The sequence below is a fragment of the Mesorhizobium sp. CA15 genome (genome assembly GCF_020165215.1).
Taxonomy (GTDB): domain Bacteria; phylum Pseudomonadota; class Alphaproteobacteria; order Rhizobiales; family Rhizobiaceae; genus Mesorhizobium.
On record NZ_JAIUHQ010000003.1, the window covers coordinates 1 to 114,984 of the forward strand.

100 protein-coding genes, 1 tRNA gene and 1 pseudogene (1 of these 102 only partly in view) are annotated in these 114,984 nt (G+C 63.6%); 51 read left to right on the forward strand and 51 right to left on the reverse strand.

Annotated elements, in window-relative coordinates; translation table 11 throughout:
• Positions 1-2,759 (reverse strand): beta strand repeat-containing protein (locus tag LB515_RS06655; protein ID WP_224707165.1); only part of this gene is annotated, 2,759 nt, incomplete at its 3' end.
• A 324-nt stretch (positions 2,760-3,083) separates the two neighbouring features.
• On the opposite strand from LB515_RS06655, the gene LB515_RS06660 reads away from it, so the two are divergent.
• A complete protein-coding gene (locus tag LB515_RS06660) occupies positions 3,084-4,028 on the forward strand; it encodes a transglutaminase-like cysteine peptidase (RefSeq protein WP_224707167.1) in 945 nt (314 codons plus the stop codon).
• Between the two features lie 84 nt (positions 4,029-4,112).
• On the opposite strand, the gene LB515_RS06665 is transcribed toward LB515_RS06660, so the two are convergent.
• The 4 genes from LB515_RS06665 to LB515_RS06680 are packed head-to-tail and all read right to left on the reverse strand — an operon-like array spanning position 4,113 to position 9,608.
• The gene (locus LB515_RS06665; protein WP_224544187.1) at positions 4,113-4,754 is read right to left on the reverse strand and encodes a ribbon-helix-helix domain-containing protein; all 642 of its coding nucleotides are present in this window, start codon (positions 4,752-4,754) and stop codon (positions 4,113-4,115) included.
• A complete protein-coding gene (locus tag LB515_RS06670) occupies positions 4,744-6,033 on the reverse strand; it encodes an HlyD family type I secretion periplasmic adaptor subunit (RefSeq protein WP_095766155.1) in 1,290 nt (429 codons plus the stop codon). The genes LB515_RS06665 and LB515_RS06670 overlap by 11 nt, the downstream gene beginning before the upstream one ends.
• 15 nt (positions 6,034-6,048) lie before the next feature.
• Entirely contained in the window at positions 6,049-8,181 is a 2,133-nt protein-coding gene (locus LB515_RS06675; RefSeq protein ID WP_224707168.1) for a type I secretion system permease/ATPase, read from the reverse strand.
• Positions 8,182-8,219: 38 nt separating this feature from the next.
• A complete protein-coding gene (locus tag LB515_RS06680) occupies positions 8,220-9,608 on the reverse strand; it encodes a TolC family protein (protein ID WP_224544394.1) in 1,389 nt (462 codons plus the stop codon).
• A 471-nt stretch (positions 9,609-10,079) separates the two neighbouring features.
• On the opposite strand from LB515_RS06680, the gene LB515_RS06685 reads away from it, so the two are divergent.
• Positions 10,080-11,420, forward strand: a complete 1,341-nt coding sequence (locus LB515_RS06685) for an NAD(P)H-dependent oxidoreductase (RefSeq protein WP_224707170.1) — start codon at positions 10,080-10,082, stop codon at positions 11,418-11,420.
• Here LB515_RS06685 and proC read toward each other — a convergent pair.
• From proC to LB515_RS06700, 3 genes are all read right to left on the reverse strand, one after another.
• Positions 11,395-12,210 (reverse strand): pyrroline-5-carboxylate reductase, encoded by an 816-nt coding sequence (proC, locus tag LB515_RS06690; protein WP_224707171.1) that lies wholly within the window; start codon positions 12,208-12,210, stop codon positions 11,395-11,397. The genes LB515_RS06685 and proC overlap by 26 nt on opposite strands.
• An 80-nt stretch (positions 12,211-12,290) precedes the next feature.
• Positions 12,291-13,610 carry an O-antigen ligase family protein gene (locus tag LB515_RS06695; RefSeq protein ID WP_224707173.1) on the reverse strand — a complete coding sequence of 440 codons (1,320 nt, stop codon included), beginning with the start codon at positions 13,608-13,610 and terminating at the stop codon, positions 12,291-12,293.
• Entirely contained in the window at positions 13,579-14,565 is a 987-nt protein-coding gene (locus tag LB515_RS06700; protein WP_224707174.1) for a glycosyltransferase family 2 protein, read from the reverse strand. Before LB515_RS06700 ends, LB515_RS06695 begins: the two co-directional genes overlap by 32 nt.
• A gap of 177 nt (positions 14,566-14,742) precedes the next feature.
• Here LB515_RS06700 and LB515_RS06705 point away from each other — a divergent pair, with 177 nt between their 5' ends.
• From LB515_RS06705 to LB515_RS06715, 3 genes are read left to right on the forward strand one after another with little or no spacing between them, the layout of a single operon-like run.
• Entirely contained in the window at positions 14,743-15,915 is a 1,173-nt protein-coding gene (locus tag LB515_RS06705; protein ID WP_224707175.1) for a glycosyltransferase, read from the forward strand.
• Positions 15,912-16,706, forward strand: a complete 795-nt coding sequence (locus tag LB515_RS06710; RefSeq protein ID WP_140847448.1) for a WecB/TagA/CpsF family glycosyltransferase — start codon at positions 15,912-15,914, stop codon at positions 16,704-16,706. Before LB515_RS06705 ends, LB515_RS06710 begins: the two co-directional genes overlap by 4 nt.
• Positions 16,703-17,629, forward strand: a complete 927-nt coding sequence (locus LB515_RS06715) for a DUF6492 family protein (protein WP_224707176.1) — start codon at positions 16,703-16,705, stop codon at positions 17,627-17,629. Before LB515_RS06710 ends, LB515_RS06715 begins: the two co-directional genes overlap by 4 nt.
• A 3-nt stretch (positions 17,630-17,632) precedes the next feature.
• On the opposite strand, the gene LB515_RS06720 is transcribed toward LB515_RS06715, so the two are convergent.
• Positions 17,633-18,928 carry a lipopolysaccharide biosynthesis protein gene (locus LB515_RS06720; RefSeq protein ID WP_224707177.1) on the reverse strand — a complete coding sequence of 432 codons (1,296 nt, stop codon included), beginning with the start codon at positions 18,926-18,928 and terminating at the stop codon, positions 17,633-17,635.
• Positions 18,929-19,127: 199 nt separating this feature from the next.
• Between LB515_RS06720 and LB515_RS06725 the strand changes: the two genes are divergently transcribed.
• The 4 genes from LB515_RS06725 (at position 19,128) to LB515_RS06740 (ending at position 25,586) form a co-directional block, all read left to right on the forward strand.
• Entirely contained in the window at positions 19,128-21,608 is a 2,481-nt protein-coding gene (locus LB515_RS06725) for a GumC family protein (protein WP_224707178.1), read from the forward strand.
• Between the two features lie 218 nt (positions 21,609-21,826).
• Complete coding sequence (gene folD / locus LB515_RS06730) at positions 21,827-22,726, forward strand: bifunctional methylenetetrahydrofolate dehydrogenase/methenyltetrahydrofolate cyclohydrolase FolD (RefSeq protein ID WP_224707179.1); 900 nt, start codon at positions 21,827-21,829, stop codon at positions 22,724-22,726.
• 109 nt (positions 22,727-22,835) lie between these two features.
• Positions 22,836-23,843 (forward strand): GlxA family transcriptional regulator, encoded by a 1,008-nt coding sequence (locus LB515_RS06735; protein WP_224532557.1) that lies wholly within the window; start codon positions 22,836-22,838, stop codon positions 23,841-23,843.
• Positions 23,844-23,930: 87 nt separating this feature from the next.
• Complete coding sequence (locus LB515_RS06740) at positions 23,931-25,586, forward strand: vWA domain-containing protein (protein ID WP_224707180.1); 1,656 nt, start codon at positions 23,931-23,933, stop codon at positions 25,584-25,586.
• Between the two features lie 72 nt (positions 25,587-25,658).
• Here the strand turns inward: LB515_RS06740 and edd are convergent, their stop codons facing one another.
• The 3 genes from edd to zwf form a co-directional block, all read right to left on the reverse strand.
• Entirely contained in the window at positions 25,659-27,482 is a 1,824-nt protein-coding gene (edd, locus tag LB515_RS06745; RefSeq protein WP_224707182.1) for a phosphogluconate dehydratase, read from the reverse strand.
• 61 nt (positions 27,483-27,543) lie between these two features.
• Positions 27,544-28,260 carry a 6-phosphogluconolactonase gene (pgl, locus tag LB515_RS06750; RefSeq protein ID WP_224707184.1) on the reverse strand — a complete coding sequence of 239 codons (717 nt, stop codon included), beginning with the start codon at positions 28,258-28,260 and terminating at the stop codon, positions 27,544-27,546.
• On the reverse strand, positions 28,242-29,711 hold the full coding sequence (gene zwf / locus LB515_RS06755; RefSeq protein ID WP_095765640.1) for a glucose-6-phosphate dehydrogenase: 1,470 nt from the start codon (positions 29,709-29,711) through the stop codon (positions 28,242-28,244). The genes pgl and zwf overlap by 19 nt, the downstream gene beginning before the upstream one ends.
• A 304-nt stretch (positions 29,712-30,015) precedes the next feature.
• Between zwf and LB515_RS06760 the strand changes: the two genes are divergently transcribed.
• Together LB515_RS06760 and LB515_RS06765 are read left to right on the forward strand one after the other, a co-directional pair.
• On the forward strand, positions 30,016-30,762 hold the full coding sequence (locus tag LB515_RS06760) for an SDR family oxidoreductase (protein ID WP_224707185.1): 747 nt from the start codon (positions 30,016-30,018) through the stop codon (positions 30,760-30,762).
• Positions 30,763-30,892: 130 nt separating this feature from the next.
• Complete coding sequence (locus LB515_RS06765) at positions 30,893-32,203, forward strand: Mur ligase family protein (RefSeq protein ID WP_224707186.1); 1,311 nt, start codon at positions 30,893-30,895, stop codon at positions 32,201-32,203.
• Here the strand turns inward: LB515_RS06765 and LB515_RS06770 are convergent.
• From LB515_RS06770 to LB515_RS06795, 6 genes and pseudogenes are all read right to left on the reverse strand, one after another.
• On the reverse strand, positions 32,187-33,077 hold the full coding sequence (locus LB515_RS06770) for an SH3 domain-containing protein (RefSeq protein WP_224707187.1): 891 nt from the start codon (positions 33,075-33,077) through the stop codon (positions 32,187-32,189). The two genes, LB515_RS06765 and LB515_RS06770, sit on opposite strands and share 17 nt — an antisense overlap.
• A gap of 257 nt (positions 33,078-33,334) precedes the next feature.
• Positions 33,335-34,621 carry an NAD(P)/FAD-dependent oxidoreductase gene (locus LB515_RS06775; RefSeq protein ID WP_224532566.1) on the reverse strand — a complete coding sequence of 429 codons (1,287 nt, stop codon included), beginning with the start codon at positions 34,619-34,621 and terminating at the stop codon, positions 33,335-33,337.
• Between the two features lie 36 nt (positions 34,622-34,657).
• On the reverse strand, positions 34,658-35,023 hold the full coding sequence (locus LB515_RS06780; protein WP_224632660.1) for a four helix bundle protein: 366 nt from the start codon (positions 35,021-35,023) through the stop codon (positions 34,658-34,660).
• Positions 35,024-35,101: 78 nt separating this feature from the next.
• Positions 35,102-36,551, reverse strand: a pseudogene (locus tag LB515_RS06785) (glutamine synthetase family protein).
• A gap of 81 nt (positions 36,552-36,632) precedes the next feature.
• A complete protein-coding gene (locus LB515_RS06790; protein WP_224707188.1) occupies positions 36,633-37,625 on the reverse strand; it encodes an ATP-grasp fold amidoligase family protein in 993 nt (330 codons plus the stop codon).
• Complete coding sequence (locus LB515_RS06795; protein WP_224707189.1) at positions 37,619-38,431, reverse strand: class I SAM-dependent methyltransferase; 813 nt, start codon at positions 38,429-38,431, stop codon at positions 37,619-37,621. Before LB515_RS06795 ends, LB515_RS06790 begins: the two co-directional genes overlap by 7 nt.
• Positions 38,432-38,518: 87 nt before the next feature.
• Here LB515_RS06795 and LB515_RS06800 point away from each other — a divergent pair, with 87 nt between their 5' ends.
• Entirely contained in the window at positions 38,519-39,226 is a 708-nt protein-coding gene (locus tag LB515_RS06800) for an HAD family hydrolase (protein WP_224707501.1), read from the forward strand.
• An 11-nt stretch (positions 39,227-39,237) separates the two neighbouring features.
• Here the strand turns inward: LB515_RS06800 and LB515_RS06805 are convergent, their stop codons facing one another.
• The 3 genes from LB515_RS06805 to aceA all read right to left on the reverse strand — a co-directional run bounded on the left by LB515_RS06805 (position 39,238) and on the right by aceA (position 41,499).
• Positions 39,238-39,687 (reverse strand): response regulator, encoded by a 450-nt coding sequence (locus LB515_RS06805; protein WP_140839547.1) that lies wholly within the window; start codon positions 39,685-39,687, stop codon positions 39,238-39,240.
• Between the two features lie 225 nt (positions 39,688-39,912).
• Positions 39,913-40,155, reverse strand: a complete 243-nt coding sequence (locus LB515_RS06810; RefSeq protein WP_027168360.1) for a hypothetical protein — start codon at positions 40,153-40,155, stop codon at positions 39,913-39,915.
• Between the two features lie 54 nt (positions 40,156-40,209).
• Positions 40,210-41,499, reverse strand: coding sequence for an isocitrate lyase (aceA, locus tag LB515_RS06815; protein ID WP_224707190.1), 1,290 nt, complete (start codon positions 41,497-41,499; stop codon positions 40,210-40,212).
• 251 nt (positions 41,500-41,750) lie between these two features.
• Between aceA and LB515_RS06820 the strand changes: the two genes are divergently transcribed.
• The 6 genes from LB515_RS06820 to LB515_RS06845 all read left to right on the forward strand — a co-directional run bounded on the left by LB515_RS06820 (position 41,751) and on the right by LB515_RS06845 (position 48,871).
• Positions 41,751-43,193 (forward strand): short-chain fatty acyl-CoA regulator family protein, encoded by a 1,443-nt coding sequence (locus LB515_RS06820; protein ID WP_224707191.1) that lies wholly within the window; start codon positions 41,751-41,753, stop codon positions 43,191-43,193.
• A 167-nt stretch (positions 43,194-43,360) separates the two neighbouring features.
• A complete protein-coding gene (locus tag LB515_RS06825; RefSeq protein WP_224707502.1) occupies positions 43,361-44,323 on the forward strand; it encodes a DMT family transporter in 963 nt (320 codons plus the stop codon).
• Positions 44,324-44,764: 441 nt separating this feature from the next.
• Positions 44,765-45,862, forward strand: coding sequence for a polyamine ABC transporter substrate-binding protein (locus tag LB515_RS06830; protein WP_140839470.1), 1,098 nt, complete (start codon positions 44,765-44,767; stop codon positions 45,860-45,862).
• 82 nt (positions 45,863-45,944) lie between these two features.
• Positions 45,945-47,084: an ABC transporter ATP-binding protein gene (locus LB515_RS06835; protein WP_224532450.1), complete on the forward strand. Its 1,140-nt coding sequence runs from the start codon at positions 45,945-45,947 to the stop codon at positions 47,082-47,084.
• Positions 47,085-47,093: 9 nt separating this feature from the next.
• Complete coding sequence (locus LB515_RS06840) at positions 47,094-48,056, forward strand: ABC transporter permease subunit (RefSeq protein WP_224707192.1); 963 nt, start codon at positions 47,094-47,096, stop codon at positions 48,054-48,056.
• Positions 48,053-48,871, forward strand: coding sequence for an ABC transporter permease (locus tag LB515_RS06845; protein WP_224707193.1), 819 nt, complete (start codon positions 48,053-48,055; stop codon positions 48,869-48,871). The genes LB515_RS06840 and LB515_RS06845 overlap by 4 nt, the downstream gene beginning before the upstream one ends.
• A 38-nt stretch (positions 48,872-48,909) precedes the next feature.
• On the opposite strand, the gene LB515_RS06850 is transcribed toward LB515_RS06845, so the two are convergent.
• Positions 48,910-50,790, reverse strand: a complete 1,881-nt coding sequence (locus tag LB515_RS06850; RefSeq protein WP_224707194.1) for an AsmA-like C-terminal region-containing protein — start codon at positions 50,788-50,790, stop codon at positions 48,910-48,912.
• A gap of 263 nt (positions 50,791-51,053) precedes the next feature.
• Here LB515_RS06850 and LB515_RS06855 point away from each other — a divergent pair, with 263 nt between their 5' ends.
• A complete protein-coding gene (locus tag LB515_RS06855) occupies positions 51,054-53,012 on the forward strand; it encodes an acetoacetate--CoA ligase (RefSeq protein WP_224707196.1) in 1,959 nt (652 codons plus the stop codon).
• 249 nt (positions 53,013-53,261) lie between these two features.
• Here LB515_RS06855 and LB515_RS06860 read toward each other — a convergent pair whose 3' ends face one another.
• Positions 53,262-57,263 carry a PAS domain S-box protein gene (locus LB515_RS06860; protein WP_224707197.1) on the reverse strand — a complete coding sequence of 1,334 codons (4,002 nt, stop codon included), beginning with the start codon at positions 57,261-57,263 and terminating at the stop codon, positions 53,262-53,264.
• A gap of 263 nt (positions 57,264-57,526) precedes the next feature.
• Between LB515_RS06860 and LB515_RS06865 the strand changes: the two genes are divergently transcribed.
• The 3 genes from LB515_RS06865 to LB515_RS06875 all read left to right on the forward strand — a co-directional run bounded on the left by LB515_RS06865 (position 57,527) and on the right by LB515_RS06875 (position 58,881).
• Positions 57,527-57,991, forward strand: coding sequence for a phasin (locus LB515_RS06865; protein WP_095769951.1), 465 nt, complete (start codon positions 57,527-57,529; stop codon positions 57,989-57,991).
• Between the two features lie 342 nt (positions 57,992-58,333).
• A tRNA-His gene (locus LB515_RS06870) sits at positions 58,334-58,410 on the forward strand.
• 219 nt (positions 58,411-58,629) lie between these two features.
• Positions 58,630-58,881: a DUF768 domain-containing protein gene (locus LB515_RS06875; RefSeq protein ID WP_095769952.1), complete on the forward strand. Its 252-nt coding sequence runs from the start codon at positions 58,630-58,632 to the stop codon at positions 58,879-58,881.
• A gap of 34 nt (positions 58,882-58,915) precedes the next feature.
• Here LB515_RS06875 and LB515_RS06880 read toward each other — a convergent pair whose 3' ends face one another.
• Complete coding sequence (locus tag LB515_RS06880) at positions 58,916-60,034, reverse strand: P1 family peptidase (RefSeq protein WP_224605865.1); 1,119 nt, start codon at positions 60,032-60,034, stop codon at positions 58,916-58,918.
• Between the two features lie 7 nt (positions 60,035-60,041).
• A complete protein-coding gene (gene xseA / locus LB515_RS06885) occupies positions 60,042-61,607 on the reverse strand; it encodes an exodeoxyribonuclease VII large subunit (RefSeq protein WP_224707198.1) in 1,566 nt (521 codons plus the stop codon).
• A gap of 119 nt (positions 61,608-61,726) precedes the next feature.
• On the opposite strand from xseA, the gene LB515_RS06890 reads away from it, so the two are divergent.
• Entirely contained in the window at positions 61,727-63,934 is a 2,208-nt protein-coding gene (locus LB515_RS06890) for a putative bifunctional diguanylate cyclase/phosphodiesterase (protein ID WP_224707199.1), read from the forward strand.
• 2 nt (positions 63,935-63,936) lie between these two features.
• Here the strand turns inward: LB515_RS06890 and LB515_RS06895 are convergent, their stop codons facing one another.
• Entirely contained in the window at positions 63,937-64,893 is a 957-nt protein-coding gene (locus tag LB515_RS06895) for a LysR substrate-binding domain-containing protein (RefSeq protein ID WP_224707200.1), read from the reverse strand.
• Between the two features lie 182 nt (positions 64,894-65,075).
• On the opposite strand from LB515_RS06895, the gene LB515_RS06900 reads away from it, so the two are divergent.
• A complete protein-coding gene (locus LB515_RS06900; protein WP_140839450.1) occupies positions 65,076-65,366 on the forward strand; it encodes a DUF1127 domain-containing protein in 291 nt (96 codons plus the stop codon).
• 184 nt (positions 65,367-65,550) lie between these two features.
• On the opposite strand, the gene LB515_RS28275 is transcribed toward LB515_RS06900, so the two are convergent.
• The 5 genes from LB515_RS28275 to LB515_RS06925 all read right to left on the reverse strand — a co-directional run bounded on the left by LB515_RS28275 (position 65,551) and on the right by LB515_RS06925 (position 70,303).
• Entirely contained in the window at positions 65,551-65,988 is a 438-nt protein-coding gene (locus LB515_RS28275; RefSeq protein ID WP_318012611.1) for a type II toxin-antitoxin system HicB family antitoxin, read from the reverse strand.
• A gap of 50 nt (positions 65,989-66,038) precedes the next feature.
• A complete protein-coding gene (locus LB515_RS06910; RefSeq protein WP_140839446.1) occupies positions 66,039-67,037 on the reverse strand; it encodes a DUF937 domain-containing protein in 999 nt (332 codons plus the stop codon).
• Positions 67,038-67,139: 102 nt separating this feature from the next.
• The gene (locus tag LB515_RS06915; RefSeq protein ID WP_224707206.1) at positions 67,140-68,513 is read right to left on the reverse strand and encodes a glutamate--cysteine ligase; all 1,374 of its coding nucleotides are present in this window, start codon (positions 68,511-68,513) and stop codon (positions 67,140-67,142) included.
• A 275-nt stretch (positions 68,514-68,788) separates the two neighbouring features.
• Entirely contained in the window at positions 68,789-69,523 is a 735-nt protein-coding gene (locus tag LB515_RS06920) for a 16S rRNA (uracil(1498)-N(3))-methyltransferase (protein ID WP_224707208.1), read from the reverse strand.
• 132 nt (positions 69,524-69,655) lie between these two features.
• Positions 69,656-70,303 (reverse strand): hypothetical protein, encoded by a 648-nt coding sequence (locus LB515_RS06925; protein ID WP_224707209.1) that lies wholly within the window; start codon positions 70,301-70,303, stop codon positions 69,656-69,658.
• 85 nt (positions 70,304-70,388) lie between these two features.
• Here LB515_RS06925 and LB515_RS06930 point away from each other — a divergent pair, with 85 nt between their 5' ends.
• Both LB515_RS06930 and LB515_RS28115 read left to right on the forward strand, forming a co-directional pair.
• A complete protein-coding gene (locus tag LB515_RS06930; RefSeq protein WP_224707210.1) occupies positions 70,389-71,087 on the forward strand; it encodes a type 1 glutamine amidotransferase in 699 nt (232 codons plus the stop codon).
• A gap of 292 nt (positions 71,088-71,379) precedes the next feature.
• On the forward strand, positions 71,380-71,511 hold the full coding sequence (locus LB515_RS28115; protein ID WP_263481599.1) for a hypothetical protein: 132 nt from the start codon (positions 71,380-71,382) through the stop codon (positions 71,509-71,511).
• A 42-nt stretch (positions 71,512-71,553) separates the two neighbouring features.
• Here the strand turns inward: LB515_RS28115 and LB515_RS06935 are convergent, their stop codons facing one another.
• The 3 genes from LB515_RS06935 to LB515_RS06945 are packed head-to-tail and all read right to left on the reverse strand — an operon-like array spanning position 71,554 to position 74,337.
• Complete coding sequence (locus LB515_RS06935) at positions 71,554-72,321, reverse strand: metallophosphoesterase (protein ID WP_224707211.1); 768 nt, start codon at positions 72,319-72,321, stop codon at positions 71,554-71,556.
• Positions 72,322-72,381: 60 nt separating this feature from the next.
• Positions 72,382-73,518, reverse strand: a complete 1,137-nt coding sequence (locus LB515_RS06940; RefSeq protein WP_095769967.1) for an alpha-hydroxy acid oxidase — start codon at positions 73,516-73,518, stop codon at positions 72,382-72,384.
• 15 nt (positions 73,519-73,533) lie between these two features.
• Entirely contained in the window at positions 73,534-74,337 is an 804-nt protein-coding gene (locus LB515_RS06945) for an FCD domain-containing protein (RefSeq protein WP_095769968.1), read from the reverse strand.
• Positions 74,338-74,546: 209 nt separating this feature from the next.
• Between LB515_RS06945 and LB515_RS06950 the strand changes: the two genes are divergently transcribed.
• The 6 genes from LB515_RS06950 to LB515_RS06975 all read left to right on the forward strand — a co-directional run bounded on the left by LB515_RS06950 (position 74,547) and on the right by LB515_RS06975 (position 82,020).
• Positions 74,547-75,869: a DUF3422 family protein gene (locus tag LB515_RS06950; RefSeq protein ID WP_224544227.1), complete on the forward strand. Its 1,323-nt coding sequence runs from the start codon at positions 74,547-74,549 to the stop codon at positions 75,867-75,869.
• 161 nt (positions 75,870-76,030) lie between these two features.
• Positions 76,031-77,527, forward strand: a complete 1,497-nt coding sequence (locus LB515_RS06955) for an FAD-linked oxidase C-terminal domain-containing protein (protein WP_224707212.1) — start codon at positions 76,031-76,033, stop codon at positions 77,525-77,527.
• Between the two features lie 273 nt (positions 77,528-77,800).
• Positions 77,801-79,003, forward strand: coding sequence for an FAD-binding protein (locus LB515_RS06960; protein ID WP_224707213.1), 1,203 nt, complete (start codon positions 77,801-77,803; stop codon positions 79,001-79,003).
• A 49-nt stretch (positions 79,004-79,052) separates the two neighbouring features.
• Positions 79,053-79,724 carry a response regulator gene (locus LB515_RS06965; RefSeq protein WP_224707214.1) on the forward strand — a complete coding sequence of 224 codons (672 nt, stop codon included), beginning with the start codon at positions 79,053-79,055 and terminating at the stop codon, positions 79,722-79,724.
• Between the two features lie 7 nt (positions 79,725-79,731).
• Positions 79,732-81,057, forward strand: coding sequence for a glycolate oxidase subunit GlcF (glcF, locus tag LB515_RS06970; protein WP_224707216.1), 1,326 nt, complete (start codon positions 79,732-79,734; stop codon positions 81,055-81,057).
• Between the two features lie 189 nt (positions 81,058-81,246).
• Entirely contained in the window at positions 81,247-82,020 is a 774-nt protein-coding gene (locus LB515_RS06975) for a hypothetical protein (RefSeq protein WP_224707217.1), read from the forward strand.
• 39 nt (positions 82,021-82,059) lie between these two features.
• Here the strand turns inward: LB515_RS06975 and LB515_RS06980 are convergent, their stop codons facing one another.
• Positions 82,060-82,980 (reverse strand): bifunctional 5,10-methylenetetrahydrofolate dehydrogenase/5,10-methenyltetrahydrofolate cyclohydrolase, encoded by a 921-nt coding sequence (locus LB515_RS06980; protein ID WP_224707219.1) that lies wholly within the window; start codon positions 82,978-82,980, stop codon positions 82,060-82,062.
• Between the two features lie 360 nt (positions 82,981-83,340).
• The gene (locus tag LB515_RS06985; protein WP_224707220.1) at positions 83,341-84,081 is read right to left on the reverse strand and encodes a L,D-transpeptidase; all 741 of its coding nucleotides are present in this window, start codon (positions 84,079-84,081) and stop codon (positions 83,341-83,343) included.
• A 213-nt stretch (positions 84,082-84,294) separates the two neighbouring features.
• Here LB515_RS06985 and LB515_RS06990 point away from each other — a divergent pair, with 213 nt between their 5' ends.
• Entirely contained in the window at positions 84,295-84,933 is a 639-nt protein-coding gene (locus LB515_RS06990) for a DNA-3-methyladenine glycosylase I (RefSeq protein WP_224707221.1), read from the forward strand.
• Between the two features lie 205 nt (positions 84,934-85,138).
• On the opposite strand, the gene LB515_RS06995 is transcribed toward LB515_RS06990, so the two are convergent.
• Entirely contained in the window at positions 85,139-85,522 is a 384-nt protein-coding gene (locus LB515_RS06995) for a hypothetical protein (protein WP_140839422.1), read from the reverse strand.
• A gap of 27 nt (positions 85,523-85,549) precedes the next feature.
• Positions 85,550-85,786, reverse strand: a complete 237-nt coding sequence (locus tag LB515_RS07000; RefSeq protein ID WP_224707222.1) for a hypothetical protein — start codon at positions 85,784-85,786, stop codon at positions 85,550-85,552.
• Positions 85,787-86,113: 327 nt separating this feature from the next.
• Here LB515_RS07000 and hisS point away from each other — a divergent pair, with 327 nt between their 5' ends.
• The 6 genes from hisS (at position 86,114) to LB515_RS07030 (ending at position 93,284) form a co-directional block, all read left to right on the forward strand.
• Complete coding sequence (gene hisS / locus LB515_RS07005) at positions 86,114-87,625, forward strand: histidine--tRNA ligase (RefSeq protein WP_224707503.1); 1,512 nt, start codon at positions 86,114-86,116, stop codon at positions 87,623-87,625.
• A 174-nt stretch (positions 87,626-87,799) separates the two neighbouring features.
• Positions 87,800-88,918 carry an ATP phosphoribosyltransferase regulatory subunit gene (locus tag LB515_RS07010; RefSeq protein WP_224707223.1) on the forward strand — a complete coding sequence of 373 codons (1,119 nt, stop codon included), beginning with the start codon at positions 87,800-87,802 and terminating at the stop codon, positions 88,916-88,918.
• Complete coding sequence (gene hisG, locus LB515_RS07015; protein WP_224707225.1) at positions 88,915-89,616, forward strand: ATP phosphoribosyltransferase; 702 nt, start codon at positions 88,915-88,917, stop codon at positions 89,614-89,616. The genes LB515_RS07010 and hisG overlap by 4 nt, the downstream gene beginning before the upstream one ends.
• 86 nt (positions 89,617-89,702) lie before the next feature.
• Positions 89,703-91,463 (forward strand): AMP-binding protein, encoded by a 1,761-nt coding sequence (locus tag LB515_RS07020; RefSeq protein WP_224707227.1) that lies wholly within the window; start codon positions 89,703-89,705, stop codon positions 91,461-91,463.
• A 10-nt stretch (positions 91,464-91,473) separates the two neighbouring features.
• Positions 91,474-92,097, forward strand: a complete 624-nt coding sequence (locus LB515_RS07025; RefSeq protein WP_224707228.1) for a poly-gamma-glutamate hydrolase family protein — start codon at positions 91,474-91,476, stop codon at positions 92,095-92,097.
• 83 nt (positions 92,098-92,180) lie between these two features.
• Positions 92,181-93,284, forward strand: coding sequence for a calcium:proton antiporter (locus LB515_RS07030; RefSeq protein ID WP_224707229.1), 1,104 nt, complete (start codon positions 92,181-92,183; stop codon positions 93,282-93,284).
• A gap of 58 nt (positions 93,285-93,342) precedes the next feature.
• Here LB515_RS07030 and LB515_RS07035 read toward each other — a convergent pair whose 3' ends face one another.
• Positions 93,343-94,251 carry a hydrogen peroxide-inducible genes activator gene (locus LB515_RS07035; RefSeq protein ID WP_224707230.1) on the reverse strand — a complete coding sequence of 303 codons (909 nt, stop codon included), beginning with the start codon at positions 94,249-94,251 and terminating at the stop codon, positions 93,343-93,345.
• 172 nt (positions 94,252-94,423) lie between these two features.
• Here LB515_RS07035 and katG point away from each other — a divergent pair, with 172 nt between their 5' ends.
• A complete protein-coding gene (gene katG / locus LB515_RS07040) occupies positions 94,424-96,631 on the forward strand; it encodes a catalase/peroxidase HPI (RefSeq protein ID WP_224707231.1) in 2,208 nt (735 codons plus the stop codon).
• Between the two features lie 64 nt (positions 96,632-96,695).
• Here the strand turns inward: katG and LB515_RS07045 are convergent, their stop codons facing one another.
• Positions 96,696-97,373, reverse strand: coding sequence for an MIP family channel protein (locus tag LB515_RS07045; protein ID WP_095769152.1), 678 nt, complete (start codon positions 97,371-97,373; stop codon positions 96,696-96,698).
• 333 nt (positions 97,374-97,706) lie between these two features.
• Here LB515_RS07045 and LB515_RS07050 point away from each other — a divergent pair, with 333 nt between their 5' ends.
• From LB515_RS07050 to LB515_RS07060, 3 genes are all read left to right on the forward strand, one after another.
• Positions 97,707-98,996, forward strand: coding sequence for an RsmB/NOP family class I SAM-dependent RNA methyltransferase (locus LB515_RS07050; RefSeq protein WP_224707232.1), 1,290 nt, complete (start codon positions 97,707-97,709; stop codon positions 98,994-98,996).
• Positions 98,997-99,089: 93 nt separating this feature from the next.
• On the forward strand, positions 99,090-99,551 hold the full coding sequence (locus LB515_RS07055) for a PaaI family thioesterase (protein WP_140635058.1): 462 nt from the start codon (positions 99,090-99,092) through the stop codon (positions 99,549-99,551).
• A 139-nt stretch (positions 99,552-99,690) separates the two neighbouring features.
• Positions 99,691-100,329 carry a 5'-methylthioadenosine/S-adenosylhomocysteine nucleosidase gene (locus LB515_RS07060; RefSeq protein WP_224629518.1) on the forward strand — a complete coding sequence of 213 codons (639 nt, stop codon included), beginning with the start codon at positions 99,691-99,693 and terminating at the stop codon, positions 100,327-100,329.
• 117 nt (positions 100,330-100,446) lie between these two features.
• On the opposite strand, the gene LB515_RS07065 is transcribed toward LB515_RS07060, so the two are convergent.
• Positions 100,447-100,659 carry a hypothetical protein gene (locus LB515_RS07065; RefSeq protein ID WP_224707234.1) on the reverse strand — a complete coding sequence of 71 codons (213 nt, stop codon included), beginning with the start codon at positions 100,657-100,659 and terminating at the stop codon, positions 100,447-100,449.
• A gap of 88 nt (positions 100,660-100,747) precedes the next feature.
• Here LB515_RS07065 and LB515_RS07070 point away from each other — a divergent pair, with 88 nt between their 5' ends.
• A complete protein-coding gene (locus tag LB515_RS07070; protein WP_224629513.1) occupies positions 100,748-101,218 on the forward strand; it encodes a MarR family winged helix-turn-helix transcriptional regulator in 471 nt (156 codons plus the stop codon).
• A gap of 58 nt (positions 101,219-101,276) precedes the next feature.
• Complete coding sequence (gene guaA / locus LB515_RS07075; protein ID WP_224707236.1) at positions 101,277-102,842, forward strand: glutamine-hydrolyzing GMP synthase; 1,566 nt, start codon at positions 101,277-101,279, stop codon at positions 102,840-102,842.
• 433 nt (positions 102,843-103,275) lie between these two features.
• Here guaA and LB515_RS07080 read toward each other — a convergent pair whose 3' ends face one another.
• Positions 103,276-104,385, reverse strand: coding sequence for an AraC family transcriptional regulator (locus LB515_RS07080; protein WP_224707237.1), 1,110 nt, complete (start codon positions 104,383-104,385; stop codon positions 103,276-103,278).
• Positions 104,386-104,509: 124 nt separating this feature from the next.
• On the opposite strand from LB515_RS07080, the gene LB515_RS07085 reads away from it, so the two are divergent.
• The 6 genes from LB515_RS07085 to LB515_RS07110 all read left to right on the forward strand — a co-directional run bounded on the left by LB515_RS07085 (position 104,510) and on the right by LB515_RS07110 (position 109,353).
• Positions 104,510-105,583, forward strand: coding sequence for a class I SAM-dependent methyltransferase (locus tag LB515_RS07085; protein ID WP_224707239.1), 1,074 nt, complete (start codon positions 104,510-104,512; stop codon positions 105,581-105,583).
• Positions 105,584-105,807: 224 nt separating this feature from the next.
• Positions 105,808-106,227: a MaoC family dehydratase gene (locus tag LB515_RS07090; RefSeq protein WP_224707504.1), complete on the forward strand. Its 420-nt coding sequence runs from the start codon at positions 105,808-105,810 to the stop codon at positions 106,225-106,227.
• Positions 106,228-106,405: 178 nt separating this feature from the next.
• A complete protein-coding gene (locus tag LB515_RS07095; protein ID WP_224605967.1) occupies positions 106,406-106,771 on the forward strand; it encodes a VOC family protein in 366 nt (121 codons plus the stop codon).
• Between the two features lie 309 nt (positions 106,772-107,080).
• Positions 107,081-107,401: a hypothetical protein gene (locus tag LB515_RS07100; protein WP_224707240.1), complete on the forward strand. Its 321-nt coding sequence runs from the start codon at positions 107,081-107,083 to the stop codon at positions 107,399-107,401.
• Between the two features lie 26 nt (positions 107,402-107,427).
• Positions 107,428-108,639, forward strand: coding sequence for an amino acid permease (locus tag LB515_RS07105; protein ID WP_263490213.1), 1,212 nt, complete (start codon positions 107,428-107,430; stop codon positions 108,637-108,639).
• A gap of 132 nt (positions 108,640-108,771) precedes the next feature.
• On the forward strand, positions 108,772-109,353 hold the full coding sequence (locus tag LB515_RS07110; RefSeq protein ID WP_224707244.1) for a sigma-70 family RNA polymerase sigma factor: 582 nt from the start codon (positions 108,772-108,774) through the stop codon (positions 109,351-109,353).
• A 3-nt stretch (positions 109,354-109,356) separates the two neighbouring features.
• Here LB515_RS07110 and LB515_RS07115 read toward each other — a convergent pair whose 3' ends face one another.
• The 9 genes from LB515_RS07115 to LB515_RS07155 form a co-directional block, all read right to left on the reverse strand.
• Positions 109,357-109,518 (reverse strand): hypothetical protein, encoded by a 162-nt coding sequence (locus LB515_RS07115; protein WP_176477115.1) that lies wholly within the window; start codon positions 109,516-109,518, stop codon positions 109,357-109,359.
• A 122-nt stretch (positions 109,519-109,640) separates the two neighbouring features.
• Positions 109,641-109,778, reverse strand: coding sequence for a hypothetical protein (locus tag LB515_RS07120; RefSeq protein WP_224527667.1), 138 nt, complete (start codon positions 109,776-109,778; stop codon positions 109,641-109,643).
• 192 nt (positions 109,779-109,970) lie between these two features.
• Positions 109,971-110,189 (reverse strand): hypothetical protein, encoded by a 219-nt coding sequence (locus LB515_RS07125; RefSeq protein WP_095768881.1) that lies wholly within the window; start codon positions 110,187-110,189, stop codon positions 109,971-109,973.
• 59 nt (positions 110,190-110,248) lie between these two features.
• Positions 110,249-111,163 carry a class I SAM-dependent methyltransferase gene (locus LB515_RS07130; protein ID WP_224707245.1) on the reverse strand — a complete coding sequence of 305 codons (915 nt, stop codon included), beginning with the start codon at positions 111,161-111,163 and terminating at the stop codon, positions 110,249-110,251.
• A complete protein-coding gene (locus tag LB515_RS07135; RefSeq protein WP_224707246.1) occupies positions 111,160-112,152 on the reverse strand; it encodes a GNAT family N-acetyltransferase in 993 nt (330 codons plus the stop codon). The genes LB515_RS07130 and LB515_RS07135 overlap by 4 nt, the downstream gene beginning before the upstream one ends.
• Positions 112,152-113,213 (reverse strand): glycosyltransferase, encoded by a 1,062-nt coding sequence (locus LB515_RS07140; protein WP_224707247.1) that lies wholly within the window; start codon positions 113,211-113,213, stop codon positions 112,152-112,154. Before LB515_RS07140 ends, LB515_RS07135 begins: the two co-directional genes overlap by 1 nt.
• A gap of 18 nt (positions 113,214-113,231) precedes the next feature.
• Positions 113,232-114,167 carry a beta-xylosidase gene (locus tag LB515_RS07145; protein ID WP_140542290.1) on the reverse strand — a complete coding sequence of 312 codons (936 nt, stop codon included), beginning with the start codon at positions 114,165-114,167 and terminating at the stop codon, positions 113,232-113,234.
• Positions 114,160-114,921 carry a TIGR04290 family methyltransferase gene (locus tag LB515_RS07150; protein WP_224527677.1) on the reverse strand — a complete coding sequence of 254 codons (762 nt, stop codon included), beginning with the start codon at positions 114,919-114,921 and terminating at the stop codon, positions 114,160-114,162. Before LB515_RS07150 ends, LB515_RS07145 begins: the two co-directional genes overlap by 8 nt.
• A gap of 2 nt (positions 114,922-114,923) precedes the next feature.
• Positions 114,924-114,984: the end of a nucleotidyltransferase family protein gene (locus LB515_RS07155; RefSeq protein ID WP_095768876.1), read on the reverse strand. Its footprint extends 743 nt past the window's final position; 61 of the gene's 804 nt are visible here — the last part of the coding sequence; its start codon lies beyond the right edge, outside the window; its stop codon occupies positions 114,924-114,926.

Below are 114,984 nucleotides of genomic sequence, written 5' to 3' on the forward strand. Positions count from 1 at the left end.
AGCACGCCGTCCGTCGTCGGACCGTTATTGGTCTCGTCGAGCGTCACCGAGCTGCCGACCACCGCATTCGAGATCGTAGGTACATCGTCCGTGATATTGATCGAGATGGTCGACGTGGACGTATTGCCGAAGCTGTCGGTCACCGTGAAGGTGAACACGTCCTGCCCAGGCTGCACATTGGAGCCGTCGTTGCCCGCCGGCACATTCGCTTCGGGCTTCGTCAGCGTATAGCTATAGGTGCCATCCGCGTTGACATGCAGAATGCCGTACGTGCCATTGATGTTCGTGCCGACATTGCCGGTGACGTCGCTGCCGACATCGCCGGCCTGAACACCGGTCACAGTCGCCCCGTCAGGATCCGAGAAGGTCAGCGTGCCCGTCGTCGTCTCCGAACCGTCGCCCGCATGCGAGCCGTCGACCGTGCCGGGGCCAAGATCGCCGGCGGGCGGCGTTGTGTCGATGCCAGCCTCGTTCACTGCCGCAACCTCCGCCACCACACGCGGTTGGCTACCGGTCACGTCGATCGTCAACGTTGCTGGCGAGGTATCGCCGTCGCCGTCGGTGATCGTGTAGTTGAAGACGTCGCTGCCAGTCGGCGTGTTCGGATTGGCGTGATAGCTGTAATCGCCATTGGCGTAGACCGTCAGCACGCCATGCGCGCCGGTCACCGTCGTGACGCCGTTGTTCGTTACCGAACCCACCCATGCGACCGATGCGATCCCGTCCGCTCCCGCCGTGTCAGCCGCGCCGGTGCCGTTTGTGCTCGTTCCGGTCTCGACATTGCCCGTCACCGTCTCGCCCGACTGCGCCGCGTCCGTGTCGGCATGCGCCGTCGGCACATCGTCGATGACATTGATGGCTAGGTTGCCGGAGGCGGGCTGCCCATCCTGATCGGTCACGACGACCTCGAAGCTGGGTACAGCTTCGGTATTGGCCCCGTCGGCGCCCGTGGCGCTATGGTAGTCCGAAGTCAGCGTGTAGCTGTAGTGGATCGCGCCCGCGCCGGTCACGCTGTTGTACTCGTACCACGCGCTCACCGTGCCGTTGGTGGCCGGGTCCGTGAACGTCGTCGGATTGCCCGAGTCGCTCGACAGCGCATTGCCGCCCAGCGACACCGAGTTCACGCCATCCTGCGAGGTGAAGCCGATCATGCCGCTTACCGCGTTCGAGCCGTCATGCAGCGTGCCGGTCGCCAGTCCCGCCTCATAGACGATCGCTCCGTCGGCGCCTGCGGCCGGGATATCCCCCAGCTTCGGCGGCGTGTTGCCGATACCGATCGTCAGCGTCGTCGACGACTGATCGCCATCGCCATCAGTCAGCGTGTAGTGGAACACGTCGTCCACGCCGCCCGGCGTGTTTGCCGCACGGGTGTAGGTGTAGCTGCCGTCCGAGTGCAAAAGCAGCGTGCCGTACTGGCCAGCGATCGAGACGCCGGCGTCCGTCACAGTCTGCGCGGAGCCGGCGCCGTTCTTGCCATAGGCCGATGTCACACTGGCGTCATCGGCGCCCTTGAAATCAGCGCCCGCGGCGTTGCCGTCGCTGCCGGCTCCGGTGATGACGTTGCCATCGATTGGCGTATGCGAACCCGCAGCCACGCTGTCGGTATCGTCATGCGCCGTCGGCACGTCGTCAATAATTTCGACGGACAGCGTTCCCGGAAGCGAAACGTCGCCATCGCTGTCCGTGACCGTCACCGTCATGTTGTCGAAGATGGAATCGGTGCCCGCACCGGAATGCTGCGCGCTGTGCACCAGCGTATAGGTGTAGCTCACCTGGCCGGTGGCGGCGTCGTAGCCGTTGATGGTCAGCGTGTTGCCGAAGGGCGTCGCAATGTTGATCGGTGTCGACGCGCTGTTGGCAAGCTCAGCGGCGGTGATCACATGGCCATTAATGTCCACCGAGCCGATGCCGTCGGGCGAGGTGATGGTGAAGGTACCGGTGTTGTGCTCGGACGGGTCGTTGTCCATTGCGGGGTCGGTGCCCGCTTCGCCGGACCCCGTCGCGCCGGCGGTCTCGAGGCCTTTTTCATCGACGCTGGTGTCGCCGCCGCTGGTCGAGGGCGTCAGGTCGAGGATCGTCGGCGTCGAATCGGGCAGCAATCCCGGGAACAGCTCGCGATGGTCCGGCTGGCCGAAGGCCAGGTCCGTCGGCGGCAGCAGCGACGTCAGGCCGAAGCCGTCGCCGATGCCGCCCGCGGGATGTTCGAAATTGCCGCCTGCGCTGCCCGGCGAGCCGTTGCCGCCGGCCGAGATCGAGCCGTCGGCGCCGAAGGCGACGTCGACATGGCTGGCCTCGAGCGCGGCGATCAGGGCCACGCGAGGCACCTCGACGTCGCCGAGAATGAAGGTCGGCACATTCAGCGCGGCGTCCTTGATGACGATCTGGGATCCGTCGGGCTGCGTGAGGATGAGATCATGTCCGTCGACCTTGATGTTGTCGATTGACACGCTGGCCGGAAGCTTCACGACATTGCCGGCCTCGACATGATATTCATGCGGCGTATTGCCTGCCGCTGCATTTGCCGCCGGTGCGTTCGCGGGCGCAGCAGCCTTGGCATCGGCCGGCTGGTTTGCGGCCGGCGCATTGGCCGCGCCTTGGGCCGGCGCGCCGCTGCCGACATCGACCGGCACCGGTTCGCTCGCCGCCTGGGCGGCGGTCGCCTGCGCAACCTGCACACCCGTCGAGATATGATTTTCACCAGCGCTGGTGTGCTCGTCCCAGGAATTTGAAACGGCGTCGAATTCGATATTGGTCGTCATAGCTAAAGCCCCTCCGGCATTTCCCGGAAAGAGACATGTCAGGCCCGGGCTTTGCAACAGACGTTCAATCTATTTCATATATTCGAATATGTAGAGAATCGCATTTTTTACACTTGGTAAATTGCGATGATATATCTGGATATGCATGACCTTAACGAGGGTGGGAATGACCGCGCAGCACGCCTTCCGCCTTGGTAAATGTAAGTATAATTTTGAATAAAATTTGACGCAAAATAGAATAGCGTGATTCGCGGAAATTTACCCACCTTCCTTTCCGATAATTTGAGACAAGATTGGTAGCGTCCACAGTCAAAGGTGGGCGTTATGAAAATACAAAAAGCAGCCCCGACGGGGATCAAGGTACTCTTGCTGGCGATCGGCCTTGTCGCTCAGGCAGGTCCATCGTCGGCAAGCGCGAATTCGGGCGCGGCTCCGGTCCTGCAAGAGGTGCTTGCACCCGCGAGCCTCGGCGGCGTTTCGCTGGCCCGGCCGCTGCCCTGGCAGCCGGCCTCCGCGTACCGGATCGCGGATGTTTCTTTGGGCTACGCGCCGGCAGCGCCTTACGAGGCTGAAGCGCACGCCAAGACCGATCCCGGCATCGACCCGATCCAGACCGCCGCGATCATCCCCGGCGTCTTCGGCTCGGTGGCTTTGTCGATGCGCAACTTCCCGGTCGCGGCGCGCTGGGCTCCTGTCTACCGGGCCATCGTCGATTGCACCGCCGGCAGCGTCTGCGACCGTGAGAGTCCGGCCTTCGCCGAGATCGTCAACATCGCCGGCGACAAGGGCTTTCGCGACAAGCTGTCCTTCGTCAACAGCAGCATCAACCGCCTGATCGCCTATCGCAAGGATAGCGTCGTCTATGGCAAGCTCGACTATTGGGCGAAGCCTTCGGAAATCCTCGAGCATCGCGCCGGCGATTGCGAGGATTTCGCCATATTGAAGATGGCGGCGCTGCTCAGGGCCGGCATCCCGGCGCAGAGCATGTCGCTGGTGGTGCTCCAGGATCGCCGCCGCAAGTTCTTCCATGCCGTCCTGTCGGTGAGCACGGGAAGCGGCGCCTTCATCCTGGACAGCCTCGGCAACGCCGTCCTGCGCGACAGCGATCTGCCCGACTATGTTCCGCTCTATTCCTTCAGCACCGATCGCGCCTGGATTCACGGGTCGAAGTCCGGCGCGCAGGTCGCCGACATCGCCGGCGGCTTCGCCACGGTCGCTCCGGGCGAAGGATCGCCGGAACCATCAGTGGCTTCGAGCCTGAGGCAGTAGTTCGAGCGGTTCAGCGCCTCGCCGAAAATACGCGGTCGCTCTGTTGTCTGCGCAGCCCGGACAGTTCCGGAAGAATGCGTAGCTCTAGCCGTTGTAGACGAAGGCCATCAGCAGTTCCGGCTCGGTGACGGGCGCGCGCACGGCGCTGAGCTGGCCGCGATAGCGGCGCTCGCCGGCGCCGATGACGAAACCGCTGGTGACCGGCGTTTCGCCATTGGCGTCGAGCCGGGCGAAGATGTCGGGAACGTTGAGGTCGAGCGCCAGCTTCAGGTCCTGGCGCCCATCCTCCCCGGGCGCGCTCGGCAATTGGCGCCGGACCAGTTGCTGGAACGGCGTGTTGAAAGCCAGGATCTTCTTCGACGAAGACAACGCGAAGGCGGGCGAGGGGCAGGCGACCAGGATCGCGTTGATCGTGCGGATCGAAGCGAGCTTGCGCAATTCCATGCTTTCCTCGGCGAGGCCGCGCATGCAGGCGACGCGGATCGCCGAGGTGAGGTTGCCCTGGTCGGGATGATGTTCGGCGATCTCCTCGACCAGCATGCCGATCGTGCATTTGCGGTTTTCGGCCATCTGCTTCAGCGACACCCAGAAGGCGCGCTCCAGCCGAATGCCGCGACGCACGCCGCCGCGCGCCACGACGCGGAATTCGGGGCCGAAATCCTCGGCCGCGAGCGATGGCAGCAGCCTCTCGCGCGAGGTGCCCGGATGGATGGCGCTATCGCTCACTCATTGCCTCCTGACGCGCCTTGTTGATGGGCTTCAAAAGATAGTTGAGGATCGTCTTGCGTCCGGTCTTGATGTCGACCGAGCAGATCATGCCGGGGATGATCGAATAGGTCTTGCCGTTCCTGGTAAGCGTCGATTTGTCGGTGGCGACCCGGACCTGGTAATAGGGCTCGCCCGTCTTCTGGTCGACGAGGCTGTCGGCGGTGATGTTGGAGACCTTGCCCTCGATGCCGCCGAAGATCGAGAAATCATAGGCGGTGACCTTGATCAGCGCCTCCTGGTTCGGCTGGATGAAGGCCACGTCGCGCGGCGAAACCCGGGCCTCGACCAGCAGTGTCTCGGAGGTCGGCACGATGCCGGCCACGACCGCGCCCGGCTGCACGAAGGCGCCGAGCGTGTTGACGTCGAGCGTGTTGACGATGCCGTCGACCGGCGAGCGGATGTCGGTGCGCGCCACCTTGTCGGTGGCGCCGCGGATCGTTTCGTCGACCACGGACAGATCGGCGAGCGCCTGCGTCAGGTCGCTCAACGCCTCCTGCTGCAATTGCAGGCCCAATTCGTTCACCTGAAGCTGCGCCTCGGTGATTGCTCCCTTGCTCTTCTTGATGGTCTCGCCGGCAAGGGTCAGCTGTCCGCGAAGGTCGGTTTGTTCGCGCTCGACGCGGATCTGTTCGGTCCTGGCCATCAGGCCTTTCTTGACCATGGGTTCGACCAGCGCCGCTTCCTGGTCGGTGACGGCAAGGCTCTTGGACAGGCGGTCGGCGTTGGCGGTGGCCTCGTCGAGTTCCTTCTCGCGCTGGTCGAGGCGCGATTTGAGAACCGACAGCTTGACCTCGAAATTGTCGCGGCGCGCGACAAGCAGCCTTTGCTCGTTGTCGCAGATCTCCGGCGCGACCTTTTGGATTTCCGCCGGGCAGGGGAACGACCCTTCGACACTGCCGCTCTGCTCGAACTGCAGCCTGGCGATGCGCGCCTGCAAAGCTCGCGCCTTGGCCTTCTCTTCGCCAAGGCTCGACGTGTTGCCCGAATTGTCGAGGCGGATGATGAGGTCGTTCTTCCTGACGGTCTGGCCGATCTGGACGGCGATCTCCTGCACCACGCCCGGTTCGCTGGCCTGGATGATCTGCGTCTTCGAAGCGGGTATCACCTTGCCGTCGCCGCGCGCGATCTCGTCGACCTCGGCGAACGAGGCCCAGGCCGTGAAGCACACGAACAGCGCCCCGACGATGTAGACGGACGCCGAGGCGAAAAGTGGTGGCCGGTCTTCCCTTGCTAGCATGTCCATACGTTCCGGTCAGGCATTTGCCTTCTGCAGCGCCTGAATGACTTGTTCCTTCGGCCCGTCGGCGACGACGCGGCCCTGGTCGATGACGATGAGGCGGTCGGCAAGTTCCAGCATGCTGTAGCGATGGGTCGACACGATCAGCGTCGTGCTGCGGTCGAACGCCACCTTGAGCTGCTTGATCAACTGCCGCTCGGAAGCAAGATCCATCGAACCCGACGGCTCGTCCAGGAAGACGATCTTCGGTTTGGTCAAAAGCAGCCGCGCGATCGCCACCGCCTGCCTTTGCCCGCCCGAGAGATTGGTGCCACGCTCGCCGACATTCATGTCGTAGCCACGCGGATGCCGCGACACGAAGTCGTCGACGCCGGCGGCCTTCGCCGCATCGATGATCTCCTCGTCCGTCGCTCCAGGCGCCGCCATCAGGAGGTTCTCCTTGATGGTTCCCGAAAACAGGTCCCCGGCCTGCGCGACGATGCCGACCGCGGCGCGGACTTCCGAAGGGTGGTATTGGCGGATGTCGATGCCGTCGAGCAGCACCTCCCCCGACGTCGGCAGGAACAGCCGGCCGATCAGCCGTCCCATCGTGGTCTTGCCGGAGCCGATGCGGCCGATGATGCCGACCCGCTCGCCGGGCTTGACCGCGATGTTGAGTCCGCTCAGAACCTCGTTTTCCGTGCCCGGATAGGCGAAGCCGACATTCCTGAAGACCAGCGCGCCGCTGCGGATCGGCCGGTTGACGAAGCCGACGGTGTCGGGGCGGTCCTCCGGTTGCGACATGATCGTGTTGATGATCTTGAGCGACAGCATCGCCTGCCGGAACCGGGCAAGCGTGATGGCGATCTGGCCGAGCGGCGCCACGGCGCGGCCGGCGAGCATCACGGTGCCGATGATGGCGCCGGTCGACACCTGGCCTTCCGAGAACGCATAGGCGCCGGCCACGACCAGGGCGACCGTCACGAATTGCTGGATGGCGCCGGTGATATTGCCCGCCGCCGCCGAGAGCTCCTTGATTTTTTCCGACGTGTTGGCCGCGTTCTTCGAGTGCTCGCCCCATTTGCGCAGCAGGTAGGCTTCGGCGCGCAGCGACTTGATCGTCTCCAGCGTCGAGATGGACTCGACCAGCAGGGCTTGGCGTTGCGACGCCTCGTTCATCGATGCCGCGACCCGCTTGCCGATCCGCCGCTGCGTGATCAGCCCGACAATGACGGAGATGACGAAGGCCAGCGCCGGTATGACCACCAGCCAGCCGCCGATGGCGTAGATGACCGCCAGAAAGACGAAGACGAAGATCGTGTCGATGAAGACGCTGATCGTGTTGGAGGTGAAGAACTCGCGCACGAATTCGTATTGCGTGACGCGGTTTGCATATTCACCCGTCGACCCGGGCCGCGCCGAAAGCGAGGAATTCAGCACTTTCTCGAACAGCAGGTAGGAAATCCGCAGGTCCGCCTTGCGACCGGCATAGTCGATCAGCGACGCCCTGGCCGTCTTCAGCAGCAGGTCGAACAGAATCGCCGCGCCGATGCCGAGCGCCAGCACCCACAGCGTCGAGATCGCCTTGTTGGGCAGGATGCGGTCGTAGACGTTCATGGTGAAGATCGGCGAGGCGATCGCCAGCAGATTGATGAACACCGCCGACAGCACCACTTTCGAATAGGTGCGCCAGAACGCCCCCATGGTGCCGGTCAGCCAGTGGCGCCTTTCGATCCGCGCGGCGGTGCCGACCGTCATCTCCTCGGCCTGATTGGCATAGGTGATCGAGAAGGACGTGCCGCCGCTGATATAGCTTTCGGCGAGTTCCGACCTGTCGATCGTGGTGCGGCCGTTTTCCTGCGGCGCCGTCAGATATTGCCCGCCCTCGATTTCCGCCAGGAGGGCGATCGGCAATTGGCTGACGCGAAAGACGATGGCCGGAAGATCGAAGCGGCCGCGCAGAAAGTCGCGATGGCTGAAATTCTGCACCTCCAGGCCGATGCGCTCGGCCAGATGGCGGATCTCGTCCGGCTCGATGCGTGTCTCCGAAATCGGCACGCCGGCGAACAGCACCGTTTCGGCGCTCGGCCTGCCGAGATAGGCCGCCACAGCGCAGAAGCAGGCTTTGAAAGCCTCCTTGGGCGATAGGATATTAGGTTGCTGGTTCACGATCCGCCCCGAAGGACCGAAGATCGATACTACATCGGCTACTTTTTCCTGACCGGCGCGAGGATGTCGAACGGCAGATCGTTCTTCTGCTCCGACGGCGTGCGCGCATAGGTCTCGGTATCGGCCGTGGCCGGCACACCGAATTCCTCACGCGCGTAGGCCGCGGCCTGCTTGGCCGGCTGAATGTTGAGCGTCTTCAGCAATTCCCCGGTTGCGGCCAGCAGCCGGTATTCCGCGAACAGCGACGCGTATGACGACGTGTCGGCCAGCGTCGCGGTGTTGAAGCGCGTGTTCTGGGCATCGAGCACGTCGAGCAGCGAGCGCTGCCCGACCTTGAACTGCTCGCGATAGGAGGCGACCAGCTTTTCATTGGTGGCTGCCTGCTGCCGCAGCGTCTTTGCCAGCTCCGCCTGGCGGAAGCGGCGGTCCCACGAGGTCCGGACGGCTTCCTCGATCTCGCGCAGCACCTGGTGCAGCGCAAGGCGCTGCTCGCTGGTGCGGCGAATCTGTTCCTGTTCGTTGGCCTTGTCGATGCCGCCGCGATAGAGGTTCCAGCGCAGCACCACCCGAGCCTGCAGATCGCTCGCGTCGCCATTGTCGCCGTCGATGTCATATCCGCCCCGGGCAACGCCCTCGGCGGTAATCGTCGGGCCGTATTTCGCCCGCGCTGCGTCGACCAGCGACGCGGCGGCGTCGATGTCGCTGTTGGCCATATGGACGCGTGGATTGTTCTGCCTGGCGAGCCCGATCGCATCGTCCAGCGACCGCGGCAGGGCGGCTGCGACATCGGCCGGCCGCGACGCGTTGGTCAGCGGCTTGCCGACATTCTTGAAGAAGCGGATCTTCGCCGCCTCGAGTTCTTCGGTCGCTTCCTGCATCCGCGCCTTGGCGGCATAAAGGCGTTCCTCGGCCTGCTGCCGGTCGGCGTCGTTGAGCGCGCCGCCCGCGATGCCTTGCCTGATGTCGCTGAGGATGGACTGATGGAAGCCGAGGTTCTTCTTGGCTTCGACCACGATCGAAGCCTGCAGCATGTATTCCAGATAATCCTGAACCACCGCCAGCCCGATGAATTCGGACCGTTCCAGAACCCTGAAGGAAGCTCCATCGACCCGCGAGGCCTGGCGGTTCAGTTCCGCCCGCCTTGCGCCGCTGTCATAAAGCGTCTGCGAGACGGTGAGGTCTGCCTCGTTCGGATAGAGAGCTTTGTGATCCTCATCGAGCGCGCGCCGCGTGTCGTTGTCCAGGCGGCGAACGCCGGTCGATGCTTCCAGGTCGACGCTGGGAAGGTAAAGGCCTTTGGCCTGTCGCAGCTCGAATTCGATCGCTTCGCGGTTTTCGATCGCCTGTCCAATCTCCGGATTGGACTCCACGGCGACGGCGACAGCTTCTTTGAGTGTGAGTGCGCTGGCGCTACCACAAGCCAACATTGACACCGTGACAGCAAGCGCAACGCGCCAGCCGACGGTAATTTTACCCGTCCTGCTCATTTCTACCCCGTGACTATCCCCGCGCCATTATTTTTTTATTGGCGCTTATTTGCCCAAGCCTGCCACCGGACCTTTCAGCCAGTATCTATCAGATTTTTTGGGGCCGTGAGCATATAATGGATTAGACACCCGCTAAAATTGCGATTTCCGGCATTAGGGTTAAAGCCTGTAGCAAAAATAGCACAGAAACCGGGCGCGCTCGTCGGGACTCTCCCAGTTCAAAGCGCGCAGCGATGGTTATGGTCTGAAAGAAACGGCGAATCGTACGGCGCCCGTGCACAAGCTCCTGTGAAATCTGCTGCGGCCTTGCAAAGCACGCGCAAGAAATCGTCATTTCAGCCTGGTTTGATTGGCAAACGCGGATCGTTCCCTGTATTGCCGGCCGGAGCAAAAAGCCGTGGATTTTGTTGCATGACCAATATCGCGCTGACCGGGCTTGCCCGCGATCTCGCCCGACGCGCCGCCGAGGGCAGGCCGGTGCGGCTCGGCGTCATCGGCTCCGGCGAGATGGGAACCGATCTGGTGACGCAGGGCATGCTGATGCCTGGTATTTCGATCGCGGCCATCTCCACGCGCCGTCCGCACACCGCCCGCGAGGCGATCCGCATCGCCTTTGGCGACGAGGCGATGGCGGTAGAGGCCGAAACCGCTTCCATGGTTACCCGGGCGATCGAGAGCGGCAGGATCGCCATCACCTCGAACGAGATGCTGGTCACCAACCCGCTGATCGACGTCGTCATCGACGCTACCGGAAAACCTGGCGTCGCCGCCGATTTCGACCTGGTGGCGATGGAGCATGGCAAGCATCTGGTGATGATGAATGTCGAGGCCGACGTGACCATCGGCTGCTACCTGAAGCAGCAGGCAGACCGGCTGGGTGTCGTCTATTCGGTCGGCGCGGGCGACGAGCCGTCAAGCTGCATGGAGCTGATCGAATTCGCCTCGGCGCTTGGGCTAGGCATCGTCGCGGCCGGCAAGGGCAAGAACAATCCGCTCAACCACGACGCGGTTCCCGACGACTACCGGGAAGAGGCGGCGCGCCGCAACATGAACCCGCGCATGCTGGTCGAGTTCGTCGACGGTTCGAAGACCATGGTCGAGATGTGCGCTATTGCCAACGCCACCGGCCTGGTTCCGGATGTTCAAGGCATGCACGGCCCCAGGGCCGATCGCGATCAGCTGGCCAAGGTGCTGATCCCGAAAGAGCATGGCGGCCTCCTGTCGAGGAAAGGCGTCGTCGATTACACGATCGGCAAGGGCGTGGCGCCCGGCGTCTTCGTCATCGTCGAGGCGATGCACCCGCGCGTCGTCGAACGCATGGACGATCTCCATGTCGGCACGGGCCCTTATTACGGGCTGTTCCGGCCCTATCACCTGACTTCGCTGGAGGTGCCGCTCACCGCCGCCCGCATCATGCTCTACGGCAAGCCCGATATGGTGCCTCTGCCGAGGCCGGTGGCGGAAGTCTGCGCGGTCGCCAAGCGCGACCTTGCCGCCGGGGAGACCCTGGATGCGATCGGCGAGACTTGTTACCGCTCCTGGACCATGACCGTCGGCGATGCCCGCGCCGTCCGCGCCGTCCCGGTCGGCTTGCTCGAAGGCGGCAAGGTGCTGAAGTCGGTGAAGAAGGGCGAGTTGTTGACTGAGGACAATGCCGTGCCGGACCGGACGACGAGGCTCTACGCCCTGCGCCGGCTTCAGGATGACATGCTCTACGGAACGAAGATTACTTCCCCAGCTCTATCGACCTGAGCCGCGCGGCTTCCACGGCTTCGGTGACGAGCTTCGTCAGGCGGTCGCCGCCCATCAGCACTGCAAGCGCCGCAGCGGTCGTGCCGTTGGGGCTGGTCACCTGCTGGCGCAGCACGCCCGGCTCCTCGTCTGCTTCCGCGGCGAGCGAGGCGGCGCCGAAGACGGTCTGCATGGCAAGCAGCTTGGCGGTTTCGGCGGGAAGGCCGGCCTTCTCGGCCGCGACCGTCAGCGCCTCGATGAAGTGGAAGATATAGGCCGGGCCGGAGCCGGAGACGGCCGTCACGGCGTCCATGAGGCCCTCGTCGTCGATCGTCGTCACGACGCCGCTCGCCGAAAGCAGCTCAAGGACGAAGCGGCGGACGTCGTCGGAGACCAGCGGGTTGGAGAAAACGACCATCATGCCTTTGCCGATCGCCGCCGGCGTGTTCGGCATGCAGCGGATGACCGGCGCGAGCTCGCCCAGGATTTCCTCGAAAGTGCCGACCGGCGTGCCGGCCGCAATGCTGAGAAAGCTGGTCCTGCCGTCGCCGAAGCGCTTGTACTGCGCCGTCACCTCGCGGATCACCTGCGGCTTTACCGCGATGACGACGAGATCGGGCACGGCATCGGCCGGAATGCCGGCAGCGTCGGCGGCAGCACGGCAGCCCAGATGTTCGGCGCGCCGGCGCAGTTCCGCGTTGGGCTCGACCACGAACACCGCTTGCGGCTCGAGCTTGGCGGATTTCAGCCAGCCCGAGAGCATGGCGTAACCCATATTGCCGCAACCGGCGAGAATGAGCCTGATCGTCATGAAAACCTCCGAGAAGGCTCTCCTTAGACGGTTGCGCCGCAGTGGAAAAGAGCAGTCGGCGGGAGATCGATCGGCCAGGATTAGTTTGAAAGGCGAACCGGGATCGGCCGCAGCGAGACTTGCCTCAAGCCGAGTACGCCGAGCACGAAGAACAGCCAGACGGGATCGCCGCGATGGAAGAAGAAGCTTTCCAGGAAACCGTTCAGCGCCGTAAACAGCACCACCATCATGAAGAAATCGCCGAGAAAGATGTTTTCCTTACGCGCCGGGATGCGCATATAGTCGCGCAAAGGGGCGATCAGGAAGGTGTAGACGGCGACGCAGAGCGCCGGGATGCCCATCAGCACGGCGATGTCGAGATAGCCGTCGTGACCGTGAACGATGGTGCGGATATCCCAGGGCCGGTCGAAGGGCTGGTCCTGGTTAAGCAGCAGCGGCGTCCCCCAGAAGCTTTCATAGCCGTAGCCGGTCCAGGGCTTCTTCGCCAGCATCTCGCCGGCGAACTCCCATAGCGTCGTGCGTCCGGTATAGGTGAGATCGGGGAAATAGATTGCCGCCAGATGTTTCACCGGCGCGATGAAGACGATGCCGAGCGTGCCGACGGCGGTCGCGATGATCGCCAGCGCGAACAGGATCGGCGTGCCGAGCCGCATGCCGATGAGGCTGGGCAGCACGACGATCATGATCGAGAACGGCACCAGCCCGGCAGTGGTCTTGGAGCCGGTGTGGAGCATGAACACCATTGCCGCGCAGAAGATGCCGGCGCCCCACCAGCGCTGGCCGCGCCGGAAGAGATAGAGTCCGGCGAAGCTGAAACAGGCCATGACCGGCCCGGCGATGTTCTTGTGCGTGAAGACGCCGCGCCACAGGCCGGCATGCTCGGGCTCCTGCGAGTCGGCGGTGTGAAGCGCTTCATGCGGGAAGACGATCAGGCCGATATAGGAAAGGCCGATCACCACCACGGCGGTGAAGATGACCACCCTGGCGAAGGAATCGGCGTCGCGCGGCAGCACCAGGATCGTCGCCATGGTGATGATGCCGATCATGGTGAAGGAGGCGGCGCGCATCGCCGCGGGCGGATCGGTGGCAAGCACCACCGACAGGAAGAAGAAGCCCAGCATCAGCGCCCAGGAAGGGCTGACCAGCGAGCGCACCACGCGCGGGTCGGCGAAGGCCAGCAGCGAGAAGATGGAGACCGCGCCGAGCGAGCCGAAGCCGAGTTGGTTGACGATGTCGCCGCCGTCGCCGGTCAGTTCCGCGCCTGCCGGCTGGAAGGGCCGGAACGAGACGATGATGACGGTGAACAGGAGCGCGGCGATAGCCGTCGCCACACCTTCCCTGGTGAAGGCGGCGCCGAGCGGCGCGCGCTCAATTCTTCTCAGGCTGCCGGTACTGCTCATTGGCATATCCGAATTCGGCGAGCACCCGGCCGAGCGCGACATAGACCGGATAGAGGCCGCTCGTGAGCGAGCCCGTGCGCGCCAGCCGGATGGCGCCGCGCAGCGGCGAGGCGGCGAGCAGCGCCAGGCTCTTCAGGAAAACCTTGAGGCCGGCAAGCGGCGTGCCGGCGCGCTTCTTCTTTTCGACCAGCGTCGAGATCACGCCATTGCGCAGGCTGCGGGCGCGGATCCAGTCGGCCTCGACGCGCCGGGCAGGGACAGTTTCGGTGACTTTTGCTTCGGCGCACCAGCCGAGCACGAAGCCTTTCTGCGCGCACCGGCTGAGAAAGTCGGAATCGCCGCCGCCCATGAAATTGAACCTGAGATCGAGGAACGGCGGTCCCATGGCCTTAAGCACGTTGCGACCGAGCAGCAGGTTGCCGGACGAATAGAGCGCCGGCACGCGGCCCGTCTCCCGATAGGGCGGCGCGAACACCGGGTGCTCGGCCCATCTGGCATGCGAGGCATCGGCAAAGATGGGTACCTGCGGGCCGCCGACAACGTCGGCTTCAAGTGTCTCCGCGGCGCCGCACATGCGCTCGAGCCAGTCTGGCTCGGCGATCTCGTCGTCATCGATGACCAGCAGGTGGCGAAAATTGGGAAACTGCAGGATCGCCGTCTGCCAGCCGGCATTGTAGGCGCTGCAATTGCCGCGCTCATGCGCGATGATGACCATGCCGGGCATCTCGCCGCTTTCGAACAGGGGCAGCACCGCCTTGGCGCCCTCGCGCGCCTCGGCCTCATTTTCCATGACGATGACGGCAAAGCACCTGCCGGTCCGCTGCGCCTTGAGCGAAGCCAGCGTTTCCAGCACCTGCTTTGGCCGTTTGAAGGTCGGCAGCGTCACGACCGCTTCGACGGTCTCGGCAAGCCCCGGCGACCGTCCCGCGATCGATACAGAAGCGTCGGACGGCAAGGGATCATCCTTTTCCAGCAGCGTGGGTTCGGCCCTTCGATAGCATCGCGGTGATAACGTTTCGTTAATCACCTTCTCGCCCGCCGGTCGGAAAAGCCGGGTCTTCGGCCTTTGACAGTGCCATTTAATCAAGGCTTCACCGCGTTTTGCTACCGGCTGCAGCCAAGGATAGGTGAGATGCATCTGCTGTTCGCCACATCGATCGTGCCTGATGGCGCTCTCGCCTCAGGCTACGAGATCGCCAACGCCGCGATCATCGACGCGCTGCGGCGCGCCGGCGTGCGCGTGACGGTGATCGGCTTCATCTGGCCGGGCAAAGCCCCGTCCGATCCGCAAAACACCATCGTGCTCGACGCCGTCGAGGTGCGCACCGAAAGCGCGTCGCCGCTGCAAAAGCTTGCCTGGGTGGGCAAGGCGGTTCTCTCCGGTCTTACCTTTTCCTCCGTCAAGCTGCGTGTCGTTGCCGATGCGCAAGTCCGCGACGCCATCGAACGCGCCGGTCCCTTCGACGGCTATGTCCTAAACTCGGTGCAGTTCGCCGGCGCCTTTGAGAAGGTTCTCGCCGACCGTCCATTCGTCTTCGTCGCGCACAATGTCGAGCACCGCTCGGCCGAGGAAAATGCGGCCGCGGCCGGCAGCGCGCTTCAGCGCTGGATGTTCCGCCGCGAGGCCAGGCTCCTCAAGGTCATGGAAGAGCGGCTCTGCGGCGCCGCGCGCTTTGTCTTCACGCTGGCCGAGGAAGACCGCGCGGCACTTGGCGTCGCCTCCGACCGGCGCTCCGCGGTGCTGCCGCTGGTCACCCGTGCGCAGGCGCCGACAAGCAGGGCGAAGCGGCATATCGATTGCGACGCCGCGCTGATCGGCACCTGGACCTGGCAGCCGAACCGCATCGGCCTCGACTGGTTCCTGACCAAGGTCGTGCCGCATCTGAAGCCGGATTTCCGCATCAGGATCGCGGGCATTGTGCCTTCCGGCATCAGCTCGCCGCATCCCGGCGTTTCCTTCGTCGGCAGGGTTCCGGATGCGCAGGCCTTCGTGCGCGGCGCCGCCGTCATTCCCTTGATCAGCACCGCCGGCAGCGGCGTGCAGTTGAAGACCATCGAGACCTTCGAGCTTGGCCTGCCGTCCGTCGCCACCAGTCGCTCGCTGCGCGGCATCGGCTATCGCCCCGACAATTGCGTAGTGACCGACGATCCGATTGCTTTCGCGGCGGCGCTGCAGGCGGCTGCGGCCCATGTCCGCGACGTGGATGGCAGCGCCTTTCATCGCCGCCAGCTCAAGGCGCTCGACGCCGCGATCGGGCTTGGCCTGGAGAAGCTCGGCGCCGTCAGGCAGGAGGCGGCCGCGTGAACATGCACACCGCGCGCGCCGCTTTCGGCTTTGATATGCTCAAGACCATTTTGGGTATTCCGGTGCTGGCCATACGCTGGGACGAGGCCATCGCCTTGCTCACCAGGCTGATCGACGAGCGTCGCTTCACCAAGGTGAGCTTCCTCAACGCCCATAACGCCAACCTTGCCTGCACCGACCCGGTGTTTGCCGAGGCGCTGGAAAACTTCCTCATCCTGCCCGACGGCGTCGGCGTCGACATGGCGGCAAAGCTGCTTTACGGTGCGCCTTTCCCGAGCAATCTCAACGGCACGGACTTCATTCCGGCCTTCCTGCAGGCCTCGTCGCATCCGCTGACGGTGGCGCTGCTCGGCACGACGCGCGCCAATGCCGAAGCCGCATGCGCGAAGCTCTCGACGCTCGCCATGCAGCACAAATTCGTCGTCGTCCATGACGGCTTCTTCTCGGCCGCCGAGGAGCCGGCGATCCTCGAGCGCATCGCCAGGCTGCGGCCGGATGTGCTGCTTGTCGCCATGGGTGTGCCGCGCCAGGAATTGTGGATCGAGCGCCACATCGACAGCCGCCATTGCACGCTGCCGGTCGCAGTCGGCGCCCTGCTCGATTTCATGAGCGGCTCGGTGCCGCGCGCGCCGCTATGGCTGCGCCGGCTGCGGCTCGAATGGCTGTTCCGCCTGTGGATCGAACCCGGCCGCCTGTGGCGCCGCTATATTGTCGGCAATCCGCTCTTCCTGTGGCGCGTCGTCAAGCAGAAGCTGTTGCGTATACCGCTGCCGCTGGAGGCGCGCCGGTGAACAGCCGCTTCGTTCCGGACGCCTCCACTGCGGTCGAAGCGCTGCCGCGCATGCCCTTGGCTGCGATCGTCACCGCAAGCTACGCTCCCGATTTCGAGCGCTGCCGGCTTTTATGCGAAACCGTCGATCGCCACGTCACCGGCATGGCGCATCATTATATCCTCACCGAACATCGCGATGTCGCGCTGTTTCGCCAGCTGGAAGGCAGCCGCCGCAGCGTTGTCGACGAGCGGGACCTGTTGCCGCGCTGGCTGCGCGTGTTCGACGATCCGCTGAGCGGCTTCCGCCGCCGCGTCTGGCTGAGCCTGAAAACGCAGCCGCTGCGCGGCTGGCATGTGCAGCAGCTGCGCCGCATCGCCATTGCCGGGCAGGCAAAGGAAGACGTGCTCGTCTTCTGCGATTCCGACGTCGCCTTCCTGAAGCCGTTCGACGCGAACGCCTTCTGGCGCGACGGCAAGGTGCGGCTGTTCCGGCGTGACGGCGTGCTGGCGAGCGATGGACATGACGAGCATCGCATCTGGTCGCGCAATGCCGGCGCCGCGCTTTGCATCGATCCCTCCAATCCATCGAGCCACGACTACATCTCGACGCTGATCGCCTGGCGCCGCGAGACGGTCAACGCCATGTGCGAGCGCATCGAGAAGGTGCATGGTCGCGACTGGGTCAGCGTGGTCGGCTCGGCGCGAAAATTCTCCGAATGCATGATCTATGGCCGCTATGTCGACGACGTGCTTCAAGGCGCAGGCCATTTCCACGGCTCGGAGGAGTTCTGCCGCGTCCACTGGAACGGCGAGCCGCTGTCCGACGAGGAATTCCGCCGCTTCGTCGACGCTATGGCGCCGGAACAGGTGGCAATCGGCATGCAATCCTTCATCGGCACCGATACCGGCCGCATCCGCCGCCTGATAGGGCTTTCCGCGTAAGGCTCAGATCGCCTTGGCCGGCCGGCGCATGGCCGAATAGGTCAGCAGCATCGAGGCGAGATAAAGCAGCAGGAAGACGATGTTGAGCGACAGGACCAGATTGGCCGTGTCGGGGATGGTGGTCAGCACATAAGTGAGCAGAACCGCCTTCAAGCCGGCGAGCAGGCCGAGATTGATCGCCCGCACCGCCGTCTGGCCGCGCGCGAAGAGCAGCTCGGCCTGATATTCGACGAGGTTGCGCAAGCCCGGCACGCAGACCGCGAGAGCCACCAGCGGCGCTGCCTCGGCGACATTCCTGCCGAGCGCGTTTGGGAAGAAGTGGAGCACGATGCCGAGCGACACGAGCGCGAGTGTCGAGACCAGGAACACGCCGCCTTCGATGCCGCTCTTGACCGCCAGCCGCGACAACAGCTCCGGCGCCCGCATCATGCGCTGCACCAGCATCATCGAGAAGGTGCGGATCGGGATCGCGGTGAGATCGACCAGCCGCATGATGATGGCGTAGATGCCGGCCAGATGCGGCCCGCCGATCGACAGCACCAGCAGCTTGTCGAACTCCATCTGCAGATAGAACAGCACTTCAGAGCCGGCGACATAGATGGAATCGGCGAGCCGCCTGAAATAGAGCTCGGTGCGCAGCCGCAGCCGCTGGCGCGGATAAAAGAAGACGAAGGCGACGACGAGCGAGGCGGCATTGGCGCCGATATAGAACAGCGACCAGACGCCGATCGTGTGCCGCGCGCCAAGCATGAACAGGATCGCGCCGACTGCCCTGAGCGCCGTCGCCAGGATGGCGAGCACGGCCGCCCGCCCGAACTTGCCGAGCCCGTTGTTGACGATCAGCGCCACTTCGACCGGTCGCCACAAAAGCGCCTCGGCGAAGACGACAGCGGCGAAGGCCGATAGCGGCACGGTGCCGGCGAAGAAGATCAGATAGACGCCGTAGGACGCAGCGGCGAGGAACGGCAGCGACAGGACGCCGAGAAGCAGGAAACCGGCGGTGAACGTGCCGATCAGGTTGGGGCGGATGGTGGCGGTGCGGTAGAGCGCCGAGATGAAGCCGAAGGCCAGGATGCGCGACAGCATGATGCCGGCGGCCGAGGCGGTCGCGAACATGCCGAATTCGGCGATCGAAAGCGTGTTGGCCAAAGCGATGAAATAGGCGAGCGAAAACACCAGCCGACCGCCGGCGCCGCTGATCGCCGAGAAATAATCGAATACCAGTTTCCGGCGGGTGGCCACGAAGTGGCCGATCCGCGCGAAGCTCCGCCTCTGCGGCATGTCGCTGGCCTGGGTCATATCCGGGGCGATAGATAGGCTGCAAAGTTTAACGCGGCGTTCTGGCGGCCGTCCCGGCGGCCTGAAATGCGGTGAACAAGGGCGAAAACTGTGCCCGCCGAGGCGCAAAATTAACCGTTTGTTTCCTATGCCTGTTTAGCGTGGCTTAACGATTGGCCGATCCGCGCGCCCAAGCCGCCAGAGAGCAAGTTCCAGGACAATGGTCGACAGGGATAACCGTGATGACTGGAGGCGCGAGCGTTCTCTGCTCGCGCTCGGCCAAGCGATGCGTGGCGACGACAAGACGGTTTCGATCGGCGACCGGGCCAATTCCTCTTGGCGCGAGGACGCCGCCGCGCGCCATCGCGCCGCGCGTTCCGAGCGCGAAGAAAAGTTGAATCCGCGCCCCGCCGAAATCGGCGGATTTGACCACGATCAGGCGGATCCCGTCGAAACAGGCGACGACCGGGCCGCGTCACTAGGGCAGGGCTACGGGGGCACTGCGGGAGGCCACCAGCCGCAGGCCGCTCCCGAACCTCGTCATGTAGGCCGACCACCCGCTGCCGACGAATCCCAGGAATGGAAACCGCTGATCGACCCGGTGCAGGTGATTGGCGGCATCGCTCGCTCCAAAGCGCTGATCCTGTCCTCCACCATCCTGGGCGCCGCCCTTGGCATAGCCCTCGCGCTATCGACGCCGAAGAAATACGAAGCTACGACCGAGCTAACCATCGAGCCGGGCGACCTGAAACTTGCCGAACGCGATCTCACCCAATCGGTGGGTGAGCCCGACGCGGCATTGGCCGTTGTCGAAACCCGCATCAAGATGGTCACATCAGGCAAGGTTCTTGACGAGGTCGTCAAGGAGCTCAACCTCGTCAACGACCCGGAATTCAACGGTCAGGGGTCTGGCGGCCTCGGCGTCACGTCGTTCCTGCGCTCGATGATTTCGCGGGATGACCAGCCGGCCGGCAGCGACGAGATTCGTCGCCAGGCGCTGGCCGTCGGCAATCTGGCCGACAGCCTGTCGGTCGAGCGCACCGGCAAGACTTTTGTCATCTCCATCAGCGCCACCACGCGCAATGGCGAGAAATCGGCAGAGATAGCTAACACGACGAGAGACGTCTTCCAGCGGGAGATCGGCAACTACCAGTCAGAAATGGCCGGACGTGCGACGAGCGCGCTGACGTCGAAGCTCGATGAGCTGCGCAAGGGCGTCGAGACGGCCGAACGCAACGTCGAGGATTTCAGGGCGACGCACGACCTTGTCGACGCGCAGGGCCACCTGATCAGCGACGACCAGATGCTGAAGCTCAACGAGCAGCTTTCCGTTGCCCGCGCCCGCACGCTCGAGCTGAACGCCCGCGCCGCCTCGGCGCGCTCGCTGAACGTCAACTCGGTCCTCAGCGGCACGTTGCCGGAAGAGATCAACTCCAACATGATGAGCGAGCTGCGCTCGCAATATGCGGCGCTGAAGCAGGAAGCCGACCGCGCCGCGATCAAGTTCGGCCCGCGTCATCCTGAGTTGCAGGCGCTTAACGCCCAGCTTGCCGGCGCGCGCGAACGCATCACCGCGGAGCTGCAGCGCATCGCGTCCTCGCTGCAGGTCGACCTGAAGCGCTCCGTTCAGCTCGAGCAGGACTTGTCCTCGCGCCTGGCCCAGGCCAAGGTGCAGAGTGGCGATGTGAACAACAATCTTGTTTCGCTGCGCGAGCTGGAACGCGAAGCCGCCGCCAAGCGCTCGGTCTATGAGCAGTATTTGCTGCGCGCCAAGGAAACCGGCGAGCAAAAGAACGTCAATTCGGCCAACATCAACGTGCTTTCGCCGGCTCAACCGCCGCTGGAGGCCAAGGGGCCGTCGCGTGTCGTGATGGCCTTGGCGGGGCTGTTCGCCGGCCTGTTTGCCGGCATCGGCCTCGGCGCGCTGCGCGGCATCCTTGCCAGCCTGCGCGAGACGGCCAATGCACGCTCGCGTCGCGGGAGTGAAGACCGTCCTTCTGCGCTTGAGAGCAATTCCAATCGGGCCGCCCCACCGGCGCCGCCACCACTCGCCACGCCGCCGGCTTCGCCTGTCGCTCCGCCGCCACCTCCGGCTTTTACACCAGCACCGGCTCCGCCTTTCATGCCGCCTCCGGCTTCATCCTTCACGCCGTCTCCGGCAGCGTCCTTCACACCGCCGCCTGCTTCACCGCCGGTTCCACCACCGGTGTCGACGACTGCACCGGCTCCGGTCAAATCCGTCACGCCGCCGCCGGAACCGGCCAACGATGCCGGCCGTCCCGGGCTTTTCGGCTCGCTTGCCTCGGCGGTTCGCTATTTCGTGCGGCGCGAGCCGGCTGAAACGGTCGATATGGACTCTGTCCCGCCTGAAAGCGCCTGGCGGGCGCCCACCCTGGAAGAACGCTATCCCCGGGCTCAACCATCGGCGCGGGAGAATTTCCGACCGCCATACGAGCAGGGCTATTCCTATTCGTACCGGCCGGACCACGGCCGGACCGACCCCTACGACGATCATTATTCGGCATCGGCGGCATCCTATCATCCGCAGTCGCCGGCCGCCGGCGAGGCCGACCAGCCCCCCGCCGACCAGCCCCCTGCCGGCCAGCAAGGCGAGATCGACGAGATCCGCGCCAGCCTGCGCGAATTTCGCGAGGCAGTGCGCGAGCTGACCGAAAGCCGCACGCGCCGCCGCTATTTCTAAATATCCGTATTTCTGGATGGCTCGCGGTTCGATAAAAGCGGCCGGTTTCGGGTTTACGGCATCCGACGACGCTTTGACGGGATTGCCTTGTCGAATTTTCGTGAAAATGCCGCGCTGCATTCCGGCCGCAAGCGTCTCGCTTTGGCGGATCGACAATGCCGATCGGGGAAATGGGGCCGTGCATCGATGCGGCCTCGAAGCGAAGCTGAGGGTTAGTGATGGCCGAAGTGATTGATGGAAAGCGTGTCGCCGAGGACGTGGTTTCGAAGGTCAAAGCTCTGACCGCGGAGCTGTCGGCCAAAGGAGCCACCAAGCCCGGCCTTGCGGTGGTGATCGTCGGCGAGGATCCGGCAAGCCAGGTCTATGTCGCTTCGAAATCGCGCACCGCCAAGGAATGCGGCTTCCATTCGCTTCAGCATACGCTGCCGGCCGACACCACCGAGGAACAGTTGCTGACGATCATCGGCGACCTCAACGCCGATAAGTCGATCCACGGCATCCTCGTGCAACTGCCGCTTCCCGGTCATATCGACGCCGGCAAGGTGATCCAGACGATCGCACCGGAAAAGGATGTCGACGGCTTCCACTTCATCAATGTCGGCAAGCTCGGCACCGGCGAGCTCGACACGGCCTTCGTGCCCTGCACGCCGGCAGGCTCCATGCTGTTGATCGAGCGGGTGCGCGGCAAGGACCTTTCCGGCCTCAACGCCGTCGTCGTCGGTCGCTCCAACATCGTCGGCAAGCCGATGGCCAACCTGCTGCTCGCCGCCAACTGCACGGTCACCATTGCCCACAGCCGCACCAGGGACCTGCCGGCGCTTGCCCGCACCGCCGATATCCTGGTCGCCGCGGTCGGCCGTCCGGAAATGGTCAAGGGCGATTGGGTCAAGCCTGGCGCGACCGTCATCGACGTCGGCATCAACCGCATCCCCGCGCCCGAAAAGGGCGAAGGCAAGAGCCGCCTGGTCGGCGACGTCGCCTATCCCGAAGCGGCCAAGCTCGCGGGCGCCATCACGCCGGTGCCGGGCGGCGTGGGACCGATGACCATTGCCATGCTGATGGCGAACACTGTAGCTTCCGCCTACCTCGCGGCCGGGTTGAAGCGGCCGTCCTTCTGATTTGAGAAAGCCTCGGCATTGCCGAACCTGACCGCTCCCCAGCATTTTGCAGCCAAGTGGAACCACTTGGCGCTGCACAAATGCGGCTGAAATAAAGGGACAGAGCGGGATGCCCCACTCGAACCAGTCGCATCCCGTTCTCGAGCGGCCGATGACGAGCGATCCCGTTCAGGGCGGCCGCCAGTTCGGCTTCCTCTTGGTCGACAAATTCTCGATGTTCTCGCTGGCGGCCGCCATCGACTGCTTCCGCTCGGCGAACCGACTGCTCGGCCGCGATTTCTATGGCTGGACGACGATCTCGGCCGACGGCGACGCGGTCATGGCCTCGAACGGCCTGCCGTTGAAGATCGACTATTCGGTCGCCGACATGCCGCCGGTCGACATCCTGTTCGTTTCGGTCGGCCTCTCCATCGAATTTCCCGGCAAGAGCAAGGTTCTGGCGGCGCTGCGCAGCTGGGGCCGGCGCGGCAATGCGCTCGGCGCTCTGTCGGTCGGCTCTTATCTCCTGGCCGAAGCCGGGCAGCTCGACGGCTATCGCTGCACCATCCATTGGGAGAACCGCGCCGGCTTCATGGAGCGTTTCCCCGACATCAACTGCACCGGCAACGTCTTCGAGATCGACCGCAAGCGTTACACCTGTGCCGGCGGCACCACCTCGATCGACCTGATGCTGGAGATCGTGCGCGGCGATTTCGGCTCCAACCTCGCCAACGGCGTCGCCAACCAGTTCCAGCACGAGCGCATACGCTCGGCCGGCGACCGCCAGCGCGTCGGCCCCGAGCGGGACCTCACCGGCAAGTCGGAAAAGCTGAGGCGCATCGTCGAATTGATGGCCGATCATCTCGACGAGCCGCTGTCGGCGGTGCAGCTCGCCAAATCGGCGGGGCTGTCGGTGCGCCAGGTCGAGCGCCTGTTCCTGCGCCATTTGAGCGTCACCCCCGGCCGCTACTATATGCGGCTGCGGCTCGAACGCGCGCGCGAATTGCTGCGCCAGACCAACATGCCGATTCTCGACGTGGCGATCGCCACCGGCTTCACCTCGCACTCCTATTTCGCCCAGAGTTACCGGCTGCAGTTCGGCCGTCCGCCATCGGAAGAGCGGCGCACCACTTATTGAGTGACTCGCCGGCCTTCGGACTTGTCTCCGAATGCCGCCTCAAATAGCTTTCGCAACGCGGACGAGGGTTGCTCTCAGGAGATTTCCATGGCGGGACTGATACGGAGCGTCGCTGCGGCGCTCCTGCTTTTGTCGATGACCGGTTTCGGCTTTGCCGCCAACAAGGTCATCATCATCCTTGATGCATCAGGCTCGATGTGGGCCCAGATCGACGGCAAGCCGAAGCTGGAGATCGCGCGTGAATCGCTGCGCACGGTGCTTCAGTCGGTTCCCGCCGACGACGAGATCGGCTTCATGGCCTATGGCCATCGCACCAAAGGTAGTTGCGACGACATCGAGCTGATCGTGCCGCCGCAGGCCGGTTCAGCCAGCGCCATCTCGTCAGCAGCCGACAGCATGAAATTCCTCGGCAAGACGCCGCTCACGGCCGCCGTCAAGCAGGCGGCGGAAGCGCTGAAATACACCGAGGACAAGGCCACCGTCGTCCTCATCACCGACGGGCTCGAGACCTGCGGCGGCGATCCTTGCGCACTCGGCAAGGAGCTGAAGGAAAGCGGCATCGACTTCACCGCCGATGTCGTCGGCTTCGGCCTGACCGCCGACGAAGGCAAGCAGATCGCCTGCCTCGCCGAAAACACCGGCGGCAAATACATCCAGGCCTCCGACGAGAAGGCGCTGCAGGAAGCCCTGGTCGAGACCGTCGCGGCTCCCGCGCCGGCCCTTGCGCCAGCTCCCGAACCGGCGCCGGCACCCGAGCCCTCCAAGCCTGAATTCAACTTCACGCCGAGCGTGGTCATGGCCGAGGGCGGCGATCCGATTACCGACGGCAATGCCTGGGAGATCTACAAGGCGAAGTCCGACGGCACGCGCGGCGACCAGGTCATGACCGAATATGGCGTGCTCAAGACCAATCTCGAGCCGGGCGACTACCTCATCGTCGGCCGCGACGACGAGGCAAGGAGCGAGCAGAAGATCAAGATAGAGGCTGGCAAGACCTACAGCCCGCTGTTCACGCTGAACGCCGGCACTTTGGTCATCCATCCGCATGCTAGCCAGGGCTCGGAGATCAGCGGCGAAGCGCGTGTCGACTTCGCCTATCCTGGCGGCAGCACCACGCACTATGGCGACGCCAAGGCGACCGTCCCCGCCGGCGAGCAGAAGGTGACGGTGCAGATCGGCGCCGGCACTGCGACCGAGACCGTCCAGCTTGCTGCCGGGCAGACCGTCGAGAAGGACATCGTCGTCGGCGTTGGTCATGCCGTGCTCAACGCCTACTACACCGCCGGCGGCGACAAGGCCGACAATTCCGGCATCGGCTTCGAGGTCGTCAAGGCGAAGAAGAAGATCGACGGCTCGCGTGAAAGCGTGGAGCATTCCTACGGACCTGACAGCAAATTCTGGCTGCCGCCGGACGACTATGTCGCGCTCACCACGCTCGATCTCGCCGTCGTCGAGCAGCCCTTCAGCATCAAGGCCGGCGACAATCAGGACGTGAAGGTGGCTCTCGGCGCCGGCGTGCTGGCGATGTCGGCGCCCGGCGCCTATTCGATCGAGGTGCTCTCGTCAAAGAAGGATATCGAGGGCAAGCGCAAGTCGCTGGGCCTGACCTACGGTGATAGCTGGCAACAGGCGATCCCCGCCGGCGACTATGTGGTCGTGCGCCACATGTCCGCTGAAGGCCAGGAGAAGGAACTGCCGGTGACGATCAAGGCCGGCGAGCGCACCGAGATCACCGTTCAGTAGGCGTGGTTAGCGAACGAACGAAAAAGGGCGGCTCCGAGCCGCCCTTTTTCGTAAGGCACATTGGGGAAGACGTCAGGCGTTGCCAAACGCGGCGGCTCCATGATCGGCCCGCCCGACCAACTGCCGGAAGCCTGCGAACAGCTCGCGGCCGAAGCCGAACTCGTTGCGGATGAGGTCGGCGTCGGCCGTGCGGCGCAGCGCGAATTCCGTCCCCGGCACCAGCACTTCCAGCGTGCCGGCATCGGCGTCTAGCCGGATGATATCGCCGTCATGGATCCTGGCGATCGGTCCGTCCTCGACCGCTTCCGGCGTCACATGGATCGCTGCCGGCACCTTGCCGGAAGCGCCCGACATGCGCCCGTCGGTCACCAGCGCCACGCGCTGGCCACGGTCCTGCAGGATGCCGAGCACCGTGGTCAGCTTGTGCAGTTCCGGCATGCCGTTGGCCTTCGGCCCCTGGAACCGGATGACAGCAATGAAATCGCCGGTAAGCTGGCCGGCCTTGAAAGCGTCATTGAGGCCCTGCTGGCTGTCGAACACCTTGGCCGGCGCCTCGATGACGCGACGTTCGGGCTTGACCGCAGAGGTCTTGATCACGGCATGGCCGAGATTGCCGGCCAGCACTTTCAAGCCACCCGTCGGCTGGAACGCTTTCTTGACCGGCGCCAGCACCTTCTCGTCGCCGCTGTTGAGCGGCGCCGCTTCGCGCACGACGCTGCCGTCTTCGCCAAGCCTCGCCTCGACCGCGTAGGGCCGCAGGCCTTCGCCCCACACCGTCTGCACATCCTCGTGCAACAGGCCTTCGTCGAGCAACTCGCGGATCAGGAAGCCGAGTCCGCCTGCCGCGTGGAAGTGGTTCACGTCGGCAAGCCCGTTCGGATAGACGCGCGCGAGCAGCGGCACGGCCTCCGACAGGTCGGAAATGTCCTGCCAGGTGAGCGCAATGCCGGCGGCGGCGGCCATGGCGATCAGGTGGATCGTATGGTTGGTCGAGCCGCCGGTGGCGTGCAGGCCGACGAGGCCGTTGACGATCGAGCGTTCGTCGATCATGCGCCCGACCGGCGTATACGCATTGCCGAGCGCGGTGATCGCCAACGCCCGTTTGGCCGCTTCCCTGGTCAGCGCGTCGCGCAGCGGCGTGCCCGGATTGACGAAGGACGCGCCGGGCGTATGCAGGCCCATGATTTCCATCAGCATCTGGTTCGAATTGGCGGTGCCGTAGAAGGTGCAGGTGCCCGGCCCGTGATAAGACTTGGACTCCGCCTCAAGCAGTTCGGCGCGGCCGACCTTGCCTTCGGCATAAAGCTGGCGGATCCTGGCCTTCTCGTCATTCGCGAGACCGGTCGTCATCGGCCCGGCCGGAATGAAGACGGCCGGCAGATGCCCGAAGGTAAGCGCCGCGATCACCAGCCCGGGCACGATCTTGTCGCAGACGCCGAGGAAGACGGCCGCGTCGAACATGTTGTGCGACAGGCCGATCGCCGCCGCCATGGCGATCACGTCGCGTGAGAACAGCGACAGCTCCATGCCGGGCTGGCCTTGGGTGACGCCGTCGCACATCGCCGGCACGCCGCCGGCGACCTGGGCGATGCCGCCTGCCTCGCGCGCGGCTTCCTTGATCAGTGCCGGGAACGTCTCGAAGGGCTGATGCGCCGACAGCATGTCATTGTAGGAGGTGATGATGCCGAGGTTCGGCACGCGGTCGCCCCCGAGCGCGATCTTTTCGGATGGGCTGCACACGGCAAAACCGTGGGCGAGATTGCCGCAGCCCAGCACCGCGCGGTTGGCGGTGCGGCTGGAAGCCTCCGCGATACGGCCGAGATAGGCTTCGCGGCCGGCCCTCGAACGTTGGCGGATGCGTTCCGTGATGGTTTCGATGTCGCGTCTGGCTGTCATGGTCCGTCCTTTCGAGCCCGGCAACGTCCTCCCTCTGCCGCCGGGCTGTCCTCATCTGAAATCAGGGTGCCCAGAACACCTCTATCGGTCTAGGCGCCGCCTCGATCACTCTGCGGATGGGCTTCTTTGCGCCAGGACCCATCGCGCCGTTGAACGCGGCGCGCTTGTCCTCGCCTTCGATGTGGAGCGCAACGAAGCCGGCGGCGACGATGCGCGCCATCGACAGCGTGAGCCGCGGCTCGCCCCCGCTTGCCGCATGCACCGGCAGCACGATCCGCTGTGAGGCCGGGTCGAGCAATTCCTCGAGATTGCCGGCATCCGGGAAGAAGGATGCCGTATGGCCGTCGCCGCCCATGCCGAGGATCACCACGTCGAGCGGCCAGGGCAGCGCCCGCAGCGCTTCGCTGTCCATCGCCGCTGCATCCTCGATGCTCGCCGCCTCGTGGTAGAGCGGCACGAAGCGCGCCGCAGCGGCCTTGTTCTGGAGCAGGTTCGCCGCCACCAGCCCCGCATTCGAACGCGGCGAGGACGGCGGCACGAAGCGCTCGTCGACCAGCGTCACGGTGACTTTGTCCCAGGTGATGGGCGCGGTCGACAGCACGGCGAACAATTTCGCCGGAGTGGTGCCGCCGGACACCGCGAGCAGCGCCGTGCCGCGTTCCGCGATGGCGCTGGTCAACCGGTCTGAGATCTCACCGGCAAGCGCCGTCGCCAGGTGCTGACGGTCGGCAAAGCCGTTCCAGCCGTAGCGGGCTTCGCTCAGTTGCTCTCGTGCCATGTCCGTCCGTCACGTTCGATGAGCGCGATCGAGGCCGATGGCCCCCAGGTTCCGGCGGTATAGCCTTGAGCTTCCTGCCGGGCGCTTTCCCAGGCGTTCTGGATCGGGTCGATCCATTTCCATGCCGCCTCGACTTCGTCGCGGCGCATGAACAGCGTCTGGTTGCCGCGCACCACATCCATGATCAGCCGCTCATAAGCGTCCGGCGCACGGCCTTGGAACGACTGCGCGAAGCTCATGTCGAGCGAGATCTGCCGCAGCCGCATGCCGCCCGGTCCCGGGTCCTTGATCATGATGAACTGCTTCACCCCCTCATCCGGCTGCAGCCGGATGACCAGCTGGTTGGGGAAGATCGGCCCGGCGCTGTCGCCGAAGATGGAATAGGGGATCGGCTTGAACTCGATGACGATTTCCGAGACGCGGGTGGCGAGCCGTTTGCCGGTCCTCAGATAGAAGGGAACGCCGGCCCAGCGCCAGTTGCCGATCTCGGCCTTCACGGCGACGAAGGTCTCGGTGTTGCTGTCCTTGCCGAGCTCCTCGACATAGCCCTTGACCGGCCCGCCGGCCGAAGCGCCGGCGCGATACTGACCGCGCACCGTGTGCTTCGGCGCCTCGTTGCCGTTGATGCGCTTCAGTGCCCTCAGCACCTTCAGTTTCTCGTCGCGCACCGCATCGGCGTCCATCGACGACGGCGTTTCCATGGCCACCAGGCAGAGCAGCTGCAGGATGTGGTTCTGCACCATGTCGCGCAACGCGCCTGCCTTGTCGTAGTAGGTGACGCGATCCTCAAGACCCACGGTCTCGGCGACCGTGATCTGAACATGGTCGATCTGGGCGGAGTTCCACAACGGCTCGTAGAGCGCATTGGCAAAGCGCAGCGCCATCAGGTTCTGCACCGTTTCCTTGCCGAGATAGTGGTCGATGCGGAAGATCTGGCTTTCGTGGAAATCGTCACCGACAGCGTCATTGAGCGCCCGCGCCGAGGTGAGGTCGCGGCCGATCGGCTTTTCCAGCACGATGCGCGAGTTCGGCGTGATCAGCTTGTGCTCCTTGAGCTGGTGCGAAATGTCGCCGAACAGCGCCGGCGCCACCGCAAGGTAGAAGGCGCGGATGCGGTCGCTGTCGCCGATTGCTTTCTTCAGCTTGTCGAAGCCGGCGCCAGTGGTTGCGTCCGCCGACACGTAGGAGAGCCTTGCCAGGAATATCTCCAACTCCTTCGGATCGATATCGGCAGGCTTCACATGATCTGATATCGCCTTCTTGGCGAAGCCCTGGAATTCGGCATCGGTCATTTTGGCGCGCGAGGTGCCGATGATGCGCGTCGGCTCGGAGAACTGGTGGCCGCACTGGCGATAGTAGAGCGATGGCAGGAGCTTGCGTTCCGACAGGTCGCCGGTGCCGCCGAAGATGATGAAGTCGAATGGGTCGACAGGGATGATCTGGCTGGTCATGGTCAGTCCGATTTGATGCCGGGCGCCGGCAGCGTGGTTGGTATATTCTAATCGATTTAAATTTTCCAGTGCCATGGTGTCACATGCGAGGACCAATGGCTTGCACTTGCATCGGTCCACATGTTTCCCGACACTCACGCCGCCGGCAGGCCTGTCGGCAAGCCATGGCTTCCGGAAGCGTTCGCGGCTGCAGCATAGAACGCGAATGTGACGAAAGCTAAGGAAGATGTAACCTGGCGCGCGACGTGCCGGGCGGCAGATGGAAAAGTACGTCAAGCTGCGGAATCCAAAGAGCAGGAAAACCATGCGTCTGGAAAACAAAGTCGCCGTCATCACCGGCGCAGCGTCGGGCTTCGGCGAAGGCATGGCCAAGCGCTTTGCCGAAGAGGGCGCGCGCGTGGTCGTCGCCGACCTCAACGCCAGGGGCGCCGAGCGGGTGGCCGAAGAGATCGGCGAGAGCGCCATCTGGACCCAGACCGACGTTTCCCTGCGCTCCGAATTCGACGAGATGATCTATGCCGCCAAGAGTGCCTTCGGTCGCATCGACATCATGGTCAACAATGCGGGCTTCACCCATCGCAACGGCGATATGCTCGGCGTCGATGAGGAAACCTTCGATCTGATCACCGCCGTCAACATGAAGGCGATCTACCACGCGGCGCTTGCCGTCGTGCCGATCATGCACCGCCAGGGCGGCGGCGTCATCCTGACCACGGCCTCCACGGCCGGGCTTCGGCCGCGGCCGGGTCTGACCTGGTACAACGCCTCCAAGGGCTGGGCGATCACCGCCACCAAGTCGATGGCGGTCGAACTGGCGCCGAAGAACATCCGCGTCAACTGCCTCTGCCCGGTCGCCGGCGAGACCGGCATGCTGGAGAAGTTCATGGGCGCCGACACGCCTGAAATCCGCGAAAAGTTTCGCGCCTCGATCCCGCTCGGACGGCTCTCGACACCGCTCGACATCGCCAACGCGGCGCTGTGGCTGGCCTCGGATGAAGCCGCCTTCATCACCGGCGTGGCGCTGGAGGTCGATGGCGGGCGTTGTATCTGAGCCGCTCCAGGAAGCACATCGCGGTTTCCGCTCCTGGTTGCGGTGAACGAATGGATTGGCGCCGGCCGAGCTCCGGTTTGACTTGATGTTCCGCCGAAGGAATAACGGATCGGGGTAGGGGAACTGGCGGGTGGTTAAGGTCAGGCTGCGCGAAATTGGCAACGACCTCGGCTGGCGATTGCGTCGCTATCGGGCAGAGCGTGCGCGTGCGCGAAGCAAGGCGACCTTCATCGGCATAACCGGCAGCTCCGGCAAATCGACGGCAACGAGCTTGCTTGGTCATATCCTAGCCAGTCACGGCACGGTCCATACCCAAGTTCTAGCCAACACGCTCAAGGCACTTGTCCGCACGCTCTACAAGCGGATGAAACGTGCGGGCAAGGTCGACTATGTCGTCTTCGAAGCCGGCGCGTTTGAGCCCGGCTCAATCCGGTCGATGGCGCAGATGCTGAGGCCGGACGTAGCGGTCGTAACGATGGTCAGGCTGGAGCACGTCACTCAATTCCGGACCCTGGATGCTGTCGCCCAGGAAAAGAGAGCGCTGGTTGGGGCGTTGTCGCCGGGCGGACTCGCGATCTTGAACGCCGACGACCCGCATGTGCTTGATATGGCTTCGGGCGCAAGGTGCCGCGTGGCGACTTTCGGTCAGTCGGAAGCCGCGGACTACCGTGTAACAAACATCCATGCCGCCTATCCGGATCTGCTCAGATTTTCACTTCGCTGGCGCGGCGGCGACATAGACATGCAGACACGATTTCCTGGCGAGCACTTCTGGCTGCCGGCGGCCGCCGCCGCCGTCACGGCGCTGGAACTTGGTGTCCCGCCGGAAAAAATCGCCGCAAGGACAGCATCCTTCGAACCCCTGGCCAACCGCTGCGCGGTGCTGGTGATCGATCGGGGTCCACAGTTCATAGTCGATGCCGCCAAAGCGCCCTGGCATTCGCTGAACATTGCGTTCGAGATGATGGCCAAAGCCAAGGCCGTTCGCAAACGGATCGTCGTCGGACAGATTTCCGACTATACCGGTTCGTCGAGAAAGTATGGCGCTGCTTACGGTATCGCGCGCGACGTCGCCGACGAGGTCATCTATACCGGCGACAATGCCCATCGCTCACGCGCCAGCCAGGCGGATCGGGACAGTGGCCGTTTGATTGAGCTTCGCACCCCGAAGGAAGTCTCAGATCACATCAAGCAGACGGCTGTCCCCGGAGAACTGATCCTGCTGAAGAGCTCCGGCAATCTTCATCTGGAGAGGGTCGCGCTTGCCTGGACGCACGATGTCAGATGCTGGATACCAGCGTGCGGCAAGAAGGAAGGGTGTTCTGCTTGCGGCCTCTACGAAGTGCCGTTCGAGGAACACAAGTCCTTCGTGGCAAATCGCCGGCTTGAACGCAGAAGACGCCGTTTCGGATGGCTGCTTGGCCTCACGCGCCGGTCTTGACGTAGCTTTTGTAGACCCAGCCGTGCTTGCCGTTATAGACGATCTCGCACCATTTCTTACAATTCATCACCTGCACCGATGCCTTGGCCGGCACCGTGGTGATTGCGGCGGCACCTTTCTTCGGGCCTGAGCGCATGGTCACGGCCCTCAAGACGCGCCCGTTTGCCGCCGCGCTGGCTTTTTGAGTTTTCGGCTCAGGCTGCGCCGAGCTGTCCGTCGCTGCCGGCTGCGTATCTGGAACCTGCGGCTTGGCTTCGGGAATGGCGGCGGTTTGGGCGCCATCCATCGTGTCGCCCGGCTTCTTCGCTGCCGCTGCTGTCTCGCTGGCGGAACCGGCGACCTGCGACAGCGCGTTCGCGGCGTCGTTCTCGGCATCGGCCTCGGCAAAGGCGGTATCGGTCGATTGCGCGGGGGCCGCGCCGGCGGCCTGCTTGGATGGAGCTGGCTGGTTCTCGGCCGGGGCAGGTGGCGTCTTGGCGTCGGGAGCCGTCCAGCGAGGGTTGTTTGATGCCAGGGCCGGAATAGTGGCTTCGCGGGCCGCCGTCGTGGGCGTTACTGCATCCCCCTTGCGCGCGGCCTGCGGCGCCGTCGCCACGGTGACCGCCGCTGCCGCCGGAGCGACTTTCGTGGTCTTCACCGGAATCGCCGGAACGGTCTGCTCGGCACTCGCCGCGGCCACTTGCCGGTCGCTGCCCGGAAAGCATAGCCATAGCGCCACCGCGGCCACGCCGATCAGCGCGGCGGTGCCGACCGCTGCAATGACCAGATGCGCGTTCGACTGTACCTTCTGCCAGAAGGATGGCCGTACGTTATAGCCGAACTGCATTGTGAAGCGCTGCCGTTCCGGCGCGCCGAAACTGAAGGGCTCGTTCACTCAAACCACCTCCAACAAGCGGGCCGACGTTCTTTCGATCATTGCCGTAACCATCGGCTTCGATCGGCATCGGTCCCTAAATCACTGCGGACAAAGCCCGCGAAATCCCCGGATTTTCGCCCATGATTGCACCTTTTACTGCTGATTATGGCATGAGTGAGCCAAATTGCGAAATTCTGCGTGCCTGTTAAGGCTTCCACAACCTGCCGCGTGGAAGCCGCCGGCGTCGAATCGGCGGCTTCGGCCGGGCGCCCGCTTCAAATCCTGTCACGCAACGCGAACCAATTCAGCGCCAGGAACAAGAGCGGCGCGCGCAAACGCCGGCCGCCTGGGAAGGCAGGGATTTTCAGATCCTCGATCAGTTTCAAGCGGTCGCGATTGCCGGCAACGGTCTCGGCATAGAGCTTGCCGAAGAAGTTCGACAGCATGACGCCGTGGCCGGAATAACCGCCTATCGAAATCACTTTCGGCATCACTTCGCGCACGAACGGCTTTCGCGGCACCGTGATGCCGACATAGCCGCCCCAACCATGCGTGATCTCGACATCCTTAAGGTCGGGGTAGAGTTCGGCGATCTGCCTTCGGATGTGAATATGGATGTCCTTCGGATCGTTGACGGCATAGATCTCGCGGCCGCCGAACAACAGCCGACCGTCCTTCGACTTGCGGAAATAGCGCACCACGAAGCGGGAATCATCGACCGACTCGCCGCCCGGCAGCACCTTGGAAGTGGCGCCGAGCGGAACGGTCGCGCCGATGAAGGAGCCGATCGGCATGATGTGCGCCGCGCTCACCGGCTCCAGATTGCCGCCATAGGCATTGACCCCGACCAGGCATTTGTCGGCTGTGATCGTGCCCCTGGGCGTCGTGACCGTCACCTTGCCGCCATTGGAAACGATGCCGGTGGACGGCGTCTGCTCGAACAGATGCGCGCCGGCGGCGGCCGCCACTTTCGCCGTGCCGACCACCAGTTTCAGCGGGTGGATGTGCCCCGTGCCGGTGTCGCGCGTGCCGCCGAAATAACGTGTCGAGCCCAGCCTTTCCGCGGTTTCCGCCGCGTCCATGAAGCTTATATGCGGGTAGCCGAAGCGGCTCGCCATGATCTCAGCGTGGCGCCTGTAGTCGTCGACATAACGCCGCTTGTGCGCCACCGAAAGCTGACCCGGCATATAGTCGATGTCGATCGCGTTGGCGGCAGCGAAGTCCAGCAGATGCGCCTTGGCTTCCTCGGCCAGGTCGAACAGCGCCTTGGCCCGGGAAAGGCCGTATTCGGCTTCCAATTCTTCCGCCCAGGCGCGCTGGCCGGTGCCGAGCTGCCCGCCATTGCGCCCCGACGCGCCATCGCCGAAGCGATAGGCATCGATCAGCACGACATCCGCGCCGGCCTTCGCCAAATGCGCGGCTGCCGACAAGCCAGTGAAGCCGCCGCCGATGATGACGACGTCGCAAATACGGTCGCCGTCGAGAGCCGGATATTCAGGCCGGGATCCGACCGTGTCCTCATACCAGGAACGGCCGGGGGAGATGGGGGATTGGTAGGACATGAAGTAGGGGAGTAGGGGAGTAGGGCAGTAGGGCAGCTATACGGGTGACAATTTACGGATCAGAAGCCGCAAGAGTGTTCCCACGCTCTCACTACGTATCATCAATTGTTGGGCTGCTTCGCTCGAAGTGATTCCGACGCGCTGCGCGATCAGTAAGTGAGTTTCCAACTCTTTGAGTGACCCTTGGGCAACTCTAAGAAACTGTTGATAGGAAGCCCGGCTTTCTCGTCCATAGCCTTCTGCAATGTTAGCCGGCACGGAAGCGGCTGCCTTGCGTAGCTGAGTTGTCAATCCATAGACCTCTTCTTTCGGCCACGCCCTTGTCGTTTCATAAATCGAAACTGCGAGGTCCATAGCCTGCTGCCAGACGACCAAATCTCTGTACGACTCGATCTTCGCCATCGTCCCCTACTGCCCTACTGCCCTACTCCCCTACTCCCCTACTCCCCTACTGCCTTACTCCCCTACTCCCCTACTCCCCTAAACATTCAGCAACAAATACTCCCGCTCCCACGGGCTGATCACTTCCATGAAGGTTTCGAACTCGGCCCGCTTGATCGCTGCGTAAGTGGCGGCGAAGGATGTGCCGAGGATAATGCCGAGCTCCTTGTCGGCCTCGAACAAATCGACCGCTTCCAGCAAGCTGCGCGGCAGGTCGATCTCGTCGGCATTGGCCGTGGTCAGAACCGGCGGTTCAGCTTTGATCTTTCTGATCATGCCGATCAGCCCGCAGGCAAGCGACGCGGCAAGCGCCAGATAAGGGTTGGCGTCGGAAGACGGGATCCGGTTTTCGACGCGCCGCGCTGCCGGATCGGAGCGCGGCACGCGGAAGGCGGTGGTCCGGTTGTCGTAGCCCCATTTGTTGTTGACCGGAGCCGAGGCCTGCTGCGTCAGCCGGCGGTAGGAATTGACGTAGGGCGCGAACATCACCAGCGCGTTCGGTACGTGCTTCTGCATGCCGCCGATGAAATGGAAGAAGGCGTCCGTCTCGGAGCCGTCCTCGGCCGAGAAGATGTTTTTGCCGGTCTTCTTGTCGATGACCGACTGGTGGATGTGCATGGCCGAGCCCGGCTGGCCCTGGATCGGCTTGGCCATGAAGGTGGCGTAGATCTCATGCTTCAGCGCCGCCTCGCGAATGGTGCGCTTGAACATGAAGACCTGGTCGGCAAGCTCGATCGGGTTGCCGTGTCGCAGATTGATCTCGAGCTGGCCGGCGCCTTCCTCATGGATCAGCGTGTCGATCTCCAGGCCCTGACGTTCCGAGAAATGGTAGATGTCGTCGATCAGTTCGTCGAACTCGTTGACGCCGGCGATCGAATAGCCGGCGCCGCCCCCCCCCGGCCCCGCCGCCGATCGGCCGGCCCGAGCGCCCGACCGGCGGCGTCAGCGGATAGTCCGGGTCGGGATTCTTGCGCACCAGATAGAATTCGATCTCGGGCGCCACCACCGGCTTCAGGCCGCGCTCGTCATAGGCGGCAAGCACGCGCTTCAGCACATTGCGCGGCGTGAACTCGACCGAGCGGCCGTCCTGGTGGACGAGGTCGCAAATCACTGCTGCCGTCGGATCTTCTTCCCAAGGCACAGCCGTCAGCGTTGAGAGATCGGGCAAAAGCTTCAGGTCGCCATCGTCCTCGGGATAGTGGAAGCCGTTGCCGTCCTCGGGATAGCCGCCCGAGATCGTCGTCATGAACACGGCCGAAGGCAGCGCCAGCGAGGTGTTGGAGGTGAATTTCTTCGACGGCATCATCTTGCCGCGCGCGACGCCCGCCTGGTCGGGAGTGATGCACTCGATGTCCTCGATGCCGCGCCATTCGAGCCAGGCGCTGGCTTCCTTCCAGTTCTTCACGCCGCGTTCGTTTTTCAGGAATGCAGGCGTGCGGGCGCGTCCCCCCCGGCTTGACGGACGGACTTCCTTTTTTTCAGGCGGCATCATTCACCAGATTGTGTTGCGGATTTCGAACTATAGCCGGGCGCAACGGGGAAAGGGAAGGGGAGGCGCCGGGCGGCTTGCTCAGGGAGCCGCTCTTTGCGAACCGGGCTGCAGCCTCTGCCGGTCGTTTGCGTCGAGCCATCGCAACAGCGCCGCCGCATAGACTTTGCGCCAACCTCGCTGGGGCGTCGACAGGAACCAGGCCTGGCGTATGTCCCAGCTATCGCCGGCCAGATCGCGCAGCTTGGTGTTGATGATGCCTTTTCCTGACAGCGGGTAGACCGAGAACTCGGAAAAATAGATTTCGCCGTCGATCTCGTAGAAGTCGCAGCGCATATGATCGAACGGTGCCGTCAGCCGCTCCGCTATCTCGCGCATCCGCAGAAACGATGGCGGCAGATCGATCTTCACCCATTGGCTGCCGCTGCCCGGCGGCACGGGTGCGTGATTGCCGTCGCGGTCGAAATGACTTTTCAGCTCGTTGCCCCATCTGTCCCGCCGTGCGGCGTAGACGTAAGCCGTCTTCCCGTTCGAGATATGAAATTTATACTCCAGCGGGACCGGCACATCGTCCTCGAGAAGCATCTCCTCAACGAAGATGAGCCGTCTCGCGCCCTTGTAGGCCCATTCACCGAATTTCCTGCCGTAGCGATTGCGCATCCAGCGCGCCGTTCGCCGCCGCAGCTTCGCCCTGTCCACCTCGCCGTTGCGGATCATCATGTTCCAGCGGCAGCCATGGTTGGCCTTCACCACGACATTTCCGGTAAGCAGCGCCGGTGGGATCTGCGTGGCGTCGCGGCCGTTCCACAACACTTTCGCGGTTTTGAGTTCCGGGCATGTTGACAGGGCGTAGTCCTTGGACGCCAGCTTGTCGCATGCCGTGGCATAGACGGGATTATGGTCGAAGATCTTCCGCCACAAGAACTTGTCGACGTAAGACCTCGGCCTGGCCGGGTCGGGAAAGACGCCGCTGTGATCATAGGTTCTTTTCCAGATCAGCGGATGGCGGAGCAGGCACCATGCCAAGGTTGCGGCCAGGACCGCGCGATCGGCCATGCCCGCTGCCATCAGCATGCGCTTCCGCGCCCGGCGGCGCCAGGCCGGAAGCGGACGAACACATCGCGGGTCATGTTGCGCGATACGCGGGTGCGGCCGACCACTTCCAGCCGCGGGTCGAGCGTCTCTTCCGCGCGCTCCGACCACAAGCGGGCCAACGAATACGGTTCCCATAGAACGAGCTGGAGATCGGGTGGGGCCGTGTCTGCGACGCGCGACACGACAGCTGCTTTGGGCGAGACCATGCTGGCGATATAGACAAGCTGGGCGCCGCGATAGTCATAGTCGCGCCCGTTGCGGAATTCGGCGCGCATTCGGATGTAGCCGAGTTTGGCTGCCAGAATATTCGCTGTCTCGACCGCTTCCGGCACAATATCCAGCCCGACGATCTCGGGAACCGGTGTCTGATCGCAGATACGGAACATAGTGAACGGGCGGCCGCCGCAGCCGACCATCACGGCACGTGTGCACCGGCTGAAGTCGACATGCTCGAAGACCTCATCCAGGCGCTTGTAGGCGTCTTTCGAGGACATGACGCCGATGGTCGTTTCCTCCGCCGCTATCTGCCCGAACGAGGTTGGATGCTTCAGCTCCAGCATCTGCCTTATTTCGGCGACGTCTTGCGCATGAACCATTTCGATGAAGGCTCGCGTAAGCATGGGCCGGTAGGCAAACAGTTCCGGGTGGCTGTCGAGCAGCGCTTCGCCGGTATCATGGCCCATGGCGACGCCAATATCGCGGATTCCGTTGATCAGTTCCGTTGGCGTGCGCTCACGAGCGCTTGCCATGAAGCCTTCCAGCTCGTCTTTCCACGAATTCAGCATGCACCCCCGCTTTGCCGATCTCCGGCTAGAGCTAGCAGTGCCCGGCGAACGCGTCTACACCGCGTTCCGAAGGAGGATGACGTGACAATATCCGCTCTTACCACGATCGGTTTCGATGCCGACGACACGTTGTGGCAGAACGAGCAGTTCTTCCGCATGACTGAGAAGCGCTTTGCCGCAATGCTGGCGGAGCACGGAGACCACGACCAAATCGCGGCAAGACTGCTCGAGGCGGAAAGGCGCAATCTCGCCCTCTACGGCTTCGGCATCAAGGGCTTTACCTTGTCGATGATCGAGACAGCGGTCGAGGTTACCGGCGGGGAGGTGCCTGGTTCGATCATCGGCGAGATACTGGCTGCCGGCCGCGAGATGCTCAGCCACCCGATCGAGCCGCTGCCGCACGCACGCGAGACGATCGAGAAGCTGGCGGGTTCCTACCGTCTGGTGCTGATCACCAAGGGCGACCTCTTCGATCAGGAGCGCAAGCTTGCGCAGTCGGGAATGGGTGACCTTTTCGACGCAGTTGAGATCGTCAGCGACAAGAGCACCGCCACCTATGCCCGCATCTTCAGCCGCTATGGCCGTGGTCCGCAGAACAGCATGATGGTTGGCAATTCCCTCAAGTCCGACGTGATTCCCGCCATCGAGGCCGGCAGTTGGGGCATCCATGTGCCGCACGAATTGACCTGGGCGATCGAACAGGCCGAGGCGCCTGTCGCGGCGCCGCGCTTCCGTCAGATTGCAGATCTTGGCGAGTTGCCGAGCCTTGTCGAGGCTATCGCAAAGGCCGAGTGAACGCTCGAGCCTTAGCCGCGCCCGACCAGGCGATCCACCACCGGTTGCAGTCTCTCGGGCGTGATCGGCTTGGCGACCACCGCATCGACCACGCTCGACAGGCCAAGGCTCTCCGGCGTGCCATTCCTGGTTGAAAGCAGTATCACCGCCGGCAGCGGCTTGCCGGAGGCGCGCCGCAGCGCGTCGATTGCCGACATCAGCCGGTCGCAATCCTTGTTGTCTGGGCCGCCGTCCAGGATGACGGCGCAGGGCAACTGGCCGGTGAGCGTCTTCTCGGCGGTTTCGGGCGTTTCCGAGATCGGTTTCAATCCCGATTTCTCGACGATTTTCGATACCACGACTCGGTTGATCGACGATTTTCCGACAACGAGCACCTTGGAAAAATTCGCCTCGATCGCGCCGGTCCAGGCTGCCGGTTTCGGATGTTTTTCGGAGTGGTCGTCACGGTTGGCGGGACACATCGGCGGGCAGGCACTCTGGTTCAATGCAGGGTTGAAACCTGAGGCACAATTGGGTGAGATCGCGGCCGGTGTCAAGCTGAAACGATCGAGGTCGAAAATATAGCAAGAAATTCCGGAATTCAGCGCAAGTCGTACCTCCTGGCGACGAAGGCAAATCGAAAAAATGCGATAGTCTCCCGGAGGTATAGCGCGCGGAAGACTATCGCCGAGACTGTTGACGTTACGTCAAGTATGACTCTGCTGGGTAACGATCACCGGGATCAAAAGGTCTCCCCAGTTGCCGTCGCCGCCATGGTGCCTGGCCGAACGCACCAGCTCCACCGAGACGCCGGCCTCGACTGCCTTCATGACCGACTGGTTTAGCCTGTGCAGATCGTTGGCGAGCATGCGGATCGTCGCCTGCTGGTCGACGCTCATCGCGCTCGATTGCTCTTCTGCCCTTTCCTTGACGCGGCTTATCGATGCCATCGCTCTTCTCCTCGATGTAGATGCCCTGCGGGCGTTTCCTCTGGTTGTTATCCGTTACTCGGCCGCCGGCCTGAATTGGGCGTGCTCGGTCGATTCATGCATGGCGGTGGTCGACGACTGGCCGCCGGTGATCGCCATCGACACGGCGTCGAAATAGCCGGTACCGACCTCGCGCTGGTGCTTGGTCGCCGTATAGCCGTGGGCCTCGGCCTCGAACTCGGCCTCCTGGAGTTCCGAATAGGCGGCCATCTGGCGATCCTTGTAGCCGCGCGCCAGCTCGAACATGCCGAAGTTCAACTGGTGGAAGCCGGCGAGCGTGATGAACTGGAACTTGTAGCCCATCGCGCCGAGCTCCTTCTGGAACTTCGCGATCGTCGCGTCGTCGAGGTTCTTCTTCCAGTTGAAGGACGGCGAGCAATTGTAGGCGAGCAGCTTGCCCGGATGGTGCCTGTGCACGCCCTCGGCGAATTTCCTGGCCTGCGCCAGATCCGGCTTCGATGTCTCGCACCAGATCAGGTCGGCATGCGGCGCATAGGCCACGGCGCGCGCGATGCAAGGCTCGATGCCGTTCCTGACATTGTAGAAGCCCTCGACCGTTCGGCCGGCGTCGTAGTCGACGAAAGGTCTGTCGCGCTCGTCGATATCGGAGGTCAAAAGCTTCGCCGCCTCTGCGTCCGTGCGCGCCACGACCAGCGTCGGCGTGCCCATCACGTCGGCTGCAAGGCGCGCCGCGTTGAGGTTGCGGATATGCGCCGCGGTCGGGATCAGAACCTTGCCGCCGAGATGGCCGCACTTCTTTTCCGACGCCAGCTGGTCCTCATAGTGGACGCCCGCGGCGCCCGCCTCGATGAAGGCCTTCATGATCTCGAAGGCGTTGAGCGGGCCGCCGAAGCCGGCTTCCGCGTCGGCCACGATCGGCGCGAACCAGGTCTCGACCGACAGCCCGTTGCCTTCGGATGTCTCGATCTGGTCGGCGCGCTGCAAGGTGCGATTGATGCGCTTGACCAGTTCCGGCGCCGCATTGGCCGGGTAAAGCGACTGGTCTGGATACATCGCCGAGGCGGTGTTGGCATCGGCCGCCACCTGCCAGCCCGAGAGATAGATCGCCTTCAGGCCGGCCCGAACCTGCTGCATGGCCTGGTTGCCCGACATCGCGCCCAGCGCATTGACGAAATCCTCCTCGTGGATGAGCTTCCACAACCGGTTCGCACCCATCTCGGCCAGCGTCTGGCGAATCTGCACGGAGCCGCGCAACCGCTTCACATCCTCCGGCAAGTAGGGGCGCTCGATGCCGTCGAAACGGCCTTCCGGCGCGGAGGGGACGAGGTTGTAAAAATCGGTCATTGGTCACTCCGGATCGTTTGGGAACTGCGTCAGCGCTGCATCGCAAAGGCATGTTCTGCGACGTCCTGCGTATGACATCCTTTACATTGCAGCGCGAAAGGCACCTAGAAAAACCGCAAGATGCCTCGGAAAATAAAGGAAAAGCTGTGTTGCCATTGACAAGTCAGCTCTGTAAATTTGTCACGATTGTAAAAGAGCGAGGCGAGCGCCGGACTCGATGTCAATGTAAATTCTTGTCAAGGATGGCAGGGATGGCCGACCAGAAGATCTTCGCCGGGCCGCGGCTGCGCCGGCTGCGCAACGCCAGGAGCCTGACCCAGACGGCGATGGCCGAAGGGCTGGGCATCTCGCCATCCTATCTCAATCTGATCGAGCGCAACCAGCGGCCGCTGACGGTGCAGCTCATTCTCAAGCTCGCCTCCGTCTACAAGGTCGATCCGCATGAATTGCAGGGAGAGACAAAAGGCTCGATCGCGGCTTTGCGCGAAGCCTTCAGCGATCCGCTTCTTGCCGGCGAACTGCCCGGCGATCAGGAACTGATCGACCTCGCCGAAACAGCGCCGAACGCTTCGGCGGCGATGGTGAAACTCTTTCGCGCCTATCGCGAGCAGGCCGAGCGCCTGTCCGACCTCAACCAGCTTCTGGCGAAGGAGGGCAGGGCAACCGCGCTGTCCGGCACCCGCATGCCTTCCGACGAAGTCCATGACGTGTTTGAGCGCCGGCCGAACCACTTCGCTTCGCTGGAAGAGGAGGCGGAGGCTTTCACATCGGTCCTCGACCCCGGTGATGATCTGTTCGGCGCGCTCAAAGCCTGGCTGAGGCGCGAGCACGGCATCGTCGTCAAGGTGCTGCCGGTCGCCACCATGCCCAACTGGCGCCGCCGCTACGATCGCCATTCGCAGCGTCTCTTCCTGTCCGAGCGGCTGTCGCCTTTCGACCAATTGCGCGAAGTCGCGATGGAGGCGAGCCTCATACGCATGTCGGTAGCCATCGCGGCTGAGATCCAGGCGCTGAAGCTCGGTACCGACGAGGCCCGCCGGCTCGCTCGCTTCGAGCTCGGCCGCTATGCCGCGCATGCGCTAATGATGCCCTATCAGGCTTTCCATGCCGCCGCCGTTCGCGCCCGCTACGACATCGACGTCTTGCGCTCCCGCTTCGGCGTTTCGTTCGAACAGGCGGCCAACCGGCTGACCATGCTGCAGCGGCAGGGTGCGTCGGGCGTGCCGTTCTTCATGCTGGAAGTCGACAATGCTGGCAACCGCTTCCGCAAGGCCGGCAGCCAGGGCTATCCGCAGAGCCGCTTTGGCGGCGGCTGCCCCAAGCTTCCCATCCATGCGGCCTTCTCGCAGCCGGGTCAGATCCTGGTGGAGGCGGTGGAGATGCCCGACGGCGCCGAGTTCCTTTGCATCGCCCGCACGCTGGAGGGCCCGCAGGGCGCTTTCTCCGAACGGCCGCGTCGCACCGCGCTCCTGCTCGGCTGCGACATCGGCTTCCGCGACGAGATCGTCTATGGCGCGGCGCTACCGGTCGGAGCCGCCGGCAAATCCGGGCAAGGCTTCGCCACGCCGGTAGGCCCCGCCTGCAGGCTCTGCGAGCGGATCGGCTGCCTTGCGCGCGCCGAGCCGCCGGTGACGCGCCCGCTCGGCCTCGACGAGATGGTGACGGGTCTCAGCGCCTTCGATTTCCAGGGATGACATCGGCGGATGTGTCCTAAGTCTCGCCGGGTGCTGGATCACGCCGGACCGGCGTCTTTGCGCTACGCGATTGAGGCACAATTCTTTCTGAGGCACAGTTCTGTCGTCTAAGACACAAGTCTTGTTGTCCTTGCTGCATCGAACGCAACTCGCTGACAGTCATGTCCATGACCGATACCGCCTCACCCGGCGCCCCGTCCTCCACTGCCTTGCCGGCCGTCTCGCCGCGCGAGGAGCGGATCGGTATGCTCCTGGTCTTCCTTTCGGCGCTTATGTGGAGCTTCGGCGGCGCCATCGCCCGTTTCATACATGTCGGCGACAGCTGGACCGTGGTGTTCTGGCGTTCGCTATGGGCCGTGGCCTTTCTGATCGCCTTCATGCTGTGGCGCGACGGCTGGCGCGGCACCCTGAAGCTCTTTCGGCACATGGGACTGCCCGGCCTTGGCGTCGCCTTCTGCTTCGCCACCGCCTCGACCAGCTTCGTGGTGGCGCTTGCCTACACCACGGTCGCCAACATCCTCCTGATGCAGGCCGGCGTGCCGCTGCTTGCGGCGCTCCTTGCCTGGCTGCTGTTTCGCGAACGGGTCGCTCCGGCCACCTGGATCGCCATTGCCGCCGTTATCGCCGGCGTCGCCATCATGGTTTCCGAATCCCTGGGCGGCGCCGTCTCGCCGATCGGCGACGGCCTGGCACTGCTGATCGCGGTGATGTTTTCGCTCGCGACCGTGATCACCCGGCGCTTTGCCCATGTGCGCATGGTGCCGGCCACCTGTCTCGGCGCGTTGCTCGCCGGTGCGTTCGCCGCTTCCCAGGCCTCGGCATTCGCGGTGTCGGGGCGCGACATGGGCTTCCTCTTTGCCTTTGGCGTCATCAACCTTGGCGTCGGCCTCGCCTTTTTCGCCATGGGCGCGCGGCTGGTGCCGGCGGCGATCGCGGCGCTGCTCGGCACCTTCGAGCCGATCCTTGGGCCGATCTGGGTCTGGCTTGTCCATTCCGAAGTGCCGTCGGTGCGCACCATCATCGGCGGTGCGGTCGTCGTCACGGCGCTGCTCGTCCACATCGGTCTGGAGTTCAAGCGACAGGCGCGGCCTGCACGTCCCGGCGTAACCGGCCTGCCGTCGCCCAATTGACGTTAATGCATGTCGCCCAAAAGTGCGCAGCGGTTTTGGGAGAGCGACATGCATCAAAACAAAGACTTAAAGCGCTTCGCCTAAATCCCTTTCAGCGTGACGCGCTTTAGGCAGCCTCCCCCATTGACAACCCAGTTGCCGGGCGGGCAGGCTGCAACTACGGCAACAACAAGACAGGCGTATCTTGCCAAGTGTCTCCGCCGGCCCGCTCAGGACCGGACTGCATCGTCATAGCTCTCAATACGCCACGGTGAATGCCGTTGACGCCGCCCGGGTGCCTCGCCGGGGAGGCCAAAATGTCTCGAACCCTGATGCCGTTACCGAGCCTTGCGTGGAGAGTTCACGCTTGTCGCTCTCCGGAAAGCTCAATACTCTCAAACCAAAGCCGCCCCGCCATATCGCGACGAGCCGGCAAGGGAACACCCACCAAAGGAGAACACCATGATCCGCAAAGCGCTTTGGCTTTCGGCGACGTCGGCATTTCTGACGCTTTTCACAATAAGCGGCCACGCCGAAGACCGCGTCGTCAACGTCTACAACTGGTCGGACTATATCGACAGCTCGATCATCGACGATTTCACCAAGAAGACCGGCATCAAGGTCGTTTATGACACCTTCGATTCCAACGAGATCCTGGAGACGAAACTGCTTGCCGGCGGCAGTGGTTATGACGTCGTCGTGCCGAGCGCCAACTTCCTGGCGCGCCAGATCCAGGCAGGCGTGTTCCAGAAGCTCGATAAGTCGAAGCTGCCCAACATCTCCAACATGTGGGATGTCATTTCCGAGCGTACCGCCAAATACGATCCGGGCAACGAATATTCGGTCAACTACATGTGGGGCACGGTCGGCCTCGGCTATAACGTCAAGAAGGTGCAGGCCGCGCTCGGCACCGACAAGATCGACAGCTGGGACGTCTTCTTCAATCCCGACAAGCTGGCCAAGCTGAAGGATTGCGGCGTCTATGTGCTGGACTCTCCCACCGACGTCATTCCCGCGGCGCTTAAATATCTCGGCCTCGATCCCAACAGCACCTCTCCCGATGACATCTCCAAGGCCGAGGAGGCGTTGCTGAAGGTGCGGCCCTATGTCCGCAAGTTCCATTCGTCCGAATACATCAACGCCTTGGCCAATGGCGACATCTGCCTGGCGATCGGCTGGTCGGGCGACGTCTTCCAGGCGCGCAACCGCGCCGTGGAAGCCAAGCAGGGCGTCGAGATCGGCTATTCGGTGCCCAAGGAAGGCGCCGAGATGTGGTTCGACCAGATGGCGATCCCCGCGGACGCTCCGCATGTCGCCGACGCGCTCGAATTCATCAACTATATGATGACGCCCGAAGTCATCGCCAAATCGTCGAATTACGTGCTCTACGCCAACGGCAACAAAGCCTCGCAGCAATTCGTCGATAAGGCGATCCTGGAAGATCCTTCGGTCTATCCGGACGAAGAGACGATGAAAAAGCTGTATACTATTGCGCCATACGATCCCAAGACACAGCGCATCATCACGCGCACCTGGACCAAGATAGTCACTGGCCAGTGAGAATTGCGACGCGGCCCCGGCAGCCAACTGCCGGGGTCGCTTTCTTTTGGGGATTTTTTAAGAAAGTAACGGAGTGGAGATCATGAAATCGCTTGGCAGCATCCGCAGGGATTTCGCGCCATGGAACGACCCGAATGCCAAGCCATATATCCAGTTCGACAAGGTCACCAAGAAGTTCGGTGATTTCATCGCCGTCAACAATCTGTCGCTGACCATCTTCGAGCGCGAGTTCTTCGCCCTGCTCGGCGCTTCGGGCTGCGGCAAGTCGACCCTGCTCAGGATGCTCGCCGGCTTCGAGGAGCCGTCCGCGGGCCGCATCCTGCTCGACGGGCAGGATTTGCGCGGCATTCCGCCCTACAAGCGGCCGGTCAACATGATGTTCCAATCCTACGCGCTGTTCCCGCATATGACGGTGGAAAAGAACATCGCCTTCGGCCTCAAGCAGGAGGGCATGCCTGGACCCGATATCGAAAAGCGCGTCGCCGAGATGCTGAAGCTTGTCAAGCTCGAGCAGTTCGCCAAGCGCAAGCCGCACCAGCTCTCGGGCGGCCAGCGCCAGCGCGTGGCGCTTGCCCGCTCGGTCGCCAAGCGGCCGAAGGTTCTGCTCCTCGACGAGCCGCTCGGCGCTTTGGACAAGAAGCTGCGCGAGGAAACGCAGTTCGAGCTGATGGACCTGCAGCAGGAGCTCGGCCTCACCTTCGTCGTCGTCACCCACGACCAGGAGGAGGCCATGACCATGGCCGACCGCATCGCCATCATGGACAAGGGCGAGGTGATGCAGGTCGCGACACCTGCCGAGATCTACGAGGCGCCGGCCTCGCGCTTCGTGGCGCATTTCGTCGGCAATGTGAACATGTTCGAAGGCAAGGTTGCCGAACATATGACAAGCACCACGCGCATCACCGGCGCGACCGGAGCGCAGATCGTCGTCGACAATGGCAGCAACGCCGCTGCCGGCTCCGACATCGTCTTCGCGATCCGGCCGGAGAAGATCAAGGTCTCCTCGAAAAAGCCGGCCGATGCCGTCAACGCGCTCGAAGGCGAGGTGTACGACGTCGCCTATCTCGGCGACATGACCGTCTATCATATCAAGCTTGACGACGGCCAGATGGTGCGGGCAAGCGCGTTGAACGCTTCGCGTATCACCGAGGATCCGCTCACCTGGAACGATCGCGCCTGGGTCTCCTTCCGGCCCGATGCCGGCGTCGTGTTGACCAGGTAGGAGGCTGAGATGACGGACATCGCAGCGACCGCCGCCCCATCGACCGAAACCGCAACACTGCCGGCGAGGCTGGCAACAGGCTTCGTCAACCGCCTGGTCATCATCGTCCCTTATCTCTGGCTGCTGTTCTTCTTCCTTGTCCCCTTCGTCATCGTGTTCAAGATCTCGCTGTCGCAAACGGCGATCTCGATGCCCCCCTATACTCCGGTGCTCGGCCTCAAGGACGGCATTTCGGGATTTTTCGCCGGCGTCCGCGAGCTCAATTTCGACAACTACACCTGGCTCACCCAGGACGCGCTCTATTTCAACGCCTATGTGACGAGCCTGGTCATCGCGGGGATCGCGACGATACTTACCCTGATCGTCGGCTATCCGATCGCCTATGGCATGGCGCGGGCGCCGGCCACGATCCGCCCGACCTTGCTGATGCTGGTGATCCTGCCCTTCTGGACCTCATTCCTGATCCGCGTCTATGCCTGGATCGGCATCCTGAAACCCGAGGGCCTGCTCAATCAGGTTCTGCTCGCCACCGGCCTGATCAGCCAGCCGCTGGTGATCCTCAACACCTACACCGCCATCTTCATCGGCATCGTCTATTCCTACCTGCCCTTCATGGTGCTGCCGCTCTATTCCTCGCTGGAGAAGATGGACTATTCGCTGATCGAGGCCGCGCAGGACCTCGGCTGTCCGCCGACCGGCGCCTTCTGGAAGATCACCTTCCCGCTGTCGCTGCCAGGCGTTGTCGCCGGCTGCCTGCTGGTGTTCATCCCGGCCGTCGGCGAGTTCGTCATCCCCGACCTTCTCGGCGGCTCGCAGACGCTGATGATCGGCAAGACGCTCTGGAACGAGTTCTTCTCCAACCGTGATTGGCCGGTCTCGTCGGCGGTGGCCGTCATCCTGCTCCTGGTGCTGACCATTCCGATCATGTTCTTCCAGCAGGCTCAGGCCAAGGCACAGGAGCAGGGCAGATGAACTCGACCTGGAGCCGCTTCAACATCGCCTCGATCGTGCTGGGCTTTGCCTTCCTCTATCTGCCGATCGTGCTTCTGATCGTCTTTTCCTTCAACGAATCCAAGCTCGTCACCGTCTGGGGCGGCTTTTCGACCAAATGGTACGTGTCGCTGTTCCACAATCAGGGCCTGATGGACGCCACCTGGGTAACGGCGCGCGTCGGCGTCATCTCCGCAACCATCGCCACCGTGCTGGGCACGCTCGCCGCCATCACGCTGACGCGCTACACGCGCTTCAAGGGACGTGTGCTCTTCTCGGGCATGGTCTTCGCGCCGCTGGTCATGCCGGAAGTTATAACGGGCCTCTCGCTGCTCTTGCTCTTCGTCGCCGTCGGGCTCGACCGCGGTTTCGTCACGGTGACGCTCGCCCACATCACCTTCACCATGTGCTTCGTCGCCGTCGTCGTGCAGTCGCGGCTGGTCACGTTCGACCGTTCGCTGGAGGAAGCGGCGATGGATCTCGGCGCGCCGCCGGTAAAGACCTTCTTCCAGATCACCTTGCCGGTCATCCTGCCGGCGATCATCTCCGGCTGGATGCTGGCGTTCACGCTCTCGCTGGACGATCTGGTTATCGCGAGCTTCACCTCGGGTCCCGGCGCCACCACGCTGCCGATGAAGATCTACAGCCAGGTGCGCCTCGGCGTGACGCCCGAGATCAACGCCGCCTGCACCATCCTGATCGCGGTGGTGGCGGTCGGCGTCGTCATCGCCTCGATCGCCAACAAGCGGCGCGAGATCCAGCGCCAGCTCGACGAGCAGGCCGCGCAGCGCGGTTGAGCGTGACGAGAAGCGGGGACGCTTTGCGTCCCTCGCATTTACTGGCCTGAAACGCCGGGAGCGATCGGCGATATGAACGGCGCGCTCCAGTTGCCGCCGACGAAGAACAGCGGCTGGCTCGGCGGCGCGGGAGCCGGGCTGGCCGCCTGACTGTTGGCCTGCTGGGGCTGCTGCGCCGGCTGTCCGTTGGGCACCACTCCGCCCGAGAGCGCCAGCCCGCGGCCGACATAGGAGGCGATGCCGGACAGCCAGATCTTGTATTTCTGCGAATTGATCTCGGCCTTGTCCAGGCGCGCCACGCCCTTCGAAATGCTTGCTTTGATCTCGGCGCCGTCGATCGGCAGCGATCCATTGGCGACGTCGTCGAGCGCGAAGAAACCGCCTTGCTGGTTGCGCTTGAGGAAGGCCGGCAGGTCGAGCCCGTTGATAGTGCCCGGACCGAACGTCGCCGAGAACGATCCGTCGGCATTCTCAAAAATGGAATTCCAGGCCTTGCCCGGTCCCTTGAGGATGACCGATACGGTCCCGGTGCTGGCCGGCACCAGCCGCGTCATTCCCGCCGCCGTGGCAAAGGCTCCCGTATCCACATCCGATGCCAGGAGCCGCATCTCGACCTGCGTGCCTTCCGGCTTGCGGTCGAAGCGCAGGCTGCTCTGGATGTTGCCGTTGAAGGCCGACGCGTCGGATATGTCGAAGACGGCAAGACCGTTCTTGACCTGCGCGGTTGCCGCGACGTCGGCGAGCTGGACCGGCCCCGCCATGGCATGCGCCGCCGACAGCCTGAGGTCGAGATTGATGCGGTCGGCGAAACTGGTGTCGATATCGCCGGGGCCGGCCTCGCCGGTCGGCGCGATAGGCGTGAAAGCCGACAGGAAAGATCTGAGATCCAGCGTGTCGAAGGCGAGCGTGCCGGCAATCACCGGGTTCCCCTCGGCGACGGAGAAATCCAGCGCGCCCATGCCCGGGTTGTTGTTGAGCGTGACTGTGGTGTTCTCGAATTTCGCTCGCCCCGCCGAGGCGTTCACCTTGCTGGCGATCGAGACCGCACCGATCGCAGCACCCGGCGCGATCCCTGCCTGCGACCACTCCAGCACGCGCCGCAGCGACGGGGCGGCGAACTTCGCCTGGCCGTCCAGATAGGCGTTGTCGGACATCGAGGCCGTTCCGTCGAAGGAGAATGTCGCGGGCGCGGCCTTGAACGAGAGGGTGACGGGTGCCGCCCCTCCGCCAAACAGCACCAGCGGTTTCGCCGAGGAGAAATCGAGCTGCAAGCTTTCGCCGCGCCAGATTCCGCTCGCGGTCAGCGACGCCTCGCTGTTCATCGCTTCCCAGTTCACCTGGCCGCTGAGGCTGCTCAGGATTTCGATGTCCTTGCCGTCAACCGAAGTCACCACGCGACCATCGCGGAATTCTACGGTGCCGAACGGATCGGATGGCAATTTGCCGAGATCCGGCTTCTGCGGGTTGGCGGTGACCACGCCGCGCGCGGCGTCGATCGAGCGCGTGATGCGCCCGCCGGTCGGAAGCGGCGGCAGATAGAAGCCGCTGGCGGTGCGCTGCACCCTGATCGTCGGGCGCACCAGCCTGGCGGTCGAGAAGGCGACGTTGCCCTGCAAGGCCGCCATGGCGGAGAGATCGACTTCCACGCGATCGGCCTCGACCACCGGCGGCGCTTCGGTCTCGGTCCATTGCGACAGCGTCACGTCGCTGAGGATGGCCCGGAATTTCGGCCACACCTCGATGCGCGGCGAGCCGTCGATCGTGACCCTGAAGCCGCTCCAGGCACTCAATTCCCAGGCGATGCGGTCGCGCACGATGCGGGTCGAGGCAATCAGCGGCAGCGCCGCGACCGCGAGCGCGATGACGAGCACGGCAACGCCGATCGCCCACACCCCGCGCCGGATCAGAGATGATCGCATTTCGCCCCGTATGCCTTCGTTGCCGACAAATCGCCCGACGGGTGTAACCGAGCGCCGACGCTTTTCAAGTCTTTATGGCCTTGCGATGGCATTTGCACAGCGGCCGCCATAGGTCGCCCGAACAAAATCTTGCTCTGCTGCGCCGCAATATGCATAAGCGGGCTGCACGATCCCGATCCGCAATCGCACGCCGTTTCTGGGACGATGGCATATGCGACGTTGGGCTTAACTGGCTCGAACGCGACGCTTTGGGAGGAGCGATCATGGCCGCCGACACACCTTTGTGGACCCCGACGCAGGAGCGGATCGACGCAGCGCCGATAACCGCGTTTAGGAAGGACGCGGAGGCAAAGGCTGCGCGTTCTTTCTCCGGCTATGCCGAACTGCATCGCTGGTCGATCGACGACCGTGAAGCCTTCTGGGACCTGGTCTGGGATTTCTGCGCGCTTGTCGGCGACAAGGGCGAGCGGCGCCTCGTCGACGGCGAGCGGATGCCCGGCGCAGCTTTCTTTCCCGACGCCAGGCTCAATTTCGCCGAGAACCTTTTGCAGAAAACCGGCGCCGGCGAGGCGATCGTCTTTCGCGGCGAGGATAAGGTCGAGCGGCGGCTCTCCTGGAACGAGCTCCACGCGCTGACCTCGCGCCTGCAGCAGCTCTTCCTGTCGCTCGGCGTTAAGGCCGGCGACCGCATTGCCGCCATGATGCCGAATATGCCCGAAACCATCGCCGCGATGCTGGCGGCAAGCTCGATCGGCGCGGTCTGGTCGTCATGCTCTCCCGATTTCGGCGAGCAGGGCGTGCTCGACCGCTTCGGCCAGATCGAGCCGGTCGTCTTCATCGCGCCGGACGGCTATTGGTACAACGGCAAGGCGATCGAGGTGGCCGACAAGATCCGCGCTGTCGCCGACAAGCTGGCAAGCCTGAGCAAGGTGCTGATCGTCGACTATCTCGGCACCTCGAGCGATGTCGCCGCCACCATCGACAAGGCAGCCGCGCTCGAAGATGCGCTCTCGCCCTTTGCGGTGAAGACCGTCAGCTTCGAGCGGCTGCCCTTCGCGCATCCGCTCTACATCCTGTTTTCCTCGGGCACGACCGGCATCCCGAAATGCATCGTTCATTCGGCCGGCGGCACGCTGATCCAGCATGTCAAGGAGCATCGGCTGCATGCCGGCCTGCTCGACGGGGATCACCTGTTCTATTTCACCACCTGCGGCTGGATGATGTGGAACTGGCTGGTCTCGGGCCTCGCCTCCGGCGCGACGCTGCTGCTCTATGACGGCTCGCCTTTCTACCCGGACGGCAATGTGCTGTTCGATTTCGCCGATGCCGAGAAGATGACCTATTTCGGCACTTCGGCCAAATTCATCGATTCGGTTCGCAAGGCCGGTCTGAAGCCGATCGCGAGCCACGATCTGTCGAGCGTGCGCACCATCTCCTCCACCGGCTCACCGCTGTCACCGGAGGATTTCCGCTTCGTCTATGACGGCATCAAGAAGGACGTGCACCTGGCCTCGATCTCGGGCGGCACCGACATCGTTTCCTGCTTCGTGCTCGGCGTGCCGACCGAGCCGGTCTGGACCGGCGAGATCCAGGGCCCTGGCCTTGGCCTGGCGGTCGACGTCTGGGACGACGACGGCAAGCCTGTCCGGCAGGAGAAGGGCGAGCTGGTCTGCACCAAAGCCTTCCCGTCGATGCCGATCGGCTTCTGGAACGACCCCGAAGGCAAGAAATATCACGCCGCCTATTTCGAGCGTTTCGACAATGTCTGGTGCCACGGCGACTTCGCCGAATGGACGGAACATGGCGGCATGATCATCCACGGCCGCTCCGATGCCACGCTCAATCCGGGCGGCGTGAGGATCGGCACGGCCGAGATCTACAACCAGGTCGAGCAGATGCCGGAAATCCTCGAGGCGCTCTGCATCGGCCAGGATTTCGACAATGATGTCCGTGTCGTGCTGTTCGTGCGGCTCGCCCCCGGCGTGACCCTGGACGAGGATCTGGAAAAGCGCATTCGCGCCAGGATCCGCACCGGCGCCAGCCCGCGCCACGTGCCGGCCAGGATCGTCGCCGTCGCCGACATCCCGCGCACCAAGTCCGGCAAGATCACCGAGCTCGCCGTACGCGACGTGGTCCACGGCCGTGCCGTGAAGAACAAGGAAGCGCTCGCCAATCCCGAGGCGCTGGAGCTGTTCCGCGACCTGCCGCAGCTGGCAAGCTGACCGATGTGGTTAACGAAATCTGTCCGGCGAATTTACCTAGATTTCACGGGTGGTACACATTCGTAAATTTTTTCGCGGCCCGGTAAGGACTTGTTAAGAGACGACGCTGATAGTCGCGTGTAACTTGAGGGAGAAATCCCGTTCCTCGTCCCCTGAGGTTCTGCTCAAGCCCCCGTTGTGACAGCATCCCATTTCTCAAGGCGTCCTCTTGGACGCCTTTTTCTTTGGCCGTCGCTGTCGCGTGCAATGTTATTCGGCGAGCACGCGCGTCGAGGGGAAGCCGACTTCGACCAGGGTTCCTTCACCTGGCGTCGAGGTGATGGCGAAACGGGCGCGGTTGGCCTCCACCATGGCCTTGGTGAGGGGCAGGCCGAGGCCGGTGCCGTCACCGCGTCCGCGCTTCAGCGCATTGATCTGCTTGAACGGTTTCAGCGCCTGCTCGATCTCGGCCTGGGTCATGCCGATGCCGGTGTCGCGTACACGCATGACGACGTCGCCCGAGGCCTCGTAGGCGGTCGAGACGATCACCTGGCCGCCCGCCTGGGTGTAGCGAATGGCGTTGGACAGGATGTTGAGGGCGATCTGGCGCACGCTTCTCAGATCCGCCACCACTTCCGGCAGCCGCGAGGCGAAGCTGGAGCGGATGATGACGCGCTCGCGATTGGCCTGAGGCTGCATCATCGCCACCGTCTCGGCCAGCGTGTCGTTGAGCGACACCGCTTCGTAATCCATCTCCTGCTGGCCGGCCTCGATCTTGGAGATGTCGAGCAGGTCGTTGACGAGGTCGAGCACATGGTTGCCCGAGCGGTTGATGTCGCGCAGGTAGTCGCGATAGCGGTCGTTGGTGATGGGACCGAATTTCTCGTCTACCATCAGCTCGGAAAACCCGATGATGGCATTGAGCGGCGTCCGGATCTCGTGGCTGATGCGGGCCAGGAAATCGGTCTTCTGCGAGGAGGCGCGCTCGGCCACCGCGCGCGCCTGCGTCAGGTCTTCCTCGGCCCGCTTCCATTGCGTGATGTCGCGCACGACGGCGCAGAAGCCGCTGTCGTTGGGCAGCCTGCCGATGGTCATGAACAGCGGGATGAAACGCCCCTGCGCCTCGCGGCCGATGACCTCGCGGCCGTCATTGAGCACGCTCGCGACACCCGGCTCCGAAAGCCCGGCCAGATAGTCGCGCGCCGCGCGCTGGCTTTCTATGGCAAACAGCGAGGCAAAGGGCTTGCCCGCGACCTCGTCGCTGTCGAAACCGAACAGCGCTTCCGCCGGGCGGCTGATCGAGCGGATGTTGCCGTCGCGGCCGATCAGCACGACGCCGTCCGTAGCGGTATCGATGATGGTGCGCATCTCCGCAATGCGCGATTTCAGTTCCGGCACGTCCGGCTGCAGCGCCGGCTCGTCATTCGCGGCGGTGAAATGCGCCGCATCGTCCTCGCCGGAACGCCGCACCACCAGCATCAGCGCCTTGCCGCCGCGCCACGGCACCGAGCGCAGCAGCGCGTCGATCGGGAATTCCATGCCCTGGCGGGTCTTGAGCTTCAGCGAGTGGTCGCTTTCGTCCGTCGCGGGGTCCTCGGCGTAAGGATCGGCGAAGAGCGCGCCCAGGCCGCCTGCATCCGCGAGGTCGTCCAGCGCATCATAGCCGGTGAGTTCGAGGAAGGCGTCATTGGCATAATGCAGCATGTCGCCCGAATGGATGAGCAGCGGCACCGGCAGCCGTGCGAGGATGGATGTGTCGGGTGCCTTGGCTTCCTCTCCGGTCGAAAACGCGGACGGCACAAAACCGGAAAGTTTAAGCGGCGGCACGTCGAGGCGTCGCCGCGTCGCGGCTGTCGCGTCCGGTTCTTCCGGCTGTTCTTCCGCGGCCTTGGCGGCATCTGCATCGGAGCCTTCCCAGTCCTCATTGTCCTGCGCATCGCGGAAGTCGTCGGCGGTCATGCTGTCGTCGGCCGTCGCATCGGAGGCGGGCTGCCCGGCCGCGACCGGCTGCGCCGCAGGCTCTTCGACGGGCCGCTGCGGCTTCGCGGCAGCAGGTTCGGCGTCCTCCCGGGCGCCCTCTGCTTGCTCGTTCTGGGAAACCGGCGCGACGCCGGCGTCTTCCGTGGGTTTCTCTCCATCGGCAAAGTTGAGCAGCGAGCCGGAACCGGCCGAGGTCTCGGCCAGGCCGGCGTCGTTTATCTCGGCGGCGCCATCGATGCCATCGAGCCGCGCCAGATCGTCCTGGTCCTCCGCCTCGGTCTCCGCTTCCGCGGCCTTCGCGTCGTCGGCTTCCGAGGTTTCCGGCGTGGACAAGGTCGCGCCCTGGGCGGAATCGTCGTGCTCCGCCGCATCGGGTGGAAGCGGCTGGCTTGCGTCGGCCCTTGTTTCGCTGGCCGCTTCCTTCACCTTTGCCGCGTCCTCGCTGGCAACAGCGGCATCGGGCCGCTTGTCGGCTTCGGGGGCGCGTTCCTCGGCAGGGGCGGAACTGTCCTTGCGCAGCCGCTCGCCGATCTCGCGGAAGGCGCTGCGCTCGAGGATCGACAGGCCCTTGTGATTTGCCGGCGTGTCGCTTCCCGGTTGCTTGTCGTTGGCCGGCTGGCGATGCTCGGCCAGCCTTATCACCTTGTCGGCAAAGCGTCGCTCCGGCTTCGGCACGATGGTCAGCGCCGGCACTTCGCCCCGGAAGGGGTCTTCGGGCCTTGGCTTTTCCAGAGGCGTCTGCTCTGCCGGCTGATCGCCCGACGCGTCGGCCCCGCCGGAGGTGGCCCCGGCAGGAGCGGCATTCGGCACCAGAGCCATGCCAAGCGCTTCCGGATCGACCACGGCGTCGGCGCTGCGCGCGACGCCAAAGCCGCGAAAACCCTCGAAGGCGCGGCTGCGGCCATAGACGGGCAGGGCCGCCAGATCGACGGGGATCTTCAGACCCGTTCCGGCCACCGGCCACAGTACCGAGCGGCCGGACCAGGTATCGCGCCGGTCGAGCAGGCCGGCGATCTCGCCCGAGGCGTCGAGGCCGAAAGTGGCGGCGACATCCTTGAAGCGGCGGCCGATCACATCGGCGGCAGGCTGGCCGACGATGTCGGCGAATTCGGGCGACAGCGCGCTGAACCGACCTTCGGCGTCGGTGCGCCAGACGAAGCGCAATGGGGCCGCCGACCGGTCGATGTCGCGCGGCAGGCCCGGCTGGGCTGATTTGGTAGTCTCGCGGGCAGCGTCGCCAGCATCTTGGCCTTCGGCTGCGGCGGCACCTTCAGGCTCGTCCTTCGCCGGCGCTGCCGGTTGAGCATGCCCGGCGCCATCGTCGCCGGCGTTGAAATACCAATGGTCGTGCTGGCCGGTGCCGGCGGCATCGGCCTGATGGTCTGTCCGGGTAGGCCGCTGGCCGGCCAAGGTCCGGCTCTCCGCGTCGGGCTGTGCGTCGCCGTCGGGAGCCTCTGGCGCCGGCTCGTCCTCTTTGCCAGCCGCCACGGCAGGCACTGGGCTGTCCTGGACAGTCTGAGACTCGGGCTCGACTGCCGCGCTTTCACCTTGCGGCGGGGCGCTGACCGCCTCTGGCGCCGCAATTCCTTGATCGCCGGCGGCCGCCCGATCGTCCTGGCCGGAGTCGTCGAGCTGCGCCTCGTCGATCACCACCAGCAGGTGCCGCGTATCGGTGAGCCGCGCAAAACCGGCCGGGTAGGCGGTGTCGGTGCCCGGCACGAGGCGTTTGACGATACGGTCGCCGCTGCTTGCCACATCCGCAACCAGGGCAGCCAACGTCCGTGGCTCGATGCCGAGCGCCGCAAAGCCGTCCGAGGAAGCCTCGACCCCGCCTTGCGCGTCGACAAAGGCAATGAAATGTCCGGCCTCGGTAAAGCCGCCGATGGCGCGGCTGGCGATCTCGACGGCGCTGCGCGAAGTGGTCTGTGCCGCCGGCACCGCCAGCATGATTGCCGCCTCGCCGTCCGGCATCGTCACTGCGCTGGCCAGAAAGCCGACGGCGCGGCTTTCCATGCCGGTGGCCAGCCTCACCGTGACGGCGCGGTCGCTGCCGATGTCGGGAAAACCGCTGGTCGCCATGATCTGCCGGCGGGCGATCAGCGGTAGCCGCGCCGAGGCGCCGATGATGGCCTCGATATTCGGATAGCCGAAGGCCGACGCCCCCGGACCGTTCGCCCAGATCACCTGTTCGAGGTCGACGGACAAAATGGCCAAAGCATCACCCGCGGCAAAGCGCTGGCGCACCGCGTCGAGCACGGCAACGTCGAGGAAGGAGTAGTTTTCAGGCGGCATGCGCTGGCCAACCCTCCGGAGCGGGCATTTTTCAGTTAACGCTTTGTTAATAAAAGCCCGCGGCCCGGAGGTCCACAAGCCTAAGCTTGCATCGGTCGAAATCTCTGGGCTCTTGGTTAACGGCTCTCGTGGCTGACGCAGGGGAAAGATTTTTATGGTGCGGTGCAGCAAAGATATTGCAATGCACAAAAAATCCGTTATATTGCCATCATACATGAACGAGACGGCTTTCTGTCAAAGCCGCTGCCGCGAAAGGTTGGAAAATGTCCAAGACCACTGCCAAGTCCGCCGAGACCATCGAAAACGTCGAATTCCCGAGCTTTGATGCTTCCAAGGCCACCGACCAGATCCGCGCCTTCGCCGAGAAGGGCGTCGAGCAGTCGAAGGAAGCCTATGCCAAGCTGAAGACCGGCGCCGAGGAGACCCAGAAGGTTCTGGAGTCGACCTACGAGACCGCCAAGACCGTTTCCAGCGACGTTTCGCTGAAGACCATCGCCGCGCTGCGCGCCAATGCTGAGGCCAGCTTCTCGCACCTCGAAGCCCTGGTCGGCGCCAAGACCCTTTCGGAAGTCGTCGAGCTGCAGACCTCCTTCCTGCGCAAGCGCGTCGAAATGGCCGTCGAGCAGGCCAAGGAGTTCCAGACCGTTGCCACCAAGGCGGTCGAGGACGTCTCCAAGCCGGTCAAGAGCGCCTTCGAGAAGGCGATGAAGGACGTCAAGGCCGCCTGATTTCAGCGCACAACCTTGCGATGCATCAAAACGTCGCATTTCGTCAGACAAATAGTCGTGCGATAGGTTGAGCAATCAGATACCCGGAAATGGAACCTCCTCCCTCCATTTCCGGGGTGACCAGCCAGCACCTCCTCCCGCTGGCTCGTAACAGGAAAAGGCCGGCACCTCCTCCCGCCGGCCTTTTCTTTTGCCTTGACGAAAGGCGAATGAGGAAACCAATCGTTTACCTTATCAAGGCCCTTGAATTAGAATCCGATAGCCCGTATTTGACGCATCGCCGAACGACAGAGCGGATCACGGAGAATGAAGCTTTCACCTCGATCCAGCTCAGGCAGGCAGGCCGTTGTAGCTCAGCTGGTTAGAGCGCCGGATTGTGGATCCGGAGGTCGCTGGTTCGATCCCAGCCAACGGTACCATCACTCTCGATGATCTGAACGTGCACCTTGAACCCTTCCATTCCTTCGGCTCCGCGGACCATGGGCAAGCTCTCTTGTCTCTAGGGCGAGATATATTGTCCCATGGACAAGGTGTCTTGCCGGTCGAGGCCGACTCGGCTCGAATGGAGCATGCATCCTTTGCAGGGATGCGGACGTTCATGACGACCAACCGGCTTTGCCGCTAGGGAAAAAAGCAGTATGAGTGAACATGCGATCGAGTTCTTGCGCGGATGGATTGGCGAGAAAGTCCAATGCCAGCATTTGCCGATCAAGATCGACAAGCAGGCCGAGACCCTTGCGAAGGAATGCTGCGCCAAGGCCGCCGAGGCAGGCATTCTGCTGGAGGACATCCAGGAAGAGGTCGGCGACATCCAGGAATTGATCGCGTCGCGCCTCGAGGAAGCCGTTGAAGAGGGCAGCAGCGAAGTCAACCCGGACAAACCGGAATAAACCCCGGCCCGCCACGGGCCGGCGGCGCCGTTTCTCAGCCGAATTTTTCCTCCAGCCATTCCTTCGGCAGCGCCGGCACGAAATTGCCGTCGCGCCCCGTCATATCCGCATTGGCAACCAATGCGTTGAGGATCGCTTCCTCCACGCCTTGCACGACCGCGTCGAAGAACGGGTCGATGTCGACGTCCGGGATGAATTCCGCGCGGGCGATGCGGCCTGAAGGCGCCAGCGCGGCCTCGGCATTGGCGGTCGAGAAGGCGAGAAAAATATCGCCAGAACTGTGATAGCCATAGCCCCCGGTCACGGCAATGCCGAGCGGCACGCGCCGGGCGAGCCGCTTCATCTGATGCGGCAGCAACGGCGCGTCGGTGGCGATGATGGCAATGATGGAACCCTTTTCGGCGCGCGGCGCGCCCTCGCGGATGGCCGGCTGGGCCAATTCGGGGCCGACACGCCGGCCGCGAATGGTGAAATTGTGCCTTTTGCCGAAATTCGCCTGCACGAAGACACCAAGCGTGTAGCGCCGGTCCCGCCATCCGACGATGCGCGACGCGGTGCCGGATCCGGCCTTGAAGCCGAAGCTTATCATGCCGGTTCCGCCACCGACGCTGCCTTCCTCGATGGCGCCGCCGCTGGCGCTGTCGAGTGCTGCGGTCACATGGTCGACGCTCACATGATGGCCGTTGATGTCGTTGAGGAAGCCGTCATAGGTCTCTGCCGCCACCGGCAGGCCCCAGCCGCTATCGAGCGCAGCCGGCAAGACGCGATGCATCCAGCGCAAGGTGGCATCGCGGGTCACGCCGCAGGAATGCGTGTTGGTGATGGTGACCGGGAAATTGAAGGCGCCGGTTTCCTCGATGATATGCGTTCCGGTCAACTCGCCATTACCGTTCTGGCTGAACACGCCGGCGAACACCGGCGTCGCGAGTTCCTGAGCCGGCCTTGGCAGGATCGCGGTCACGCCGGTGCGCACCGGTCCGGTGCCGACCTGCAGCGGGCCGTCGCCTGAAATGAGCGTCGTGTAGCCCACCGACACGCCCGGCACGTCGGTGATGGCGTTGAAAAGGCCCGGCGTGCCATCGAGCGCGATACCGAACGAGCGCAGGCGCGGCTTGCCCGACGGGGTGCGAAGATGCGGGTCGTGGTCGCTCATTCAGACCTCAGAACAACGAACCCTGATTGCCTGGCTCCTTGGCCTTGGCGGGCGATTTTCCGGCCAGCTTCGGCCGCGCCCCGCCGGAGGTTGCGATGGCCTCGGCAGTGCCGTCGGCGAATTCCAGCTGCAGCGCCGCGCCCGGCGCCAGCTCCGCGACCCGCTTGATGACGGCGCCTTCGGCATCCTTGACCAGCGCGAAGCCGCGCGCCAGCACGGCCTTGTGCGACAATGTTGAAAGCAGCCGGTCCGCCTGGGTAAGAGCCGCGCGCAGCCGGTCGAGGCGCCGCGCCGTCGCCTGATCTTGCCTGCGCGACAGCGCTGCCAGCGTGTCGGCCTGTTGCTTCTGGCGCCGCACGATCGGCGCCGGCGACAGCCTTGCCGCCGTGCGTTTGAACCGCGTGCGCCTTTCGCGCACGATGGCGAAGAACGCGGCTCGCGCCCGCGCAATATCGCGGCCGGTCAGCGTGCGCGCTTCATTGAGGCGCCGCGACAGGGTTGCCGGCGTCAGCCTTTGCCGCTCCAGCGTCGCCCGCTTGCGCTCGATATTCACCGTCAGCCCGCGACCGAGGCGGCTGGTCGCATCGTCGAAACGGCGGCGCGGCAGCGCTAGCAACTGGTCGGGCGAGGGGAGCGCGCGCGCCGCGGCGCGCACCGCCTGGCGCTTGCGTTCCAGATGCCGCGAGGCGCAGGCGTTGAGCCGCGCGGCAAGGCTGGCCAAGGTAGCCTCCAGATCCGCCCTGACCGGCACGGCGATCTCGGCCGCGCCCGTCGGCGTCGGCGCGCGCATGTCGGCGACGAAGTCGATCAGCGTCGTATCGGTCTCGTGCCCGACGGCCGAGATCACCGGGATGGCGGATGCCGCCACCGCCCGCGCCAGCCCTTCGTCGTTGAAGCCCCAGAGGTCCTCGAGGCTGCCGCCGCCGCGTGCCACGATCAACAGATCGGGTTGGCGGATGGGTCCGTCCCATGTCAGCGCATTGAAGCCGTTGACGGCCGCGGTCACCTCCTTGGCCGTCGTCTCGCCCTGGACCCTCACCGGCCACACCAGCACATGAAGCGGAAACCGGTCCTTGATGCGGTGGATGATGTCGCGGATCACCGAGCCGGTCGGCGAGGTGACGACGCCGATGACTTTGGGCATGAAAGGCAGCCGACGCTTGCGGCCGGCATCGAACAGGCCTTCGGCCTGCAGCCGGCGCTTGCGCTCTTCGAGCAGCGCCATCAGCGCGCCGGCGCCCGCCGGCTCCAGATTGTCGATAACGATCTGGTAGTTGGATTTGCCGGGATAGGTGGTCAGCTTGCCACTGGCGATCACCTCCATGCCTTCCTCGGGGCGGAACTTCAGCCGCGCCATGGTGGTCTTCCAGACCACCGCATCGATCCGCGCGCGGTCGTCCTTCAACGCGAAGTAAGCGTGGCCGGACGAATGCGGGCCGCGATAGCCGGAAATCTCGCCACGCACCCGCACATTGCCGAAGGCGTCTTCGACAGTGCGCTTCAGCGCGCCGGAAATCTCGCTCACCGTATATTCGGTGGCGTTGCTGCGTGATTCGGTTGCTGTTTCATTCATTGCGCGATTGGGGAACGCTTATCGGCCCGCGTCAAGCGCGGCGAAACCGCGCCAATATCATAACGCGATCTTAAGCCCGATTTGCTTTGACAGGCCCAGAAGAGCCGGCCGGGGACCTGATGAGCGCACGCCAAAACAGCAGCCCGTTGACCCGTCAGGTCACGCTGACCGTGCTGACGCTCGCCACTTTCGCTTTAGCCATCGTCGTGGGCTTCGGCTTCTACGCGACCAGCCAGGCCGATGATGCCTCGCTCGTACGACAAAAGATGTTCATCGCCGATGGTTTGAAGGACCAGATTGCGTCTGTTCAGCGGGAGCAGGAAAGCGTTTCGGTCTGGGATGACGCGATCATCAATGTGAGGGCAGGCAACCAGACCTGGATCGAAGAGAATCTCAGTGTCTGGATGTACACCTATTATGGTCACAACCGGGTCTATATTCTCGACGCCGCCAATCATGCGATCCACGCCATGCGCGAGGGCAAGGTGGTCGACGCTTCCGCCTATGGCGAGGACCAGCCCACGCTTCTTCCAATCATCGAAAAACTGCGTCGCATGCTGGCTGGGCCGCAGACCGATGCGTACGGCCAGCCTGCGAAAATGGTGGCCGAGGATCTGGTGTCCCTCGATGGCGCGCCAGCGATCGTCAGCGTCGCGCCGCTCCTGCCGAGCTCGGACAGGATCAGTCAGGCGCAAGGCACCGAATATCTGCATGTGTCGGTCGAATTCATCAATAACGCGGTGATCGGCAAGATCGCCGGAAAGTACCTGCTTGATGGCGCGCGGCTGGTGCCTTTGTCACAGCCGGCTGGCCCAGCCGCGGTGCCGCTGGTTGATTCGCGCGGCGTCATCCTCGGCTATATCGGCTGGGACCAGCTACGGCCCGGCCTTGCTCTGGTGCGCGAGATCGCTCCTGCCTTGGCGATCGCGCTGCTGTTGGGGGGCGGCGTGCTGGTGTTCCTGTTGAGCAGGTTGCGTCGGGCCTCGACGGCGCTGCAGACCAGCCAGGACCAGGCGCAATATCTCGCCTTCCACGACACGCTCACCGGCCTCCCCAATCGGGCGCTGTTCGAGGACCGCTTGCGGCGCACGCTGCTGTTCGCCAGCAGGGACAAGACACGCGTCGCGCTGCTTTACCTCGACCTCGACCGCTTCAAGCATATCAACGACACGCTCGGCCATCCGGCCGGTGACGAGCTCGTGCGCCAGACGGCTGCGCGGCTCAAGCATGCGATCCGCGAAGTCGATACCGTCGCGCGGCTCGGCGGTGACGAATTCGCCGTCATCCTGCTTGACGTTCCCGACGTCGGAAGCGCCGAGGACATCGCCGAAAGGCTGCTCTTGAAGCTGCGTGAGCCGTTCCGGCTGATCGACGACCAGGTCTTCGTCAGCGCGAGTGTCGGCATTGCGCTGTCGTCTGGATCGGACATCGACGCGGACGAGCTGTTGCGCAAGGCCGACATCGCGCTTTACGAGGCCAAGAAGAACGGTCGTGGCCGTTACGAGCTGTTTGCCGGCGACATGGACGATCTCTTGTTGCGCAAGCGAAAGGTCGAATCGGAACTCCGCAAGGCGCTTGAGGGCGAAGGTGGCATCAAGCTCGCCTATCAGCCGGTTTTCGCGGCCGACGGCCGCGCGATACTGGGGGCCGAAGCGCTGATCCGCTGGGGCCATGAAGTGCACGGCGCTTTGCCGGCGGCGCAATTCATCGCCATCGCCGAAGAGCGCGGCCTCATCGGCGATTTGGGCAAATGGGCGCTGGGCGAAGCCTGCCGCTTTGCCGCCGGGACGGAATTGCCCTGGATCGCGGTCAACATCTCGCCGATGCAGCTGCGTGACATCGGCTTTGCCGGACAGGTCGCCGATATCCTGAGCGAAACCGGGCTCGATCCCTGTCGCCTGCAGCTTGAGACCACCGAAAGCGTGCTGCTCGAGCACAATGATACGATCGGCACGGTGATTACCGCGCTGCGCCAATCCGGCATCTGCATCGTGCTCGACGATTTCGGCACCGGCTATTCCTCGCTGAGCTATCTGCGCCGCCAGGCGATCGACAAGTTGAAGATCGACCGCTCTTTCGTGCACCTGCTCGACGAGGACGAAAGCGCGCGCGCAATCGTCAAGACACTGATCGAGCTGGCGCAGGCGCTCAAGGTCGAGGTAACCGCGGAAGGCGTCGAGACCGATGCACAAAAGGCCTTGCTGGTCGGAATGGGCTGCCGCCAGTTGCAGGGCTATCTGCTGTCGCCACCGCTGGAGCCCGGCCAACTGCTTGCGCTGCCGGGTGTTTCACCTGCCAACGGGGAACGTTCCGCCGCTCGCGCCTGACTCTACCAGCCAGGCATGATCTGGTTCGCCTTGACCCGCTTCATCTTGGCGAAGGCGAGGGCGGCGAAGTCGAAGCTTCCCGCCTCCTCGCTGAGGGGCACGGAAATGTTGTCGAGGCTTTCGGCGATGTGGCGGGCCAACGCGTCGACGATCTCCGGCTGCGAGGTCTGGCCGCGCATGATGCCGATGCGGCAGTCCGGCAACTGGCCGAAGCCGTCGGCCTCGCCGAGCACGCGCATGCCTGGCCGCAGCGCGCATTCCGGCAGCACCGAGACCGCCAGGCCGGAAAGCACCGCCGCGGTGATCACCGTGGCCGAGAAGCTGGAGAACAGCACGCGATACTCGCGGTTCTGCCGGTCGAGCACGTCGACCGCCGCGCGCCGCCAGATGCAGTTCGGCCGGCCGAACGCCATAGGCAGGGTTTCCTGCTCATGTGTGGCATGGTTGGCGGACGTCACCCACAAAAGCGGCTCGCGCCGCACCACTTCCGACTGGCCGCGCGTATCGTTATGCGTCACCAGCGCCAGGTCGAGATTGCCGCGCTTGATGTGCTCGACCAGCCCTGGCGTCGGCTCGCAGACGACCGTCAGTTCGACGCGCGGGTTGGAGCGCGAGAAACGCGCCATGATCTCGGGCAGGAAGCGATCGGCATAATCGTCCGGCGTGCCGATGCGGATCGTGCCTTCGAGCCGCTGGTCGTCGAAGGCGGCCAAAGTCTCGCGGTTGAGATGGATCAGCCGCCGCGCGTAGGCAAGCAGCCTTTCGCCCTCCTCGGTCAGCTTGTTGGTGCGGCCGTCCTTTTCGAACAACGGCTTGCCGATCCGCTCCTCCAGCCGCCGCATCTGCATCGACACTGCCGACTGTGTCCGATGCACCTCCTCGGCCGCGCGGGTGAAGCTGCCGGTGTCGGCGATCGAGATGAAGGTTTGCAACTGATCGAGGTCGAGCGGCGCTTTCATCGGTCAAACCCATCATTGATGTTGATGCTACAGATTAAAAACATTCGTTGGATTAATCAATCTCGCGATGGCAAATTGGCATTGTCCACATGACAGCATGTGAATGGAAACCGGAACGGCGCTTCTCCCAAGGCGCCGATCGCCTGGTTTCGTCCGCTCGACTCCTGGAAGGAGAGACTGACATGACCACGATTGAATTCGCTTCCGAGACCCCGCGCATCACCACGCGTCCGGCCGTTGCGACGCGCGTGCTCAATGCTCTCGCCAACGCCTATGTCGCCTGGAAAAACCGCCGTGCCTTCTATCGCCTGGGCGAGATGTCGGACGCCGAGCTTGCCGATATCGGGCTGACGCGCTCCGACCTTCATCTCGCCGTCGCCGTGCCCTTCGGGCGCGATCCGACGGTGAAGCTGCGCGCCATTGCCAGCGAGCGCGCCGACACGATCGAGGATCTTGCTCGTCGGGTGGCCTGAACGGCCGCATTGCCCGGATTTCCGGTCGCGTTGAACCTTTTCACGGCTCGGCGCGACCAAGTTTCATGCAGGCTCCCACACTCCCTGCCGGTTCCCCGCCGGCCAGCCTGCACATTGCCCGGTTCTCCTCCAGGACCGGGCATTTTTTTTGACCGCGCCTCTTTCTGGAAGGCGTCTGAGGGGATCAGGCGAAAGCCAATTTTCTCGACGGTCTTGGCACTGACCGGCCAAGTTCATGCGCAGCTCCTATCCAAGCCGCGATGGCATCCTGAACATTCGCGATGGCCTCTTCGGGGGTTTCGCCATCGCTCATGCAGCCGGGAAGATCCGGCACATAAGCGGAGAACCCGCCACCGTCCTCAATCGAGAGTGGTGCGATGACGACAGGATATTCAAGCTTGTCCGTCATGCTTTTTTGCCTCGTCGATAAAGGACACGAGTTTTCGAATATATACGGGCTTGATCGGGCGTTTAAAGGCACCGTCAAAATGTCAGTCATTGCCGTGTGGTAGATTTTGTAATGCGAACCGCCCGATCTCGGTGGCACGCATTGAATGCCGGCCTCGTCGCAAACTGCCTTAACATCTCGCATCGACCAGTCGCCGCGGGGATTGCGGCGCATTTGTTCGAGTCTCCTGCTCACGAAAGTCGTTCCGGGAGGCGTTCGATAACTCACCGCCGGTCCATGTCGCGCTTGAACTGGTCGAAGATCGTCCCGACGCTCTTCTCATATTCGTCGCGCTGCTGGGCACCGGTCTCGAACATCTTGCCGAAGATATCGTCGAACGGGTTTCGCGGCCGGCCGCTCGGATTGGTTTGCGGCTGTTGCGGCGCGCTCTGCTGCGGCTGCGGCGCCGGTTGTGCCCCAGGCATGCCGAAACCGCCGCCGCCCTGGCGCAGCATCTCCTCGAAGATCTTGCCGAGCGGGTTGTCGCCATAGGGGCTTTGCGTCTGCTGTGGTTGAGTCTGCTGCGGCTGCTGCGTCGCGCCGCCGCCGAACATATCCTGCAGCACCTTCCCGAGCGGGTTTTCGCCGTACGGACTGGGGGCCTGCTGGGGCTGACTTTGCGGCAGCTGCGTGCCGCCGCCGAACATGTCCTGCAGCACCTTGCCGAGCGGGTTCTCGCCATAGGGCGCCGGCTGCGGCGCCGGCGCGAGGCCGCCTTGGCGCAACATCTGCTCGATGATCTCGCCGAGCGGATTGCCGCTGCCGCCGAAGCCGGCGGCCTGCATCTGCCCCCCACTCAATTGATTGTTGGTCTGCTTGAACAGCCCGCCCATCATCATCGAGGCCATGGCCGGCAGCATCTGCTGCAGCACCTGCTGGCTCAAACCCGTCGCCTGCGCGGCTTGGGCTGCCACGGCGCGCGACAAATCCTTCGAGCCGAACAGATGGCCGAGTATGCCGTTGCCCTCATCGATGCCTTGCGGCGAAAAGGCCCTCGTGGCGTCCTCGAAATACTTGGCGTGCTGACCGCTCGCCATCGCGGTCATGAACGCACCCATCCCGTAGGGATCGGCGGTGTTGCGCTGCAGCCCTTGCGAGAATGCCGGCAGCAGCGCCTGCACCGCGGCCTGCGCCTGCTGCATCGAAAGCCCATATTGCTGTGCCAGCGCCTGCATGCCGGCGCCGTTCTGGGCCTGGGCGAAAATGTCGAACAGGGAAGGCATTTGGGTTCTCCTCCGAGAATATCCTCATCGGAGAGCCTAGTTCGTTTCCATCACCGATTGAAGCGGCTTTTGGCGCCCAACCGCTCGGCGCATGCCGGACGGTTAATACGCATATTCCATGAACACCGGCTCGATCGAGCCGCCCCAGCGCGTGTGGTAGGCCGACAGCATCTCCTCGGCGCTGGTGGTGCCGCGCGCGACCACTTCGTCGAGCGTGTTGAGGAACGACGTCTCGTCATAGCCGTCGCGGTTCTTCTTGGCCCGGTTCTTCAGGCCCATGCGCGAGATGGCGAGCACGTCGCGGGCGACGTCGCGCAAGGTGGCGTTGCGGAACGGCGCGGCAATGCCTTGCTCCGGCACGGCGTTGCGCATCGCCAGCGCTTCTTCATAGGTCCAGCTCGAAGTCAGCGCTTCGGCGGCGTCAAGCGCCTGCTCGTCGTAAAGCAGCCCGACCCAGAAAGCGGGCAGGGCGCAGATGCGCCGCCACGGTCCACCGTCGGCGCCGCGCATTTCGAGGAAACGCTTCAGGCGCACGTCGGGGAACAGGGTCGAGAGATGATTTGCCCAGTCGCCCATCGTCGGCAGGCCGTCAGGGAGTTCATTGCGGGCGGCGCCCGCCATGAACTGTCGGAACGTATAGCGCGTCATGTCGTGATAGTGGCCGTCGCGAATAACGAAATACATCGGCACGTCGAGCGCCCATTCGACATAGTCGGCGAAGCCGAAATCCGGCGAGAAGCAGAATTGGAGCATGCCGGAGCGCTGGTTGTCGGTGTCGCGCCAGATGTCGCCGCGCCAGCTCTGCAGGCCGTTCGGCCTGCTCTCGGTGAAGGGCGAGTTGGCAAACAGCGCCGTCGACAGCGGCTGCAGCTTCAGCGACACCTGCATCTTGCGGCGCATGTCGGCTTCGCTCTCGAAGTCGAGATTCACCTGGATCGTGCAGGTGCGGTACATCATGTCGAGGCCCTTGGCGCCGACCTTCGGCATGTAGCGCGTCATGATCTCGTAGCGCGACTTCGGCATTTTCGGCGTATCGGCCAGCGACCATTTCGGGCTGCCGCCGAGGCCGAGGAAGCGGATGCCGAGCGGCTCGGCGATTTCGCGCACCTGCGCCAGATGCGCATTGCCCTCGCGGCAGGTCTGGTGGATCGATTCCAACGGCGCACCGGAAAGCTCGAACTGGCCGCCGGGCTCCAGCGAGATCGCGCCCTGGCCGGTCGGCTCGACCAGGCCGATGATACGGCCGGCATCCATGATCGGATCCCAGCCGAGTTTTTCGCGCATTCCCTCGAGGATGGCGCGGATGCCGCGCTCGCCGCCATAAGGCACCGGCGCGTTGCCGTCGACATAGAAGGGGAACTTCTCATGCTCGGTGCCGATGCGCCATTTGTCGCGCGGCTTGTTGCCGTCGGCCAGATAGCCGACAAGTTCGTCGACGCCTTCGATGAGCTGGGTATCGATTGTGTCGCGCGCCATTAGAAAGCCCTCCGCAGCCATCAACTGGCCGCCGGGCGCTAGATGGACGAAATGTCAGTAGCCGATCAAGCGAAAAATCCTGAGCCACGGCTCAACTGGATTTGATCTGCATGGCTTACCTTCCCTTCTCCCCCTTGTGGGAGAAGGTGGATCGGCGCGTAGCGCCGAGACGGATGAGGGGTGTTCCAGCGGAGTGAGAGGCGGGTGTCTTCTGGAACACCCCTCATCAGTCGCCTTCGGCGACACCTTCTCGCAAAAGGGAAGAAGGCAACGTCCTACCAGTCGCCGATCGTTGCCTGGATCACAGCCAATGCGGCCACCGCCGCGGTGTCGGCGCGTAGGATGCGCGGCCCGAGCGGGATGACGGTGACGAAAGGCAAGGCCCTCAGCATCTTGCGCTCGTCCTCGGAAAATCCGCCCTCAGGTCCGACCAGAAGCGCAAGTTTCTTCTCGTTTACTGCCTGCAGGGCCGGCAGCGGATTGTTGGTCGAGGCATCCTCGTCGCAGAAGATCAGCCGCCGCTCCTGGTCCCAACTGGCGAGCAGCCGTTCCAGCTTCTCCGCTTCGCGCACCTCAGGCACTGCCAGGATGCCGCATTGCTCGGCCGCCTCGACGACATTGGCGCGCAGCCGTTCGATGCCGGGCTTCGCCACCTGCGTGTGCTGGGTGATGACAGGCTGCAGTATGCCTGCGCCCATCTCGACCGCTTTCTGCACAAGGTAATCGAGCCGGCCCTGCTTCAGCGGCGCGAAGCAATAGACGAGGTCCGGCAGCGGCGGCTGCGACCGCTGCAGTTCCAGCACCTTCAGCCGGACCGCCTTCTTGGACTTCGCAGCGACCGACGCCGACCATTCGCCGTCGCGGCCGTTGAAAAGCAGCACCTCGGCGCCTTCGCCGAGCCGCAGCACATGGGCGAGATAATGGCTCTGCTGCTGTCCGGCGTCGAATTCGAGGCCGGGTCCGAGATCGTCAAGCACGAACAGCCGCTGCATTTTGTAGTTGGCGCGCATGGCCCAAGCAGGTTCCGCAAAAGTGTCTCGCGGTTTTGCGATCAGAACCTGCGAAAAACAAGGGAATCTAAGCAGATATTCGTGGGACGTCCCACGATATCTGCTTAGGAACGAGCGAGGCCGGCTGCGGCATCAAATATCGGCGGTCGGATGCCAGACCGGCGCAAAGCCTTGCCGCAATACCGCAATGGTGGTCGCCGGCGTCAGCAGGCGCAGCGACCCTCCGGTGAGGCGATCGAAGGCGATAGGACTCGAATAACCCGCGAACGACCATTTGCGTGCCTTGCCACCGCGCAGCGCATAAGCAGCGTCGCCCTGCGCTACCACCGTTCCATCCGGCAAGCCTCCGAGCTCCGGCGCGGTCACGAGAGGCGGCCGTCCGCCGGAAGCCAGCCGCTCCTTGTGCAGCCGTTTGTCGACCATCGGCGCGCGCGGTTCTTCAATCCCGAACGCCTTACCGAAACGGCTGACGAAGTCGGTCGCCCGTTCACGCCGGCAGAAGAAGCAGGGCCGGTGGCCGGCGGCCAAAGCCGTCACCTCGTCGAGGAAGAACAATTCGGTCCAGCCGGCTTTTCCTCCGGGCCGGTTGCGGCCCATCGGCTCGCGCCGCACGTAGCCGAATTCGCAGACGCAGATGATCCAGGCCGGCAAGGCCCAGCGCTTCCTCAGCAGCGTCTTCGTCTCGGGGTCATGGATGACGCCGCGATTGCCGGTGAACAGGCCGCGTTCCGGCACGGCGTGAATGGCGCCGAAAGGGTCGACCCGGTTCTGCAGTGGCATAGCTTTCTCTCCGGCACGCATCTTGGCTGAAACACGGGCCGCATGATATCGCTCGCCCCAGCGTTTTCATGTCAGCAGGTTTTCGATGCGGGTTTTGGTCGTCCAGAATTTCGACAATGAGGGCCTTGGCCAGATTGGCGCTGCCCTTGTGGAAGCCGGCGCCGATATCGACCTGCGCAAGCCCTATCGCGGCGATAAGCTGCCCGGCGACAGCACCGGGCACGATGCCATCGTGGTGCTTGGCGGCGCCCAGAACGCGCTCGACGACGAGATCTGTCCCTATTTCCCCGCATTGCTCGACCTGGCACGCGATTTCGCCGACAAGGATCGCTCGGTTCTCGGCATCTGCCTCGGCGGTCAGCTTCTGGCGCGGGCTTTCGGCGGCACCAACCAGATCGGCGGGGCCACCGAGTTCGGCTGGCATAAGGTGTCGCTGACGCCGGCCGCCAAATCGGATCCGGTCATGGCGGCGCTGCCCGAGAAATTCCCGATCTTCGAATGGCATGACGACACGTTCGGCCTGCCGGAAAACGCCGTGCGGCTCGCCGGCAGCGCGATCGCCGAAAACCAGGCCTTCCGCCTCGGCCGCGCCGTCTATGGCTTCCAGTTCCACTTCGAGGCGGATACGCCGATGGTGCGCGACTGGAGCACCTCCTTCGCCGCTATGATCGCCGAGCGTCATCCCGACTGGAACGATCGTCTCGACGACGAACTGGCCCGCAATGGCGCCGACGCCGATAGCGCCGGTCTGGCGATAGCCCGCGCCTGGGTTGCGACGATCTGAACATCCACCCCGGTCGGGCGAAGCGTGGCATAATTGGCACGCCTCAGCGCTTCCGTCTGGGGACAACATTCTTCTTTCTTGGTTTGTGTCCGGCCGCTCTTCTAAGAGGGCGCGCTTTGTATCGTCGATGCAACCGCCATGAACCTTTTGTGTGATCCAGCCGACACACCGGCGAAACAGAATCTGCTTAGAAGCGCGAAATCGTCGAAACATTGACACGCATTTTATCGTTTCAACGCATTGGTAACCGCCTCGTGCCCAGATGCAGAAAGCTTAACCAGAGATGACGTCCGTGAAAGCAGCTCTCCTGTCTTTTGTCATGCTGTCTGCCATCGTGCTCTGCGGCCTGGGCATTTATGCCGCCGACGCAGCGACCAACCACCGCGCCGTCGACGGCTATGGCGTCACCGCCTCGCTGAACTAGGCCCAGTCAAAAATCGCAAGCAGGCCTGCGCCGGGATCGCGCCTAAAACGCTTTCCCCTGCATGGCGAGGATGCGTTTGTCGCCGCCATTGACGGCCAGCGCGCTTAGCGTTCCGGATTTCCAGGCGAGCGTGTCGACATTGACGCGGTTGGCCTTCACCTCGGCTTCCGGGACGGGCGTGTGCCCGTGCACGATCACCTTGGAAAAAAGCCCTGGATGGTCATGGAAGGCGTCACGGATCCAGATCAGATCCTGCTGGTTCTGACGGTCGAGCGGCACACCCGGTCTTATCCCGGCGTGGCAGAAGAAGAAGTCGCCGAAGGTCGCCGAAAGCGTCAGCGATTGCAGGAAATCGATATGGCTGTGCGGCACCGCTTTCACCAGGGCCATATGTCCCCGGGCGATGGCTTGCGCCTTGCCGTACCAGTGGCCGTCGCCAAGAAGATCGACGCCATAGGACTGCGCCGTCTGCACGCCGCCGTAATTCACGAACAGGCCGTCCGGCTCTGCCTCGGCCAGGAATTCGAGCATGCCGATGTCGTGGTTGCCGGCGAGCATGATGTTGCGCGGATCGCGCTTGCGCGTCTCGATCAGAAAATCGATGACGCTTCTGGAATCCGGTCCGCGGTCGACATAGTCGCCGAGATGAATGATGCGCCAGTCCGACCCGGGCGCATATTCCAGTTCGCTCTCGATGTGGCGATGCATGGCGGCGAGCAGGTCGTGGCGTCCGTGCACGTCGCCGATCGCATAGAGACGCATGCCGTCCGGACCGCGCGCGTCGAGATAGTGGATGCCGGTCTCAGTCAAGGCGTACGTCTTTCCCGTGTGGTTCACCACGGGAAACTAGGGCGGATCGGTGAATAAGGCCTAGCGCCGCAGCTGGTCCTTGCCCATGTCGGTTACCAAACGCTTACCGCACAGCGCCAGCGTGATGTCCATTTCCTTGCGGATGATTTCGAGCGCCTTGGTGACGCCATCCTTGCCCATCGCACCGAGGCCGTAGAGGAAGGGTCGGCCGATATAGGTGCCCTTGGCGCCGAGGCAGAGCGCCTTGAGCACGTCCTGGCCGGAGCGGATGCCGCCATCCATATGGACTTCGATCCTGTCGCCGACCGCATCGGCGATTTCTTCCAGCACCGAGATCGAGGACGGTGCGCCGTCGAGCTGCCGTCCGCCGTGATTGGAGACCACGATCGCATCGGCGCCAGTCTCAGCCGCCATCAGCGCGTCCTCCTTGTCGAGGATGCCTTTCAGGATGAGCTTGCCGCCCCAACGGTCCTTGATCCAGGCGACGTCCTTCCACGACAGATGCGGATCGAACTGCTCGTTCGTCCAGGACGACAGCGAAGAGACGTCGCCGACACCCTTGGCGTGGCCGACGATGTTGCGGAAGGTGCGGCGCTTGGTACCCGCGATCCCCAGGCACCAGCGCGGCTTCAGCGCAAGGTCGACGATGTTGGCGAGCGTCATCTTGGGTGGCGCCGAGAGACCGTTGCGCACATCCTTGTGGCGCTGACCCAGGACCTGCAGATCGAGCGTCAGCACCAGCGCCGAGCATTTCGCCGCCTTGGCCCTGTCGATCAGATTAAGCACGAAGTCCTTGTCGCGCAGCACATAGAGCTGGAACCAGAACGGCTTTTTGGTCACCGAGGCGACATCTTCGATCGAGCAGATGCTCATTGTGGACAGGGTGAACGGCACCCCGAACGCTTCTGCCGCCTGCGCCGCCAGCATCTCGCCGTCGGCATGCTGCATGCCGGTCAGCCCGGTCGGCGCGAGCGCCACCGGCATCGCTACCTTCTCGCCGACCATGGTCGATTCCAGCGAACGGTTGCTCATGTCGACCAGCACGCGCTGGCGGAACTTTATCTTGCCGAAATCCTCTTCGTTGGCCCGGTAGGTGCTCTCCGTCCAGGCGCCGGAATCGGCATAGTCGAAGAACATCTTCGGCACCTTGCGGCGTGCCAGGTCCTTGAGGTCGGCGATGGTGAGGATTTCGCTCATGGTTGTCCCCGCTGCTTAGGAGCGTTTTCGTGTGGGTTCGATGTCACCGGCGTCCGAGCGCTGTCTGAGGCGCAGCCTGGATACGCGCTGCCAGTCGCCACTGCGCTCGGCTTCAGCCATCGAGCGCTCGACATAGGTGATGTGGTCCATCGCAGCCTTGCGCGCCGCGATTGGGTCTGCCGCTTTGATCGCGGCGTGGATCGCCCTGTGCTGCTCGAGCAGCGCCTCGCGCGCGCCGGGCACGCCGAACACCAGAAGCCTGTTCTGGAACACGCCTTCCGACAGCAGCCGGTAGCAGGAACGCAGCGTGTGCAAAAGGATGATGTTGTGCGCGCATTCGCAGACGGCGTGGTGGAACTCGACGTCGATTTCCGCCTCATCGTCGAAATCGCCGGTCCGGTGCGCCTCGTCCATGCGTGCCATGATGCGGTCGAGCAGGGCGAGGTCCTCCGGCGTGGCGCGGCGCGCCGCGTATTCGGCCGCCACAGCCTCGATCTCGCGCCGGTATTCCAGATAGTCGGTCACCGCCTTGCGGTGCGTGGAAATGAGATCGGTCACCGGCTTGGTGAAGAGCTGGCCGATGACGTCGGCGACATGCGTGCCGCCGCCGGCCTTGGTCGTCAGCAGCCCGCGGCCTTCCAGCGCCTTCAGCGCGTCGCGCAGGATCGGCCGCGACACGTCGAACTGGCGCGCCAGCTCGCGCTCGCCGGGCAACCGGTCGCCGGTGCGCAGCACGCCTTCGAGGATCAGGCTCTCGATCTGCTGCACCACCTCGTCGGCGGTGCGCGAATGCTCGATCCTGGAGAAGATGTCGCTCAACGGAAGGGTGCCTGGGACGCGGAACGGATGTGGTGCAGATTAAAGCCTCTGTCGCCAACTGGTCAAATTATTTATCCAATTCGCCCAGCCCGTCGCATTGCCGGCCGCGTGCTAACCGGCCTGGACGGAGATATTTGCTGTTTACGCGTCCCGCCGATTGCCGCAAGACGGCAGGGTTTGCACGAAGGTCGAAACCAGGGGGACCAACCGTGTCCGACGAGATGTCCAGTCTCGAATTCCAACCGCGCGCCCAAGGCAGCGTGATGGGCTTTCCGGCGCATGAGGGACGGCCCGGCGCGCTGGGCGAGGTCCATGCCCGCCCGCACCCGCTGATCGAGAAACCGCGCGTGCTCGTCCAGCTCTCCTTCATGACCGAGGGCGGCACCGCGGTCGATCATGCCGTGCTGTCGGAACTGTCGCGGCGGCTGGGCATCGCCGCGCCCGAGCGCAATGCCCGCCACCATGCGATGAAATGGGGCAAGGGCACGCTGCGCTGGGAGCGCCATACGGAATTCTCGACCTATCTCTGGGAAGGGCCGCTGGCCGAGAACGGCCGGGGGCAAGAGGATTCGCCCTTCGGCAATGGCTTCTCGCCGCCCGGCACCGTGATTTCCGGCATCCGTCTGGAAATCCGCAAATGGACGCAGGCGAGCGAAAGGCTGATCGCCGGCTTCGACCCGACCAGCCTGTGCTATTCGCTGGTCGAGCGGGGCGCTGCCGCCATCGTCACCGATTTCCGCCAGGACGGCGACGGACTGACCCGCATGCTGGTGCTCGATCGCGGCCTGACGCCGGCCAGCACCGGCGCCCTGTCGCAGCGGCTGATCGACATCGAGACCTATCGGACGTTGGCCATGCTTGGCCTGCCGATGGCATTGACGCTGTCAGGCCGCGCCCGTCGCATCGAGGACCGCCTGGCGCAGACCACACTGGAAATGAAGGCGGTCGAGACCCGCGACAGCCAGACCTTGCTCGCCGACCTCACCGAGCTCGCCGCCGAGCTCGAGGCCGACGCCGCGTCCAGCCTCTATCGCTTCGGCGCCAGCCGCGCCTATGACGGCATCGTCACCGCGAGGCTGGAAGCGCTGGATGAAGAGCCGGTGCAAGGCTACGACACCTGGGCGGGCTTTCTCTTGCGACGCATGGCGCCCGCCATGCGCACCTGCCGCTCGGTCGAGGAGCGCCAGGCCAACCTGTCGCGAAAACTCACCCGCGCCACGACGCTGCTGCGCACCTGGGTGGATGTCGATGTGGAGAAGCAGAACCGTGACCTGCTGGCCTCGATGAACAACCGCGCCCGGCTGCAACTACGTCTGCAGCAGACCGTCGAAGGCCTGTCGGTCGCCGCCGTGTCCTATTATGTCGTCGGCCTCATCGGCTATGTGGCCAAGGGCGCCTCGGTCTTCGGTCACGCTTTCGCGCCCGAAGTGGTCACCGCGGCCTCCGTGCCGGTCGCCATCCTGCTCGTCTGGTGGGGCGTGCGCCGCGTGCGGAAAATGCATTCCGAGCCGGCGAAGCATCCGGGCGAGTAGCGGACAACCATCTTCACGCGCGGGTCTGTCCGCAGCGGCAGATTGCCGCTGCGGAAGCTTGGCGTCACGCTCGCCGCCGAATGCAAGCAAAGCAGCATTTGCAACAAAACTGTCGGGCTGGTAAAAGATTTTGACCAGTCAAGAGCGGATGAGGCTGCCCGATGTCCGGCTTAGCCATGCCCAAGCCAGATGCCGAAACGATGCGCCGGCGCGCCGAGATCGTCGCCGACATGCGCATCATCGTGCCGGGCGAGGGCGTCGTCGACGCGGCCAATGAAATGCGCGCCTTCGAGAGCGACGGCCTGACCGCCTACCGGCAGCTGCCGCTGGTCGTGGTGTTGCCGCAAACGGTCGCCCAGGTCTCGCGCGTGCTGAAATACTGCAACGAGCACAACATCCGCGTAGTGCCGCGTGGCTCCGGCACCTCGCTGTCCGGCGGCGCGCTGCCGCTTGAGGATGCGGTGCTGCTGGTGATGAGCCGCTTCAACCGCATTCTTCAAATCGACTATCCTAACCGCGTTGTCGTGGCCCAACCGGGCGTCACCAATCTCGGCATCACCACCGCCGTCGAGCAGGAGGGCTTTTATTACGCCCCCGATCCATCCTCCCAGATCGCCTGCTCGATCGGCGGCAATGTCGCCGAGAATTCCGGCGGTGTGCACTGCCTGAAATACGGGCTCACCGCCAACAATATGCTGGGCATCGAGATGGTGCTGATGAACGGCGAGGTGGTGCGCCTCGGCGGCAGCCATCTTGATCAGGAAGGCTATGATCTGCTCGGCGTCATGACCGGTTCCGAGGGCCTGCTCGGCGTCGTCACCGAGGTGACGGTGCGCATCCTGAAGAAGCCGGAGACGGCGCGCGCACTCTTGATCGGCTTCCCGACCAGCGAACAGGGCGGCCAGTGCGTCGCCGACATCATCGGTGCCGGCATCATCCCCGGCGGCATGGAGATGATGGACCGTCCGGCGATCCACGCGGCCGAGGATTTTGTCCAGGCCGGCTATCCGCTCGATGTCGAGGCGCTGCTCATCGTCGAGCTCGACGGGCCGAGTGTCGAGGTCGACCACCTGATCGGCCTCGTCGAGGCGATCGCCTACAGGAACGGCTCGACCACCTGCCGCATCTCGCAGTCCGAGCAGGAGCGGTTGAGCTTCTGGGCCGGCCGAAAGGCGGCCTTTCCGGCGGTCGGCCGTATCTCGCCGGATTATTACTGCATGGACGGCACCATCCCGCGCAAGGAACTGCCGCGCGTGCTCGCCGGCATGCGTGATCTCTCCGAGAAATACGGCCTCGGCGTCGCCAATGTCTTCCACGCCGGCGATGGCAATCTGCACCCGTTGATCCTCTACGACGCCAATGTGCCGGGCGAGCTGGACAAGGCCGAAAGCTTCGGCGCCGACATCCTGCGCCTCTGCGTCGAGGTCGGCGGCGTCCTGACCGGCGAGCACGGCGTCGGCGTCGAGAAGCGCGACCTGATGCCGGAAATGTTCAACCAGGTCGACCTCGACCAGCAGATGCGGGTGAAATGCGCCTTCGACCCCAACCACCTGCTCAACCCGGGAAAAGTGTTTCCGCAGCTGCGGCGCTGCGCGGAGCTTGGGAGGATGCATGTGCATCGGGGGCAGGTCGCGTTTCCGGATATTCCGAGGTTTTGATGGGGGCTAATTTCGCATGACGGCGTTCCTTCGCCCCCCTCTCTGTCCTGCCGGACATCTCCCCCTCAAGGGGGGAGATCAGCTGTCATCGCGGCCTTCGCCAACCTTCGACGTCGCAAGTGAGGCGCGGCCCCAGAAGCTGCCAATCTCCCCCCTAGAGGGGGAGATGTCCGGCAGGACAGAGGGGGGCGCGAAGGAACTCGGCCTATCTCGGGCTGCGCCGGAGCCACCTCTCTCCCGCGTTGCGGAGGCGAGGAACCAGGTCCACGCACCATGACCACCTTCACCCCCTCCACACTCACCGAAACCCTCTCCACCATCCAATGGGCAGCCGCCGAGGAAACGCCGCTCGAAATCCTCGGCCATGGCTCGAAGCGCGGCATCGGTCGCCCATTGCAGACCGAGCATACGCTCGACTTGTCGCACCTCATCGGCGTAACCCTCTACGAACCGGCCGAACTCGTGCTCTCAGCCCGTGCCGGCACGCCACTCGCCGAGATCGAAAAATTGCTTGCCGAAAACGGCCAGCAATTCGCCTTCGAGCCGATGGACTATGGCCCTCTGCTCGGCGGTGAACCAGGCAAGGGCACGATCGGCGGCGTGTTGGCTTCGAACCTGTCCGGCCCGCGCCGCCTCAAGGCAGGTGCGGCGCGCGACCACATCCTTGGCGTCGCCGCCGTGTCCGGCCGTGGCGAAGCCTTCAAGTCCGGCGGGCGCGTGGTCAAGAACGTCACCGGCTACGACCTCTCCAAGCTGATGGCCAACAGCTGGGGCACGCTCGCCGTGCTGACCGACGTCACCTTCAAGGTCCTGCCGGCCGCGGAAACCGAGGTGACCTTGGCCATTCGTGGCCTGCTCGACGATGCCGCCGTGGCCGCCATGGCGCTGGCACTTGGCTCCAGCGCCGAAGTGTCGAGCGCCGCACATCTGCCGGAGCGGATCGCCGCGAAGGTCGCCGGCGGCAAGCACGGCAGCGACGCCGCGACGCTGTTGCGCGTCGAAGGTTTTGGCCCTTCGGTCGTCTATCGGATCGAAGCGCTGAAGCAGCTGCTCGGCAAGGCCGGGCCGCTGGAAGAGATCGCCGGCGAGGCCTCGAAAACCATCTGGCGCGACATTCGCGACTGCGTGCCTTTCGCCGATGGCGGCACGCGACCGGTTTGGCGTGTCTCGATGGCGCCGTCTGAGGCGCACCACATGGTGATGGCGCTGCGCATGCAGGCGGCGGTCGATGCCTTCTATGACTGGCAGGGCGGTCTGGTGTGGCTGTCGATGCGCGAGGACGATCCGGAGGCTGATTTGCTGCGCGGCTTGATCCGCAAACATGGCGGCGGCCACGCGACGCTGGTGCGCGCCTCGCCCTCGCATCGCGCCGCGCTGCCGGTGTTCGAACCGCAGCCGCCGCATCTGGCGGCGCTCTCGGCGCGGCTCAAGGCCGAGTTCGACCCGAAGAACATCCTAAATCCAGGAAGAACTTGAAAATTACAACTCCAGGCTTACAGTGAATGTCCTTGGGGAGGAATTCAGGATGTTAAATTTATTGTCGCAGCATGAGTTCTGGACAGCTATTACCAGTTTGGCTTGGCCAGTTATTGCCTTATTTGCTCTATATAAATTTTTGCCGACAATAGATGGATTGCTTAAAAGAGATTCTGTAAGTGTTAAAATTGCTGGGTTTGAATTGAATTCGCAGCAAGTTGTCGACGACATAAGGAAAAGTATATCAGATATACAGAAGAGAATCTTAGAGATAGAAGGTAATGGTGATTTAGACAACAGGACTATATTTGAAAGAAATGAAAACATAGAGTTTTATGCAAGCCAAGAAATATCAAAGACATTGCTGTGGGTTGATGATTTTCCTTCAAATAACGCTTTTTTGATTGATGAATTTAGGAAAGGAGGTGTGGATGTGGTTCTTTCCTTGAGCACTGATGACGCGGTTAAGAGGCTGGAGAACGAAAGTTTTTTTGCGATAATAACGGACCTTGGTAGAAAAGAGGACGGGATTGACAATCCTGGCGCTGGCCTCGACCTTATTAGGATCGTAAGAAATAGAAACATAGAGGTGCCGATTTTGGTGTTCGCGGGGCCGCGAGGCATATCAAAGAGGGCTCAACTGATTGATGCCGGTGCGGAGGTGGTGACGCAATCGGGAGTGGACGTGATCAAGTTCGTCAATAAATACGCGCGCAAATAAGAACTAAATGCAAACCTCTTTTTCTTCCATACAGCTTGCCGACCCGCATGTCGCGGAATCGGAAAAGATCCTGCGCAAATGCGTGCATTGCGGCTTCTGCACCGCCACCTGTCCGACCTATGTGACGTTGGGCAACGAGCTCGATTCGCCGCGCGGCCGCATCTACCTCATCAAGGATATGTTGGAGAACGGCCGGGCGGCCGACAAGGAGATCGTCACCCATATCGACCGCTGCCTGTCCTGCCTCGCCTGCATGACGACCTGCCCGTCAGGCGTGAACTACATGCATCTGGTCGACCATGCCCGCGCTCATATCCAGGAAACCTACAAGCGCCCGCTGCTCGACCGGCTGACGCGCGCCATACTGGCCTTCGTGCTGCCTTACCCGAACCGCTTCCGCGTCGCGCTGAAGCTCGCCGGGCTTGGCCGGCCGTTCATCGGCCTGTTGGAGAAACTACCGGCGCTGAGGCCGGTGGCGGCCATGCTGAAGCTCGCGCCATCGGCGATCCCGCCGGCATCGCCGACGGCGAAGCCGGCCACGTATGCCGGGAAAGGCACAAGGCGCGGCCGCGTCGCGATCCTCACCGGCTGCGCGCAGTCCGTGCTCGATCCGGCGATCAACGAGGCGACCATCTCTTTGCTGACCAGGGTCGGCGTCGAGGTCGTGGTGCCGGAGGGCGAGGGCTGCTGCGGCGCGCTCGTCCATCATATGGGCCGCGAGCATCAGGCCCTGACCTCGGCCAGACAGAATGTCGACGCCTGGACGCGCGCCATCGAGCAGGGCGGGCTCGACGCCATTATCATCACCGCATCCGGCTGCGGCACGACCATCAAGGATTATGGCTTCATGCTCCGCCTCGATCCCACCTATGCCGAAAAGGCGGCGCGCGTCTCGGCATTGGCCAAAGACATCACCGAATATCTCGCCGCGCTCGACCTTCCCGAGCCAGCGCGCAGGCCGGGCACGGTCGTCGCTTACCATTCGGCCTGTTCCATGCAGCACAGCCAGAAGATCACGCGTCAGCCGAAGGAGCTTCTGGCCAAGGCCGGCTTCGTCGTGCGCGAGCCGCGCGAGGGGCATCTGTGCTGCGGCTCGGCCGGCACCTACAACATCCTGCAGCCCGACATTTCGGCCAAATTGCGCGACCGCAAGGTCAAAAACATCGAAGCGACGGGCGCTTCAGTCGTCGCCACTGGCAACATCGGCTGCATCACGCAGATCGCGTCCGCGGCGAAGCTGCCGGTGGTGCATACGATCAAGCTGCTCGACTGGGCTTATGGCGGCCCGAAGCCGGAAGGCGTTGTCGAGAAGAACCTGATCGCCGGCGAATAGGGAATTCCGAGAAATACCCTTTCGGATGTCGCTCCGAGCGATAGAGCGCATCTCGATTGGTCGGGCAGGCCGTATTTATAAAGTAATAATTTACGCTGATAGTGCCTTGTTCAAGTAGCGGCTGTCCGTGACTTGATTGGTGCCATATTTATCGAGTAGTTCGCTTCTGGGGCTTGAGCAGTGATTACAATGGGCCATCGTACAGCGAGCAAGGCAGCCGCTACTGGACTCCTGCTTCTTTCTTCGCTGGTGCCAAGTGCCCACGCTGCTGAAACGGCGGAGGATGTCTACAGGCTGCCTTGCACGGAACCGGATCTCAGCGCCGAACCCGGGCATCTGACGAAGGAAGCGGAGCGAACGCGCCTAATCGACCCTGCACATCTTGTGGCGATTAACCTCGGGCCGCTGAAATTCAGAATACCGTGGGCCTATTTCTACCCCCGCCCATTCTCCACCCATCTCAATTGCAATCCGAATCGCAAATCAGTGAGCATCCAATTCTGGATACCGGACCTAAAGGCGCCGGAACGCGATCTTTGGGGGAAGCCAGAGTTTCATCCGAGCGAAACGGACAGGCCCCATCCCGGACCATACGAGTCCGTCATTGTCGTCACCGGAATACAGTATTATGGCCCTGGATATCCATTGAAAGAAAGCAGCGCCGAACAAAGAATCGAAAAGCTCCTCAGATTATACCGGAACGACGGCCTAAATCTGATCAATCAGGGTGGTTTGATGAAGATGCGGACGAAATACACGACAGAAGAAGACGGCCAGTATTATTTCAGGAGCAAAACTGATAGCCTTTTTTTGTGGTGTTTGCCAAAGTATTGTCAGGCATACCTTGATCTCATGGATCTGAATCTGACAGCGCAGTTCACGATCCGCCGAGAGGTCTTTAGAAGTTATTTGCAAGCCTCTCAAGGCATCAGAACCCTCCTCGCGCGCTGGAACGCGGAGTAGTTTGTCCGTCCACCATTGAATCGAATTTGTATCGTCGCGCTATTCCGCCGCGAGCTGGTCCGGCACGCCATAGGTCGCCCGGTAAAGCGCGCGCTGGCGGTTGAGCGCCACCATGGTGTTGCGCAACAGGATCGCGACCGTGAGCGGGCCGACGCCGCCGGGCACCGGCGTGATCCAGGAAGCCACTTCCTTGACGCTGTCGGTGTCGACGTCGCCGACAACACGGGTTTCGCCGTCGGGCCCGACCTCGGAATTGATGCCGATGTCGATGACGGCAGCGCCCGGTTTCACCATGTCGGCCTTGATCAGCCGCGGCTTGCCGACCGCGACGAACAGCGCATCGGCGCGCCGCGCATGGGCGGCCAGCGATCGCGTCATGTGGTGGCACACCGTCACCGTCGCGCCCTCGCTCATCAGCAGGAAGGCGATCGGCTTGCCGACGATCTCCGAATGGCCGACGACGACAACTTCGAGCCCCTTGAGCTCGAGGCCGGTCTCCTTGAGCAGTTCGACCGAGGCCGCCGCCGTGCAGGGCGCCAGGTCGAGCTGGTTGTAGACGATGTTGCCGATCGAGGCCGGATGCATGCCTTCGACGTCCTTCAGCGGATGCACCGCCGCCTGCAGCGTCTTGATCGGGATATGCGCCGGCACCGGCCGCTGGATGATGATGCCGGTGACGCGCGGATCGGCATTGAGGCCGTGGATCGCCGCTTCCAGCTCGCCGGCGGTGATGTCGGCGGAAAAGCGCCGCTCCTCGAAGCCTATGCCGGCAAGGGCTGCCTTGGCGCGCTGGTTGCGCACATAGACATCGACCGCTGCGGTATCGCCGACGGTGATCGAGACCAGCTTCGGCGGGAAACCTTCGGCCGTGGCGATCGCTGCGTCGTCGCGCACCGAAGCGATGATGCGCTGGGCGACCGGGCCGCCTTTCAGGTAGCGGCTGTCGTCGGTCCGGGTCATGGCTGGCACCTCTGCCTTCTGAGGCAATTCAAGGAAAGGCGCACTGCCGTCCGGAATTGCGTGACTATCAAGATTTGTGCACTGCAATAGCAGAGGAGCGCCGGGAAATCAGCCCCGGAAACGAAATGCCCTGCTTTCGGGGCGACTTGCCGCCTCATGCATCAAAAGAAAGGCTCAAAAATGAAAAGGGCAGCGCGGTTGCTCGCGCTGCCCTTTCATGACTGGCCGTATCCCCACACGGCCCGTCCCCCGTAAACCCCTTTACCGGTTAAAGCACATCCCGCATGATAGCACTATGACTTGGCTGCAACAGCATCGGACAAAAAGTGCTGCGTCGTCTAACCAACTGATTCGCTGTGACTATATCACTTCGACCGTGGTTCCGACATTGACGCGCTCGTAGAGGTCGACGACATCTTCGTTGCGCATGCGGATGCAGCCGGAAGACACCGCGCCGCCGATCGTCCAGGGCTGGTTGGTGCCGTGGATGCGGTATTCGGTGGTGCCGAGATAGAGCGCGCGCGCGCCGAGCGGGTTCTCTATGCCGCCGGCAAGATAGGTCGGCAGGTAACGGCCCTTGGCCGCCTCGCGCTTGATCATCTCCGCGGGCGGGCGCCAGTCCGGCCAGACCTTCTTGTCGGTGATCTTGTGGGTGCCCGACCATTCGAAGCCGGGCTTGCCGGTGCCGACGCCGTAGCGCCGCGCCTTGCCGTTCTTCTCGATCAGGAAGAGGAAGTTCTGGTGCGTATCGATGACGATGGTGCCGGGCTTCGCCGGCCCATCATAGGCGACTTCCTGCGGCAGGTAGACCGGATTGATCTGCGGCCGCATCACCATGCGCTTGGCCGGCTGCTGCACGGCCGCCGTCTTTTGCCGATCGGGCTGCGCCTGGAACAGGCGCTGCAGCGGCTGCTGTACCGCCTGCCGCGTCGGGCGCACGATGCCCGGCGCGTGGCCAAGCTGCAGCACCCAAGGCGCCGAAAGGTCGGGGCTTACCATCACCGGCGGCACATCGGCATAGCGGTCATTGGCAAGGGAAGTCGTGGCGCCGGCGGCAAGAATGGCCACCGCGCCGAGCAGGGAACAAAACGCTGTCTTCATGGGAACGCACCTTGATCGAACTCATCCGGGGCGGCGAGGGCGCCCTCGGTTTCGCGATCCTTGGCGCGGAGCGGCAAGCAAAACATGAATCGGAATGCGTAAAATGCCGCTTTGTCAGTAAACCTTTTGGTGTGGTTACCGGCCGGTTCAGGAATCTGGTAAAGCCACGGTAAAAGCGGCGCTGAAGCGCATTAACGAATGGATCTGCTGACGATGGCGATTGAAAATACCGGCATTCTCGATGGCCCGGACGGCAGAGCGCGCTGCTTCTGGCACGGCAATTTGCCGGACTATCTCCACTACCACGATCACGAATGGGGCCGGCCAGTGACGGACGATCGCCGGCTGTTCGAAAAGATCTGCCTCGAAGGCTTCCAATCGGGCTTGTCGTGGCTGACCATCCTGCGCAAGCGCGAGAATTTCCGCGAGGCCTTCGCCGGTTTCGACTTCGACAAGGTGGCGGCGTTCACCGACGTGGATGTCGAGCGCCTGCTCGGCAATGCCGGCATCATCCGCCACCGCGGCAAGATCGTTTCGACCATCAACAACGCCAAGCGCGCCCGCGAGATGGTCGACGAGTTCGGCTCGCTTGCCGCCTGGTTCTGGAAGTTCGAGCCGGGTCCGGGCGAGCGGCCCGAAATCGTCGACCTAGCGCATCTGCGCGCTAACCCGACGACGGCGGTGTCGGTCAGGATGTCCAAGGAATTGAAGAAGCGCGGCTGGAGCTTTGTCGGCCCGACCACGGTCTATGCTTTCATGCAGGCGATGGGCCTGGTCAACGACCATCTCGAAGGCTGCTACTGCCGGGCAGAGGTGGAGAAAGAGCGCAAGAAGCTGAAGCGGCCGAAGTAGGGGTGCTTTTGCCTTCTCCCCTTGTGGGAGAAGGTGGCCGCGAAGCGGCCGGATGAGGGGTGTTCCAGGGAATGCCAGCGTCTCACACCGCCGGAAGAGACGGCAAGATTGCCAGCGTCTCACTTCGTTGGAGCACCCCTCATCCGTCTCGGCGCTAACGCGCCGATCCACCTTCTCCCACAGGGGGAGAAGGAAAAGAGGCGCGCTACTTCTCGAACCTGCCCTTATGGCCGCTGCCGTTGATGTCCCAGACCAGACTGGAGCCGGACACCGTCAGCACCAGTCCGCTGAAGCCGCTGTCGTCGGGCGTATGATGCGTGGAGGCGGAACTGCGGCCTGCCGGGATGACCTCGACAGTCGAGCCCTTCCGCACCCAGCAGCCCTTGCCGTACTGGTCGTTGGCGCCATAGGCGAGCGCGAATTCGAAGCTGCCGTCTTTCTTCAACAGCAGTTCTGAACCGACCTCCATGACGCCGTTCAGGTAATAATGGCCGGCAAGACGGGCATCACCCGCCTGGCAGGCGTTGGCGGCAACGGGCATGCTACAGAAAAGCGCGCCGGCAAGCGCGTACGCGAATTGCAGATGCATGTTGATCCCCCGATCGTTGAGTGAAAGTCAGACGCTGCCGCCGCCGGCCAGGAACAGCCCGGCAATGATCGCCGCCACCGCCGCGAAGGCCGGATAGATCACCAGCAGACCGGTCACCAACGCGTCGCGCACGGTCGGCTTGCGCGCCTCGGCCGCGACCTCGAACGGCCCGGCCGGCTGCTGGGCCGGCTTGAGCAAAAAGCCGCCGGCAGGGCGCAGCCTGGCCGATGTGCCGCTCTCGATAATGTCGTTAGCTGTCGTCATGGCCCCGGACCCCTCGTTTCGACGCGCTTTAATGGTCGCCGATTGTGTCGGCAGCATGCCGCGCCGACGGCGGAATTGTTTCGTTTTTCGCGTGGTCTGTTTCAGTTTTTCCTTCTTCCCTTGTGGGAGAAGGTGGCGCGAAGCGGCCGGATGAGGGGTGCTCTAGGGAATGCCGAGGCCTCACTCCGCTGGAACACCCCTCATCCGTCTCGGCGCTAACGCGCCGATCCACCTTCTCCCACAAGGGGAAGGCGAGGCGCTAACCCTTGCCGCTCCAAGCGGCATCGTTTAGGAAACGCGCGCCCATTGACCAGAAAGACCGATCCCATGGCCGACAAATCGGAAAAGACGAAAGCGCGGCTGCCGCGCGGATTCGCCGACCGCAGCGCCGAGGATATTCGTGCCGTCGAGAAGATGATGGCGACTATCCGCTCGGTCTACGAGCTCTACGGTTTCGAGCCGGCCGACCAGCCGATGATCGAATATACCGATGCTCTCGGCAAATTCCTGCCCGATCAGGACCGGCCGAACGAAGGCGTGTTCTCCTTCCAGGATGATGACGACCAGTGGCTGTCGCTGCGTTACGACCTGACCGCGCCGACGGCGCGTTTCGTCGCCGAGAATTACGACAGGTTGCCAAAACCCTATCGCAGCTACCGCTCCGGCTGGGTGTTCCGCAACGAGAAGCCTGGTCCCGGCCGCTTCCGCCAGTTCATGCAGTTCGACGCCGACACCATCGGTACGCCGGGTGTCGCCGCCGATGCCGAGATGGCGATGATGATGGCTGACGTGATGGAAGCGCTCGGCATCAAGCGCGGCGACTACGTCATTCGCGTCAACAACCGCAAGGTGTTGGACGGCGTGCTGGAAGCGATTGGCCTTGGCGGCGACGAGAACATTGGGCGCCGACTGCAAGTGCTGCGAGCCATCGACAAGCTAGACAAGTTTGGACCACAGGGGGTGAAACTCTTGCTGGGCAAGGGTCGTTGGGATGGCGGCAAGGAAGGCGAAGGTGATTTCACCAAGGGAGCCGGCCTTGACGATGTCCAAGTTGAGGCCGTTCTTTTCGCTACCGCAAAGCCTGATCGAGCCAGCGAGGGCCACCAAGATTCGGCTATTCGAGCGAGCCAATTCTTCAATGACGGTCTGGCTGAATTGTCCACTATCGAAGCTTTGGTCAGGGCCGCTGGCTATGGCGAAGACCGCATCGTGATGGATCGCTCCGTCGTGCGCGGCCTCGAATACTACACCGGCCCGGTCTTCGAGGCCGAGTTGCTGGCCGAGATCCCCAATGACGAAGGCCAAATCGTGCGCTTCGGCTCGGTCGGCGGCGGCGGCCGCTATGACGGGCTGGTCTCGCGCTTCCGCGGCGAGCCGGTGCCGGCGACCGGCTTCTCCATCGGCGTCTCGCGGTTGATGACGGCGCTGAAGAATCTCGGCAAGCTCGACGCCTCCGATGTCATCGCGCCGGTCGTGGTGCTGGTCATGGACAAGGACACCGAAAGCCTCGGCCGCTACCAGAAGATGGTCGCCGACCTGCGCGCCGCCGGCATCCGCTCCGAAATGTATCTCGGCGGCGCCGGCATGAAGGCGCAGCTGAAATATGCCGACCGTCGCGGCAGCCCGGTCGCTATCATCCAGGGTGGCGACGAGCGCGCCAAAGGCGAGGTGCAGATCAAGGACCTGATCGAAGGCGCGCGCCTGTCGGCCGAGATCGCCGACAATGCCGAATGGCGCGCCGCAAGGCCGGCGCAAGTGACGGTGGCGGAGAGCGAGCTGGTTGGCGAGGTGAAGAAGATCCTGGCGGCGCAGGCTGAGGAGCGCGCACGTGGCCGATAGGGCGCCGACCTCCCCTTCTCCCCTTGTGGGAGAAGGTGGCCGAGCGAAGCTCGGTCGGATGAGGGGTGTTGGAAGGAATGAGACGCCGGCGTTCCCTGGAACACCCCTCATCCGTCTCGGCGCTGCGCGCCGATCCACCTTCTCCCACAAGGGGAGAAGGGGAAGGGGCGCCGCATGACCTCCCGTCCCGCCATCGCCGCCGCCATCGTCGAACTATTCGCCGCCCGCGACACCCACGCCGTGGAAGTCGCCGTGCTGCAGCCTGCCGATCCGTTCCTCGACATGGCCGGCGAGGATCTGCGCCGCCGCATCTTCCTCACCGAAAGCGAGACCGGCAAGACGCTGTGCCTACGGCCCGAATTCACCATTCCGGTCTGCCTCGATCATATCGCCAGCCAGGCTGGCACGCCGCGCCGCTATTCCTATCTGGGCGAAGTGTTCCGCCAGCGCCGCGACGGCGGCAACGAGTTCTTCCAGGCCGGCATCGAGGATCTCGGCGACCGCGACACGGCCGCCGCCGATGCCCGTTCGCTGGCCGACGCGCATGCGCTGCTGTCGCTGGTGCTGCCCGGCCGGAAGCTCGCCGTCACGCTCGGCGACCAGACCTTGTTTGAGGCGGTGCTGGCCGCGCTCGGCCTGCCGCGCGGCTGGCGCATGCGCCTGGCGCGCGCCTTCGGCTCGGCGCCGATGCTGGAGGCCGCCCTTGCCGATCTCGCCAATCCGCCGCGCAACAGTCAGCTTTCCGGTCCGGTCGCGCTCCTGGTGCTCGACGGCGATGCGGAAGGCCTCGCCGCGCACATTGCCGACGGCATGGAGGAAGCCGGGCTGTCGGCGTCATCCGGCCGCGCGCCTGCCGACATTGCGCGCCGGCTGATCGAGAAAGCGCAACTGCGCAGCGTGCGGCTGTCCGACGAGGCGTTCTCGGCGTTGAAAGGCTTTCTCGAGATCGACGTCGCGCTCAGCGACGCGACCGCGGCGCTGGAAAAATTCGCCGCCGATGCCGGCCTGTCGCTGGGACCGGCGCTGGAGAATTTCGCCGCCCGCGCCAAGGCGATCGAGGCGCATGGGCTGTCGGCGGCAGAAATCCGCTATGACGCCGCCTTCGGCCGTCCGCTCGATTACTACACCGGCCTCGTCTTCGAGATCGCGGTCCAGGATGGCGATCGCCCGCTGGCCGGCGGCGGCCGCTACGACCGGCTGCTGACGCTGCTGGGAGCAAAAAAGCCGATTCCCGGCGTCGGCTTCTCGGTCTGGCTCGACCGTATCGAAGCCTTGCGGGAGAACGCCAAATGATCACACTGGCGATCCCGTCGAAGGGCCGTCTCAAGGAGCAATCGCTCGAAGTGCTGGCCAAGGCCGGCCTGGCTGTCGCCTTGCCAGAGGATGACCGCAAATACCGCGCCCGCATCGACGGTCTCGACAATGTCGAGGTGGCCTTCCTGTCCGCTTCCGAAATCGCTGGCGAGATCGGCCAGGGCGCGGTCGATCTCGGCATCACCGGCGAGGACCTTTTGCGCGAGAATCTCGCCGACTGGGAGGCGCGCGCCGAGATCGTCGCGCGCCTCGGCTTCGGCCATGCCGATGTCGTGGTCGCGGTGCCCGACATCTGGCTCGATGTCGACAGCATGGCCGACCTCGATGACGTCGCCGCCGATTTCCGCCAGCGCCACGGCCGGAGGCTCAGGATCGCCACCAAATACTGGCGGCTGACGCAGCTGTTCTTTTCGCTTAAGCATGGCATCCAGGTCTACCGCATCGTCGAAAGCCTCGGCGCCACCGAAGGCGCGCCGGCCGCGGGGTTGGCCGACGTCATCGTCGACATCACCACCACCGGCTCGACGCTGCGCGCCAACCACCTCAAGGTGCTGGGCGACGGCGTGATCCTGAAGTCGCAGGCTTGCCTCGTTGCTTCGAAGAAGCAGCGCGATGCGGCCGACGAAGCGATCCTGCGCGACATCGCCGCGAAAATGAGCGTCCTTCCTCCTGCCTGAGCGCCCTCAAGCAGAGGGGGACCATTGACGGATTTCCACCGTCCCCATCGGCTGATAGGCTGGCTTATCCCGGGAGGAGAACGGCGATGGCGATCAAACTCGACGAGCTCATGAACGCCACCAATCTGCGCAAGACGCGCAACAGCTTCGTTGCTCCGGTCGGCGGCAAGGCGCATGTGTCGGGCGACCGGTCGGTGCCGCTGCTCGACAAGACCATTCCGGAATTGTTTTCCGATACGGTGAGCAGATACGCGACGCTCGACGCCGCCGTTTTCGTCGGCCAGGACAAGCGTTTCACCTGGAGCGAGCTGTCGGACGCGGTCGACGCTTTGGCCGCCGGTTTCCTGGCGCTTGGCCTCGAAAAAGGCGATCGCGTCGGCATCTGGTCGCCGAACCGCTGGGAATGGCTGGTGACGCAGTTCGCCACCGCGCGCATCGGCCTGATTCTGGTCAACATCAACCCGGCCTACCGGCTGACCGAGCTCGAATACGCATTGAACAAAGTCAGCTGCAAGGCATTGGTCACCGCCGCGCAGTTCAAGACCTCCGACTATCTCGGCATGATCGAGACATTGGCGCCGGAGATCGCCAAGGTGGAGCCCGGCAAGCTCAAGGCTAAGAAACTGCCGGCGCTGGAAATCGTCATCCGCATGGGCGACGACAACTCGCCCGGTATGTTCAATTTCGGTGACGTGCTCGCAATGGCCGGTCGTGACGAGCATGACAGCCTCGACCGCATCTCCGAAGGGCTGAAGCCCGGCGAGGCCATCAACATCCAGTTCACCTCAGGCACGACCGGCGCGCCGAAAGGCGCGACGCTGACGCATTCCAACATCGTCAACAACGGCAATTTCGTCACCTCGGCAATAAAACTCACCACCGAAGACCGGCTCTGCATTCCGGTGCCGCTCTATCACTGCTTCGGCATGTCGATGGGTACGATGGGCTGCGTGTCGAAAGGCGCGACAATGGTCTTCCCGGGCGAAGGCTTCGATGCCGGCGCGACGCTGAAAGCGGTGGCGCAGGAGCGCTGCACTGGGCTATACGGCGTGCCGACCATGTTCGTCGCCATGCTCGACCATGCGGATTTTTCGAGCTTCGATCTCTCCAGCCTGCGCACCGGCATCATGGCCGGCTCGCCATGCCCGATCGAGGTGATGAAGAAGGTGGTGTCGCTGATGCATATGAGCCAGGTGACCATCGCCTATGGCATGACGGAGACCAGTCCCGTCTCCTTTCAGAGCAGCGTCGACGATCCGCTGGAAAAGCGTGTCTCAACCGTCGGCCGCATCCACCCGCATGTCGAGGTCAAGGCGATCGGCGCCGACGGTGCCACCGTCGCGGTCGGCGAGCCGGGCGAGCTCTGCACGCGCGGCTATTCGGTGATGAAAGGCTATTGGGACGACGCCGAAAGGACCCGCGAGGCGATCGACGCCGACGGCTGGATGCACACCGGCGACCTCGCCACGATCGACGCCGAGGGCTATTGCAACATCGTCGGCCGGGTGAAGGACATGGTCATCCGCGGCGGCGAGAACGTCTATCCGCGCGAGGTCGAGGAATTCCTCTATCGCCATCCCAAGATCAAGGAAGTGCAGGTCTTCGGCATCCCGGACGACAAATATGGCGAGGAGCTCTGCGCCTGGATCGTGCTGAAGCCCGATCAGATCGCCACCGCCGAGGAGATCAAGGCCTTCTGCGCCGGCCAGATCGCGCATTACAAGGTGCCGCGCTACATTCGCTTCCGCGCCGAGCTGCCGATGACGGTGACCGGCAAGCCGCAGAAGTTCCTGATGCGCGCGGCGATGGTGGAGGAACTTGGGCTGGTGGCGCAGAAGACGGCGTGAAACGGCATCTATGGACAACGAGTTTCCAAATTTCGCGGCGCTGAGGGCCGCCAAAATCGAGAACATAGATTATCGCATCGTCGTCCGGCGCGGCGCGCGAACCGGAAGTGCCATCGTCATGGCCCCGCATGGCGGCAAAATCGAGCCTCGCACCTCCCTGATCGCCGAGACGATAGCGGGGGCCGATCTCGATATGTATTGCTTTGAAGGGCTCATGCCGGAAAGCAACCGGGAGCTGCACATAACGTCCAGGAACTTTGATGAGGCAACCGCGCTCGAACTGTTGCGGACGAAGTCCACCGTCGTCGCCATCCACGGCCGTCAGGATCGCGACGATCCCTCGACAGTCTACCTGGGCGGCAAGGACGCCGCTCTGGTTTCAGAGATAGCCGGGCGTCTGCAGGAGGCTGGTTTCCAGACAAAAAGAGATAACCATCCCTTTCCCGGTATCCAGGATTCGAACATCGTCAACCGAGGGCTGACGGGGAAGGGAGCGCAGCTGGAAGTGCCTTTCTCGCTGCGCCACCGACTGGGCAACGAGCCGGAACTTCTGGAAAAATTCTGTGGGGCGGTTCGCAACGCCATCGAGACATTCGACGCCATGAACGGCGCCCGGTCTCCAATCATGTTTTGAATGCTGCAAGGATGCCCGTGAGAGGTGCTCCCCACGCGCTTTTCCGCTAAGTTCGCGCAAACGCCTGGCATTCGGGGGCTTCGATGACTGGCTACGGGCGATCGGTGATTTCCTACACGATGCCGTTGGCGGCGCTGGCTATGGCTTTCGCGGTCAGGGGCAGCGGCCTTTCGGTCGACGAAGGGTCACTGAACGCCAGGATACTCGTTGGGGTGCTGTCGAGCGCCATCATGTTCACCACCATTTTCGTCGTGCTCGACCACGCCGAGGCAGTCGCCTTGCGCGTGGGCGAGCCCTATGGAACTTTGGTGTTGACATTTGCGGTGACGGCAATCGAAGTATCGATCATCGTCTCCATGATGCTGCATGGAGAAAACAACCCGACGCTGGCGCGCGAGTCCGTTTTCTCGACGGTGATGATCACCTCCACCGGCGTGGTCGGCATCTGTCTCACGCTTGGCGGCTGGCGCTACCGCAAGCAGGCGATCCTGCGGCAAGGCACCAGCGCATACCTATCGGTTCTGATCGCGCTGACCGTGATGACGCTTATTCTTCCGACCTACACCCAGGCCACGGATCCCGGCACGTTCTCGGCGGCTCAGCTTGGTTTCGTAAGCGTTCTGTCTGTGCTGCTCTATGCGAGCTTCGTATTCGCCCAGACCGTCCGGCACCGGGAGGACTTCGTCCAGGGACAGGCGCACGACGCTCCGACGCGAACTGCAACCCAAGGAAGCATTTTGATCAGCACCCTGCTGCTGCTGAGCGGGCTCGTCGGCATTGTCCTGCTCGCCGAGCAGGTCGCCGCGAGCGTGGAGGATGCGCTCGCTGCCTACAAGGTGACCCAGGCCGACAGCATTGTGGGGGCAATGATCGCGGCGCTGGTTTTGATGCCGGAGGCGATCTCGGCGATCCGCGCCTCCTTCAAGAATGAGCTGCAGCGCAGCCTCAACGTCGCGATGGGCTCGGCCTGCGCCACGATCGGCTTGACGATACCGGCAGTCGCCGCCGCTAGCCTGCTGACGGGCAGGGGGTTGACCTTGGGGCTCCCGGCGTCCGATGCCGTGCTTCTGGTGCTGGCGCTTTTCATATGCAGCGTGAGCTTCAGCACCGAAAGAACGACGTTCCTGACCGGCATGGTGCATGTCGTGGTGTTTTTCACCTATGTGTTTCTGATCTTTGTGCCGTGAAATTTGCGGTGGGCCGAGCATTGGCGCCGCAGATGGAGAGGGGCATGGACCAGCCACCTCACACCCCCAGCACCGCACGGTCCAGCCCGCGTATGATCCGCGCCAGCTCCACGCATTCGTCCTGGCGCACCTTGTTCTTCCGCCAGGCCATGCAGATCGTGCGCTGCGGCATCGGCTCCTGGAACGGCACGATCCTCAGGTCCGGCATGACGCCGGCCGCACTTGCCGCCATTTCCGGAACCAGCGTGACGCCCAGCCCATGCGCCACCATCTGCAGGAGCGTCGTCAGGCTGGTCGCGCCGTAGCTTGCCATCGCCACCGGCCGCACATTGCCGCAGACGGCCAGGGCCTGCTCGCGCAGGCAGTGGCCTTCCTCCAGAAGCATCAGCCGCTCCAGCGCCGGGCTTTCGGGCGGCACCGGCGGCGAGGCGAAGGCCGGATCGCCGGCGGGAACGGCAAGGAAGAAGCGGTCTGGAAAAAGCGCTTCGGTGACGATCGCCGGCTGCTCGAGCGGCAAGGCCGCGATGAAGGCATCGAGCCGGCCGGACGTCGCATCCTCGACCAGGGATGCGGTCACCGCCTCGCGCAGTTCGAGCTGCAGGGCAGGGTAGTGCTTCTTCAACTCCGGCAGCACATGCGGCAGGAGATAGGGCGCGACCGTCGGGATGATGCCCAGCCGGAAGCGTCCTTCCATGGCCGGGCGGCCGCGCCGGGCAGTCGTCTCGACGTCACGTATATCCGCCAGAATGCGCTCGATACGCGGCTGCAGGGCGAGCGCCTCGTGGGTCATGCGCACCGCCTTGCCGCCGCGTTCGAACAACAGGCAGTTCAGCCGCTCTTCCATCTCGGCGATCTGCGCGGAAAGGGCCGGCTGGCTGACGCCGGCGAGTTTCGCGGCGCGGCCGAAATGCAGCGTCTGCGCCAGCGCGTCGAAATACTGCATTTGCCGGACGGTGAGGCCAATCATAAGAAAATCCTATCAAATGAAACAGGAAAGGCAATTTGTCTTTATCGGCTGGCCGGCCTAGTCTGGAATCATTCCAGGTTGGCGCGGCCAGTGGCTGCCCCCGAAATTTCGGGAAAATCAACCTCGGCAAAATTCAACCACGGCAAAACCTCGGCAGAATCGGGAGACTAAGATGGACGCGAAAACCGACGACAGCAGCGCTGGCAAATGCCCAGTGGCGCATGGATCCGCACGGACCAACCGCGACTGGTGGCCGAACCAGCTCGACCTTTCCGTTCTCCACCAGCAGTCGAACCTCTCGGACCCGATGGACGAAGATTTCGACTACGCCAAGGAGTTCGCGAGCCTCGACCTCGATGCGGTGATCGCAGACCTGCACAAGGTCATGACGGATTCGCAGGACTGGTGGCCGGCCGACTTCGGCCATTACGGGCCGCTCTTCATCCGCATGGCCTGGCACAGCGCCGGCACCTATCGCATCGGCGACGGCCGCGGTGGCGCGGGTGCCGGTCAGCAGCGTTTCGCACCGCTGAACAGCTGGCCGGACAATGCCAATCTCGACAAGGCGCGCCGGCTGCTATGGCCGGTCAAGCAGAAATACGGCCGCAAGATCTCCTGGGCCGACCTTCTGATCCTCACCGGCAACGTCGCGCTGGAATCGATGGGCTTCAAGACCTTCGGCTTCGCCGGCGGCCGCGCCGATGTGTGGGAGCCGGAGCAGGACGTTGACTGGGGCTCCGAAACCAAGTGGCTTGGCGACGAGCGCTATTCGGGCGACCGTGAGCTTCGCGGCCATCTCGGCGCCGTGCAGATGGGCCTCATCTATGTCAACCCGGAAGGCCCGAACGGCAAGCCGGATCCGGTTGCGGCGGCGCGCGACATCCGCGAGACCTTCGGCCGCATGGCCATGAACGACGAGGAGACCGTGGCGCTGATCGCCGGCGGCCACAGCTTCGGCAAGACGCATGGCGCGGGTGATGCCTCGCTGGTGGGCGCCGAGCCGGAAGGCGCCGGCATCGAAGCGCAGGGCCTCGGCTGGTCGAGCAAATATGCCTCCGGCATTGCCGGCGACGCCATCACCTCGGGCCTCGAGGTCACCTGGACGACGACGCCGACCAAATGGAGCAACAATTTCTTCGACAACCTCTTCAACTATGAATGGGAGCTGACGAAGAGCCCGGCCGGCGCGCATCAATGGACGCCGAGAGGCGGCGCCGGCGCCGGCACTGTTCCGGACGCGCACAATCCCTCCAAGCGTCACGCGCCGGCCATGCTCACCACCGACCTCGCGCTGCGTTTCGATCCGGCCTATGAGAAGATCTCGCGCCGCTTCCACCAGAACCCGGACCAGTTTGCCGACGCCTTCGCCCGCGCCTGGTTCAAGCTCACTCATCGCGACATGGGCCCGGTGGTGCGCTATCTCGGTCCGCTCGTGCCGAAGGAAGAGCTGATCTGGCAGGATCCGATCCCGGCCATCGACCACGAGCTGGTGAGCGAGGCTGACATCGCTGCGCTCAAGGCGAAGATCCTGGCCTCCGGCCTGTCGGTCTCCGAGCTGGTCTCGACCGCCTGGGCCTCGGCCTCGACCTTTCGCGGCTCGGACAAGCGCGGCGGCGCCAATGGCGGCCGCATCCGTCTGGCGCCCCAGAAGGACTGGGAGGTCAACGAGCCGGCTCAGCTCGCCAAGGTGCTGGCCAAGCTGGAAGCCATCCAGAAGGAGTTCAACACCGCGCAGGCCGGCGGCAAGAAGGTCTCGCTCGCCGACCTCATCGTGCTTGGCGGCGTCGCCGCGGTCGAGAAGGCGGCGAAGGACGGCGGCACGGAAGTCAAGGTACCCTTCACGCCGGGCCGCATGGACGCTTCGCAGGAGCAGACGGACGTCGCCTCCTTCGCCGCGCTGGAGCCGAAGGTAGACGGCTTCCGCAACTATGCCCGCGGCAGGTTGCCGATGTCGGTCGAAGCGATGCTGGTCGACCGCGCCCAGTTGCTGACGCTGACCGCGCCGGAAATGACGGTACTGGTCGGCGGCCTGCGCGTGCTCGGTGCCAATGCCGGCGGTTCCAAGCATGGCGTCTTCACCGACAGGCCTGGCCAGCTCACCAATGACTTCTTCGTCAACCTGCTCTCGATGGCGACCGTTTGGGATCCGGCGGCCGGGTCAGAGCCGGGCTCGGACGAGGTTTACGAAGCGCGCGACCGCAAGACCAAGGAGGTCAAGTGGACCGGCACCCGCGCCGACCTGATCTTCGGCTCGCACGCGCAGCTACGTGCGCTCTCCGAAGTCTACGCCTCGGCCGACGCCAAGGCCAAGTTCGTCAAGGATTTCGTCAAGGCGTGGACGAAGGTGATGAACGCCGACCGCTTCGACATCGCGAGATAAAGTCGTACCTCCCAAGCAAAAAGGCGCGGGTCATGCCCGCGCCTTTTACTTTATCGAACTGCGGTCAGTCTTTTTCGAAGACGCCGGCCTTGGCGACGACGCCGGCAATCGCGCCGCCGACCAGTGGCGCGACGATGAACAGCCAGAGCTGGCTGAGCGCAGCACCGCCCGAAAACAGCGCCGGGCCGATCGAGCGCGCCGGATTGACCGAGGTGCCGGTCACCGGGATCATGGCGAAGTGGATGCCCGCCAGCGTCAGTCCGATGGCCAGGCCGGCAAAGGCGGTGGTGTGCTTGGCGTTGGTGACGCCGAGGATCACGGTGACGAAAGTGAAGGTGCCGATCAGCTCCCACAGGAAGGCTGAGCTCATGCCCCATTTCGTTTCGTCCCAGCCATTGGCGCCGAAGCCGCCGGTGTGGCCGCCGACCTGGCCGGAAACGATGATCCACAGCGCCAGCGAGGCGATGATGGCGCCGATGATCTGCGCGATCCAGTAGGGGACGACGTCCTTGGCCGGCATCCGCCCTGCCAGGAACACGCCGAGCGTCACCGCCGGATTGAGATGCGCGCCCGAGATCGGGCCGATCGCATAGGCCGCGGCGATCAGGCCGATGCCGAACGCCAGGCCGATGCCTTCCTGTCCGAGCGGCAGCGCGCCGCCGAAGCCGCCCGTGACCACGGACGCGGTGCCGATGAACACCAACAAAAACGTGCCGAGAACTTCTGCCAGATAAGTCTTCATTGCCCTCTCCTCATAGGATCCGTCGAATCCGCGTTTCCCGCGTCGCGAATCACTACCGGAAGAGTATTCCTGCCGGAAACACTTGAAAAGCTTGGAGGTTAAGCCGGTTGGTTTTCTTGCAGGCGTCAATCAAGAACATTAGAAGTCTTTCATGTTCTGATCGATTGTTCTTGTTTCCTGACTCGGGCTCCCACCAACGGAAAAATCGTTCGGCCAAATGGGCCGGTCTTGAAACGCCATTTCATCGGCAAACCGAACGGAACTGTTTCAATCCTGGCCGGAAAGGCTTTATGAGCGGGCTGGAACCGATTTGTAACAGCTACGGAAAACGGGATGCGACTGGGCGGAAGGCTGGCGGCGGCGATAGAGGTTTTGGAAGACATCGGCCGGCGTCACCGGCCGGTGGCCGACGCGCTGCGCGACTGGGGCCTGTCGCATCGTTTCGCCGGCGGCGGCGACCGCGCCGCGATCGGCAACATCGTTTATGATGCGCTGCGCCGCAAACGCTCGGCCGGTTGGCTGTTCGGCGAGGACACGCCGCGCGCCATCGGCTTCGGCGCGCTTTTGCTGGAGTGGGGGCAGACGGCGCAGTCGCTCAACGATGCGCTGGACGGCGACAAATTCGCGCCGCCGCTGCTCAGCGCGTCCGAGTTGAAAGCGACTGCCGAGCGCAGGCTTGGCGAGGCCCCCGATGTGGTACGGGCCGATATCCCGGACTGGTGCGCGCCGCTGCTCGAGCAAGCCTATGGCGACGCCTGGGTCAGGGAAGGCGCCGCCTTGGCGCAGCGCCCGCCGCTGGACCTGAGGGTCAACACGCTCCAGGCCGATCGCGCCAAGGTGCTGGCCGAGCTCCAGGGCACCGGTGCCGCGCCTACGGCGATCGCGCCGCATGGCATCCGCATCCCGCCGATCGACGGCGACGGCCGGCATCCGAACGTGCAGGCCGAGCCTGCCTTCCAGAAAGGCTGGTTCGAGGTGCAGGACGAAGGCTCGCAGCTTGCCGCCGCGCTTGCCGGCGCCGAGCCCGGCATGCAGGTGCTCGATTATTGCGCCGGCGCCGGCGGCAAGACGCTGGCGCTGTCGGCCGAGATGGACAATCGGGGCCAGCTCTTCGCCCATGATGCGGAGAAGGTGCGGCTGGCGCCGATCTTCGAGCGCATCCGACGCTCGCACAACCGCAACGTCCAGGTCGTCAGCAAGCCCGCGGAGCTTGCGCCACTCACCAACCATATGGACATCGTGCTGATCGACGCGCCCTGCACCGGCAGCGGTACCTGGCGGCGGCGGCCCGACGCCAAATGGCGTTTGACGGAAAGGCAGCTCGATGCCCGCAAGGCAGAGCAGCAGGCGATCCTCGACACCGCGCAAGTCTTCGTCAAGCCGGGCGGCCTGCTGGTCTACATCACCTGTTCGGTGTTCGACGCCGAGAACGGCGAGCAGGTCGCCGCGTTCCGCGCGCGCCATGAAGGCTTCGCGCCGGTCGATCATCGCCAGCTGTGGGACAGCCGCTTCCCGGGCCATGAAGGGGCCGCGCGCATTGCTGATACCGGCGGTATCTCGCTGTCGCCGGCGCTCAGCGGCACCGACGGGTTCTATCTCCATGCCTTGCGCAGGACCGACTGAACACCGCCGGCTTTTGCTGCGCTGCAGCATAAAAGATTGCCTGTCTTGCCTGGCTCTGCAATAAACTTCGCCAGCAATGTGAGGCAAAGCGCCATGGCGGCAGCCAAGATCGTACCCGCTCCGGATTTCGAGGAACGCGTCAGGGCGTCCTTTGCCCGCCAGGAGGCGATGGCGACAATCGGCGCCGAGCTGACGCTGGTGACGCCTGGCATCATCGAGATCGAGATGCCGTATTCCGCCTCGCTGACCCAGCAGCACGGTTTCCTGCATGCCGGCGTCATCTCCACGGCGTTGGACTCCGCCTGCGGTTACGCGGCCTTTTCGCTGATGCCGGAGAATTCCGGCGTGCTGACCATCGAGTTCAAGGTGAACCTGCTCGCGCCGGGCAGGGGCGAGCGGTTCCTGTTCCGCGGCTCCGTGACCAAACCCGGTCGCACCATCATCGTCGCCGACGGCCAGGCCTACGCCTTCGCCGCCGACGGCGAGGCCAAGCTGATCGCCACCATGACCGGCACGATGATGACGGTGGTCGGCCGCGACGGGATAGAGGGGTGAGGAGCGGTCCGCGCAGCGGACGAAAAGCTCCCAAATGGGCTTTTCGAGCGACGAACGCCCGGAGCCATAGCGAAGGGCCGGCAGGCGGCGAGGCACGTTGTCCCTTTCGCGTCGTCGTAGCAAATAGGGGTAAAGCTTCATGACTGTCGAAGTGTCACGCCTGTCGCAAAAATCCGTTCTCTTCGTCATGGCGGCTGAGGCCGAATACGGCCCGCACCTGAAGAACCTGTTCACACCGCTGATGACCGGCGTTGGTCCGGTCGAGGCCGGGGTCAGGCTGGGCGCCGAGCTCGCGGCGTTGAAGGCTGAAGGCGCGCTTCCGGACCTGGTCGTCTCGCTGGGCTCGGCCGGCAGCCGCAGGCTGGAGCAGACCGAGATCTACCAGGCCGTGTCGGTGAGCTATCGCGACATGGATGCTTCGCCGCTCGGCTTCGAGAAGGGCGCGACGCCTTTCCTCGACCTGCCGGTGTCGGTGCCGCTGCCCTTCGTCATTCCAGGCATCAAGACCGCCACGCTCTCGACCGGCGGCGCGATCGTCTCCGGCGTTGCATATGACGCCATTGATGCCGACATGGTCGACATGGAGACCTTTGCCTGCCTGCGTGCCTGCCAGCTGTTCGGTTTGCCGCTGATTGGGCTCCGCGGCATTTCCGACGGCGCGGCCGATCTCAGGCACGTCAACGACTGGACGGAATATCTGCACGTCATCGACGAGAAGCTCGCCGCGGCCGTCGCCCTGCTGGAACAGGCGATCGGCGGCGGCCTGCTTGGTGGCTGACTGCCGGTTGGATCAGGCAGCAAGGCGTTGTGGATCGCCGAAATCGATGCGTGAAATGCGTCCACGGGAGGCTCCTGTCGCATCGATATAGTCGATTGCCCCCGCTGCATGATCGAGTTACCACGCGCCGGCGGGGCCGTTTTTCCATTCGACCTTGTAGCCGTCGTCAAGCAGCGTCCAGGTCCCGTGAAAGCGCGTGCCATCCGGCAGGAGCATGTGCGCCCGATCGTCGGTTTCATAGTGGATGAAGGCGTTCTTGCCGCCCATGTCGATGACATGCGTGGTTCCGACCATGATAATGGCCAGCGTGTCCCTGTTCAGTATCGTCATTGTTCCTGTCCGCGGGGTTTGCGTTTCTCGAATGGCCTCGACGCCCAGAATATCGTCAAGTATCTTGACCATACGGAGTTCGAATTAGATGGTCAAGGAGCTTGACGAAAAAAACGATGGGCTGCCCAATCACGTCGGTTGGCGGCTGTGGCAGGCGAGCCGTGCCTGGCAGGCGGAATTCGCCGCTGCCATGCGGGCCGCCGGCCACGCTTGGTTCAGCGAAGCGCGCGCCGGCCTGCTTGGACACATCCCGCGCAACGGCACGCGCCAGTCGGCGTTGATTGAGCGCGCGGCCACCTCCAAGCAAGCGGTTCAACAGTTGCTCGACGGCCTGGAGGCGGAAGGCGTGCTGGAGCGATTGCCCGATCCCCGGGACGGGCGCGGCAAGCTCGTGCGCTATACGCGCAAAGGCCTAGATGCCTTGCGCGACGGCGATCGCATCAAGCTTCAGATCGAACGCGGCTATATCGATCGCATCGGCGAGCAGCGGTTCGCGGCGCTGATGGACGCCTTGCGCTCACTTGACGCCGAGCAGGGAGAAGCACCAGCATCGAAGTGAACGGCGCGACCGCGCGCAACCCATTGCGCCGACTCGTTTCTTTCTCTAAAGGCTCGCCATGACGACGACAGCCAATCATCCCGACACCGTTCTGATTGTCGATTTCGGCAGCCAGTTCACGCAACTCATCGCCCGCCGCATCCGCGAGGCCGGCGTCTTTTCCGAGATCGTGCCGTTCCAGTCGGCCGAAGCGGCCTTCAAGCGCATCAAGCCGAAAGCGGTGATCCTGTCGGGCGGCCCGGCCTCGACCACCGACATCGGCAGCCCGCGTGCGCCGCAGGTGGTCTTCGACGCCGGCGTGCCGGTGCTCGGCATCTGCTACGGCCAGATGGCGCTCTGCGTGCAGATGGGCGGCGTCGCCGAAAGCTCCAACCACCGCGAGTTCGGCCGTGCCTTCGTCGAGATCGAGAAGGAGAGCCCGCTGTTCGAAGGCCTGTGGGCGCCTGGCCAGCGCCACCAGGTGTGGATGAGTCACGGCGACCGGGTCATCGAGTTGCCGCCGGGCTTCAAGGTGCTCGGCAAGTCGGAAAGCTCGCCCTTCGCCATTTTCGGCGATATCGAGCGCAAGATGTACGGCATCATGTTCCATCCGGAAGTGGTGCACACGCCGGACGGCGCCAGGCTGCTCAGGAACTTTGTCCACAACATCGCCGGCATCGAGGGCGACTGGACGATGCGCGCCTATCGCGAGCACGCGGTCGAGACGATCCGCAAGCAGGTCGGCAAGGGCAAAGTCATCTGCGCGCTTTCGGGCGGCGTCGACTCCTCCGTCGCGGCGCTTCTCATCCACGAGGCGGTCGGCGAGCAGCTGACCTGCATCCTTGTTGACCACGGCCTGATGCGCAAGGACGAGGCCAAGGGCGTGGTGGAGATGTTCCGCCAGCACTACAACCTGCCGCTGATCCTGGTCGACGCCTCCGACCGTTTCATCTCGGCGCTGGAAGGCGAGGCCGACCCCGAAAAGAAGCGCAAGACCATCGGCCGGCTGTTCATCGAGGTGTTCGAGGAAGAGGCGAAGAAGCTCGGCGGCGCCGATTTCCTGGCCCAGGGCACGCTTTATCCCGACGTCATCGAAAGCGTCTCCTTCTCCGGCGGCCCGTCTGTGACGATCAAGTCGCACCACAATGTCGGCGGCCTGCCCGAGCGCATGAACATGAAGCTGGTCGAGCCGCTGCGCGAATTGTTCAAGGACGAGGTGAGGGCGCTCGGCAAGGAGCTCGGCCTCCCCGAAAGCTTCATCGGCCGCCATCCTTTCCCCGGCCCCGGCCTTGCTATCCGTTGCCCGGGCGGCATCACGCGCGAAAAACTGGAGATCCTGCGCGAGGCCGACGCCATCTATCTCGATGAGATTCGCAAGGCCGGCCTCTACGACGCCATCTGGCAAGCCTTCGCGGTGTTGCTCCCGGTGCAGACGGTCGGCGTGATGGGCGACGGCCGCACCTATGAATTCGTCTGCGCGCTGCGCGCCGTCACCTCGGTCGACGGCATGACGGCGGACTTCTACCACTACGACATGAACTTCCTCGCCGCCGCCGCCACCCGCATCATCAACGAGGTCAAGGGCATCAACCGGGTGGTGTATGACGTGACGTCAAAGCCGCCCGGGACGATCGAGTGGGAGTGAGGGGTGTGGAATACCCTGGTGGGCTTGGAGGGGAATAGCGTAGAAAGTAGAGGGTTACGGGATAGTTCGTTGATCATCTGCCCTCCATCGTCTCTTCGAGCCGTTGTTTGTACCAAGTCATTGATTTGACTGGCAGTCGACGTTCGCGGCGGACGAACCATGCCGATCCATTTGACGGTTCTTCCGACGGTTCGATCAGAAGTCGCAGGATGCCACGGAGAAAAGACCGTCAGGAATTGTGATCGTTCTTACGGTCTCTCCTGACGCCACCCGCCTTCCGGCGACCGCGGATATTTGAGAAAGTGCGAATTGTCGTAGTTGCGCTACGATTCGGTGACATCGAGCTTAATTTGGCCGAGTGCGGAATTGACGCAGGGGCGGCCGTACCCATCGGTCGGCATGCCGCGGTTCGAAGCCTCATGAGCGGAGCCATTCAAATCGATCCCGCGGCCGATGGTTCTGAATTCTTCTCTGCGGCGGAATTGGAACGAGTCGCTCGCAGGCGGCGATAATCGCCCGGCGATCGGCCGACCCAGCGCCGGAAGGCGTGATTGAACGCGCTGACTTCAGAGTAACCGAGTGAAAAGGCGATCTCACCCAGCGCCAGCGTCTCATTCTCCAAGAGGTTCAACGCCAGCGTTTTGCGAACGTCGTTCAGCAGGTCGTTGTAATTCACGCCGGCTTCCTTCAGCCGCCGCTGCAGTGTCCGCACGGAGGTGCTAGTCGCATTGGCGAGGTGCTCGATGCCGATTTCGCCCTTGACCAGCGCGCGGGCGATCTCGCGCCGCAACTGCTCGATCGCGCCGCGTTGTTCCGGCAAAGCGGCGAGCCGAAGATCGCCGTAATGGCGCATCAGGCTCTCGATCATGGCATCGGCCGTCGCCATTGGCCGTTTAAGCAGGCCGGCGTCGAACCGGATGCCGGCCCAGGGGTGGCCGACCCGAATATTATCGCCCATGATCTCCGCGCGACCGCGGCGTTCCGCGGGCGTTTCATCCGCCAATTGCGGCAGCAGGACTTCCTGCGGGGTCCAACGTGGATCGCCGAGCCCGACGCGCATGAGGTTGCACGCGAAAGCGATCGCCCAGTCGCCTTTCTGCCGGTACGACATCATCAGCGGGTCAATGTAGTAGGAATACACAAAGGCGACCCCATCGCTCACTTCCACACCATGAACCGTGGCGTCGACCATGGTCGGCAGATAGCGACCCATGGATTCCAACGCTTCGCCTACCGTGCGCGAGGCCAAGGCGATGTTGCCGACGACGCCGGCGTGGCGCGGCTCGTACTGAGCTCCGAACTTTAAGCCGAATTGCCGATCCTCCAGGACGTCAGCGCAGATTTCCAGCAGCTCCAGATAGCGAATGAGCGGTACGCGTCGGTCAGGGTCGGTCAGGTCCCCCGGCTCGAGCTCGGCACGGCGCAAGGCTTCGCCTGCATGACCCCCGCGCGAGCGCATATAGGCGTCGAGGCCGTAGACAATGCTGGCCAGATTAATGGTCGGCGTAGCGAGCTTGGCTGCCGCGCGTCTTTCCGTCGTCATTGGCACGATCTCGCAAGGCTTTGGCGGAGTATATCAAGACCTGCTTCCCTTTGCCGAATATCTCAGGCGCGCAGAAAGCGGCTGCTTTCGGCCGCGCTACACTAACGCAAAAGGGAAACCGGTCATGACCCAGTTCACACCACCGCCAGCGCCGAGCGAAGTCGAAGCTTTCATCGGGCGGGTCGTTACTGACCTCGGCGCCGCCTTTTCCGGCGTGCTCGTCAATGTCGGACGCAAGCTCGGACTCTATCAGGCGATGGCCGATCTCGGCGCCTGCACCTCGACGGCGCTTGCCGAAGCCACTGGCATTCGGGAGCGCTATATCCGTGAATGGCTCGCCAATCAGGCAGCCGGCGGCTATGTCGCCTATGATCCCGCGAAGCAGACTTACGCGCTGCCGCCGGCGCAAGCGATGGTGCTGGCACTCGAGCAGAGCCCCATCTTCATGGCATCTGCCTTCGAGGTCGCGGCCTCGTTCTGGCTCGACGAAGACCAGATCGTCGCGACCTTTCGCTCGGGCGAAGGCCTGGGCTGGCACGCGCATAACCATCTCTTGTTCTGCGGCACCGAGAGCTTTTTCCGCACCGGCTATCGTGCATGTCTGGTGAACGAGTGGCTGCCGGCGCTCGATGGCGTCGTCGAGCGCCTGAAGCGCGGCGCCCGGGTTGCCGACATCGGTTGCGGACACGGCGCCTCCACCATCTTAATGGCGCAGGCGTTCCCCAAATCGAGTTTCATCGGCCTCGATTATCACCACGGGTCGATCGCGACCGCGCGCACGCGCGCCGCCGAGCAGGGCGTGACCGGCAACATCGCTTTCGAAGTCAAGTCTGCGACCGAATTCGACGGTGAAGACTTCGATCTCGTCTGCTTCATGGACTGCCTGCATGATCTCGGCGATCCGGTCGGCGCGCTCGCGCGCTGCCACGAGGCGCTCAAGCCCGATGGCAAGGTGCTGCTGGTGGAGCCCTATGCGGGCGATCGGCTGGAGGAGAACCTGAATCCGATCGGCCGCATGTACTACGCCGCATCGGCGATGGCATGCACGCCGAACTCGCTGTCGCAGGAAGTCGGGCTCGGCCTCGGTGCCCAGGCGGGCGAAGAGCGACTGCGCAAGGTGGCGCGCGAAGCAGGGTTTTCCAGCCTGCGGCGCGCCGCGCAGACGCCGGTCAACCTGATCCTCGAACTGACTCCCTGAGCGGCGACGGTCGGCCCGGCATCACTCATGGTTCCGCCCTGGCCTGTACCCCCACTCGCCTCGAGCCCGCGAGGGCTACGGCAACACCGTCGCATCCACCCTGCAAGCTATCGGAGACGATCATGACGACGAATACTGACACTCAGCCCAAACCCGCGATCCCGAACCTAGATCATGTCCAGGATAATCCGACGATTGAGTGGTTCGACGATTTCGCACTGGGCATGCGCTTCAGGAGCCGCGGGAAGCGGATCATGCGTGAAGACATCAAGCGCTTTGCATCGGAGTTCGACCCGCAGCCGATTCACCTCGACGAAGCCGCTGCCGCTCTAACGCCGCTGAAAGGCCTTGCGGCCTCTGGCTGGCATACTGCCGCGATCGCAATGCGTCTGTTGGTCGAGGTTGGTGCCAGCGGGCGGCATCCCCTGTTGGGTATAGGTGTGGATGAATTGCGCTGGCTCGCCCCCGTTCGGCCGGACGATGTCCTCCATCTCGAAGGTGAAGTGACCGAACTCATTCCATCGAAAACGAAGCAGCAAGGGCTCGTCCGGACCAAGTGGACGGCGTTCAACCAACGCGGCGAGCCGGTCTACATGTTCACGCCGATCAGTGTGGTGCCGCGCCGGCCCGTAGGCATGGGATAGGAGGATGTATAAGCGATTGGAGACCAGCGACAGATAGAAATCGAGCGACGCGGCTCCGCAGGCGGTAGACGCCCAGGTCGTGTTCTCATCAGCCGACTGGCAGACTATTGGCCGCGATCGCCAAGGAACCACATTCCCATCGGCCAGTTCACTTTCTTTGGTGAAAGGAGCACGGGCCATGGCGTCCATCCGATACATTGTGACAGACGTTGACACTTCGGTCGCGTTTTATCGCGATAACCTCGAGTTCGAGGTGGACATGCACAACCCTGGCAAGTTCGCAGCGCTCATTCGCGATGATCTCACGCTTTACCTTAGCGCTCCGGGGGCAGGCAGTGGAGGAACTGCTGGCGGCAAACCAGAGCCTGGCGGGTGGAACCGATTCATGATCGTCACGAAGGACATAGATGTCGTCGTCGGCCGGTTGAACGATGCAGGCGTCAAATTCAAAGGAGAAATCAGCGAGGCGGGAGCTGGTCGCGCCAGACTTCTGGAAGATCCGTCGGGCAATCTGGTTGAGCTGTTTGAATTCAAGAAGAAATGAGTGCGCGCAGATCGTCAACAACGACGTTCATGTTCATGCGCTTCGCAAGTCCGACGAATGCAGCTGAGGGAGCTGCCCGGCTGGCATTGAAGTGCGTGGCCGCACTTGATGCCACAGTCGCTGAAACCAAGCAGACAAGCAATCCGAGCCGCTCGCGCTGCGCGACCGCCCCATAGCGCCCCGAGATCCGCTCGCGGCCGGTGATTCCTAGCGACCGGCCCATTCCCGCCCGCCCTCAGAATCGGAAGGCGCAGCCGAGGAACATTCTTCTCCCCGCGCTATTCGGGAGAAGTTTCTCGGGACAACGACATGTCGATACTGGCCTGGATTCTCGGCCGCCGCCTGGCAAATCAGGAACAGTCGCAACGCAAGATCGGCGTGTTCGAGGGCGTGCCGGCAATGGGCCTCGATGGGCTGGGTTCGTCGGCCTATGGGCCGGAAGCGGCGCTCACGATCCTGATCCCGCTCGGCGCGGCGGGTCTCGGCTATATCGGTCCGATCATGGGCGCCATAGTCGGTTTGCTCGCGGTCCTTTATCTTTCCTACCGCCAGACCATCGCCGCTTACCCCGGCAATGGCGGCGCTTATATCGTCTCGCGCGAAAATCTCGGCCGCAATGCACGGCGATGACCGGCGTAGAGGCGGTCAGCAACGGCATGACCGCATTCAAGGATCCGCCCGTCAGGCACGGCCGGCGCACGCTGGCGGCGATCTGTCTGATCCTTGGACTGCTGCTCGGCGGCATCGCCTTCCTGTCGGCACGCTACCGCATCGGTGCGATGGATCAGGAGAAAGACGGCTATCAGAGCGTGCTGTCGCAGCTTGCGCATGCCGTCGTTGGCGACGGGGTCTTCTACTATGTCGCCATCGGTAGCCTGCTTTGCGTGCTGGCGCTTTCGGCCAATACAAGCTTCGTCGATTTCCCCCGCCTTTGCCGCATGGTGGCGGAAGACGGGTATCTTCCCAAGCCCTTCGCCATGGTTGGCCGCCGGCTCGTTTTCTCCATCGGCATCCTTTACCTCGCCTCGTCGACAGGACTGCTGCTGGTCGTGTTCGGCGGCATCACCGACCGTCTGATCCCGCTTTTCGCCATCGGCGCCTTTCTGACCTTCACGCTGTCGCAGACCGGGATGGTGATGCACTGGGTAAGGGCGCTTCGCACGACCAAGGATACGAGCCGGACGGGCAACCGGATGCATCTGGCGATCAACGCGTTCGGCGGCATAGTCACCGCGCTGGCGCTCATCGTGATTGTCGTCGCCAAATTCAGGGAGGGCGCCTGGATCACGGTGATCGTCATCCCGGTTGTGATCCTCCTGCTGCGGCTGGTGAGGCGCTATTACGACCAGCTCGAGGCAAGTCTGCGCGAGCCCGGGAAAGTCGATGTGAGCAGCACCGAGCCCCCAGTCGTTCTTGTTGTGACCCAGCAATGGAACAGGATGGCGGACAAGGCGCTCAGCTTTGCCTTTCACCTGTCCGAAGATGTCATCGCCGTCCATGTGGCGCGGCTGTCGGGTGAAGAGAGCGACGAAGAGCGCGCAATTCGCGGGAGGTGGTCGCAGGATGTGGAAGCGCCGGCGAGGGCGGCTGGCCTGCGCCCGCCACGCCTGCTTCTCCTCAATGCCGACTACCGGCTGATGTACGAGCCGTTATTGAAGGAGATCAAGGCGCTGCGCGGCGAGTTCGACGGCCGCACCATTGCGGTGCTGCTCCCAGAGGTCGTGCCGCCCAATTGGTGGCAATATATGCTGCATACGCAGCGCGCTCGCCGATTGCACGCCAAACTGCTCGAGTTCGGCGGATCGGACATCGTGATCATTTCCATGCCTTGGTATATCGAGGAACCGAAGATCGAGGCGGCCCGTTGAATATTGCCGCTCCCTTCGATCACGCCACCTCACCAAAAGTTTGGCCGAGCGATGGAAAACAGGAACGTTCCGATTTCTCAAACATTCTCCCTAGTCTGCACTGCGTAATTCCTACTTGCTGGGGCCGGAACATTGTCATTCAGAGAGCATAATCTGCCGAACCCCAGCACCGAGGAGATCTCCATCGTCACCCTCATTCCTGCCTTGCGGGCTTTTGCGCGAACCTTCTGTCGCGTGCCCGACGATGCCGACGATCTTGTGCAGGAAACGTTGACCAAAGGGCTCTCCAACCTGGACAAATTCGAGCCCGGCACGCGCCTGAAGTCCTGGCTCTTCACCATCATGCGCAACACGCACTACACGCGTGTCAAAGCGGCGGCCAGGGAGGCCCCCGGGCTGCTCGACTGCGCCTCCAGCCGGCCGATTTCGGAACCGTCCCAGGATTGGTCCGTGCAAAGCAGGGAAGTGCATCAAGCCATCCAGAAGCTGCCGTCCCATCAGCGTGAGGTCTTGATGCTGATCGGCGTACTGGGCGTAAGCTACGAAGAAACCGCGCAAATATGCGGTTGCGCTGTCGGCACCGTCAAAAGCCGCCTCAACCGCGCCCGTGCCGGCGTTCTGGAATTCCTCGGAGAAAGCTCGCCGCAAGCGCTGATCGAGCCACGACGTCAACTTTCGGACAATCATTGGGATACAGAGGGCGCGAGGCGCTAAATCCTACCGGCGCTGGGCTGCTGTCATGACTTTGGCCTCTCTCATCAACGAGGCCCAATTCAGACCGAGCAGAGAAACAAGTTCGAGCGCTTGCGCTTCGGTGATGCCCGTCTGCGCGACCAGCCGCCGAACGAGTTCGTCCACTTCCGGAGTTCTGCCAGCCATCGGGATGATCCCCAATCGGCTACAACGACTAACTTATGTTAAGGTTCCACCGATCACGCGACAGCGAGCGATATCGTGCCTTCCCGTCTCCAAGGAATGCCGCATCCTTGCTGGTGACATCTTCAACCGCGCTCACCCGCCATGTCGCCTTTGCGCTTTTCGATCAGAGCGTTCTGCAGTTCGAGTGCAAGCCTTGTCAGCCGGTCAGGGACCTCCTCCCGCTCGATAGCGTTCAGCAGCGATGCGATCTCCTGGTCCAAGCTCTGGATTACCCGGGCGCAAAGGTCGCGCTGACTCCTGTGAGACATGGCATTCTCTTAACAAACAGAGGCCCCTTCAAATCTCACAGAGGCATAGCCGACCGGCCTATGCAAGGCGCTTGCCGCAGGCTGTGGGGTTTCCGGTCCGTTGTCCCCGGATTTTGCGGCAAGAGGTGATCTGGAAACATCAGCTCAATCCTTGGGAAGGCGGTTCGCAGCGTGATCCTGATACTGATCGGATTTGATCCGGTTGCCGTCCAGACCTCGTTGCTCGGTGTGCTGCTTCTTGTCCCGGTTGGACAGCACGTCGTTCTCGCCGACCATGTCCTTTGCAAGCGTCGTCTTGGCTCCGGTTCCGGAACCCTTGCCCTGGCTGCCGCGGCCCATCTGTTTCTTACCGCCGGATGCCATCTGCTTCTCCCTGTTCTGCTGGCCTGGAACTGTTCGGTGACCGAACTGCCGCCGGTGCGTTATGTTCCGCCGTCACGACGGACAAGAAAGACCATGCCGTCCCAACTGCCGAACGGCATTTCGCCGTCGACCACGAGGTCCATGCCGCATGCATGAGAAAGACGGCTGATGTCGCCGGAATCGATACCCGGCGATGTCCGATAGGAATAGTTGAGGATCGCTGCCATTCCTCCCCGCCGCAGCACGCGCGCGATCTCGATGAAATGCCGCTCGGCAATCCCGGCGAGCACCAGGTAAGGAAAACTGTCCAGGGCCAGCACGCCGTCAAAGCTTGCATCGGCGAAATCACCGAGATCAAGGCCTGAGGTCAGGTGAAATTCCACATTGGCAAGGCCGGCGCATCGCCGGCGCGCGATTTCGATCATTCGCGACGAGATATCGATGCCGACGACATATCCTGCGTGGGTGCCGAGCGCATGTTCGAGACGCCCGATGCCGCAGCCGATGTCGAGTATGTCCTTATGGGCACCAACGAAGCCCTGCTGTTCCAGCCATGCGACAATCTCGGCGGTGGTGGTCGACAGCCTGTGCTCGTCGCCAAGCGAGGACAACTGGACGCTGGCCGCGGGAGATATGGCGGCCGCCCGATCGAAGCTGCCGGCCAGCCGTTTGACGGTCATGGCGGTCGGTTCGCTATCCGGCCAGTCATGCGACACGCAGGCAGCCGCTCTGCGGACCTTGTCGAAGGCGTCCGCCTTGCCACGCAGCATCGTGGCGACCTCCTCCAGCCAGCATCGCCGGAGAGCATGGCTTGGACGCATGTCCAGCGCGATATCCGCCAGTTGCGCCGCGCTGGTCGTCTTCTCGGTATAAACGGCCAATCTGGCCAGCGCGTTGTCGACGGAAAGGCCGTCCGTCATGCAATCCTCGAGCAGGCGCCTGGCAATCGCGCCGGGTTGCCTCGCGACGTTCACGGCGATGCGCTCCTGGTCCAGACCTTCTGCGCCGTCCAGCGGTCCTTCGCGCCCCAGCCATATTTGTAACCTTCCCTGCCGCGCAGGAAATCGAACTCCAGTGCGCCCTCGCTGGCGGCTCCGGTGATGGCATGCCCGATCAGAATCGCGCCGGGGCTTTCGTCGGCATAGGCCGGATCGAAACCGCCAAGATAGGCATAGGCCCGGTCGCGGTGATGAAAACCGTAATAGGCGCCGACGACGGCATCGTCGATCTGGATCGTCAAGCATCGCGCCATGCCGTTATCGGCAAGCCGCGGCAGGGCCCGGCGATGAAATTCCACAGCCGTGTCGGACAGGACGCCACCGCCATGGCGGGTCCAGCGCGCGCCATGCAGTCGGATGAGCCTGTCGAGAAATGTCTGCGGATCGGATTCGCCGCGGCTGACAATGACGGCTCCTCTTCGCCGGGCAGCTCTCTCGGCGCGGCGCAACTGACGCCTCCGTCTCGCCGGAACCGAGCGGGCCAGAGTCCGATCGCCGTCGAGCAACAGCACAGGACAGGCCGCGTGCGCCATCGACCGGCGCTCTTCGGCATTCGGCAGCTCAAGGCTCAGCGATATGGCGTCGGCCGAGAGATCGGGCAGGATCCACTGCGACCATTCCAGCGACAGCGCCGCTTCGGCTATGGCGGCCTCGGTCTCCGCCTCCAGTTCCGGCGCGCACAAAATGTCGAGATAGTCGCTCAGCGAAATTCCGATGGGGAGCATGCGCTGACCGCCATCATGCCTTTCGATATAGAGCGGCGCCAGTCCGGCGAGTTCGTCTCCGCTCCACACGGCAATTGCGGTGAGATCGCCTGGCGCGAATGTACGCCACCAGGGGATGAGCCAGGCAGGAGACTGGAACGGCGTGGCCGAGATGCTCCGCCCCCAGAGCTGCCACCAGCACGGCTCGAGGTCCTCGAACGTCCCTGGATCGCGAATGATCTCGGTGCGCAGACCGCCCATCACGCGATTCCCAGCAAGGTGCGGCGGGTGCCAAGCTTGGCCAGCGCTTCGTAAGCATCCATGTAGGATGTGACCATGCGCTCAAGCGAGAAGCGGCGGCGCGCCTCGGCCCGGCAGGTCTCATGGTCCAGCGCTCCAGAATGGACGATGGCCTTAGCCATCTCCTCGACGTCATTGACCAAAAATCCGGTTCTGCCATGCTGGACGACGTCGGGAAGGGCGCCATTCGGGAAAGCGACGACCGGCGTGCCGCAGGCAAGCGCCTCCATTGCGACAAGCGAGCTTGTTTCGGCGGCAAGGCTGGGGACGACCAGGCAGCGGGCGGCGTTGAGCAGCCGCCGTTTGGCGCGAAACCCCAGCGGCCCGAGAAAACGCCGCTGCCGATCGAGACGAGGACGGACCTCGTCGGCGAAATAGCGCAAATGGGTCTCATAGGGATAGACGTGGCCGGCGATCGCCAGGGGAGTGCCGGCGCGCTTGGCTGCCTCGATTGCGAGATGGATGCCCTTTTCGGGACAGACGCGGCTGAGCACCAAAGCGAAATCGCGCCGCAGCCGGGACTCGTTCAGCGCATCGATATCGACGCCGTTTGGAATAGGCTTCGCAAGCCTCGACCCTGCCGGCGCTGTCCGGTGCTGCGCCTCCGAGACCGCGTGCAGCCACAGGTCCTCGCGCGACGGCCCAAGCACTTCGGAGGGATACCAGCCCAGCGGCAGGTGCAACGTCACCAAGGTTGGGCCGTCGGTGGGCAGATAGGCATCGAAGTCGATGCCGTGGAGGTGAACGACGTCGATAGGCCAGCGCGCCCGGGCGGCCGCGATCGCGTCGCGATGCGCCTGCTGGGCCCGGTCCTTCGCCGCCTTATCGAGCACGCCTGCTTCGGCCGGTGTTTCCACCAGGACGCCGGCCGTCTTTGACCCATGGCAGGCGACGACAACCGACCGGTGGCCTTTCTCAACCAGCGCCCGGTCCAGCGCCGACAGCACCTGCTCGGCGCCGCCGACCGCATCCGGCCCGACAGGCGCGAGGGGGTAGGCGACGTTGAGGACAGTCAGCGTCATCGCCGATCGAGCCGGAATTCACCATGCCGCCGACACGCGCCGCGTTCGTGTCATGTCGTCGCTGATCGCAGGAGCGTAGCGGCGGATCATCGCGGCGCAGAATTCGGCGAATTCCTCGGGCACCTGCGGCGGACTTGTGTGGTGGGGCTGGAGACCGCGGTGCTCGGGCGTGAAGCAGAAGGTCACCGTGACGTTGAAGTCGGCGAGCGCTTCCATCTGGCGATCGAACCAGTCCAGCGCGTTCGGCCGGAAGCTGTCCGCCCAGGACAGGCCAGTGCGCAGGTGCGTCACGCCCAGTCGGTGCATCCAGGCAACGGCATCATCCAGCCGATGGTCCTCGAAATGGAACCACTGTACCAGGCCCATTTGCGGGGTGTGGCGCACGAACTCCTCAAGCGCCGGCTTAGGCGTGCCGTCCTCGCGCAGCAGGCCCATGTAGAAGTGCCTGTAATAGGACGAGCCTTCCGCCTCGCGATGGCGCGTCGTCGCCTCCCACGAACGCGGCAGGTCATAGAGGCTGTACCACTGCACCCGCGGCGCGATGCCAAGCAGCAACTCGGCCGTGCGGCGCAGGCCCCAGAGCTGGATCTCCTCGGCGCCGAAGGTCGACACGCCGACTTCGCTGACCCAGATCGGCAGATCGGTGATGGCGGCGATCTCGCCGAGCTTCTGCGGCCATTCGTTGATTTGCCAGAGATTCCAGTCGAGCGGGAAGCCATGCACCGCGACGGCGTCGACATGGTCGAGCACGCCGAAATCCTTCATGCGCGTCATGAAGCCGGCATCGATCGGCGAAATACCGCCCAGCACCTTTGTGACGGCCGGGTTCTCGCGGTCGATCGCATCGGCCGCCAGGATCGCCATCGAGGCAAAACGGCTCCAGTCCGGATCTAGCTCGGGATCCCAATGCGATTTGTTATTGGGCTCGTTCCAGATCATCGCGGCTTCAATCATCGGCCTCTCCTTTCGCGGGATAGACGGCGGCGCCGTCGGACGGATTGCCGGCCGCACGGCAGAAATAGACCTCGTCCTCGGGGTGGAGCACGATTTCGAAGCCGGCGCTGCGCAGCATCGCTTCGGTGCAGGCGCGGTTTGGAATCCACCAGTTGGTCGGGTCGTCCGCATAGCGATGCTCGATGAAGTGCAGTTTCGGAAATTCAGGTTGATCGAAGAGGTCGCGTGTCCAGAAATGGTAGTTCTGTTCGAGCGGCAGGACGTCCCCGCTGCCCCTCTGCATCGACTGGAAGATCATCAGGTCGCCTGCGACATGCGCGCGGATCAGGTCGAGCGCCAGCAGCGGATGGCGTAGGTGGTAGAGCACACCCATGAACAGCACGATGTCGAAGCGCTCGCCAAGCGCCCCGACGTCGTAGACGGACATTTCCCGGAATTCGATATCGCAGCCGGCGATCTCGGCGGCGAAGCGCGCTTGGGCGAGGTAGGCCTGGTCGAAATCGATGCCGAGCACGCGATCGGCGCCGCGCTTCTTCATCTCGATCGAATAGAAACCGGCGTTGCAGCCGATATCGAGCACGGACATTCCCGAAAGGTCAGCCGGAATGGCATCCGCGAATTTGCGCCATTTGATCAGCGGATAATTGCCGAGGAAATGATCCGGCGCGGTTTCCACGCCCGCAAGCTCCATATTGTGGAACCACGGTCCCAGTGCGTCGATGCGGCGGCGTATTTCCGTGCTGGAATGCAGCATGGCTAAGCTCCTTCGCCTGGAAGGGTTGGCACCGTTGAGAGATCTTGCGATGCGAACATCGGC

Excerpts from the sequence above, each read along its gene's own strand:
- hisS (WP_224707503.1), top strand. The coding sequence starts at position 86,114 with ATGGCCGACAAATCGGAAAAGACGAAAGCGCGGCTGCCGCGCGGATTC.
- xseA (WP_224707198.1), bottom strand. The coding sequence starts at position 61,607 with ATGAATGAAACAGCAACCGAATCACGCAGCAACGCCACCGAATATACG.
- LB515_RS06795 (WP_224707189.1), bottom strand. The coding sequence starts at position 38,431 with ATGCTGAATTCGTGGAAAGACGAGCTGGAAGGCTTCATGGCAAGCGCT.
- LB515_RS06695 (WP_224707173.1), bottom strand. The coding sequence starts at position 13,610 with ATGAGCAGTACCGGCAGCCTGAGAAGAATTGAGCGCGCGCCGCTCGGC.
- LB515_RS06995 (WP_140839422.1), bottom strand. The coding sequence starts at position 85,522 with ATGCATCTGCAATTCGCGTACGCGCTTGCCGGCGCGCTTTTCTGTAGC.
- LB515_RS06975 (WP_224707217.1), top strand. The coding sequence starts at position 81,247 with ATGGGCCATCGTACAGCGAGCAAGGCAGCCGCTACTGGACTCCTGCTT.
- LB515_RS06855 (WP_224707196.1), top strand. The coding sequence starts at position 51,054 with ATGGCCGCCGACACACCTTTGTGGACCCCGACGCAGGAGCGGATCGAC.
- LB515_RS07145 (WP_140542290.1), bottom strand. The coding sequence starts at position 114,167 with ATGATTGAAGCCGCGATGATCTGGAACGAGCCCAATAACAAATCGCAT.
- LB515_RS06705 (WP_224707175.1), top strand. The coding sequence starts at position 14,743 with ATGCATCTGCTGTTCGCCACATCGATCGTGCCTGATGGCGCTCTCGCC.
- LB515_RS06930 (WP_224707210.1), top strand. The coding sequence starts at position 70,389 with ATGCGGGTTTTGGTCGTCCAGAATTTCGACAATGAGGGCCTTGGCCAG.
- LB515_RS07140 (WP_224707247.1), bottom strand. The coding sequence starts at position 113,213 with ATGACGCTGACTGTCCTCAACGTCGCCTACCCCCTCGCGCCTGTCGGG.
- LB515_RS07070 (WP_224629513.1), top strand. The coding sequence starts at position 100,748 with ATGGTCAAGGAGCTTGACGAAAAAAACGATGGGCTGCCCAATCACGTC.
- LB515_RS06845 (WP_224707193.1), top strand. The coding sequence starts at position 48,053 with ATGAACTCGACCTGGAGCCGCTTCAACATCGCCTCGATCGTGCTGGGC.
- katG (WP_224707231.1), top strand. The coding sequence starts at position 94,424 with ATGGACGCGAAAACCGACGACAGCAGCGCTGGCAAATGCCCAGTGGCG.
- LB515_RS06810 (WP_027168360.1), bottom strand. The coding sequence starts at position 40,155 with ATGGCATCGATAAGCCGCGTCAAGGAAAGGGCAGAAGAGCAATCGAGC.
- LB515_RS06985 (WP_224707220.1), bottom strand. The coding sequence starts at position 84,081 with ATGAAGACAGCGTTTTGTTCCCTGCTCGGCGCGGTGGCCATTCTTGCC.
- LB515_RS07065 (WP_224707234.1), bottom strand. The coding sequence starts at position 100,659 with ATGACGATACTGAACAGGGACACGCTGGCCATTATCATGGTCGGAACC.
- LB515_RS06735 (WP_224532557.1), top strand. The coding sequence starts at position 22,836 with ATGCCCCACTCGAACCAGTCGCATCCCGTTCTCGAGCGGCCGATGACG.
- LB515_RS06825 (WP_224707502.1), top strand. The coding sequence starts at position 43,361 with ATGACCGATACCGCCTCACCCGGCGCCCCGTCCTCCACTGCCTTGCCG.
- LB515_RS06960 (WP_224707213.1), top strand. The coding sequence starts at position 77,801 with ATGACCACCTTCACCCCCTCCACACTCACCGAAACCCTCTCCACCATC.
- edd (WP_224707182.1), bottom strand. The coding sequence starts at position 27,482 with ATGACAGCCAGACGCGACATCGAAACCATCACGGAACGCATCCGCCAA.
- LB515_RS07055 (WP_140635058.1), top strand. The coding sequence starts at position 99,090 with ATGGCGGCAGCCAAGATCGTACCCGCTCCGGATTTCGAGGAACGCGTC.
- LB515_RS06895 (WP_224707200.1), bottom strand. The coding sequence starts at position 64,893 with ATGAAAGCGCCGCTCGACCTCGATCAGTTGCAAACCTTCATCTCGATC.
- LB515_RS07085 (WP_224707239.1), top strand. The coding sequence starts at position 104,510 with ATGACCCAGTTCACACCACCGCCAGCGCCGAGCGAAGTCGAAGCTTTC.
- folD (WP_224707179.1), top strand. The coding sequence starts at position 21,827 with ATGGCCGAAGTGATTGATGGAAAGCGTGTCGCCGAGGACGTGGTTTCG.
- LB515_RS07010 (WP_224707223.1), top strand. The coding sequence starts at position 87,800 with ATGACCTCCCGTCCCGCCATCGCCGCCGCCATCGTCGAACTATTCGCC.
- LB515_RS07020 (WP_224707227.1), top strand. The coding sequence starts at position 89,703 with ATGGCGATCAAACTCGACGAGCTCATGAACGCCACCAATCTGCGCAAG.
- LB515_RS06865 (WP_095769951.1), top strand. The coding sequence starts at position 57,527 with ATGTCCAAGACCACTGCCAAGTCCGCCGAGACCATCGAAAACGTCGAA.
- LB515_RS06840 (WP_224707192.1), top strand. The coding sequence starts at position 47,094 with ATGACGGACATCGCAGCGACCGCCGCCCCATCGACCGAAACCGCAACA.
- LB515_RS07025 (WP_224707228.1), top strand. The coding sequence starts at position 91,474 with ATGGACAACGAGTTTCCAAATTTCGCGGCGCTGAGGGCCGCCAAAATC.
- LB515_RS06820 (WP_224707191.1), top strand. The coding sequence starts at position 41,751 with ATGGCCGACCAGAAGATCTTCGCCGGGCCGCGGCTGCGCCGGCTGCGC.
- proC (WP_224707171.1), bottom strand. The coding sequence starts at position 12,210 with ATGACGATCAGGCTCATTCTCGCCGGTTGCGGCAATATGGGTTACGCC.
- LB515_RS06880 (WP_224605865.1), bottom strand. The coding sequence starts at position 60,034 with ATGAGCGACCACGACCCGCATCTTCGCACCCCGTCGGGCAAGCCGCGC.
- pgl (WP_224707184.1), bottom strand. The coding sequence starts at position 28,260 with ATGGCACGAGAGCAACTGAGCGAAGCCCGCTACGGCTGGAACGGCTTT.
- LB515_RS06680 (WP_224544394.1), bottom strand. The coding sequence starts at position 9,608 with ATGTTGGCTTGTGGTAGCGCCAGCGCACTCACACTCAAAGAAGCTGTC.
- LB515_RS07135 (WP_224707246.1), bottom strand. The coding sequence starts at position 112,152 with ATGGGCGGTCTGCGCACCGAGATCATTCGCGATCCAGGGACGTTCGAG.
- LB515_RS06725 (WP_224707178.1), top strand. The coding sequence starts at position 19,128 with ATGGTCGACAGGGATAACCGTGATGACTGGAGGCGCGAGCGTTCTCTG.
- LB515_RS06780 (WP_224632660.1), bottom strand. The coding sequence starts at position 35,023 with ATGGCGAAGATCGAGTCGTACAGAGATTTGGTCGTCTGGCAGCAGGCT.
- LB515_RS07115 (WP_176477115.1), bottom strand. The coding sequence starts at position 109,518 with ATGGCTGGCAGAACTCCGGAAGTGGACGAACTCGTTCGGCGGCTGGTC.
- LB515_RS06850 (WP_224707194.1), bottom strand. The coding sequence starts at position 50,790 with ATGCGATCATCTCTGATCCGGCGCGGGGTGTGGGCGATCGGCGTTGCC.
- LB515_RS06830 (WP_140839470.1), top strand. The coding sequence starts at position 44,765 with ATGATCCGCAAAGCGCTTTGGCTTTCGGCGACGTCGGCATTTCTGACG.
- LB515_RS06660 (WP_224707167.1), top strand. The coding sequence starts at position 3,084 with ATGAAAATACAAAAAGCAGCCCCGACGGGGATCAAGGTACTCTTGCTG.
- LB515_RS07000 (WP_224707222.1), bottom strand. The coding sequence starts at position 85,786 with ATGACGACAGCTAACGACATTATCGAGAGCGGCACATCGGCCAGGCTG.
- LB515_RS06900 (WP_140839450.1), top strand. The coding sequence starts at position 65,076 with ATGACCACGATTGAATTCGCTTCCGAGACCCCGCGCATCACCACGCGT.
- glcF (WP_224707216.1), top strand. The coding sequence starts at position 79,732 with ATGCAAACCTCTTTTTCTTCCATACAGCTTGCCGACCCGCATGTCGCG.
- LB515_RS06965 (WP_224707214.1), top strand. The coding sequence starts at position 79,053 with ATGTTAAATTTATTGTCGCAGCATGAGTTCTGGACAGCTATTACCAGT.
- guaA (WP_224707236.1), top strand. The coding sequence starts at position 101,277 with ATGACGACGACAGCCAATCATCCCGACACCGTTCTGATTGTCGATTTC.
- LB515_RS06920 (WP_224707208.1), bottom strand. The coding sequence starts at position 69,523 with ATGCGCGCCAACTACAAAATGCAGCGGCTGTTCGTGCTTGACGATCTC.
- LB515_RS07150 (WP_224527677.1), bottom strand. The coding sequence starts at position 114,921 with ATGCTGCATTCCAGCACGGAAATACGCCGCCGCATCGACGCACTGGGA.
- LB515_RS28275 (WP_318012611.1), bottom strand. The coding sequence starts at position 65,988 with ATGCGCCGCAATCCCCGCGGCGACTGGTCGATGCGAGATGTTAAGGCA.
- LB515_RS06805 (WP_140839547.1), bottom strand. The coding sequence starts at position 39,687 with ATGTGTCCCGCCAACCGTGACGACCACTCCGAAAAACATCCGAAACCG.
- LB515_RS06775 (WP_224532566.1), bottom strand. The coding sequence starts at position 34,621 with ATGTCCTACCAATCCCCCATCTCCCCCGGCCGTTCCTGGTATGAGGAC.
- LB515_RS07035 (WP_224707230.1), bottom strand. The coding sequence starts at position 94,251 with ATGATTGGCCTCACCGTCCGGCAAATGCAGTATTTCGACGCGCTGGCG.
- LB515_RS06940 (WP_095769967.1), bottom strand. The coding sequence starts at position 73,518 with ATGAGCGAAATCCTCACCATCGCCGACCTCAAGGACCTGGCACGCCGC.
- LB515_RS06790 (WP_224707188.1), bottom strand. The coding sequence starts at position 37,625 with ATGCTGATGGCAGCGGGCATGGCCGATCGCGCGGTCCTGGCCGCAACC.
- LB515_RS06915 (WP_224707206.1), bottom strand. The coding sequence starts at position 68,513 with ATGGCGCGCGACACAATCGATACCCAGCTCATCGAAGGCGTCGACGAA.
- LB515_RS07100 (WP_224707240.1), top strand. The coding sequence starts at position 107,081 with ATGTCGATACTGGCCTGGATTCTCGGCCGCCGCCTGGCAAATCAGGAA.
- LB515_RS06670 (WP_095766155.1), bottom strand. The coding sequence starts at position 6,033 with ATGCTAGCAAGGGAAGACCGGCCACCACTTTTCGCCTCGGCGTCCGTC.
- LB515_RS06875 (WP_095769952.1), top strand. The coding sequence starts at position 58,630 with ATGAGTGAACATGCGATCGAGTTCTTGCGCGGATGGATTGGCGAGAAA.
- LB515_RS06740 (WP_224707180.1), top strand. The coding sequence starts at position 23,931 with ATGGCGGGACTGATACGGAGCGTCGCTGCGGCGCTCCTGCTTTTGTCG.
- LB515_RS06720 (WP_224707177.1), bottom strand. The coding sequence starts at position 18,928 with ATGACCCAGGCCAGCGACATGCCGCAGAGGCGGAGCTTCGCGCGGATC.
- LB515_RS07030 (WP_224707229.1), top strand. The coding sequence starts at position 92,181 with ATGACTGGCTACGGGCGATCGGTGATTTCCTACACGATGCCGTTGGCG.
- LB515_RS06685 (WP_224707170.1), top strand. The coding sequence starts at position 10,080 with ATGACCAATATCGCGCTGACCGGGCTTGCCCGCGATCTCGCCCGACGC.
- LB515_RS07125 (WP_095768881.1), bottom strand. The coding sequence starts at position 110,189 with ATGGCATCCGGCGGTAAGAAACAGATGGGCCGCGGCAGCCAGGGCAAG.
- LB515_RS06990 (WP_224707221.1), top strand. The coding sequence starts at position 84,295 with ATGGCGATTGAAAATACCGGCATTCTCGATGGCCCGGACGGCAGAGCG.
- aceA (WP_224707190.1), bottom strand. The coding sequence starts at position 41,499 with ATGACCGATTTTTACAACCTCGTCCCCTCCGCGCCGGAAGGCCGTTTC.
- LB515_RS07060 (WP_224629518.1), top strand. The coding sequence starts at position 99,691 with ATGACTGTCGAAGTGTCACGCCTGTCGCAAAAATCCGTTCTCTTCGTC.
- LB515_RS07105 (WP_263490213.1), top strand. The coding sequence starts at position 107,428 with ATGACCGCATTCAAGGATCCGCCCGTCAGGCACGGCCGGCGCACGCTG.
- hisG (WP_224707225.1), top strand. The coding sequence starts at position 88,915 with ATGATCACACTGGCGATCCCGTCGAAGGGCCGTCTCAAGGAGCAATCG.
- LB515_RS06955 (WP_224707212.1), top strand. The coding sequence starts at position 76,031 with ATGTCCGGCTTAGCCATGCCCAAGCCAGATGCCGAAACGATGCGCCGG.
- LB515_RS06835 (WP_224532450.1), top strand. The coding sequence starts at position 45,945 with ATGAAATCGCTTGGCAGCATCCGCAGGGATTTCGCGCCATGGAACGAC.
- LB515_RS07095 (WP_224605967.1), top strand. The coding sequence starts at position 106,406 with ATGGCGTCCATCCGATACATTGTGACAGACGTTGACACTTCGGTCGCG.
- LB515_RS06910 (WP_140839446.1), bottom strand. The coding sequence starts at position 67,037 with ATGCCTTCCCTGTTCGACATTTTCGCCCAGGCCCAGAACGGCGCCGGC.
- LB515_RS07050 (WP_224707232.1), top strand. The coding sequence starts at position 97,707 with ATGCGACTGGGCGGAAGGCTGGCGGCGGCGATAGAGGTTTTGGAAGAC.
- LB515_RS07090 (WP_224707504.1), top strand. The coding sequence starts at position 105,808 with ATGCGCTTCAGGAGCCGCGGGAAGCGGATCATGCGTGAAGACATCAAG.
- LB515_RS07045 (WP_095769152.1), bottom strand. The coding sequence starts at position 97,373 with ATGAAGACTTATCTGGCAGAAGTTCTCGGCACGTTTTTGTTGGTGTTC.
- LB515_RS06925 (WP_224707209.1), bottom strand. The coding sequence starts at position 70,303 with ATGCCACTGCAGAACCGGGTCGACCCTTTCGGCGCCATTCACGCCGTG.
- LB515_RS06860 (WP_224707197.1), bottom strand. The coding sequence starts at position 57,263 with ATGCCGCCTGAAAACTACTCCTTCCTCGACGTTGCCGTGCTCGACGCG.
- LB515_RS06890 (WP_224707199.1), top strand. The coding sequence starts at position 61,727 with ATGAGCGCACGCCAAAACAGCAGCCCGTTGACCCGTCAGGTCACGCTG.
- LB515_RS06760 (WP_224707185.1), top strand. The coding sequence starts at position 30,016 with ATGCGTCTGGAAAACAAAGTCGCCGTCATCACCGGCGCAGCGTCGGGC.
- LB515_RS07080 (WP_224707237.1), bottom strand. The coding sequence starts at position 104,385 with ATGACGACGGAAAGACGCGCGGCAGCCAAGCTCGCTACGCCGACCATT.
- zwf (WP_095765640.1), bottom strand. The coding sequence starts at position 29,711 with ATGACCAGCCAGATCATCCCTGTCGACCCATTCGACTTCATCATCTTC.
- LB515_RS06980 (WP_224707219.1), bottom strand. The coding sequence starts at position 82,980 with ATGACCCGGACCGACGACAGCCGCTACCTGAAAGGCGGCCCGGTCGCC.